The following is a 115,343-nucleotide window of genomic DNA, read 5'->3' as shown; positions in this document are numbered from 1 at the left end:
GCAGCGAAAACGCTATCCGGCAATACTTCGCACCTGCCGGCGAAGCCGAGCGCATCGCACGCCTGGAAGCGGGCAGCACTCAGCGGGTGTTCGCCGTGAGCGACCGTTTTTATGCCCTGCCCGAGCACGAAATCGTGCGCGCCGAGCGACTTGCCGCCAGCGCCGGGATTGCCATCGAGCGCCTGCTCCCGGAGCCACCACGGCGCACGATTATCTGCCGCAACGAAAGCCTGGAGGGTGACTGCCATCCCGTGACCGGGGTGCCTTTTGAACGCAAAGTGATCCTCGTCAACGGTGAGGAAGTCGAAGGTGTGTTCGCCCAATTTGACAGCGCCTGCGATGTCCATCTGCCCGAGCACTTGCAAGACGCCACTAACGCGGAACAATTCGAATATGCCAACGAACAATTGCGCCAGGCCGTTGAAGCCGACCCGGAACTGCGAGCAAAGTTTACGGACGAACAACTGGAGCAAATCCGCAACGGCGACCGCCCGGATGGTTATGTCTGGCACCATTCGGAAAACCCCGGCGAGTTACAACTGGTCGATAAAGAAACCCACGATAAAACCGGACACACTGGTGGCCAGGTGGTCTGGGGCGGCGGATCGGCCAATCGATAAGCAGGAGCGCACGCATGACTGAGTGGCGGTATGTCAAACACAATATCAGCCTGGCCGATATCGAAGCCTTCGAAGAACTGGCAGCGATTAGCCTGCCACCTGCCCTGCGCTCGTTCATCATTGCGCACAACAATGGGCGCCCAAGACCGAACCGGTTCGACACCGCCTTTGTACAGGGGAGGCTGTTCGACAAGCTGCTGTCGTTCAACCGCAACGATCTGGAAAACGTATTCAACACCCGTATAACTCTGGCCGCGCAATTGCCCACGCAACTCGTTGCACTAGGCATGGACCCATTCGGCAATTACATCTGCCTGGATAAGCACAGCCTGAATGTGGTGCTCTGGTTACACGAAACCGGTGCTCCTGAAGCGACCGGCAAACCTTGGGGGCAGTGGTTAGACTCGCTTTACTGACGCCAGCAAGAAATCCCGCCGCGCTGCGGCACAAACCATAATTAAGTGATGATGCCTTTGGAATCACCCGTAGCCTATCTCACCATGCAGCTGAATATCGACGGAGCCGTATCCATTCCGGTTACTGTGTCCGAACGTGAGCTGGAGCACTGCATGGCAAGTTTTGTGAGCGCGTCAGAAAGACGAATTTAAGCGCCCTAGCAATCGGTATTCCAAAAGGTATTCCATCAGTTTTTTAAACCAAATATTTTTGATAAAAATCATATAGATACGACATTGATTCAAATTACCCCGGCTCTGAGGACATCACTTTCGTGCCTGACCTCCAGTAAGCACAGGGACTTCTAGCGCTTCTTGGGGCTAGTGAGGATTTCTGCGCTCCAAGCGCTTCGCAAATCCGGATCTAGGTCGCGGACTTCGCTTTCGATTTCGTACAGCCACTGGACGCAGCGCGAAGCTTGCTTGGCGGGCGGGCTGTTGTTGATCGCGTGCAATTCGAAGAGCTTGCACCGGGTATGGTGCCCAGCGCGCTTGCCACATGTGCAACTCAAACAAGCCCGTTAGCTATATTGCGCAGGTAGAGCGGGAGTTGAACATAAACTTACATCAGTCTTTGCGGATTGGCTGGGCAAGGCTTTTTCTAATGTGGCAAGGCCTACACTAAAAACGCTAAATCAAAAATTTATATATACGCATTGATTTTCCCAGGGGAGAAGGGGCGATCATATTGGCCTGAAAAGCATATCGCCAACAAAGCCTGATCACCCACTCCCAGTGCCCCGTTTAACAAGCATTGGCCATGCATCCGAGCCGGGACTCAATGGCTTGGGCGGTATCCATGGCCGTTCACGCTGGTCTTGATTATTTTTTTCGCTCTATATGGGGCAGTTCATTATTGATTATCCCTCGAGATTCGGCATCAGCGCAGGTAAGGAAGGAGGCGGCGACGACTTGGTCTTTTTTATTGAATGCAACGTAAAATGGCGAGGTCTTTTCACCATTAGTCAGTTGAAAGTCGTAGCATGTGCCCTGAATCATTTTCGTCGGTTGAGTCTTAGTCGGTTGCTTGCCTACAGCCATGACCGACGTCTTTGTCGCATAGGGATTTTCGGTAGCGGCGACAACCAGTGGGTCGGTGCCAAAAGACCTTAGCGAGCCGATTGCGCCGAAGATTGAACAACCACCTAACAGAAGAGTGGTGAGCGCCGAAACTGCAAGTATCGTTGTCGATTTCATAGTGTGCTTTCCTATCTAACAGAACCCGTGTCGCCTTTACGACCTTATCGTTTCACGCTCTTACCCCAAGGGCTGCCAAGGGGGGAGCGAGCGTTAGACTGTAATACTGAAGTTTGTGAGATTGCAAAATTTCTTGGGAAATGAGCGCTTACTGCTTTGGCGAGATCGGACCGCATAGGATAGCAATATAGTATCTTTAGCGTTTCTATGCAGGCGCGGGAAACCATCTCTAGCTACAGATGCCAGACCATTCATCGAACCTCTAACTAATTGAGATGATTCTTCACGCATAACCATATCAAATTTCATACAAAACGCTTCAAGCCTCACGCAACATTTCGATAAACTTATTTGCGGACACAGGCTGATGCTCAGCGGCGGAAAGTACCTCTCCGCATAGGATCACAAGGCATTACAGTTGGCATAGCAACGCTTCCAGCCTAACCTGCTGGTCTTTCGCGATCACGGCCTTCGCGGTTAAACTAAGGCAGTGACTGGTTGAGGTTTCGGGCGGCTTTTGGCTTTGGACATGATACTTGATGATTTGTGCGTCATGCTTCAATTGATCTATATAAGTTGCTTGACCTGTTGCCGCACCAACCCGCCTCAATATTAAGTAAGTGGATAACCCTTATGCGATTTATTCTAGCTATATCTAGTTGTTTTTTTGTTCTGTTGCCAAGCTCTGCGCTAGCCATCAATGATTTTTGGGGCGAAACAATATTATCCGGAACAACTTTTTCTACGACCTACCTGACCTCTAGAGATAAAAAGTTAGTATTAGCCACCGAAGACGATGCCAATTGTTTCGTAGCAAGTGACGGTGCGATTAGAGGCCCTTATATCGAGGCCGCGATAAGGGGCTTTCGTGATTCCCATCCAGAAGTCGTGATAGATGACATTGATTTAGCCAAGTCGATACTGGTTCGCACGCAGTTGCCCTAGTGCTTATCAATAAAGCCGTGATACCGGGCAGCGCAGTTACTGATTGGCAAGGCGCTACGAACGCCCTGGCACCCCATAGGCGTTGATCTAGGATCGATCCCAGAGCGGAAGATGGGACGACCGCGCAGTGATGATCGCCCCTACAGTGGCGCGTACAACCCGAGCCTCAAAGCGCCTCCACACCACCCGCGCCCCCTAAAAATAACGCACCACCTCCCCCCAAACCCGCGGCGTGCGGTCGACATCGCTTTGCGGGGCGATATTGCCGAGTTTCCAGGCGCTGATCAGGCTGAAATGCCAGTTCTGCGGTGCCCAGCGGGCGACAACGCCGGCGGCCGAGCGCTTCTGGTCGGTTTGTTCCTGTAGCCAGTTGGGCTCGCTGAGGCGTGATTCGCCATGGTCGATAAAGGTCGCTATCTGCCAAGCCTGGGTCAGGGCATAACGCAGTTCCAGATTGGCCAGCCAACCGCTATCGCCCGGGGCTTCGTTGGCCGGGTAGGCCCGTACGCCATAGGCGCCGCCCAGGTAGAGCTTCTCCGAGTCGTCGACGCTGGCGTGGCTCCACTGGCCTTGCGCCCGCGCAAACAGGTCGATCCGTTCGCTCAGGTGTTGCAGGCGCATCAGGCTGGTACGCGCGATGCGGAACCGGCCGCTACCGGTGTAGCCATTGAGCGTGAGGGGCACTCCGTCGTTTTCGCTACGGCCTTCGCTCCAGCTCAGGCTAAAACCGTTGCCACCGCCGCCCAGCAGGCCATCACGGCTGTCGCCGGAGAGGCTGTAGGTCAGTACCCGGGAGCGCTGCTGACTGCGTAGCGCGATCAGGTCGATATCGTCATTCATGCGCTTTTTATCGTATTGCACGCGGGCCAGCAGGTTGAACTCGCTGGAGCGGATCAATGGCTGGACCATAAAGGCGCTGGATGTGCGGATCGTGCCATGGGTATCCAGTACCTCAAGCTCCTTGCCGACGCTGTAGCTCATATCGGCCAGCAGGATGCCCACCCGTGTCTCCCTGGGGCCTAGGCCCAGGTGATACGCGAAGCGGTGATAGTGGCCGTCTTCATTGGAACCCAGGCTGCGTAGGTTCAACTGATCGCCCGCGCCAAGCAGGCCGCCATAGTTGAGGGTCAGGCCGGGGCGATACTCGCCGGTGTAGCGGTTGCCATAGCTATCGAGCTCGTAGCTGCCGCTAAGGCCCGGGGCCGGATCAAGCGTCGGGGTGTAGTTTTGCGTATCACCCAGGGTCAGGGTCGAACGCACATCCACGTCGGGGGCTTCCTGGAGAAGCGCCAGCGGCGTCTTGTCCTCAGCACTGGAAAGCGCTTCGCAGAAGGCCAGGTTCGGCATCGCGAATAGGGCGGACAACAAGCCAAGGGCCACACGCATGGTCTGAGTTCCACATCCAGGCAGAAGGGAGGCGCGTTGCGGGCGGAAGGCGGCAATGGATAATATCAAAAAGCCATATTTGCCAAGCAAAGCCGACGAAAGGTAGGGAGTTATTCAGGAAAAATCAACGGCCATTTGAGATACAAACGGACATAACGTGAATACAACTATCCACTGGCTCGCCCCGCTCTTCGCGATGGCTTGACGGGTACAAGGGGTTTGCTTCGGCGTCGGGCCAAATACAAAAAGCCCGCTACGCCTCAACGGAGAAACAGGCTTTGCCTATCAACCGCAAGTGCAGTGGTTAGAACGCCGAACGCAGCGGCCCGCAAGCAAACTGCCGAGTAGATTCGCTTACAGGGCGCTCTCATTGAACAGCCGATGCCAGATGCTATGGCCGCTGTCGGTGTAGCCCAGGTGAGTCAGGCCGGCCCGCTGGCTGAGCCGGATGCCGGCCGGGCTTTCCAGCTTCGGATTGTCGGCGATGAGCATCATGCCCACGGGGGCCTGGGGTTCATCGGCATAGGCCAGTGCCAACTGCTCATGGGTGCAGGCAAACATCCGTGGTGCCAGGCCGATAGTGCGGCAGTCCGGACGGATAAAGGTCCGGTAGTACCAGTACGAAGCACCGTTGCCCCCAAAACCGGCGCTGTGCACCGAGCTGACGCCGGCAATCCGTCCGCCTTCGTCAATGGCCACGCAGGCCACCTCGAATGTTCGCCGCCACGCCTCCAGGGGGTCCGCAAGTGCGCCGTTCTCAAGCCAGAAGGCAATAAGATGGCTGCGCAGCGCCGTGCTGGTGTGCTCCCGAACCCAGTGAATCCGATGATTTTTAAAGGTGCTGATAGCGGGCACGACAACGTTCCCCTTGCTGGGTCTGGATGGTGTGGATCAAGGATTCGCGGCAAGCGCAGTCGGCCGTCGTGCATCAACCGCTCGCACCTCAGGCTCGAGAGGCCGATCAAGTGTTGTTGGCTTGCGCCCGGTACGTCGCCAGGCATGCCTGCCCCTACCGCAGCCATTGCGCGGCGATCACCGTAGCAGGGCGCCCCCCCCTGCCGAGAGGCAGCGCTGCACTGGCATTTGACGCCAAGGCCGCGGTCAATGGATATCACTGAAAACAGGTAATTTGCCGACTGTTCTGGCGGATGACAGCGCTCTTTAGCCGGGCCCGCGCGCCCTGTTTAATCGAGGAATTACCTGTTTCTGGTGATGGCGGGGCGCCATGTATCCGTGACAGACTTTGACCCCGGCTTCCTGAGTATTGCCTGCCCCATGTCCAGCCCCAATCCCGTCTTTGAAGATAACGCCCTTCCAGCCCCGGTGCTGGTGGTCGAGGACGACCCGCTGATGAGACAGCGCCTGGCCAGCGTGTTGGCCAGCCTTGGCTATGCCCCCGAAGCCATCACGTTTTCCACCTGCCTGGGCGAAGCCCGTGCCTTTATCGACAGTGCACCGGTGGCCATGGCGCTGGTGGACCTCGGCCTGCCGGACGGCAATGGCATCGAGCTAATCGAAGAGCTCCGCGAGCAGGATCCGTCACTATTGATTCTGGTGATTTCGGCCTGGAGCACCGAAGCGGCTATTCTTGGCGCATTGCGCGCCGGCGCTACCGGCTATGTGCTCAAGGAGCGGGACGATCTGGAAGTGTCGCTATCGATTCGCAGTGTGCTGCGTGGCGGCGCGCCGATCGATCCGTTCGTTGCCCGGCGCATTTTGCAGCTGCTACCCCCGGCCAGCGTTCCCCAGCCCGAGGAACTGGCCAAACCGGTCGAAGCCGGCGGGCTGAGTGCCCGTGAACACGAGATCCTAGAACTGGTTTCCCAAGGCATGACTAACCGGGAAATCGCCGAGCAGCTGTTTATCTCTCGATACACCGTCGAATGCCATATCAAGCGTATCTATCGCAAGTTAGCCGTTTCTTCACGTACCCGCGCCGTCAACGAGGCGCGCCAGCGTGGCTTGCTGTCCTGACCCTGCTGTTTTTCGTCCTCGCCAGTTCGCCCGCCCGGTCCCAGGATTGCCAACCGCGGATCGACGGTGTGTGGCGCTCGCAGGCACCGAGTGAAGCCCAGTCTCCGCCCACCGATGGCTGGGAGCGCGTCACCCTGCCCGACCTCTGGCACAGCCACGGGACCGGGTTCACCGGCCCACTCTGGTATCGGGTCAACTGGCGCAACGACTGCCGCGACGGCCCTATAGCCCTCAACATCGATCGGATGGTGATGGCCGGGCAGCTCTTCCTGAATGGCAGCCTGTTCTGGCAGGACGAATCGCTGTCCGCCCCCCTGTCGCGCAGCTGGAACACCCCGCGTTATTGGCTGCTACCCGACTCAATGCTGAGTAGCGAGAACACCCTGCTGATACGCCTGGTATCCGCCGAGCATCCGGGCCCGGGACTCGGCACGCTAAAGCTGGGCAGTCCCGAACAACTGCTGCCGGAGTACCAAAAACAGTGGTGGCAACAGCGCGAGCTGTTTTCCATCAACATGACCATTTCCCTGATCATGAGCGGGCTGTTTTTCGTACTCTGGTTGCTGCGCCGCAAAGAGCAGGCGTTTGGCTGGTTTGCCCTGGCTTCACTGCTGTGGTCACTGATCATCAGCAATGTTCTGGTGGAATCGTCCTGGCCGTTCGAGCGGGGAGCGACCTGGGATCGCCTGAGCCTTTCCGCTGGCGTTCTATATGCCTGCGCGTTTTGCATGTTTACCTGGAGCTTTGGCGGCATGCACTTCCCGCGGCTGCAGCGTGTTCTCTGGGGCGGCTCGGCGCTGGTCTGCGTGATTGCCTGGTGGATGCCCGAGCAATCGCTGTTCGCGCTGCAGATCGTCTCTGCCTTTATTTACTGGTTTATCTTCAGCGGCTGCTGCGTGCAATTTCTGTTCAATGCCTGGCGCACCCGCCTGCCAGATCATCTGGTGCTCGCGTTCTGCCTGCTGGCCTTTCTGTTTATCAGCGGCTACGACATGCTGACCTACCTGGGACTGACCAGCAGCGATCACGACTTCCGGCCGCTGTCCGCACCACTGATGTCGATCTGCATGTTTTTGATCGTCGCCTGGCGTTTTGCTGGCAGCCTGCGGCGTATCGAGGCCTTCAATGGTGAGTTGCTCGAAGCCGTGCGCAATGCCCGCGGCGAACTGGAGCAGACGCTCAAGCGCGAGCACCTGTTGGAGATCGACAACGTCCGCCTCAACGAGCGCCTGCTCCTGACCCATGACCTGCACGACAGCCTGGGCAGCTCGCTGATGAGCTCGATTATTCTGACCGAGCACTCCAATAACCTCAGGCAACCGCAGTTTCTCTCGATGCTCAGGTCCTTACGCGACGACCTGCGCCATGTCATTGACGGCACCTCATCGGCCGGGCCTTTGGACGAAGACCCACCGACCGAGTGGATCGCCCCCTTGCGGCGCCGCTTTGTGGTGCTGTTCGACCGGCTGGGCCTGGCCTCGAGCTGGAACATGCCGGCACATTGGCCCCTGCCCCTGAACACCTCTCAACGCCTGGCGCTGCTGCGCTTCGTCGAGGAAGCACTGACTAACGCGATCAAGCACAGCGGGGCCAACCAGCTCAGTATCGAGATGCAGGCCCTGGCCGATGGCGGGATGAGCCTGTGCATCATCGACAATGGCCGGGGGTTCGATGTGGCCGGCGCCATGACCGACCATTCCGGGATTGGTATGCGTAGCATGCACGCACGCATCAGCCGTATCGGCGGGCAGTTGCAGATCGAGTCCCGCTCGGGGGCGACCGTCCTGACGGTGAATTTGGCGGCCGGGGCCTAGGTTCCGGAGTCAAAGGTCCAGCCTCCAGCCGCCACTCTCTTAAGAGTGCTGTACCGGCGGCCTACAAGTGCTGGAATAATCCCTTTCTAAAGCCAGAGAAAATTCAACGCCAGCCGCGCCAAGCCATTGCAAATTACTCATGCAACATCCGCACGCATACGCTAGTCTCATGCGGTTTTGGCGGCTGGTCGATTGACGGCGATGTCATTATGACACTAAGGTCGCCAGCTATAAGCAGGAGCACTGACAGACGTGTTTGTCGGTCATTTTGCGCAATGGATCATATGGAGTTGGAATGCGCGGGGCACTTTTACGCAGCGGTACGAGCGGGTCATTCACAGCCCTGGGCGAGACAGGTCAACCGGTCTACCGGGCAGCCTTGCAATTGCGCGAAGCCATTCGCCGCAAGAACCCCGAGATGGTCGACCATCTGGCCATCCCTCAGAGCGATGAGCTGGGCAACCAGATCGACTGGTACAGCGGCCTCGACGGCGATGTGATCCCGTGGAGCAGCGCGACCGAAGAAGAGCGCGCGCCCGCCCGGCGCCAACTGGAAGCGCTCAAGACCGCGCTCGACGACCTGAGCCAGCGTTTCCTGGGCAATGATCCCAGCGAACAGCAGCAAGGCGACAAGGCCGTGTTCGGCAAGTTGCTCAAGCGCGTGATCCATTTCCCCGACGAAAACTTCGTCTACTTGGTGCAAGGCAAGCCGGTCCTGACCTTCTGGGGCTTCGAGCACGCCGGTGCCGACCGCAATCGCGACCCGCTGCGCTGCCTCTACCAGGTGCCCCCCGTACTGACACCCCCTCCCGTGGTCGAGACTGCCCCCGTGGCGGCGACGCCCGTCGTGCCAGTGGCGGCGCCTCGTCCGTGGTGGCGGCGCTGGTGGTGGCTGTTGCTGCTGCCGTTCCTGTTGCTGCTGTTGTGGCTGCTGCTCGGCCTGCGCGGTTGCGTCCCGATCCCGCCATTGACCGTCGACCTGCTGCCCAACGGCATCCTGCCGGTGCATAACGCCCAGGATGAACCACGACTGAGCGGCACTGGCACAAGCCTGAACGGCCTTGACGTGACAGGCAGCGCTAGCGGCCTGAGCACGGGTAACGGCAGCGCTCCCGGGCTCGACAATCCGCCGGACGGCGCCCAGGGCGTCGAAGCGCCGCCCCTGGATGAGAACAAAGCTGATGCCGCGCCGGCCGATCCGGCCAAGGATCCAGCGGCCGATTTGCCGGTGCCGCCGCCCGAAAACAAGGCCGCACCGCCGGATGTCACGACGCCCGACGCCGAAAAAGCCGCCGCAGCCAAACCCGGCCCGGCCCTGAGCATCCCGCCGGATGCCGCTGACGGCGCCGCCAAGTTCCTCGACGGCCAGTACCGCGCCGGTGCCGGCATCCAGGATCGCCGGACCGGCAAGCCATTGCGCCTGGAATACCAGTTCAAGGACGGTAAAGGCGAAGTCACCGTGCACCAGGCCGACGGCTCCAAATGCAGCGGCCCGGTGAGCGCCGCCATGAAGGGCGGCAGCCTGGCCATCGACAGCCAGGGCCAGGCCGTGTGCGGCGATGGCAGCACCTACGACATGCCCAAGGTCAACTGCCGCAACGGGGCGACGACGGTCGCGGACTGCACCGGCGGTTACGGAAAAGATCAATTCCCCATGTCCATGCGCCAGATGGGCGAATAAACACGGAATAACCCGACATGTTGCCTGAAGTCACCCAATTCGAAGATACCGTCACGCTCGTCAGCGACACCGGTATCCAGTTCATGGATTTCGCTCTGCGCCTGGATCCTCGCAAGGAACCGGCGGGCGAGTTCGCCCCGATGGCCGGCGGGCAGATCTGCCGCCTGGTCTACAACGAAGAGAAAGATTTCTACTTCTACGAGCCCGAGCCGGAAAAGGTCGAGAAAGCCAAGCCGGTGCTGAGCATCGACATGAAAAGCAGCCTCGAACTGTTCGACGGTATCTGGCTGCCGACCCCGTTTTTCCGCTTTATGCCGCCCTACCGCTTCGATGAAGGCCCGACCAACTGGTCGCGCATGCGCCTGGTCAAGTTGCCGGCCCCTGATATCGACGGCAACACCCACCGCCTGACCATGGCGTTCGACAGCCGTGTGATGCCCAAGCGTGATGGCACCACCTACCTGGCGCCGAACGAGGAAGACATCAGTTCCGGCGTGTCCTTCAAGCTCGCGACCAAGGCCCGCGAAACCCGCTGGTTCCTGGCCCAGCCGTGGGTCAACGAGTGGCTGCTGGAAGTGTTCAACGAAGGCTATGCCCATCGCTCACGCGAAGAGCTGGACATTGATATTCGCGCCGACCATCACCAGGCCCACTACCTCAACCTGCTGAGCCTGTTGAGCAAACCGTCAACGGCGCAGCAGTCGACGGCCCGGGCGAAGGTCGACATCCCCGAACTCAAAGTGGTCGCCAACGACAGCAATGGCCTGGTCAAGCCGATTCCTGTGGACCTGGTGCTGGACGTCGGCAACTCACGCACCTGCGGCATCCTGATCGAAAACCATGGCCAGGCCGGCTCCGGCTTGAAGCAGAACTATGTGCTCGAACTGCGCGACCTGATCACCCCCGAACACACCTACAACCAACCATTCGAAAGCCGTGTGGAGTTTGCCCAGGCCTACTTCGGTAAGGACCACTGCTCGGTCAAGAGCGGCCGGCACGATGCCTTCCAGTGGGCGACGATCGCCCGCGTCGGCAATGAAGCCGGCCGCCTGGCCAGTCGCCGCCGCGGCACGGAGGGCTCCACCGGGCTGTCCAGTCCGAAGCGTTATCTGTGGGATGAAAATGCCTACGGCCACGGCTGGCGCTTCAACTGCTCGTACATCAAGACCGACAACGAGCCGTATGCCACCGCCGCGCCATTTTCGCACCTGATCAACGAAACCGGCGAGGCCCTGTACAGCCTCGATGAAGACGAACGCCTGCCGGTGTTTATGCCGCGCTACTCGCGCAGCTCGCTGATGACCTTCATGCTCGCCGAAGTCCTGGCCCAGGCGCTGTCGCAAATCAACAGCCCGGCCCAACGCTCGCGCCAGGGCCACACCCGCGTGCCGCGCCAACTCAACAGCATCACCCTGACCGTGCCACCAGGTATGCCCCAGGCCGAGCGCAGCATCCTCAACGAACGCATGCTGCAAGCCATCGGCCTGGTGTGGAAAAGCCTCGGTTGGCACGCCGGCGAGGAAGACCCGCACAAGGAACAGCAGGTCAGCCCACGCACGCCGATCCCGAGCATTCGGGTGGAATGGGACGAAGCATCCTGCGGCCAGTTGGTCTACCTGTACACCGAGGTCAATGAGAACTTCGCCGGTCACCCGGAAGAGTTTTTCGACACTCTGGCCCGGCCGGACAAGACCGACCGTGAGCGCGTCACCCTGGCGACCATCGACATCGGCGGCGGCACCACCGACCTGGTGATTACCGACTACCGCCTGGATCGCGCCGGCAATACCGGCAGCGGCAGCAACGTGCACATCGTGCCCGAACAGCGCTTTCGCGATGGGTTCAAGGTGGCCGGCGACGATATCCTGCTGGACGTGATCCAGGCCTTTATCCTGCCAAGCTTTGAACAGGCCCTGCAGAACGCCGGGGTGAAAGCCCCGGATTCGCTGATGTCGCGACTGTGCGGCGATGAGTCGATCAGTGCCCAGGACATGATCCTGCGCCAGCAACTGAACCTGCAGGTGTTTTCCCCGCTGGGCCTGGCGTTGCTCAAGGCATACGAGCACTACGACCCACAGGTTCCCCAGGAGGTCACGCCGCAAAGCTACCGCGACCTGCTCGGGCCCACCGCGATCAGCCAGACCGTACAGGACTACGTCAATGCCGCCGTGCGCCGCGATGTCGGTGGCCAAAGCGATTTCAGCCTGTACGACGCGTCGATCAGTTTCGACCTGCAAAAGCTCCACGCGGCGTTCCTCAACGACAAAATCAACATCACCAAGATTCTCGGGGCGCTCTGTGAAGTGGTTGCGCACTACCCCTGCGACGTCCTGCTCCTGACCGGCCGCCCTTCGCGCCTGCCCGGCATCCAGGCGTTTATCCGCAAGGTGCTGCCGCTGCCGCCGGGACGCATCCTGGCGTTGCAGAACTACCGCACCGGCGGCTGGTACCCGTTCCACAAAAATGGCCGGATCGACGACCCCAAGAGCACCGCCTCGGTGGGCGCGATGCTTTGTCTGCTGTGCGCCAACCACAGCGTGCCGAACTTCTACTTCCGTTCTTCGGCGCTCAAGCCGTACTCGACGGTCAAGCACATCGGCATCATCGACCTGAACAACGTCATCAAAGACTCCGATGTGCTGTACCGCGACATCCAGTCCGAAGACAACAAAATCAAGCTGCCAGAAATCGGCGTCGGCGATGAGGCCGACACGCCACAACTGGAAATGCGCGGCGACCTGCGCCTGGGCTTTCGCCAGTTGGCGGCACAACGCTGGGCGGCCTCGCCGCTCTACACCCTGCGGTTCACCCAGGGCGGGCGAGACAAGTTTTCCCGCGCCACCACCGCAGACGGCAGTGTGCCTTTGCTCAAGGTGCGATTCGAAGTCAAGTCGGCGGACCAGTACACCAGCAAGCAGGCCCTGGTCAGCGACCGTCTCTTGGTGCGTAACATCGAATCCAACAGCAACAACGTCAGCTTTAACCCGCGCAGCGACCTCGAACTGGAACTCAACACCATGCTCGATGCCGGCCTGAGCGAGACCAAGTACTGGCTCGACAGTGGAAGTGTGAAACTCAAATGAATGACCTGACCCCCGAACAACGTCAGCTTTCAGCCAGTTGGACTGCGGTGTATCAAGGTGCCGGGCAGGCGCTCGACTGGATTGGCCAGACGCGCGTCAATGCCCCGCGCCTGGACAGCGAAGCCGACAACCTGAACATTCGCCTGCACCGTGCCCGCAACCTGGCGCACACCCTGGGTCGCGTGGCCTGCACGCCGATGACCATCGGCTTTTTCGGCCTGTCCCAGGCCGGCAAGTCCTACCTGATCTCAGCCCTCGCCGCCGGTGAAAACGGCAAGCTGGAAACCAGCTTCGGTGGCCAGCGCCTGGACTTTATCAAGCACATCAACCCGGTGGGTGGCGGCAAGGAAGCCACCGGCCTGGTGACGCGCTTCAGTCGACGTGCCACGCCGAGCCAGGACGACAATTTTCCGGTCGAGCTCAGCCTGTTCAAGGAAATCGAGCTGGCGAAGATTCTCGCCAACTCCTGGTTCAAGGACTTCGACCTTGAACGTATTTCCTACGAGATCGATGAAGAACGCATCCAGCGGGTGCTCAAGCCATTCGAAGGCCGTGAAAACGGCCCGGTTCAGGTCGGCGTCAACGCCGACGACCTGGTCTCGCTGTGGGACTACCTGCGCGACAACTTCCGCAACTCGGTGAAAAAGCTTGAACACCTGTACTGGCCCAAGGCGTTGCAACTGGCGCCACGGCTGAACTACCAGGAACGGGCCGAGCTGTTCTCGATCCTCTGGGGCGAACAGGGCGAGCTGACGCGCGTCTACCAGCAACTGGCTCGCGCTCTGCACACCCTGGGCCTGCCCGAAACCGTGTTTGCACCGCTCAAAGCCCTGGTGACGTTCGAGAACGACACCTACAGCCAGCGCGACAGCATCATGAACGTCGACATTCTCGAGCGTTTTGGCAGCCCGCGGGACTTGCCGATCGAGGTGCGACCGCTGGTCGACGGGCGCCTGCAAAACAGCCAGTCGATTACCGTGGCGCAGTTGGCGGCCCTGACCGCCGAAATGACCTTTCGCCTGATCGAAGCGCCCGTCGACGACATCGTCAACCAGGTCGACCTGCTCGACTTCCCCGGTTATCGCGGACGTAAGAAACTGCACGAGATCGCCGACTCCAACGATCCGCAGTCGAGCACCAAGGACAACTCCGTTTCGCAGCTGATCCTGCGTGGCAAGGTCGCCTATCTGTTCGAGCGTTACACCGACAACCAGGAAATGAACGCCCTGGTGGTGTGCACCGGCTCGACCAAACAGAGCGACGTCAACGACGTGGGCCCGGTCCTGACCCGTTGGATCGAAAAGACCCAGGGCGCCGACTCGGCGGCGCGCAGCAAGCGGGAAATCGGCCTGATCTGGGCCCTGACCATGCTCGACCTGCGCATCACCAACTCCCTGAGCCTGACCCCTGACCAGTACGACGAGAGCTGGAACGGCATGGTCAAGCTGACCATGCTGGAGCGCTTCGGCAGCCTGAGCTGGATGAACGACTGGGCCGGCACGCCGTTCCAGAACACCTTCCTGGTACGCAAGCCGCGCATGGACGCGGCGTTTATCGCCCAGGACGCCAGCGGTGCCGAGACCGGCATCAATCCCAACTACCAGGAACGGATCAACGGCCTGGGCAGCACCTTCGCCAGCAACGCCCTGGTGTGCAAGCACATCAAGAACCCGGCCGATGCCTGGGCCCACATGCTGCGCAACGACGACGGCGGCATCAGCCACTTCAGCGGCAGTTTCCAGGGCGTGGCCAATATCGAGTTCAAGCTGCAGCGTATTCGCGAGCAATTGGGCGAATGCCTCGAAGGCCTGACCACCCATGGCCTGAGCACCTGGTACCACGCCGACGGTGAGGGTGCCGCAGCGGCCAAGAAAGCCCAGGCGCAGATGATCCTGACCGGCCTGGGGCGACGTCCCGCGGTACTTGGCGAACTGATCGATCAACTCGACATGCCCAGCGAAGAGGTGCGCGACCTGTACCTCAGCGGCGCTTACGAAACCGATGATGACGAGTCCGGCGACAGCGCCGAACTGGAGGCCTCGACCCCGAGCCAAAGCCTGTACGGCAACGATGCCGGCTTCGACTTCGACTTTGGCGACGACGTCGGCCAGGACAGCGCACCGGCCAGCAGCCCGACCAGCGCAGCGGCACCGGAGCTGCAAAGCAACGAACACCGCTTCGCCAAGGCCGCCTTCAAGGCCTGGATCGCCCACCTGCGCGAGCTGACCAACCGCCAAAGCCTGCTCAACCTGCTGGGGCTGGAAAAGGCCTTGCTCGAAGCGGTGGTCGACGAACTGATTACCGCCGGCTATCGCCAGGACCTGCCCGGACAACTGAGCCGCGCGGTCCTCAAGCGTGCGCAAAGCGGCGCCCGTCGCGACCAACTGGTCGAGCGCCAAGTCCTGGAAGTGCAGCGGGTGCTGCGCGACTTCGTGTCCTGGTTCGGCTATATCCAGAAGCCGGTGAGCGAGCGCCCGAACGGCCGTACAGGGGCCAAGGCGCCACTGTTCTCGTTCTACACCGATATCGGCCCCGGCCAGGTGCCCGAGCTGCCCGCGCAGCCGGCGAACCAGGCGCAGCTGTTTCTCGGTGACTGGCTCTCGGGCCTGGCCTACATCACCCTGGACAATGCCGGCCATGGCGCCGGTCGTGAAATCACCCCTGAACAGAACGAACGGCTGGGCCATGTGCTCACCGCCTTCGCAGCGAGATAAGCAATGCCAATTCGTGTCGACCTACTCGCGTTAGAGCCCAATGTACCGGGCCAGGCCCGCCTTACCGTAAAGAAATGGCAGGGTGGCGAGGAGCACCTGGAGTTTTCCATCCAGCGTAACCAGGACAATTTTTACCTTCAGGACCAGCAGGCCTGGAGCAGCAACCCCTTCTGGTTCAAGGTCTCGCGCTTCGACGTGACCGCCAGCGGTGACGGCCTGCAAGCCCAGGTCGGGCCGGAAGTGGTCGACCCGCTGCTCGAAGGCAGTGCCAACTCGCAGTTCCAGATCGAACTGCGCGAGCAAAGCCTGGGCTATGCCGACAAGGGTGTAGTGCGTCCGGGAGTCGGCCTGCTGCCATCCACCGCCGGTGGCCAGACACGCTCTAGCTACGACGGCGCCGAACTGGCGACGCCAAGCGCGCCGGTCGTTGAAATCCCGGCCGTGCCGGAGTTGCCGGAACTGAGCTTCTCCATGGCCGAGACGGAAGTCGAGCCGGAATCGATGCACGCCGAACCGGCCTACACCCCGCCTCCTGCGCCGGTGAAGAAAAGCCACAAAGGCCTGATCGGCCTGCTGATCGTCGTGCTGCTCCTGCTCGCAGCGGGTCTCGGCTTCTGGTTCTTCACCCGCACCCCGGCAGCGAGCCCGGCACCTACGCCAGCGCCCGCCGCAGCCAGTGCCGATACCCAAGCCTGCACCCTGGAAAGCATGAACAGCCTGCCCGAACTGGCCTTCGTCCAGGCCTGCATCAAGGCCTCGCCCGACAGCGCCCAGTTGCTGGAAATCATCAACCAGGCCAAGGCCGGCAAGCACTGCGGCGTTGCCCAGCGCCTGTACGCCAACCGCGCCCAGGCCGGAGACGTGCTGATCGCCAAGGCCTATGCTCGCGAGTACGACCCCAAGTTCCTCCAGGCCAGCGAGTGCTTCCCGGTCGCGGACAACGCCACGGCGGCTTACTGGTATGAAACCATCCTGGCCCAGGACCCGGGCAACACCGAAGCCCAAGAGCGTCTAGAGGAGTTGCAGAAGTGATGCGTTTGTCCCTGAACCGCTCCCTGCTGAGTGCCGCCGCGTTGCTGGCGCTGTGCGCCAGCCCACTGGCCCTGGCCGCTGACAAGCCGCTGATCCAGGAGGGCAAGAAGACCCTGTTCCAGCGCGTACTGACCACCCCGGGCTGCGCCCTGAGCCCGACGGCGGGCGGCGCACCAGGCGAGGCCCAGCCGGTCTTCAGCCGCTTTTACGTCTACGAGCGCGCGCAGGCCGCTAACGCCGAGTGGCTCAAAGTCGGTCCCGACAGCTATGGCAAGACCATTGGCTGGCTGCCGGCCAACTGCACCACCGACTGGAAGATGCAACTGACCCTGGCCTTTACCAACCCGGCCAACCGCGACCGCCTGTTGTTCTTCAAGGACCGCGCCACCGTCGAGGGCATCCTCGATGCATCGGACCCGGTCAGCAAGGTCGCGCCCCTGCGCGCCACGCTGAAAAAGGGCCAGCAGGCTCCAGGCGTACTGGCCGAAGAGCCCAAGTATTTCGTCGACCTGCACAAGCAGTTCTACCTGCTACCGGTGCTCAGCGGCGAAGAAGTCATGACCGAAAGCGGTTTCCGCACGCGCCTGCTCAACGTCGCGTCGGTCAGCAAAGCCGATGACAAAACCGCCCAGGGCGGCGCCTCCAGCGGCGCCGCTGCCGGCAGCAAGGACGCCGAAGACAAAGCCAGCAGCCAGTTGAAGGAATTCAGCGCGGCGGTGGTGTTCGTCATCGACTCGACGATCTCCATGGACCCTTATATCGACCGCACCCGCGAGGCGATCCGCAAGGTCTACCAGCAGATCGAAGCGCAGCACCTGGGCAAGCAGGTCAAGTTCGGCCTGGTCGCCTTCCGCTCCAACACCCAGGCGGTGCCGGGGCTCGAATACACCACCAAGATGTATGCCGACCCGACCCAGGTAAAAGACAGCGCCGACTTTTTCGCCAAGATCGCCGACCTCAAGCAGGCGACCGTGTCGAGCAGCAGCTTCAACGAAGACGCGTTTGCCGGGGTCATGGACAGTATCGACAAGGTCGACTGGAGCCGTTTCGGCGCCCGCTACGTGGTGCTGATCACCGACGCCGGGGCCATCGACGGCGACGACAAACTCTCCAAGACCGGCCTGAGCGCCGCGCAAGTGCGCCTCGAAGCCGCCAACCCGGGCGTGGCCATCTATACCCTGCACCTGAAGACACCGGCCGGGATCAAGAACCACGCCAAGGCCGAGGCCCAGTACCAGAACCTGTCGACCTACCCCGGGACCAACACATCGCTGTACTACCCGGTCAATGCCGGTGATGTGAACGAATTCGGGCGCAAGGTCGATGCTCTGGCAATCGCCATCACCTCTCAGGTCAAGGCCGCCTATATGGGCGAAGACGCCATCGGCAGCGCGGCCAACGCCAAGCAGGACCCGGCCGAGAAGAAAATGCTCGCTGACGCGGCGCTGATCGGCCACGCCATGCAACTGGCCTATCTCGGCGAGAAGACCAACAGCAAGGCGCCGCCGGTCTTCAAGGCCTGGATCACCGACCGCGACCTGATCAAGCAGAACATCCCGACCACCGATGTGCGGGTGCTGCTGACCAAGTCCCAGCTCAGCGACCTGAGCGATGTGATGAAGCAGATCCTCGATGCTGCCAACGAAGGCCTGATTTCGCCGACGGAAATGTTCGAACGCCTGCGTTCGGTCGCCGCCACCATGGGCGCCGACCCTAATCAGCTCAAGCAGAAAGGCAACGCCAAGCTGGCCGATATGGGCGTGCTGGGTGAGTACCTCGAAGACCTGCCCTATCAGAGCGAAGTGCTGAACCTGGATGAAGAGACCTGGAAGAGCTGGGATGGCCTGGCGCAGGAGAAATTCATCCGCACCCTGAACACCAAGCTGCGCCATTACCAGCGCTACAACGCCGATGTCGACCGTTGGGTCGCACTGGCCAAGAATAGTGATGCGCGCGACAACGTGTATCCCGTGCCCCTGGAAATGATGCCTTAACGTGCTCGACATCAAGAACCTGCTGGTGCGCCGTGGCGAGGGCGCACTGGCCCATCACGTACGTCTGGGGCAGTTGCAACTGGGCGCCGGTGAAATCATCGCGATTACCGGCGAAAGCGGCAGCGGCAAAAGCACCCTGCTCGAAGCCATCGGCCTGTTGTTGGCGCCGGTGGAACTCGAACGCTTCAGCCTCGGCGCGGCACCGGCGCAGGATATTGCCCGGTTGCTGAGCACTGACGACCAGCCGGCCCTCGCCGCCGTGCGTTCGCGGCACCTGGGTTTTATTCTGCAAAGTGGCGGCCTGCTGCCATTTTTGACGGTACGGGACAACATCAGCCTGCCCCGGCGCTTGCTCGGCATGTCGGCCTGGAGCGCGCACATCGACCACGCCGTCGAGGTCTTGCGCCTGCAGGGCTTGCTGGATAAACAGCCCCAGGCGCTGTCCATCGGCGAACGCCAGCGCGTCGCCTGTGTGCGGGCAATTGCCCACGAACCCTTGTTGCTACTGGCCGACGAACCGACCGCCGCACTCGACCCACACAATGCCCGTCGTTTGTTCGAGTTGCTGCTGAGCCTGGTCGCGAGCATGGGCTTGAGTGCCCTGGTGGTTTCCCATGACTGGGCGCTGCTGAAGGATTTCGGCTTGCCAAGGCTCGGTGCCATCAGCCGTCAGGGAGAGACCTTGTTTGAATCGATGGACTGATCAATTGCGCCTGCTCGGCTCACTGGCGCTGCAGGACCTCTGGCACGACCGCAAGGTCTCGCTGTGCATCGCCGCGTCCCTGGTGGCGGTGATTGCGCCGTTGCTGCTGCTGTTCGGCCTCAAGCACGGGGTGGTCAGCCAGTTGCAGGACGAATTGCTGCGCGACCCGCGCAACCTTGAAGTCAAGATGCTCAGCAATGGCAACTACGACACGGCCTGGATCGAGCAATTACGCCAGCGCCCCGAAACCGGCTTTGCCCTCGGTCAGACCCGCTCGCTCAATACCCAGGCCGACCTGCTGATCGGCATGCAGCGGTTTGTCGAAGGGGCGGAAATCATCGCCACGGCGCCGGGCGATCCGCAATTGGGCCTGGGCCCCCTCACGCCAGTGGGCAATCAGGTGATCCTCAGCGCCCGCGCCGCTCAACGCTTGCAGGCCCAGGTCGGCGACAGCGTGCAACTGCGGGCCTTGCGCCGCCTGGAAGGGGTCAATGAGCGCGGCGAAATGACACTGACGGTCCTGGCGGTGCTCGACGGTGCGCGCTTCGGGCGCCCGGCCGGGTTTGTCGCGCCGGCGTTGCTGCTGGACCTTGAGCGCTTTCGCGATGGCTATCAGGTGCCTGCATTTGCCATCGCCACCGGCAAACCCCAGGGCGACCTGCAGCCGCTGTACGCCCGCGCCCGCGTGTATGCACGCGATATCGACCAGGTCGCACCGCTGGAGCGCTGGCTCAACGAACAACATATCGAGACCTCCAGCCGCCTGGCCGATATCGATAACGTCAAGGCGATCAACCATGTGCTGGGGCTGATCTTCGGCGTGATTGCCGCTGCCGCATTGATCGGCTGCGTCGCGTCGATGGTCGGCGCGTTCCTGGCCAATATCGACCGCAAGCGCAAAAGCCTCGCGGTATTGCGCCTGCTCGGTTTCAAACGCGGCGCGGTCGGCGGTTTCGTGGTGCTGCAGGCACTGCTGCTGAGCCTGGCCGGTTACCTCGGCGGGCTGCTGTTCTATGGCATCGGCAGCCAGGTATTCGACGCCCTGCTCGGTAGCAGCCAGGCCACCGGCACCTTCGTGTGCCACATCACTTTCTGGCACGGCCTTGGCGCCTTGCTCCTGACCTTTGTGGTCGCTGCACTGGTGGCCGTGATCGGCGCCCTGCGAGCCATCAATATCCAACCTGCGGAGAGTCTTCGTGAGCTATAAACGTTTTGGCTTGCTATTGCCCCTGAGCCTTGGCTACCTGCTGGACGCTTCGGCGGCAGGCTGGGAAGAAAAGTACTACAACCCAAGCCCGGACTCCGCCGACGTGGTGCTGCCGATGCCCTGCGAAGGCTCGATGGTGTTTCGCAAGGTCTTTATCCCCGTGGCCGGGCCGCTCGACGACTACCCGATCAACATCGGTCAGGACGGCGCCGAGTACGGCTACGTCGAACAGACACGCCCAGCGTTTATCGCCGGCAGCTTTACCGCCGCCAAGAACGACAAGTCGCGCTACTACCTGATGGCCAAGTACGAGATGAGTCAGCTGCAATATGCCGCGCTGACCGACGCGAACTGCCCGACCGCCGCCACCAAGATGCGCCTGCCGCAAGTGGCCGTGAGCTGGGTGCAGGCCGTCGAGGCCGCCGACAAGTACAACCTGTGGCTGCGCAAGAACGCTGCCGGCAAGTTGCCCAAGGAAGATGGTGCGCAAGGCTTCCTGCGCCTGCCGACTGAAGTCGAGTGGGAGTTCGCCGCGCGCGGTGGCCTGGAAGTCGGTGCCGCCGAATTTCGCGACACGCACTACCCCATGCCGGAGGGGATCAATGCCTACGAATGGTTTGCCGGGGCGCAATCCTCCAACGGCAAACTGCAGCTGACCGGTCTGCAAAAGCCCAACCCCCTGGGCCTGCACGACATGCTCGGTAACGTCGACGAAATGATGTTCGAGCCGTTTCGCCTGAACAAGCTCGATCGCCAGCATGGCCAGGCCGGCGGCTTCGTGGTTCGCGGCGGCAACTACCTGACCACCCAGGCGGACTTGCGCACGGCGCTGCGCAAGGAAGACCCGTACTACAACGCCGACGGCCAGGTGAAGAACAAGACCACCGGCCTGCGCCTGGTCATGGTCTCCCCCACACTCACCTCGCGCGAGCGGGTCGCCAGCATTGAGAGCAGCTGGAAGAAGCTCGGCACCGGCAGCAAGGAAGTCGACTCGGCCGACAAGGGTGCCGTGCAGTCGCTGAACAACCTGGCCTCGGGCGTCGAGGACAAGGCGCTCAAGGAGAAACTCCAGGCCCTGGAAAACCAACTGCGCGCCAGCAACCAGCAGCAGGAAGAAACCCGCGACCAGGCGATTCGCGCCAGCCTCAACCTGGGCGCGTTCCTGTGCACCAAGATGCTCGACGACGGCCAGTACGTGGACTTCCTGCAAAAGAACTACGCGCTCAACTGCGAAAGCGCGGAAAAGGATGCCAGTTGCGACATGCGCAAGGGCAAGCTCGACGAGCAGAAGGATCGACTGCACAAGCTCAGCCGTTACTACGCCAGCAGCCTGGTGGAGTCGGCGACCCTGTACGGCCAGCCGCTGCTTGAAACCCAGGTTCCGGTGATGGAGGAAATCATCACCCGCAACAAGCAGCTGCAAGACCTCAAACCCTATCTGCGCACCCACTGGGCCAATCAGAAAGCGTTCCTGCAAAAGCAGAAGATCGACACTGATGCCTGGCTGGGCCGTTGCAAGGCCGTTACGCAATAGCTATTCAATAGCCACTTGATAACAACAGTCAGAACCGCTATCCCCAAGGAGTTTCACCATGTCGCGCAGCCTCTGGACCCACTTCAAGCTACAGATCGCATTCGTTGCCACCGCCGGCATGCTGCTGAGCGGTTGCGCCACCACGGGCAGCTCCATGCTCGACAACAGTGCCAGCCCCGACCCGCGCCTGACCCAAAGCAATGACGCCGAATTTTTCAGCAAGTCCGGCTACCAGGCCTGCGCCGTTGGTGCTGGCATCGGCATTCTCGGCTGTGCGCTGTCCAACAGCAGCAACAAGGCCGTCTGCGCCGTTGCGGCCGGGATCACCGCCTGCGGCGTGGCCATGGGCGCGAACTACTACCTGGACCAGCGTCGCAGCGAGTACGCCGACACCACCACCCGCCTGGCGAAGATGAACAGCGACGTCGAGCAGGACACCCAGAACGTCATCACCCGCACGGCCACCGCCAAGCAGGTGATCCAGGATGACCAGGCGCGCATCGCCCAGATCAAGCGCGACATCGCCAACAAAAAAGTCGACAAGACCAAGGCCCAGGCTCAGATCGCCGAGATCGATTCGAACATCGCCCGCCTGCGCAAAGACCTGGGCAACATGCGCACCAAGGTCACCGAGTACACCAAGGTGGCAGATGCCGAGCGCGCGCAGGGCAACAGCCCCGAGATCAAGCAGGTGGACATGAGCATCCTGAAAATGAACGAGAAAGTCGCCGCCCTGCAAAAGGAAGTCGACGGTCTGTACAGCCAACGTTCCGCAATCACCCTGGGCTAAGCACATGACGCTACGACAGCTGGCGGTCATCACCGCCGTCCTGGCCCTGAGCGGTTGCGCGACGAAGCCGGGCGAATGCGATGCAACCAATCGCGACAGCAGCATGCTGCTCAAGATGAACTGCGACTACTCCGGTGGTTACAGCGATCAGGTCAAGCAGAAGGAAGAAGCCCTGAATGCCTCACGCCAGCAGAACGCCCTGTTCCGCCAGGTCTACGAGAACATTCAGGCCCAGCAACTGAGCACCCGCACCGACCTGGCCAGCCAGCAGAAATCCCAGGCGGCGCTGAACCAGTCGCTGGGGCAACTGTTGACCTCGCTCAAATCCCGGCGCGGCAATGAAGGCCAGGTCCAGAAGCAGATCGCCAGCCTTGAGCAGCAGCTCAAGGCTTCGCAAGCAGCACCGGTGAGCAAGCCCACCGCGGCCACACTGGCGGCCAAGCAGGAAGAGCTCAAGACCTTGCAGAAAAAGGTCAACCAGTTGCAATTCAGCCTCGGCTACGAAGAGTAGTTTTTCACCCCGCAGGCATCCCGAGGGATGCCTGCACTATTTCCAGGAATCATCGTCATGCAGCGGGTCATCAGGGATACACAGGCCTCACCGCAGGGGATGAGCGCGCTGCAAGACAAAGTCGCCCTTATCCAGAAACATTTTCCAGCCACCGTCGCCAACCTGTTTGCCATCCCACGGATGGGCAGCGGCGAAGTCCTGGAGTGGTGGACCGAACTGGGTGGCCAGCCCACGCCCTATGCCGAGCTCAACGAGGACGCGCAGCGGCGTTTGCTGCAGACCTACGAAGTACGCCAGACCTCCCTCGGACAACTGGCGGACGAGCTGCAGAAACGCGGCCAGACAACGGACGCCGACGCCCTGCGCAGCCTGATCGGCACCCCCGAACTGGACACGCTCTACAGCCTCAACGGTGAACCGCTGGTGGTGCGCTGGAACCAGCTCAAACCCAAGCCTGTACCGGTACCGCCGCCCGTGGTGCCAGTCCCGCCCGTCGTGCCCGTCGTCCCCCCATCGCGCCGGGGCTGGTGGCTGGCCGCAGCCTTGCTCGCGCTGCTGTTGCTGCTCCTGGCGCTCTGGCTCTACTGGTTCCTGCACCGTGACCCGGTGGTCGTAGTGCCACCGGTCCCGCCAGCTCCAGCACCCGTCGAACAACCGCTTGAACCGGCCCCCGAGCCGGTGCTGGAGCCGACGCCCGAGCCCGAGCCGGTGCCTGTCCCACCGGAGCCAGAACCCGTGCCGGAGCCCGTACCAGAACCCAAGCCAGTGCCGCCGCCCAAACCGGTCGTGGCCGCCCCGCCACCAGCGCCAACGCTGGACAACTTTGCCTGCCGCAAAAAATCGCCGAATGCGGAGATCCCGCAGTTCGTGGTGGTGCTCGATACCTCGGGCTCGATGGACTTGAACATCAAGTCATTGAAATCCGACGAGGACTGGCTGTTCGCCAATGAGTTCAACAAGTTCCTGGACATGGATCGCACCCTGCGGATCACCGCCAAACCAACCCGCATGGACGTCGCCAAGGACTCGCTGGCCGGCATGATCAACGGGCTGGACCCGAAGATCGACACGCGCCTGATCACCTTCGCAGGCTGCCAACGCACGCCGGACCAGGGTGTGTTCAAGTTTGGCGACCGCCCACGGCTGATCAACGGCATCCGTGGCCTGGTGTCCAACGACGGCACCCCCCTGGCCGACAGCCTGGCCTACGCGGCCAGCACGGTGGACGGGCGCAACAACGATGCGGTGATCGTGATGTTTATCGACGGTGAAGACGGCTGCCAGAAAGACGTCTGTGCAGTTTCCCGGCAGATCGCCAGGGACCAGCCACGCCTGCGGGTCAACGTCGTGAGCATCGGTGCTGGCGGCCCGTCGCGTTGCATCGCGCAAAACACCGGCGGGCGGGTCTACAGCAGCTCCGATGCAGCCGAACTGGGCAAGCAGTTGAAACTGGCGAGCAAGGAAGTGTCGAGCAACGCCAAGTGCGACTAAGCGGCTAGTGCCCTGCCCCCATGACCGGACGGCGCCCTCTAGCGGGCGCCGTTTTTTTATCAAGCGCAAACACCCTCCTGGCGCGGGGATCACCCGCGCGCCCTGCCCCTCGAACGTGACCCGCCCTTTGGGGGATGGAAGCACAACGCCATCAAAAAGCTCATGTTCTACAAAATATGTCCGATACAGTCATTTCTGCCGCCTCTTCAGAGGCCAAACAAACACTCAATGCACGGCGGCCCCAGGCCCATAGCCGGAGGTTTTCTGCATGTTTGCCACGATCAAGATCGGCCATCGCATCGCGATCAGTTTCGCGCTGCTGTTGCTGGTGACCGTTGCCACCTTGGTGCCGGTATTCCTCTCGCGTTTCGAGGCGCTGATCGCCGAGGCCGAGCAGCGCGAGCTGAGCAGCCTATTCGAGAACATCACCACCGCCATCGGTTCCGAAGCGCAAATGGCCGAGCGCCTGTCGGCGCTGGTCGCTGGTCTGCCGCCGGTGCAGCAGGCCATGGCCCAGGGCGACCGAGAGACGCTGATGGCCCTGCTCGGCCCCGGATTCCCACGGCTCCAACAGGACCATGGCGTGCGCCAGTTCCAGTTTCATACGGCCCCCGCCACCTCGTTCCTGCGCGTGCATGAGCCTGAAAAGTTTGGCGATGACCTCTCGGCATTTCGCCAGACCGTACTGGCCGCCAACAACGGCAAGCGCAGCATTCGCGGCATCGAGTCCGGACTCGCCGGGCTGGGCATTCGCGGTATTGCGCCCATTGCCTATGAAGGCCGGCATGTGGGTACGGTGGAGTTCGGGCTGTCGTTCGGCCAGGCGTTCTTCGACGCGTTCAAGGCCCGCTACAAGGTGGATGTCGGCCTGAGCCTGGCCGCCCCTGACGGGCGCTTCAAACCGTTCGCCAGGACGATGGCTGACACCGGGTTGCTGACCGATGCCCAGCGCCTCCAAGCCTTGAACGGCACGCCAGTGCACCTGCAGGTCGATGACCAGGGCCGGGCGCTGGCGATTTATGCCGCGCCGGTCAAGGACTACTCGGGCAAGCCGATCGGCATCCTGGAATTTGCCATGGACCGCTCGCACTATGCCGACGCCTTGAGCAGCTCGCGCAACATGGCGCTGCTGGTGGCCGTCGTGGCTCTGGTGTTGGGGCTGCTACTCGCCCTGCTGATTGCCCGCGGGATCGTTCGGCCCATTCGCACGGCGGTCGAGGCCATGCGCGATATTGCCGCCGGCGACGGCGACCTGACTCGCCGGCTGCACGCGCAAGGCAACAATGAAGTCGCGGAACTGGCTACGGCGTTCAACCGCTTTGCCGAGAAGGTCCGCACGCTGGTCAACGACGTGGCACTGTCCACCACCCAGGTCGCGGCATCGGCCGAGGAAATGTCGAGCATCACCGAACAATCCAATCGCGATGTCGGCCGTCAGCGCCGGGAGATCGAGCAGGTCGCCACGGCCATGCACGAGATGTCATCCACCGTGCAGGAAGTCGCGCGCAATGCGGCCCAGGCAGCGCTTTCGGCACAAGCGGCGGACACCGAGGCGCATCAGGGCCAGGCCGTCGTACAGGGGGCGATCCAGGCCATCGAAGGGCTGGCCGCAGAGGTGGAAAACGCCGCCGTGGTGATCCAGCGACTGGAGGAAGACAGTCAGCAGATCAGCAGCGTGTTGAATGTGATACGCAGCATCGCCGACCAGACCAACCTACTGGCACTCAATGCGGCCATCGAGGCAGCACGTGCCGGTGAACAGGGACGCGGCTTCGCGGTGGTGGCGGATGAGGTGCGCACCCTGGCCTCGCGCACACAGCAATCCACCGGCGAGATCCAGCAGATGATCGAGCGTTTGCAAGCGGGATCCGCCGAGGCGGCAACCGTGATGCAACAGAGCCAGGCCAGGGCCCGCGCAAGCGTGACCCAGGCCCAGCAGGCCGGTGCCACCCTGACCAGTATCACTTTGGCCGTGGAAGCAATCAGCGACATGAACGCACAGATCGCCAGCGCCGCTGAAGAACAGAGCAGCGTCGCCGAGGAGATCAGCCACAACGTGGTGAACATCAACGGCGTGGCCGATCGCGTGGCCGAGTCGGCCGGCCAGACCGCCACCGCCAGTGATGAACTGGCACGCCTGGCCAGCCAGCAACAGGTGCTGGTCAACCAGTTCCGCTGCTGAACCGCCACTGCGCCAGCGCCCATGCCCGCCCGGGGCCTGGGCTCACATACCCGACAGGCACCCTCCCGTTGCACGGTGCTGGCGCCCTATCGAACCGCCCTGGCCTTGCGCTTACGCAATGCCGGGGCCCGCAATGACTTCAGTGCCCAGGCCAGCCATACGCACGACCACGAACTGCGGGGCAATCAAGATTGCACCTGGAAGCTCTGGCGAGTCTCGGACGGCCCGCGTGCCGGCTCGATCGGTCCGGCATAACCTGTAGGAATCGTGGGCATGAGCAACCGTGTTTTTACAGCCTACCCACGGCTGATTAGCATCGAATGACTGCTCCCCCGCCGATGCAAGGAAGACCTACATGCCCTACAGCATTCCCATTGCCGCGCTTCTCGCCGTACTGCTGATAACGCTGTCCCTCAATGTCTCGCGCCTGCGCCTGCGGTATCGCGTGAGTTTCGGCGATGCCGGCCACCCGGCGCTGACCGCCGCCATACGTGCCCATGGCAACAGCCTCGAACAATCACTGCTGTTTATCCTGCTGCTGTACTTCGTCGATACCGCGACCTCGCTGGGCGCAACCTGGGTCATCGGCCTGGGCGGCGTGTTCATCGTGCTACGCGTGGCGTACTGCACGGCACTGTTCCGCAGGCGTCTGCGCGTGCGCCAGATCAGCCATGGCCTGAGCATGCTGGTGCTGCTGGTCACCACCCTGACGCTGCTGGCAGAGGGCCTGAAGGCATGAACAAGGAAGCGAAAAAAATCGCGCTCTATCGCCGGGTCAATGGTTTTACTGGCCCGCTGGCCCGCACGCGCTGGCACTGGCGTACACGCTCGATCGCGCGCCTGCTTGCCCAGTGGGTGTGGTGGCGAAACGCCGGCCAGCCCAGACAGGGCGCGGCAGCCATTGCCCAGGAATGGCAGCGCTTGTTCGGCCTGCCACAGTTCTGGCCGATCAAGCGGCTCAGCGCGCACACCGCTTACTGCGAGATTCTCTTTCCGTGCGCGCTGGAAGGCACGGGTGATCTCGCTGCGTGCCACCGACTGATGGAATACGACCGCGCCCTTCTGAAAAAAATCGGCGGCGAATTGATCGTCCTGCAGTCACGCGCCGATCCTCGGGTCACCGGCAGTTGCAAGGTCGCCATTCGTAGCCTGAACACCGCTCACCCCGAGCTGATTCACACCCACCTCCTGGATTGACCACCCGCCAGCCTTGCCGACGGGCACTGCCAAGGTGAAGATGCCTGCTGATGATCGGACAAGGAACGCTGAGCGTGCGCCTGGAAATAAAGCATCTGCACCTGGTACGCAGCATTTGCCAGACCCACAACCTGACGCGCGCCGCAGAGCAGCTGTTTCTCTCCCAGCCGGCATTGAGCAAGCAACTGGCCGAACTGGAGGATCGTCTCGGCTTTGCGCTGTTTCACCGCACGCGCAAGGCCATGCTACCCACCGAGGCGGGCCTGGCCTTCAACCGGCATGCGCAACGAATACTCGACGACGTCGCGGCGCTGGAAGACCACCTGTCCAGTTATGGCCGCCATGACCGCGGACGCCTGCGGGTCAGTCTCGACCCCCTGCACCACGCCGACTGGCTGCCCGCCTGGCTGCACGCGCTGCGCCAACGCCTGCCCAATGTCGACGTACAGATCCGACAGGTGCCGGACTTGCTGCACAGCCTGCGCCAGCGCGAAAGCGACCTGATCGTCATTGGCGAAACCAGCCCGGCAGCCGATACCTTTTTCCATCCACTCAACCCCGATGAACTGGTGGTTATCCTCCCTCCCGATCATGCCTTGGGAACAAAGCCCTGGCTCGAGGCCGCGAACCTGAGCGGGCAGACTCTGCTCTATCACTTCGAGCTGGAACAGTCCTACCTCTACCGGCGTTATCTGCATCCCCAACAGATTCGGCTCGGTTCGGCGCAGCATATCCAGGATATTCCCACCATCATTGCCCTGGTTCGCCTGGGCAGCGGCATCAGTGTGCTACCGCGACGGCTGCTGCAAGGCAATGAACACGGCCTGCTGGTGCGCCCGATTGGCGAGCAGGGCTTTCACTTCAATTGGTACGGCGCGACAACCAGGGACGGCGCGCCCCCAACGGTGCCCATCGCCTTGGCGCTGCTGGAAGACATACTGTCCGCGGCGAGTTGAAAGCGTCTGCGGCCAATCCCGGACCGGTCGTCGCGCAGGCCCTGCACCATCTGAGCGTCGGCAGGTCCGTCGGCGCCAAGCGCTTCGCCCCCTCCAGGACGTGTTTTTTTGTGCGATGGGTCGGTATTTTCGGCAAACCGATGCCCATTTTGCCCCTATGCCTCTACGCTCTTCGCTGAGGTCCCGGTGTTCACCCGACACCCATGCTCGCCGCGAGGCTAATCGCCCGGCGTCAGCCAGCCCCAGCCCAGGAGTGTTCCATGCATATCCACAACGCACGCCTGCGCGGTCGCGATGGTCTGTTTCGCATCGAGCTACATGACCAGCGTATCGCCGCCATCGATGCACAGACCGGCTCCGCCAGGCCTTTGGCTCCGGGCGACCTGGACGCCGAGGGGCATCTGGTCACCGCGCCCTTTGTCGAGCCACATATTCACCTGGACGCGGCGCTGACCGCCGGTGAGCCGCGCTGGAACATGAGCGGCACGCTGTTCGAAGGCATCGAACTGTGGAGCGAACGCAAGGCCCGGGTTACCCATCAAGACACCCTGGACCGGGCCCGCCGCGCCATCGAGATGCTGGTCGACCACGGCATCCAGCATGTGCGCACCCATGTCGACGTTACCGACCCGTCCCTGGCCGCCCTCAAGGCCATGCTCGAAGTACGTGAGCAGACTCGCCATCTGATCGATCTGCAGATCGTCGCCTTTCCCCAGGAAGGGATCGAGTCGTTCAAGGGTGGCCGCGAGTTGATGAGCGAAGCGGTGGCCCTCGGCGCCGATGTGGTGGGCGGTATTCCGCACTTTGAAAACACCCGCGAGCAAGGCGTCAGCTCCATCGGCTTTTTGATGGACCTGGCCGAGCGCACCGGCTGCCTGGTGGATGTGCATTGCGACGAGACCGACGATCCGCAGTCACGCTTTCTTGAGGTGTTGGCCGAGCAGGCACTGAGCCGTGGGATGGGCGAACGGGTCACGGCCAGCCATACCTGCGCCATGGGCAGCTACGACAACGCCTACTGCTACAAACTGTTTCGCCTGCTCAAGCGCTCGCAGATCAACTTTGTCTCCTGCCCTACCGAAAGCATTCACCTGCAAGGGCGCCTGGACGGCTACCCGAAACGCCGCGGCCTGACCCGCGTTGCCGAGATCGACCGCGCCGGGATGAATATCTGCTTTGGCCAGGATTCGATCGTCGACCCGTGGTACCCCCTGGGCAACGGCAATATCCTGCGCGTGCTCGAAGCCGGGCTGCATATCTGCCATATGCTCGGCTACGAAGACCTGCAACGCAGCCTGGACCTGATCACCGACAACAGCGCCAGGGCCCTGCAGCTGGGCGAAGGCTATGGCGTGGTCGTGGGGCGCCCGGCCAACCTGCTGATCCTCAGCGCCGCCAACGACTACGAAATGCTGCGCACCCAGGGCCTGGCGCGGGTTTCGATCCGCCACGGCCAGGTCCTGATGCGCCGCACCCTCGCCCAGGTGGAGCGCCCCGGAGGTTGAGGGGCCAGCAACCCTTAGCGCCCCGCCGAGGGCAGGAAATAGGCTTGCAACGCGGGAGAAAAATGCGTGCTGTTGATCCGCGCATACCCTCGGTAGTCGCGCGTGACGGCAAACGCCGAGCCGGGCATCAAGAGAATCCGCCGCTCTTCGAGTCGATCCATGAAGGGTTGCAAGTCAGGCATATCCGGGTGGTGGGCCCAGATAAACATGCCGCCCTCGGGCACAATCTCGAACTGCCAGCCACCACGGCGCAAGGCCCTCTGGGTGCGGTCCTGCTGCGTGAGCAGTTTTTGCTGGAGAACCTTCATATGCCCGGCGTAGGTGCCGTCGGCCAGGATGGTATTGACGAAGCGCTCGCAGAACGCCGGGACAGCCACGCAGGTCAGCAGCTTGAGACGCGTCAGCGGTTCTATCCACTGCGCCGAGCAGGCGATATAGCCCACACGCAAGGAGGCCGAGAGGCACTTGGAGAAACTGCCGATGTAGATTACCCGATCCAGGTTATCCAGCCCGGCAAAAGTCTGGCGTGCGCTCGGGCTGAAATCGCCATAGACGTCGTCCTCGACCACCAGAAAATCATGGGCCATTGCCAGGCGCAGGACCTGCAAAGCGCTATGGGGGCTGAGTGTACCGCCGGTGGGATTATGGAAGGTGCTGTTGCAAAAAAAGGCCCTGACCGGATGCCGGGCCAGATGCTCTTCCATCTCCGCGATATCGGGCCCCTGCGCGGTGCGCCGGATACCAATGACATGGCCGCCCGCCAACTGGATCAGCTTGATCAGATTGCCGTTGCCCGGCTCGTCGACAAACACATGGTCGCCGGGCTTGATCAGCAATCGGACAACCAGATCCAGGGCCTGGGTCGCCCCCAGCGTGGTCAGTAACTGGCTGGGACGAACCTCGAGCCGGATCTGGCGCTTGAGATGCACGCACAGCTGCTTGCGCAGCGGCAGGTAACCGGAAATATCACCGTACTCGGCCAGTGAACTCTGCTCCAGCCGCGCCGTGCGCCGAATGGCCTTGGCCAAGAGCTCGGTATCGCGCCACAGCGGCGGCAACCAGCCGCAGCCGAGCTTGGTGTAGTGCGCGCCGCCCTGCAGCAGCTTGAACAACGGATCGCCGACCAGACGCGGATCGTCCTGCTCCTCGGCGCAGCCTTGGACCCCACCGCTGACAAAGTAGCCACGCCCCGGCTGAACCTCCAACAGGCCCTCGCTGACCAGTCGGCCATAGGTGGCGACGACCGTGTGATAACTCGCCGCGCCGCTGGCAACCACCGCCCGGATCGAAGGCAGGCATTGCCCCACTGACCACTCGCCGGCGGCCAGGCGTTGTTTTATCGCGCAATGGAAGGCGTTGGCGCCCATGACAAGCTCCGCAAAACCGATAGAAAAAACAGCCTAACAGTTAGTCGAAAAGCTTGTCGACTGTGCGACCGGCCGTCCGCCAGGCGTGCAAACATTAGCCGTGCCCCAGCCCTTTACCCTGACGAGTACTGCCGATGACCCGCTCGCTGCCCCGCCGTACGTACCTGTACTTCGCCGCGCAATCGATCAACCTGACCACTGCCGTGATGTCCGTGACCATGGCGGCCATCGTCGGTACGGCACTGGCGCCATCCGAGCCCTGGGCGACGGTGCCCTACGGCTGCCAGTTTCTGTTGGTGATGCTGGCGACCTACCCGGTCTCCAGGCTGATGGCACGGATCGGGCGCAAGCGCTCGTTCATGCTCGGCGCGCTGCCGTTGGCCGTGGCGGGAATTTGCGGCTACTGGGCGGTCGAGCACCGACAGTTTGCACTGCTGGTGGTCAGCCACGCCGCGCTGGGGGTCTATATTGCCTTTGCGAACTTCAACCGTTTTGCCGCCACCGACCGTCTCGAACCCGCGCTCAAGCCCAAGGCCATCTCCTTGGTCGTGGCCGGTGGCGTGCTCGCCGCCGTGATCGGCCCGGCGCTTACCGAGTGGTTGCGCGAGGTCGCGGGCTTTGCGCTGTTTTCACTGTGCTATGCCGCGTTTATCGGCCTGGCGCTGCTGTCCGGGCTTATCGCGACCTGCCTGAGCGCCGATCCCCTGACGCCGCAGGCGGCGAAGCAGAAGACCGCTTTGCCAGCCGCCCCGGCGCTGCGCCCGACCCAGCGGCAGGCGTTGGTACTGGCCATGGCCGTCGCCGCCCTCGGCTACGCGATCATGAACCTGCTGATGATTCAGGCCTCGATGCATATGGGTCATCAGCACGAGGACTTTTCCAATGTGCGGCTCGCCATTCAATGGCATGTCATCGCCATGTTCGCGCCCTCATTCTTTACCGGCGCGCTCATCCAGCGGTTCGGCACCCGGGCCACGCTCTGTGCAGGCCTGGCCCTGCTGATTGCCTGCACGGCGCTCAACCTGGCCGCGAACAGCTACGCGATGCTGACCTTTTCGCTGATTGTGCTGGGGCTGGGCTGGAACCTGACCTATGTCGGCGGCGGCGCCCTGTTGGCCGAGACCCTGGAGCAGCATTCCCAGGCGTTCCAGATGCAGGGCCGGAACGACCTGGCCATTGCTGTCTGTGCAACGCTTGGCGCCTTTTCCCCGGCACTGGCCCTCAACACCCTGGGCTGGAGCGGGAGCAATCTGCTATGCATGGGGTTGGGTCTCGCCCTGTTGCTGGCGACGGCCGTCGGGCTGAAACAAGCGCCGGCAGCGCCCCAGGTGCGGCCGTCAACGTAGCTGAGGTTCTTAACGTAACTTCAGGGGGTCAACCATCCCGGCGGCGATCGCCATGCCGACCAGGTCGGGCAGGTTTTCCGCCTGCATGCGCTTCATCACCCGTGAGCGATACAGGTCGATGGTCTTGACGCTGACGCCCAGTTGCTCGGCAATTTCCTTGGTGCTGTAGCCCTGGGCCAGGGGCAGGAACACATCGCGCTCGCGCGGCGTCAGGCTCGCCAGGCGGGCCTTGAGTTCTTCGTGGTTCTGGCTGCCGGGACGGTTGGTATCGAAGGTGCTCAGCGCCTGCTGCACACTGTCGAGCAGCAACTGTTCGTTGTAGGGCTTTTCGATAAAGTCGTGGGCACCGGCTTTGAAGGCACGCACCACGATGGGCACATCGGCGTGTCCGCTGACAAAGATGATCGGCAGTTTCATCTCCCGGCTGTGCATCTCTTCCTGGACGTTCAACCCGCCCATGCCGGGCATGCGCACATCCAGCAGCACGCAGGCATTGAGGCGCACGTCGCAGGCATCGAGAAAGTCCCGGCCACTGGTGAACGGCAAGGCCTTGAGCCCGACGGACTCCAGCAGCCAGACCGTCGAGTCGAGCATTCCCTGGTCATCGTCGACCACGTAGACCACCTGCTCAGCCACAGCAGCCATTGCATTACTCCTATTGTTGTTTTGTGGTTCCAGCCAGCGGCAAGCGGCACTTCATCGACAGGCCGATGGGTTGGCGCTCAGCCTGCAGTTCGCCACCGAAGCCTTCGATAATGCTCCGGCTCATCGACAGCCCCAGCCCCAGGCCATCGGCCTTGCTGGTGTAGAACGGAGTGAACATCTGCGCCAGTTGCGGCTCGCTGACGCCCGGTCCCTGGTCTTCCACGCAGATATCCACAGCACTGCCGGCACGCTCGAACGCAGCGATCACTATCCGCGACGGCTGCCCCGGATGCTGCTCGCGGTTGGCATCGATGGCGTTGCGCAGCAGGTTGAGCAGCACCTGTTCGAGCAGGACCCGGTCGGCATAGATCGGCGGCAGATTATCGGGCAGGCGCTCCTCGATTACCACTTGGCAATTGCTCGCCTCCCAAGCACACAGGCGCACCGCCTCGCGGGCGATTTCGGCCACATCCAGGGCCTGCATGCGCCGCTGGCCCTTGCGCAGAAACGCGCGCAGGCGGCGAATCACTTCCGAGGCATGGGTGGCATGCAAGGTAATGCGTTCCAGGCCCTGGGCCACCCGTTCGACCGCCTGGGGGTTGTGCCCCACGGTTTGCAAATAGCGCTGGCTGGCGTTGGCATAGTTGACCACCGCCGCCAGGGGCTGGTTGATCTCGTGGGCAATCCCCGAAGCCAGCTCGCCCAGGGTCACCAGCCGCGCAGTGTGGGCCAGTTCATCCTGGTGATGGCGTTGCTGGACTTCACGCAACTCGCGCTCGGTCATGTCCCGCGCCACCAGCGAGTAGTAGCGCTCGCCACCGGCCGCGCGATGGGCCAGCAACACCAGGGACACCGGCACCGACGGCCCGCCGCCGGGCGGTTGCAGCCGCGCGTCGCTGCTCCAGACGCCATGGCCTTCGGCGCTGTTCCAACCTTCGCGTTGCAGGCGCGCCAGATCATCACTGGCAAACAATTCGGCCAGCACCGGCATGGGTTGCTGCTCGCCCAGGCGCAGGGTGCGCCGGGCGGCGGGATTCAGGTAGGTCACCTGGCCGGCCGGGTCGATAAACAACACCGGGTCAGTGTTGGCCTCGACCACTTCGGCCAGGCGACGCTTGTTTTCTTCGGCCTGGACCCGCGCGGTGATATCACGCGAAACGGCGACCACCTCCACCACCGCGCCCGTGTAGGTCTCGCGAATCGCCCGGCAGGCCGTTTCAAACCACAGGTAGTGCCCGGCCTGATGGCGAATCCGATAGGTCATGGTGTGGTAACCATCCTGCTCCAGCGCATCGCGGGCACGACGCATCAGGCTGGCCAGGTTCTGCCCGTGGATCAGGTTCTGGGCCATGCTCGCGCGCAGTTCTTCGGGCCAGTAGCCCAGCAGGGTCCAGGACGCCGGCGACGCGTCGAGGAAACGCCCGTCGGGGGTATGGCGCGAGATCAGGTCGGTGGTGTTGTCGATAATCAGCCGATACAGGCGGCGAGCGCGGGCGGCCTCGCGCTCGGCCAGCACCTGGCCGGTGGCGTCGCGGCAACGCGCGAGCACGCGATGCGCCAGGGGGTCGGGGACAAAGGTCCAGATCAGGATCTGCGCCTCGAACTGCGCCTCGACCGCGTCGATGGCCCGCTCCTGCTCCAGGCAGGCGCTCACCAGTTCCCGGTGATTGACCGGAAGAAACCCGAGTACATCGCTCAGCGGTTTCTCCGCCAGCAAGGCCAACAGTGCGGCATTGAATTCCAGGGGCCGGCCCTGCTTATCGAGCAACAGGCTCGGTTGCGGATCATGGCCCAGCAACGGCGAGCCGCGCAGCAAGCCGTCGACACTGCCCAGCAGGCCATTGAGCAATTCCTGCAGCCAGCTCACCCAGCTCAGGCTCACATCCTCGTGTATTTCCACCAGCAGCAGCCCCGGCGCATCGGGCTGCAAGGCAAAGCTGAACACCTGGCCATGGCTGACGGCGGCCCGGCGCAGGCGGCCAGCCAACCAGCAATCGAGCTGGCGCACCTGGCTCAAGTCCATCTGCCCTGTTTCGCTCAAATGTTCGAACAGCAGCGCATCACTGGCCCGCAGCGGGTCGCCCAGGCCGGGCGGAAAATGCTGGGCGGCGCCCTCATGGCCATAAATATGCGCCTGGGGTTGCCAGCTCAGGTACACCGCACGGCGTACCTCGGGGCAATCGAGCAGGGCCCGGCACAGCGCATCGGCCCGGGCCGCCAGTGAAACGCCCTCGCGCTGCAGGCGCAGCCAGCTGTGCAATCGAACGGGAGTGAGGCTCATCGAACGTCCACTTTGTCAGGAAATCCAAGCATATACCGGGCCTGGTGAGATAACCCTAGTCATTTAGCATCCTCGAAATTGAATATAGTATAAATACTATAACCATAAGGTCATGCTTCCATATCCAATAGCAGATGTTATATAAAGCACGCCGGACATAAAGTTGACCCTGGCGACCGACACTGCCGGATCAACCACAGAGCTAACAATCAGCCACCGAGTAACCATTCATGTCGATCTTCGAGCAAGGGCTCAGCCCTTCGGCTGTCAATCATATCGCCTTGTCGCCGCTGAGCTTTCTGGAACGCACCGCCAGTGTGTACCCCGACTACCCCGCCGTGATCCACGGTTCGATCCGCCGTACCTGGGGCCAGACCTACGCCCGCTGCCGTCGCCTGGCCTCGGCTCTGAGCGGACGTGGAATCGGCAAAAACGATACCGTCGCCGTGATGCTGCCCAATATCCCCGAGATGCTGGAAGTGCACTTCGGCGTCCCCATGATCGGCGCGGTGCTCAACCCGCTGAACGTGCGCCTGGATGCCGAAGCCATCGCCTTCATGCTCCAGCACGGCGAAGCGAAAGTGCTGGTGACCGACCGCGAATTCCACGACGTGATCCGCGCGGCCATCGGCATGCTCGACCACCCGCCGCTGGTCATCGATGTCAACGATCCGGAATACGGCGAAGGCCAGGCGGTCAGTGACCTGGACTACGAAGCGCTGCTGGCCGAGGGTGATCCGCAGTTTGCCTGGCAATGGCCGGATGACGAGTGGCAAGCGATCTCGCTGAACTACACCTCCGGCACCACCGGCAACCCGAAAGGCGTGGTCTACCACCACCGCGGCGCGTACCTCAACTCCCTGGGCAACCAGATGACCTGGGCCATCGGCAACCATCCGGTGTACCTCTGGACCCTGCCGATGTTCCACTGCAACGGCTGGTGCTACCCCTGGACCATCACGGCCCTGGCCGGTGTGCATGTGTTCCTGCGCCGGGTCGACCCGCAGAAAATCCTCAACCTGATTCGCGAGCACCAGATCTCCCATCTGTGCGGCGCGCCCATCGTGCTCAATGCCCTGGTGAACATGCCGGAGTCGGCCAAGGCGGCCATCGACCACCCGGTCAACGCCATGGTCGCCGGCGCGGCGCCACCGGCCAAAGTGATCGGCGCGGTAGAGGAAATGGGCATCAAGGTCACACACGTCTACGGCCTGACCGAGTCCTACGGGCCGGTCACCCTCTGCGCCTGGCATGCCGAATGGGATGAGCTGCCACTGGAAGAACGGGCCCAGATCAAGTCCCGCCAGGGCGTGCGCTATCCGACCCTGGAAGGGGTGATGGTCGCCGATCCGAAAACCCTGGAGCCGACCCCGCGAGATGGCCAGACCATCGGCGAGATCTTCATGCGCGGCAATACCGTGATGAAGGGCTACCTGAAAAACCCGACGGCCACCGCCGAAGCGTTCGAAGGCGGCTGGTTCCATACCGGCGACCTCGCGGTCTGCCACCCCGACGGTTACGTCGAGATCAAGGACCGGCTCAAGGACATCATCATCTCCGGTGGCGAGAACATCTCCACCATCGAACTCGAAGGCGTGCTCTATCGCCATCCGGCGGTGCTGGAGGCCGCTGTGGTCGCCCGTCCGGACGAAAAATGGGGCGAAACGCCCTGCGCCTTTATCACCCTCAAGGCCGACCATCCAGACACCCGCGAAGCCGAAATCATCAGTTTCTGCCGCGAGCACCTGGCCGGGTTCAAGCTGCCGCGCACCGTGGTCTTCACCCAACTGCCGAAGACCTCGACCGGCAAGATCCAGAAATTCGTCCTGCGCGAAATGGCCAGGAACCTCTAACCCAAGCACCGCGTTTTGCCCCGGCGGCAGGCCTTGATGGCCGCCGCTTTGGGCGCGTGCGGCCGGCATTTGACGCAGCAGCGCCCTTCACCCCACAGATCGACAACAAAAACAAAAGTGGAGCCAACCATGAGCGACATCCATGCAACCGATACCCAGCGCTGCGCACGCATTCGCAGCAACCCGAAATTCCTGCAACTGGTCAAGGCGCGCTCGCGCCTGGCCTGGTCGCTGAGTGCCGCCGTGCTGGGCACCTATTACGCATTCATGGGTGTGGTGGCCTTTGCCCCGCAGTGGCTGCACGCACCGCTCGCCAGCCCGAAACTGATGACCGTGGGCATGCCGATTGGCACCGCGATCATCGTCTTCTCCTGGCTCCTCACCGGTTGGTACGTGTACCGCGCCAACACCCGTTTCGACGCCATGGGCAGCGCCCTGTTGGAGGAGAGCAAGTGATGAACGCACTTCGTACCCTGCTCCTCGCCGGCGCTGGCCTGCTGCCCGCGTCCCTGGTCCTGGCGGCACCCGGCGTGGGTGAAGTCCAGAAACAACCCTTGAACCTGCATGCCATCGGCATGTTTTTCGTGTTCGTGCTGGGCACCCTATTGATTACCTGGTGGGCCGCCCGACAGACCCGTTCCACCTCTGACTTTTATACCGCCGGCGGTGGTATCACCGGGTTCCAGAACGGCCTGGCCATTGCCGGCGACTACATGTCCGCCGCCACGCTGCTGGGGCTTTCCAGCCTGGTGTTCGCCAAGGGCTATGACGGTTTTATCTACACCATCGGCTTCTTTGTCGGCTGGCCGATCATCACGTTCCTGATGGCCGAGCGCCTGCGCAACCTGGGTCGCTACACCTTTGCCGATATCGTTTCCTACCGCCTGGACCAGAACAAGGTGCGGATCTTCGCCGCCTTCGGCTCGCTGACCGTGGTCTGCTGCTACCTGATCGTGCAAATGGTCGGGGCCGGCCAGTTGATCAAGCTGTTGTTCGGCCTCGACTACCCGGTAGCCGTGATGATCGTCGGCGCCCTGATGCTGGTGTACGTGATCTTCGGCGGCATGATCGCCACCACCTGGGTCCAGATCATCAAGGCCGTACTGCTGCTCGCCGGCGGCACGACCCTGGCCGTGATGGCCATGTCCGAGTTCGGTTTCAGCTACGAGGCGCTCGCCGCCAAGGCCATCGACGCCCATGCCAGCGGCTGGGACATCATGGGCCCGGGCTCGATGCTCGCCGACCCGATCAACGCCGCGTCGATGTCCCTCGGCCTGGTGTTCGGCATCGCCGGCCTGCCCCATATCCTGATGCGTTTCTTCACCGTGCCCAATGCCAAGGAAGCCCGTAAATCGGTGTTCTACGCCACCGGCTTCATTGGTTTCTTCTTCCTGGTGGTCTGCACGCTGGGCTTCGCGGCGATGGTCATCATCGGCACCGACCCGCAGTACTACGTCAACGGCGAAGTGGGCGGCACCCTGGTCGGCGGCGGCAACATGGTCGCTATGCACCTGGCCAAGGCCGTCGGCGGCAACCTGTTCTTCGGCTTCCTCTCGGCCGTGGCCTTCGCCACGATTCTCGCGGTGGTTTCCGGCCTGGCACTGGCCGGCGCTTCGGCAATTTCCCACGATCTCTACGCCACCGTTCTGAAAAAGGGCAAGGCCACCGAGAAGCAGGAAATGCGCGTCACCCGTATCGCCACCGTAGGCCTGGGCATCATCGCCATCCTGCTGGGCATCCTGTTCGAGAAGATGAACGTCGCGTTCCTGGTCGGCCTGACCTTCGGTATCGCCGCCTCGACCAACTTCCCGGTCCTGATCATGGCCATGTACTGGAAGGGCCTGACCACCAAGGGCGCCCTGATCGGCGGTTTCGCCGGCCTGCTGTGCGCCCTGGTGATGGTGATTCTGTCGCCAGCGGTCTGGGTCACCGTGCTGGGCAATGCCCAGGCCATCTTCCCGTATGACCATCCGGCGCTGTTCTCGATGCCACTGGCCTTCCTGGTGATCGTGGTCGTCTCCAAGCTCGACCGCAGCGCACGGGCCGCAAACGAACGCGCGGCCTATGACGACCAGTTTGTCCGGGCCCAGACCGGCCTGGGTGCCGCCAGCGCTTCGAGCCACTGATTCGCCGGGCACGGGCCGCAACAGCGGCGCCGTGCCCCTTTCACCATTGTTACAACGAGGTTCACGTTATGCCCGAATTCAACGCCCCACTGCGCGACATGCGCTTTGTCCTGCATGAGGTGTTCGACGCACCGGCCCTGTGGGCGCGTCTGCCGGCGCTGGCCGAGAGCGTCGATGCGGCCACCGCCGATGCCATCCTCGAAGAAGCGGCGAAAGTCACCGCGCAACTGATCTCGCCCCTCAACCGCAGCGGCGACGAAGAAGGTGCCCAGTGGCACGCCGGCCAGGTCACGACACCGGCCGGTTTCAAGCAGGCCTACGCGACCTATATCGAAGGTGGCTGGGTCGGCCTGGCCGGTAACCCGCAGTTCGGCGGCATGGGCATGCCGAAGATGCTGGCCGTGCAGTTCGAGGAAATGCTCTACGGCGCCAACTCCAGCTTCGCCCTGTATTCCGCGCTGAGCTCCGGGGCCTGCCTGGCCCTGGATGCCCACGCCAGCGACAGCCTGAAAAACCTGTACCTGCCACCGATGTACGAAGGGCGCTGGGCCGGCTCCATGTGCCTGACCGAAGCCCACGCGGGCACCGACCTGGGGCTGATTCGCACCCGTGCCGAACCCCAGGCCGATGGCAGCTTCACCATCAGCGGCAGCAAGATCTTCATCACCGGCGGCGACCAAGACCTGACCGAGAACGTGATCCACCTGGTGCTGGCCAAACTGCCGGACGCACCGGCCGGCCCGCGCGGCATTTCGCTGTTTGTCGTGCCCAAGGTGCTGGTCAATGCCGACGGTTCCCTGGGCGCTGCCAACGCCGTCAGTTGCGGTTCGATCGAACACAAGATGGGCATCAAGGCCTCGGCCACCTGCGTGATGAACTTCGATGGCGCCAGCGGCTGGCTCGTCGGCGAGGCCAATAAAGGCCTGGCGGCGATGTTCACCATGATGAACTACGAACGCCTGTCCATCGGCATCCAGGGCATCGGCTGCGCCGAGGCGTCCTATCAGAGCGCCGTAAGCTACGCCCGCGAACGCCTGCAAAGCCGTGCACCAACTGGGACAGTGGCGCCAGACAGGATGGCCGACCCGATCATCGTCCACCCCGATGTGCGGCGCATGCTGCTCAGCATGAAGGCCATGACCGAGGGCGGTCGTGCATTCGCCAGCTATGTCGGTCAGCAACTGGACCTGGCCAAATTCTCCGACGACCCGCAGGAGCGCGACAGCGCCCAGACCCTGGTCGCCCTGCTGACCCCCGTGGCCAAGGCGTTCTTTACCGATGCCGGGCTGGAAAGCTGCATCCACGGCCAGCAGGTATTCGGTGGCCACGGCTATATCCGCGAATGGGGCCAGGAGCAACTGGTACGCGACGTGCGCATCGCCCAGATCTACGAAGGCACCAACGGCATCCAGGCCCTGGACCTGCTCGGGCGCAAGGTCCTGGCCGACAACGGCGCGGCCCTGCGCCAGTTCACCGGCGAGATCCGCACCTTCGCCGCCCAGCCCGGCGCGCCTTATGCCAAGCCTCTGCTCGAGGCCGTCCAGCGCCTGGAAGACCTTAGCGACTGGCTACAGGACCAGGCCGCGAGCAACCGCAACGAGATCGGTGCGGCGTCGGTGGAGTACCTGCATCTATTCGGCTATGTGGCCTACGCATGGCTCTGGGCCCGCATGGCCCAGGTCGCCGAAAGCCAACGTGGCGAAGACGAGGCGTTCTATGGCGCGAAACTGGCCACGGCCGACTTCTACTTCAGCCGTTTGCTCCCGCGCATCCTCACGCTGGAGCACTGCATCCGGGCGGGAAGCGCACCGTTGTTCGGTCTGAACGCCGAACAGTTCTGACGGTTGAATCACCCGTGGCGCCAAGCCCTCTCGATTTCGGCGCCACGGTTTTTTTATCCACAAGCGCTCGCTCTGCGGCGAGCACTGCTACCGCGCCATTTTGAGCGATGGGCGCAGCACGTCCCGGAGATTTGTTGCGCCAATCGCTACTCCATAATAAAAACAAAGGAGCTTCACCATGGACCGCACTACCGGTAACAACCTGACCCGCCTGCTTCTGACCGGCGCTATTGTCGGCCTGTCGAGCCCGGCCAGCGCCGACTTTATCAAGGACAGCAAGGCCAGCCTCGAGCTGCGCAATTTCTACTTCAACCGTGATTACCGCCAGGACAACGCCCCCCAGTCCAAACAGGACGAATGGGCCCAGGGTTTCCTGCTGCGTTATGAATCGGGCTTTACCGAAGGCACCATTGGCGTGGGTGTCGACGCCCTCGGCCAACTCGGCCTCAAACTCGACTCCAGCCCGGACCGTACGGGTTCCGGCCTGCTCAAACGCCATAGCAATAGCGCCAAGGGCGCGCAGGACGAGTACGGCGAACTGGGCCTGACCGCCAAAGTGCGGGCCTCCAAAAGCGTACTGAAACTGGGCACCCTGCTGCCCAAGCTGCCCGTATTGCTGGCCAATGACTCGCGGCTGCTGCCGCAGACGTTCAAGGGCGGTCAGTTGACGTCCCTGGAAGTCGACGGCCTGACCCTGGATGCCGGCCGGCTGACCCAGGTCAACCAGCGCGACTCCTCGGACTATCAGGACATGGGGATCACCGCGACCGGGGCCAAGAACATCCGCGTGCGCCACAGCGAGAGCGACCGCTTCGACTTCGCCAGCCTCAACTACAAATGGAGCAATGAGCTCAGCACGGCCTACAGCTACGGCCACCTGGAAAACCTCTACAGCCAGCACCTGCTCAACCTGACCCATGTACTACCGCTGGGCCAGGGTCAGTCGCTCAAGAGTGACCTGCGCTTCGCCCGTTCCCTCGACCAGGGTGGCAGCAACGTGGATAACCGCGCCCTGGGCGCGATGTTCACCTACAGCCTGGGTGGCCATGCGGTTGGCCTGGGCTATCAACGCATGAGCGGCGACACCGGCTTTGCCTACGTCAACGGCACCGATGCGTTCCTGGTGAACTTCGTACAGATCGGCGACTTCGCCAACCGCGACGAAAAGTCCTGGCAGGCACGCTACGACTACAACTTCGCCGCCCTGGGCCTGCCGGGCCTGACCTTTATGACCCGTTACATCAGCGGTTCGGATATCAACCTGGGCGCCAATCGCCCAGAGGGCAAGGAGTGGGAACGCGATACCGATATCGGCTACGTGTTCCAGGAAGGCCCGTTGAAGAACCTGGGGGTAAAACTGCGCAATGCCACTGTGCGCTCCAGCCATTTTGGTAGCGACCTGGATGAAAACCGCCTGATCGTCAGCTACGTCCTGCCAATCTGGTAAGCCCACCGTAAAAACTTTCTGTAGGCGCGAGCGATCTCGCGCCTACAGAAGAACGCTGCAGGCCAAATGGGGACACACCTGCGCGAAAAATCCATCCCACTTCGGGCAATCATCCAATTGCCCAGTCCCTTGCGGCCACCGAAGATCTGTCGTGCTCCACAGCGTTGTATCCGGGGATTGATCCTTCATCTCGTGAAGGCCTGTAGCCAGGGAGGCGCCATGACACCTAACAGGAAAACAGATGGTCGGTTATTGCAGGTTGTGATGCATCGCATCACACTTCGCCCATGATTGTCAGCTGGCAACACAAGGGGCTCAAGGCCTTCTTTGAAACCGGCACAACCTACGGTGTCCGCACCGATCATGCGAGACGCCTGGCCCGGGTGCTGGCGGTCCTGGATCAGGCGCAGACACCGGTCGAAGTCGACCTTCCAGGCTGGCGGTTGCACCCGCTCAAGGGCGCTATCGCAGGGTTCTGGTGCATCACGATCAACGCCAATTGGCGCGTGGTGTTCCGTTTTATCGAGACGGATGTCGAACTGGTCAACTACCTGGATTACCACTGAAATGGAGGCCCTTCATGGCCATGTTCAATCCCCCCCACCCGGGTGAGATCCTGCGTGAAGAGGTGATTCCCGGCCTGGGAACTACCGTCACCGAGTTCGCCCGCCACCTGGGTTTTGCCCGGGAAACCCTTTCGCGGATTCTCCACGGCCATGCCCCCGTCAGCCCCGACCTGGCCGTGCGCCTGGAGCGTGCCGGTATCAGCAGCGCCCGTGTCTGGCTGGGTATCCAGGTCGACTACGACCTGTGGCAGGCCGAGCAGCGCGAACAGCCGCCCATCGAGCGCTATGTGCAGCGTGACAACTGAGCCACGGCGCGGCAGTACGCCCAATAAAAAGCCTCGCACGATCACCGTGCGAGGCTTGTTATCTTGAGCGCCTGGCGCTGGACAGCTACGCGCCTTAGACGGCCGCGACCACCATAATCTCGACCAGGATATCGGCCGACGCCAGGTTCGCCTCGGTGGTGGCCCGGGCCGGGCCGCAGCCGGTGGGCAGCCACGCGCTCCAGACCTCATTCATTGCCGCGAAGTCGCGCTCGATATCACGCAGCCAGATCTGCGCACTCAGCATTCTTTCCCGGCTGCTGCCACTCTGCTCCAGCAGGCTATCGATCTTGGCCAACACTTCCCGGGTCTGACCCGCGCAGTCGAGCGTCCGGTCGTTCGGCACCTGGCCCGACAGGAACACCAGCGGCCCATGAACCACGGCACCGCTCATGCGTTCGTTGACGGCGATTCTCTTGATACTCATTGTGCATTTCCTCAGGGTTCAATTCATGCCTGACAATGTCAGGCCCTGCAGATCAATCGGCGACGGCCGGCCGGCCACCAAATCAGCGAGTATCTGGCCACAGGCGCTGGCCAGGGTAAATCCCAGGCTGCCATGTCCGGTATTCAACCAGAAGTTCCTGAAAGGGCTCGCGCCCAGAATCGGTGGCCCTTCCGGCGTTGCTGGCCGCAGACCGGCCCAGGCCCGGGCCCCGGCGTAATCACCGGCCAGGGGGAAGGTCGCTTCGCACAGCCCCCGCAAGGCGCTGATCCGCGCCGGGTCAATGTGGGCGTCCCGTGCGCCGATATCGACCATCGCCGCCACCCGGAACTGCTCGCCAAGGCGGGCATAGACCACTTTGTTGTCGAAATCGGTCACGCTGGTTTCCGGCACCCCGGCCCCACCGCTAAATGGCAGGGTCAGGCTGTAGCCCTTGAGCGGATAGAGCGGCAGGTGGATCCCCAACTGCGCAGCCAGGCCACTGCTCGCATTACCCGTCGCCAGTACATAGTCATCGGCGCTGAATGCCTGCCCGTCGGCCAGCTTCAAGGCGCTAATCCGCGTCCCCGTTGGCACAAAGCCCTCGACCCGCTGTTGCAGGCGCTCGTAGCGCCCGCTGGCAAGCAGGCGCTGTTCGAGCATCAGGCAGAACAGGTAACAGTCCGCGGCTTCATCGGTGTCGCTGAAGATCCCGCCGGCCAGCTTGTCCACGACCGCTGCCAGGGCCGGTTCAAGCGCCAGGCAGCCGGCAGGATCAAGGGCCTGCGGACCCTCGCCGTGCAACTTGTCGGTGGCGGCCTTGAAGCCTTGCTCATCCCGGTAGATCACCAGCTTGCCGTTGCGCCGCCAGGCAAAACCGTCCAGGCCGTCGTCCTCACGCCAGCGACCCAGGACGGTCTGGCTAAACAGCGAAAGACGCAGCAAGTGCTCGCCATTGCGCCGATTGACACTGCTGCGACAGGCGCGCAGAAACGCCAGGCACCAGCGCCATTGGGCGGGATCGAGCCGCGGGCGAAAGCGTAATGGCGCGCTTGCCCCCTGGAGCATCCAGGCCAGCGCCTTGAGCGGCACCCCGGCATCGGCCAGTGGCGACACATAGCGATAACTCAACTGGCCACCATTGGCGTAGCTGGTCTCCTCGCCAATGCTCGCGCCCCCTTCGATCAGCGTCACCCGCTGGCCACTGCTGACCAGCGCCCAGGCTGTCGCGAGGCCAATCACCCCTCCCCCGATTACCGCGACATGCTTGCTCATTTCACCCATACCTTGGCTTTGATGCCGGCGACAGTAAGGGAGCGACGAGGCTTGGAGCCAATGAGCAATCAGCGCTAAGGTATTGCCAAACGTTATGGGCTGGAGAGCATCAATGCGACTGCGACATATCGAAATCTTCCAGGCAATCCTGCAAACCGGCTCGGTCACCGGCGCGGCCGGCCTGCTGTGCATTTCCCAGCCCGCCGCCTCCAAGGCCCTGCAGCACGCCGAGGCCCAGCTGGGTTTCAGCCTGTTTACCCGGGTGCGCGGCAAGCTCGAACCGACCTCCGAAGCACGCATCCTGGAGGGCGCGACCATCCGGGTCTTCGAAGACCTGCAGGCGGTCCGCCGGCTGGCCCTGAACCTGCGCACCCAGGAAGACCAGCCGCTGCGCATCATGACCACGCCCACCCTGGCCCACACCCTGCTGCCGAAGATCATCCCGGACTGGCGCAGGAAATACCCCTCCAGCCCCTGCGAGCTGTCCACCCACCACACCGACCAATTGGTGGAAAGCCTGCTGCTGCACGAAGTGGATATCGGCTTCTCGCTGCAACCGCCCAAACACCCCGGCTTGCGCGTCCAGGCCCTGGCCCAGGGGCGCATGCTGGTGATTGCCCGCAACGGCTACTGGAGCCAACAGGCGCTGCAGCAACCCATGTCGCTGGACGAACTCAGCGACCTGCCCCTGATCGGCCTGGACAGTCGTGACGCCTTGGGGGGCCTGCTCACCCACCACCTTTCCGAGGCCAGCGCCGCGCCGCGCATCGAGGTCCGGGTGCAGACCTATCACCTGGCCCGCTCCCTGGTGGAGGCCGGCATGGGCCTGGCGATTGTCGATCCGTTCACCGCCTATTCCGGCGTCGACGGCGCCTTGCAGGTACGCGAGTTGCATCCACAAGTGGGCGTCACGCTCTATGCCTTGTCACGGCTCGATGACAGCCTTTCGGCTGCTGCCCAGTGGCTGCTGCGCCAGGCCGCCGAGTGCGCCGAAGGTTTTGTGCAAATGCACCGTAAACGACTCAGTTGAACCAAGGAGAAATCCCACAAACAAGCCATAACCCTAGATTATCGAGCCTGTCGGTATATCTATTTGATGCCGCTCGCCCGAGGCCTCAAAAATACAGCCTCAGCCAGGCCCCCGTTGCCGGGCTGAATATTCTAATAAGAAGCCGTCAGGCGCCGTGGGTTTTTACTCCGGCTGATTGGCCACAAGACCCAACTGTTAGAGCACCGTCTGCCGCTTGGATCATCTGGAGAGCCGTTATGACATCCCACAATCGCTGCCACTCAGGCATGTCGAAGCTGTTTCGCGTCACCTTGCTGGCAAGCACCTTTGCCGCCCTGTTTTCCACCAGCCTGACCCAGGCTGCCACCTTGCGCCTGGGCATCGCCGAAGACGCCCTGACCCTGGACCCCATCGCCTCGAGCGATAACCCCTCGATCTGGACCGAGCTGCTGATTTTCGACCAGTTGGTACGCCCGAGCACCGACGGCCTGAAGCTGGAGCCGGGGTTGGCCGAAAAATGGGATATCGCCGAAGACGGCAAGTCCTACACCTTCCACCTGCGCAGCAATGCCCGCTTTTCCAACGGCGACCCCGTGACCGCCGACGACGTGGTGTTCTCGCTCAAGCGCGCGGCCGGCGACAAGTCCGAGTGGGCACGCTTCTTCCGGCCCATTACCGGCTACGAGGTGATCGACAGCCAGACCGTGCGCCTTACCCTGGACAAGCCCTTTACCCCACTGCTGAACAACCTGGCCCTGTTCAGTGCCTCGATTCTTCCGCAAAAAGCCCTGACCGCCAGCGGCGAAGCCTTCTTCAACAAGCCCGTCGGCAGCGGTCCCTTCGTGATCGAGCGCTGGGCCCGTGGCGAGAAGATGCAACTGAGCAAGAACCCGCACTACTGGCAAGCCGGTAAACCCATGGTCGATACCGCCGAGATCCAGATCATCGGCGAAGACAACTCCCGCGTCCTGAAACTCAAGGCTGGTGAACTCGATGCCGTGATCGGCCTGCCGTTCAACCAGATTGCCGGGCTCAAGGCCGATGCACGCTTCCAGGTCGGCGTGGCCGAAGTGTTCCGCAGCGAGCTGGTACAACTCAACACCCGCGTCAAGCCACTGGACGATGTCCGCGTGCGCCAGGCCCTGAACTATGCGGTCGACAAAGACGGCATCGTCAAGAGCATCCTGCGCGGCAATGGCAAGGTCGCGGCGTCATCGTTGCCGATCATGGCCTATCACGACACGAGCCTCACGCCCTACCCCATGGACCTGGACAAGGCCAAGGCGCTGCTCGCCGACGCCGGCGTGACGCCAGGCCTGAAGCTCAAGCTGCTGGTGCCTTCGGGCGATATGACCCATCGCCAGGTGGCCAGCGTGATGCAGAACAACCTCGCCCGCGTCGGCGTCCAGGTCGAACTGCAAACCATCGAAGGCAGCTCGCAGTTCAGCACCACCAAGGCCGGCAACTACGATATGGCGTTGACCTTCACCACCAGCGACACCATCGACCCCGATCAGTTGGTCGGCTTTACGGCGGTCAACCCCGAGCGCGCCAATGCCCTGCACACCGAGTGGCAGGACCTGCGAGTCAATGAACTCTACGAACTGGAGCGCCAGACCCTCGACGGTCCCGAGCGCGGCAAGCAGTTCCAGGAAATCGAGAACCGCATCCACGACGGCGCGCCTTTTATCTTCCTCTACCACCAGGGCGCCACCTACGCCTCCGGTAAACATGTCGAAGGCTTCCGCGTGCTGCCAACCTCCAACTACCGCCTCGAAGACGTCAGCCTCAAGTAGCGGCCAGCCGGTCGGACTGACGAAGGGGCAAAGGTACGGGCACGGCCAGATTGCGCGCCCGTCACTTTTGCCCCGCGTAATGACAGTACGGACGCCGTACGGTTTTTTTCGGAGTGTGTATGCAGATTCTGCGCTTTTGTTTACTTCGCCTGATTCAGCTGATTCCCGTTCTACTGGGCATCACCCTGATCGCCTTCCTGCTGTTGCGGGTCATGCCCGGGGACCCGGCGACCCTGATCCTGGGCAATCGCGGCAGTGCCGAAGACATTGCCCGCCTGACCCAGCAACTGGGCCTGGACCGTTCGCTCGCCGAGCAATACCTGACCTTTCTCGCTGACAGCCTGCGGGGCAGCTTTGGCCATTCCATCGCCTACAAAACCGATGTCGGCCCGCTGATCTGGGACCGGATGTGGGCGACCCTGTCGCTGGTCGGCTACAGCACCGTGCTGGCCGTGGTCCTGACCGTGCCCCTGGCCATGCTCTCGGCCCTGCGCCGCGGCCGGGTGACAGACCAGGCGATCAAGCTGTTCTTCGTGATCGCCATGTCCATGCCGGCCTTCTGGCTGGGCGTGTTGCTGGTACTGCTGCTGAGTATCTGGTGGCCGATTTTTCCCGTCTCCGGCTACGGCTCCGGCGTGCTCGGACGCCTGCACCACCTGTTCCTGCCCGCGCTAGTGATCGCCCTGGGCACCGCGGCGGTCACGATTCGCTCGATGCGCAGTTCGGTGATTTCGGTGCTGAGCTCCGAATACGTCGATACGGCCCTGGCCAAGGGCTTGCGGCCCTTTGCGGTGCTACGTCGACATGTCTTGCGCAACTCGCTGCTCTCGACCATTTCGGTGTTGGGCGTGCACACCAGTTGGGTGATCGGCAGCACCGTGGTGATCGAGTCGGTGTTCGCCATTCCCGGCCTGGGCAACCTGCTGGTGTCTTCCATCAGCGCCCGCGACTATCCGGTTGTCCAGGGGCTCACAGTGACCTTCGCGGTCCTCGTGGTCCTGATCAACCTGCTGACCGACCTGGCCTACCAGCTTGCCGACCCTCGGATGAAATCCTGATGAATGCCTTTCTGACCCAGGAAACCAGGCAACGCCTGGCCCGTAACCGTGCCCTGCAATGCGGTCTGTTTCTGCTCGCCGCACTCTTGCTGATGGCCTACGCCGGCCCTTACCTGATCAGCCACGACCCACTGGCCGTGGACTTCGATCAAGCGCTGCTGGCGCCCAGCCTGACGCACCCATTTGGCACCGACGACCTTGGCCGGGACGTGCTGTCCCGGGTGATCCACGCCGCCGCCACCGACCTGCAGATTGCGCTGGTGTGCGTCTTGCTGCCCTTTGCCATCGGCACCACCATCGGCCTGATCTCAGGCTATATCGGTGGTTGGGTCGATGCGGTGCTGATGCGCCTGGTCGATATCCTCTGGGCGTTTCCCTTCTATGTCCTGGTGATCGCCATCGTTGGCTCCATGGGGCCGAGCATCGGCAACATGTACCTGGCCTTTACCGTGGTGATCTGGATCTCCTTTGCCCGCATCGTGCGCGGCGAGGTGTTGCTGGTGAAAAACGCGGAATATATCCAGGCCGCCAAAGTCCTGGGCTACAGCCAGTTGCGCATTGTCCTGCGCCATGTCCTGCCGAATGTCATCACCCCCGCCATTGTCTTCATGATGGCCGACGTGGTGCTGACCATCCTGGCCGTGACCTCCCTCGGTTTCCTGGGCCTGGGTATCCAGCCGCCCACCCCGGAATGGGGCGTGATGATCTCCGAAGGGCGCAACTTTATTCTCGATGGCTGGTGGATCTCGCTGTTCCCCGGCCTGGCCATTGTGTATGTAGGCATCACCTTTGCACTGCTGGGTGATGGGCTCGATGACTTCCTGAGGCCCAAGGCATGAGTACTCCCACTTCCCAGGCCTTGCTCAAGGTCGAGAATTTGCGCACACAGTTCCATAACCGGCACCAGGTCCTGACGGCCGTCGATGGGGTCAGTTTCGAGATCCGCCAGGGCGAAGTCTTCGGCCTGGTCGGCGAGTCGGGGTGCGGCAAGAGTGCGACCTGTCGCTCCCTGCTGCGCCTATTTGGCGGAGCCGATGCCCGGGTGTCGGCGACCGGTATCCGCTTCGACCAACTGGACCTGGCCACACTCGATGAGGCCCAGTTGAGCGAAGTGCGCGGCCGGCAGATTTCCATGGTGTTCCAGGACCCCATGACCGCCCTCAACCCAACCATGCGCATTGGCGAACAGATTGCCGAAGGCCTGCGCCGCCATGACGGTTTGTCCGGCCCGGCGCTGCGGGAAGCCACCATCGCCCTGCTCAAGGCGGTCGGCGTGACTTCGCCCGAACAGCGCCTGCGCGCCTGGCCCCACGAATTCAGCGGCGGTATGCGCCAGCGGGTCCTGATCGCCATCGCGCTGGCCTGCAAGCCACGCCTGTTGATCGCCGACGAACCGACCACCGCCCTGGACGTGACCATTCAGGATCAGATCCTCAAGCTGCTGCTGCGCCTGCGCCGCGACACCGGACTGAGCGTGCTGATGGTGACCCACGACCTGGGCGTGGTCGCCCAGACCTGCGACCGGGTGGCGGTCATGTACGCGGGGCGCATCGTCGAAAGCGGCGATACCCGGCAACTGTTCCATCGCCCCGCCCATCCGTATACCCGCGCCCTGCTCGACGCGCTCCCGACGCTGACCGGGCCGCGCCACAAGCTGCGCCCCATCGGCGGCGAACCGCCGAACCTGGCTGCGCTGCCCAGTGGCTGTCGGTTCCATACCCGCTGCCCGAGCGCCGTCGAGCGTTGCCGCCACGAGGACCCGCAACTGCGTGAGCTCGAACCCGGGCATCTAGCCGCCTGCATCCGTCTGGAGGAATTGGCATGTTGAGCGAAACGCCGCTGTTGGAAGTCCGCAACCTGTCGATGAACTTCGCCGCGCCCCGTGGCCTGCTGGAGTGGGCCAGCGGCGCGCCACGGCGCGAGTTGAAAGCCGTGCGCAATGTCTCGTTCAGCCTGGCGGCCGGGGAAACCCTGGGCGTGGTCGGCGAGTCCGGTTGCGGTAAAAGTACCCTGGGCCGCTGCCTGGTCGGGCTGTACGAGCCGGCCGGCGGCGAGATCCTCTGGCGCGGCAAGCCATTGCACGAGCTGGGGGATCGCCAGGCCATCAGTCGCAAGATCCAGATGATCTTCCAGGACCCCTACTCTTCGCTCAACCCGCGCATGAGCCTGGAACAGACCCTGGCCGAGACCCTGCTGGTGCATGGGATCGGCGCCACCCGTGGCGAACGCGCGGACCGCATCGACGAACTGCTGCTGACCGTCGGCCTGGCGCCCCGGCTCAAGGACCGCTTGCCCCATGCCTTCAGCGGCGGCCAGCGCCAGCGCATTTCCATTGCCCGCGCCCTCGCGGTCGGCCCTGAATTGATCGTCGCCGATGAACCGGTTTCCGCCCTGGATGCCTCGGTACAGGCGCAGATCATCAACCTGTTCGAGGAGATTCGCGAAACCCTCGGCGTGGCCTTTCTGTTTATCGCCCACGACCTGAGCGTGGTGCGCCATATCAGCCAGCGCATCGCCGTGATGTACCTGGGCCAGAGCATGGAAGTGGCGGCAGCGGACGCTTTGTTCGAAACGCCTCGCCATCCCTATACGCGTGCCCTGCTGGCGGCGATTCCACGGCCCGACCCGGATGACCGGCACGACTGGGTCAGCCTGGAGGGCGAACTGCCCAACCCGTTCGATCCGCCCAAGGGCTGTGCCTTTTCCACGCGCTGCCCCCATGTGGTCGATGCGTGCCGGGCCACGATTCCCGAGCAGCGCAAGCTGGGCAGCGGGCACTACGCACGCTGCCTGCCCGACATTCTCGCCTCACAAGGACGCTGATCCATGTTCTATCAATCCAGCGAACAGACTCGCCACCTGGGCACCCAATTGCTCGACGCCATCCAGCGGCAACTGGCCCTGGCCGGCGTGGCGCCCGACGATATCGCCATGACCTTGCTGCTGCACCCCACGCCCTTGACCGGCGAGGCCGAGGCCAGCCCGCCACAGGGGTTTGCCCACAACGGCAGCAAGGCGTTCTACCCCGCGAGTATCGTCAAGAGTTTCTATCTGGCCGCCATGGAAGCGGCTTTCGACGAAGGCCGGATCCAGTCCCACGAAGAGCTCGAACGGGCCACGCGCGACATGATCCTGTGGTCGAGCAACAACGCGACCAACTACATCATCGACCTGATCAGCGAGACCACCGGCGACACCCTGCTCGCAGGTGCCGAGTGGAGTGAATGGCAACATCGGCGCCAGGTCGCCAATCGCTATTTCGCCAGCCTTGGCTGGCCGGAGCTGGCGGGCATCAATGTCTGCCAGAAGCTGATGGACGACGATCGCTACGGCCGCGAGCGGCTTTTCGCCACGCTGGGCGGCAACAACCACAACCGCTTGACCAGCGATGCCACGGCCCGGCTGTTCTACGAAATCTTCAATGGCACCCTGGGCAATGCCGAGCGCAGCGCGCGTATGCGCCCGCGTTTTCTACGCTCTCTGGACCGTGATTTTGCCAGCCTCGACGCCGCCCAGGTGCGTGGTTACTTCGGCGCCGGGCTGCCCGCCGGCGCCGCGCTCTACTCCAAGGCAGGCTGGAATGGCTGGACCGGTGACCCGCTCTCCAGCTACAACCGCCACGACGCCGCCTACATCGAGCTGGAACGGGACTCAACCAGTGCGTTCAAGGCCTTTACCCTGGTGCTGTTCAGCCATGGCCGCGACGTCTCGACCCATGAGCAGGCGTTCCCGCGAATCGGCCGGACGGCCTACGACCTGATCGATTCGACCCGGCCCTGATCACCTCCCTTTGCATCACCCAACGTGGCCGGCACCCCGGCCCCATCATGTTGGGTTTGTGCACCTAATACTTAGGGACGAGCCTTCCCTGCCCCAATGTAGGATTTTTTCCCGAGCCCTCGAGGGCTCTAATGGCCTGCGTCAATAAGTCCAATAAAATCGACCCGGAGCCAGAGATGCGGAAGTCGATCACGCTCGCCCTATTTGCCCTTTTTCTGCTGGCCGGCCTCGGTTTTGTCGAGTCGCGCCTGGTCTCGGTCCAGACCCATCCGCAGGCCCAGGACCCGACAGTACCGACACTTTCGCAGCCGTGGGCGGATGATCGCTTCGCCCCCTCGCTGCCGCCCCATGAGCCGGTGCCACTGGAGTTCTGGCGCCTCAACAAGGGCGACGCCCTGCCGGAGCCGCGTTCGGCGCTCGACGTCGCCAGTGCCCTGCCCCTGATCGACCTGCCGTTCCTGAGCCTGACGCTCCCCCCCACACTTTCGCGTGCCGCCCTGCGGCAATCACGCAGCCTCGGCTCCGCCCAAGCCTGGCCGCGCAACGGTATCGACGCCCGCCAACAAGCCGGCTGACCGTCTGCGCCCTCAGCGCCTCAATCCTCTTGTTTCCCGGCACCGCCGAGTCGCCGCAGCGGCTCTCGGCCGCTTGCGCCCGCGCCAGGTAGCGTGCGGCCCAACGTTGCCCTCGATTGCTGACCCTCAGGAACGTTTCACATGCCTATTCCCAATCGTTTCAGACTGAGCGCCCTCGCCCTGGTGATGGCCAATGCCTGCGGTGTATCGCTTGCCGCCCAGGCCGCAGACAGCGCCGCGCCGCTGACCCTCGAACCCATCGATGTGGTCAGCAGCCTGCCCCTGCCATCCCCTGGCGTGCCCCGCGACAGCATCGCCGCGCCGGTCCAGACCTTTACCGGCGAGGACCTGCAGATAAGCCAGTCCCTCGGCCTGGCCGACTACCTCAACCGGCATGTGGCCGGGGTCTACATCAACGAAATCCAGAACAATCCGCTGCAACCGGATATCAACTACCGCGGCTTCACGGCTTCGCCCTTGCTGGGCACGCCCCAGGGCCTGTCGCTGTATGTCGATGGCGTGCGGATGAACCAGCCCTTCGGCGATGTGGTCAGTTGGGACCTGATCCCCAGCAACGCGATTGCCAGCACCCAGCTAATGCCCGGCACCAACCCGCTGTTCGGCCTCAACACCCTGGGCGGCGCGCTCTCGGTACAGACCAAGAACGGGCGTGATAACCCCGGCGGTGCCCTGCAAACCACCCTCGGTTCCTATGGCCGCAAGATCGGCGAAGGCGAATACGGCGGCACCCTGGGCCAGTGGGACTATTTTGTCGCCGGCACCTACTTTGAAGAAGACGGCTGGCGCGACCACTCCGACTCCGATGCACAAAACCTGTTCGGCAAACTCGGCTGGCATGGCGAGTCGACCAATCTGGCGTTGACCTACAGCTTTGCCGATACCGATCTGAATGGTAACGGCATGGTGCCCAAGAGCTTTCTGCGCCGTGACTACGACAGCGTCTACACCCACCCGGACAACACGCAGAACACCTCGAATTTTCTCAATCTGCAGTGGGACCATGCCTATAGCGACGACCTGACACTATCGGGCAATGCCTACTACCGCCATATCAAGACCAGCACCTTCAACGGCGATATCAACGATGAGGCGCTGCCCGAAGGGATCGGCCAACCGGGCCAGAATATTCTTCTGACACCCGGCGCCTATACCACGGCGGCCAACCTGGCGGCCTGCATGGCACAACTGGTGCCGGGCGGCGAGCCGGGCGAGAAATGCACCGGGGTCATCAACCGGACCGATACCGTGCAAAGCAACATGGGCCTGTTCAGCCAGTTGTCGTTCAACAACCGGCTGTTCGGCAGGGCCAACACCCTGGCGGTGGGCGCAGGCTTCGACTACAGCCAGGTGCGTTTCAGGCAATCGGCCGAGTACGGCGCACTGACCGCCGACCGTGGCATCATCGGCACCGGCGTCTACGCCGAAGCCGGCAACGCCTTTAACCTCGACGGCGAGCTGGATGACCGTGGCGTCGACCTCAAGGGCAATACCCGCACCTGGAGCCTCTACGGCACCGACACCCTGACCCTGAGCGAAGGCTTGAACCTGACCGCGTCCGCCCGCTACAACCATGTCAGCGTGCGTAACAGCGACCAGCAAACCCACTACGAGCTGGCCGGCAATGCCCTGAGCAATATCATCGACGACGATGCCTCGCTCAGTGGCAAGCACAGCTTCAGCCGCCTCAACCCGGCCCTGGGCCTGACCTATGCACTGACGCCCAGCCTGACCACCTACATCGGCTACAGCGAAGGCAGCCGCGCGCCGACCACCATTGAGCTGGGCTGCGCCAACCCTGACGCGCCGTGCCGCCTGCCCAATTCCATGGCTGGCGACCCGCCGCTCGAGCAAGTGGTCACCAAGACCTGGGAAGCCGGCCTGCGTGGTTTTATCGGCAGCCATGTGCAGTGGAATGCCGGCGTCTTCAGCTCGCGCAACTTCAACGACATCATGTTCGTCTCCTCCAGCACCAGCGGCAGCGGCTACTTCGACAACTTTGGCGAAACCCGTCGCCGTGGTATCGAAACCGGGATCGCCGGGGTCTGGGGCGACTGGGCACTGGGCGCCAACTACACCTTCCTGGATGCCACGTATCGCTCCAGCGAAGCGTTTCTGGGTGAAGCCAACAGCAGCGCCGACGATGGCGTTCTGCGGGTGAAATCCGGCGACCGTATCCCACTGATCCCGCGCAATATCCTCAAGTTGTCGGCCAACTATTCGGTGACCGAGCGCTTCAATATCGGCGGTGATGCCATCAGCCTCTCCAGCACCTACGCACGCGGCAATGAAAACAACGATCATCAGAGCGGCGGCCTGTACTACGGCAGTGGCAAGGTGGGCGGCTACACCGTGTTCAACCTGAACACCGACTACCAGATCACCAAACAATGGCGTGCGTTTGCCCGGGTCAACAACCTCTTCGACCGCGAGTACGCCACCGCCGGCATGCTCGGGGCCAACCCCTTCAATGCCAGCGGCGTACTGCGCACCGACGGCCAGGCGGCCAACGGCACGGTCAATGGCCGGCGCACCAATACCGTGGGCGAGACCTTTGTCGCACCCGGCGCGCCACGTACCGCTTGGGTCGGGGTGCGCTGGGAATTTGAATAACGCTCGGGCACTCAGCAGAGCCTGAGCAGCAACAGGGAAATCACAGGCTCTACGATTCAAGAAAAAGGCCCCGTCTCTTTCGACACGGGGCCGTTCTTATTGTGGAGGATCAGGACCTCGCCAGCGTCCAGCGCGTGCAATGACTCGCCAGGGGCCACAAGCGCCTCACAGGGTCATTCTGTTGGTGCAAAAGCGACTTCGCCTACAGCAAGCCCTCCCCTCAGGACTCAACGCTCGCGCTTAAAACGGCACCGTCAACTTGACCCAGTAGGCATCCCCCTGGGCCCGGTTGCGCACCTGGGTTTCCTGCTCCCATTTGGCCGTCAGAAACCAACCCTCGCGACTGGTGTACTTCACCGACGGGCCAATGGAAAACACCCGCCCCTTGTTATCCTCGATACGCTCGCCGTACTGCCGGTCGTCCGTGGTCTGGCGATAGGCATACCCGCCCACGCCCACCACCCAGCCATTGTTCAACCCCCAACCCAACGCATAGTCCATATGCAGTTCCTGGCCGGAGCGGTAGTCGGTATCGGGGTTGCGCAGATTGAAGTCATACATGATCTTCGCATCGATATTCAGCCCCGCCGGGTCGATATAGGAGAGCGCCAGTACCGGTTCGATGCCCCAGTAGTTGCGTCCGATATTGGTCTGGTCATGCCGGTCGTACTCCCCCGTCGGGGCCAGCAGATCGAGCGCCACAATGGCGTGCATCTTTTCGCTCAAGTGATAACCCAGCGCCGGGCCGAAAATAATATCGCCCAGCCCGCGCTTGCGCTGGGAATGCCCATTGATCTCGACCTTGAGATCGACCAGCGGCACGATGGCGTGGAACGCCAGGTTGCCACCCAGCACCTGCTGCTCGGTCACCCAGACAAAACGCGGCGCGATGGAGTTGGCCCGCACGCGAAAGTCCACGGGCAGTTTGCGGCCATCGTTGCCGCGCAGGGAATCGGCCTCGTAATGGCCGATATAGAACTGGGCATACCTGCCCGGCGGAGGCATGGCGCCGGACAGGTAGTTCTCCGCCCCCATCGGGTAGGTCGAACCACCGCCCTCGGTGGCCTGCGCCAGGCCAGCCAGGAGGCCAAGGCCTGCGCCCAGCAGGATGGGGTAGGAGGTGCCGCGCAAGTCTCGCTTCATCGTTCATGTCCTTTCTTGTTGTTATCAGTGGGCAAGGCGTTGCCACCCTCCGGGGCGGCGGATCAGGTGTCCTAGATTCGTTTGAACAGGGCCGAACGCGCCCCCGCGCTCGCGCCATCGGCGGCGCTGTAGAAGCGCTCCATAAAGATGTCGCGTTCAAACAGCCGCCCCTGCATCAGACAACTAATTGCCGCGTCGATCATCGGCGGCGGGCCGCACAGGTAAGCCTTGTTGGCGCTGAAACGACCATCGAAATGCGCCTTGGCCGCCTCGTGCACATAGCCCCTGAAACCCGACCACTGGCCATCGTCTTCGGCCTGGCTCAGGGCCGGCACATAGCAAAAGTTGGGGTGCTTGGCCGCCAGGTCCTCGAACAGCTCGCGGTTATACAGTTCGTCCCGGTTGCGCGCGCCCTGGAACAGCACGATCCGGCGCGAGTCACCAGCTTGCAGCAGGTCGATGATCATCGACTGCGGGCTCGACAACCCCGAGCCACCGGCGATGAAAATCAGATCGCCAGGCTGGGAGCGCCGGACAAAAAACTGTCCATAAGGGCCCGACACTTCGACGCTATCGCCCACCTGCAGGCCCTGGTGGATATGGGCCGTCGCCAGCCCGCCGTCGACCAGGCGGATATGCAGTTCGACTTCGTCTGCGCGGCTGGGTGGATTGGCCAGGGAAAACGCCCGCGTGCCGTCGATGCCCGGCAACTGCAGGTTGATGTACTGGCCCGCCTGGAAGGCCATCGGTCGATCCAGCTTGAGGTGCAGGCCCTTGATCGTCGGCGACAGGTCGACCAAGGCAGTCACCACCGCCCGATAGTCTTCGACCGGATGACCGGCGAAGTCCACGTCGACGTCGATATCGGCCTCGATCACCATATCGCTCTGAGGCATGGCGCAACAGGCGAGGATCTTGCCTTCATCGCGCTCCATGTCCATCAACGCAAAAGAGGACGCCGCCCCCAGGTCGGCCTCGCCTTCCAGGACCTGGACCTTGCAGGTCGCGCAGGTGCCGTGGCCGCAGGCAAAGGGTAGCCAGACGCCCTGGCGCAGGGCCGCTTCCAGAATGGTCTGGCCTTCCTCGACCTCGATCTGTTCGCCGGTGGGCTCGATGGTGACTTGATAACTCATGGGCGACTCCTCAGTTGCACGTGCCGGCAAGGCCGTTCAAGCCTGGCGTGGCCATATGCAGCAGGCTCTTGTGGCCAATGCCGTTGGCTTGCAGGCTGGCGCCCGGGTCCGGGGTCCACGGCTGCTCGTCGAGGCGCCATTGCACCTGGGCGAAATCCACCCACTGGGCATCCGGGTGCTGGGCAATGGCCGGCTTGGCCACCTGCTCGATAAAGTCGGCAAAAAGCATGTGCGGCGGCAGCGGCAAGGTGAAGGGGGCACAGAACATCAGGTGCTTTTCCCAGCACAGATAGACCAGTTGCAGGCCATGGAAACGGTCCTGGCTATCCAGGGCTTGGGCCGCGTAGGGGCCGATGGCAGTCACAGGCATGATGGTTTTCCTTTCTTGTTATGGCACGGGCGCGCGCGCAGCGCTGCACGCCCGGCTGGGTGGTCGGTGGTAAGGCTTCAGGCGGTTTGACGCCGGTCCGGATCGGCTGGCGAGGCCGGCGTACTGCCCTTGTCGTTCGGATGCCAGTCCTGCCAGCGCCGGTGCTCGGTGGAACCCAGGTACTCGAAGTTGTCCTCGCCGGGCGTGATGTTGTAGTAGTCACGCACCACCGACTCGACATCCGCCCCACCGCAGTTGCCCTGCAGGATCTGGTGCACCGGCAGCCAGGCCTGGATGTACTTCTCGGGCTCGTACTGGAAGATGTCGCAGCAACCATCGGAGCAGAAGTGATAGCGCTCGCCAGCGTGCTCGGCGCTGCGGTGGCTCAGGGTCGTCGGATCATCCGGCTCACTGAACGCCAGGGGGATCTGGCAGATCTGGCACAGCATCGGCAGCGTCGGGTTATAGAAACGCTCGCCCTTCTCCTGCAACGCGCGCCAATGCTCGAAGCGCGGCCGATAGAGGCTGTCGAAGGTGTCCGGGTATTTTTCGGACAGCCAATCCAGCTCTTCGTCGGTCGGCATCCAGGTGTGGAAGTTGGTCGCCTGGCTGTACTGGTAGAAGATCGACCAGGCCTGGTGGGTGATGTGTTCCTTGCCGATATTGGCCTCTTCGACGTACTTGGGCGGCCGGATGCCATAGCGCTCCAGGTCCTTGAACAACGCCCCGCCGGCCTCTTCGAAATACACGCCCCAGGCCTCGGACCAGGACATGACTTTGTTCGGTAGCATGTAGTCCATCATCATCCCGACCAGCGTCAGCAGGCGGTAGCCACGCCAGAACCACTTGTCGATCCAGCGCTGAATGATCGGCACGTTGTCCTCGTGCTGTTCCAGCAGGAACTTGATCACCTCCAGGCCCAGGGTCATATGCCGCGCTTCGTCGGACTGGGCAGAGAAGCCGAAGGTCACGGTGGCCATGTCGCCATTGAAGGCCGCGCCCGACATAAAGGGCACGAACAGCAGGTTGGTCAGCACGTACTCGAAGGAGAACGAAATCGCCGTCAGGAACTCGAACGGGCCGGCCGTGCGTGCATCCTCGAAGAACGACTTGGGCACCGACAGGAACCACACGCGGTCATGCATATGGGCAAAGTCATGCAGGCCGTTGAAGTGCTTGTTGTAGTGGCTCATGGCGTGGATCTGGGTCTGCACATGGCGCAGTTCGTCGATCGCCTGCATCTGGCAGGCCACCCGCGCCCCGGCGCCGCTGAACTGCCGACCGACCCGGGCAAAGCCCTGGTAGGCCTGGTACTCCAGGGGCGTCACGCCGGACAGGAACAGCTTCAGCGCGTTGACGTAGCGAGCGTCGGAGAGCGTGGTGTGGCCGTTGTTCTGCGAGAACGCATCGAAGATCGCGTAGAGCTTCTTTTCTTTCTCGGCCTGGTATTTCCAGTAGGTGTCCATGGTCAGGCGGAAGGGGTCTTCCCACTTGTCCCAATCCGTGATCTTGATCCCCTCGAAGCGCTCATGGGGGTAGATGTCTTCATGGCGCTGGTAGCTTGGCTCCCAGTCCAGGTCGCGGGTCATGCAGCGGTATTTTTCTTTGGCATTCAGGCGTTTTTTCACGGCCATGATGGCTCTCCCGGAATTCTTGTTGGAGTGATCGACCCAGGGCGCGGCGCGCGCTTAGTTGTTCCAGTGCAGGGAAAAGCGGTCGTCTTCTTCCTCGACGTTGCCGCCCAGGGTGATGACGTACATCAACATTTCCTGGATATCCCACGGGCTGGCGGTGATGCCTTCGACGGTCTCGCGGCGGATCTCCAGGCGGCCCTCGGCCTCGATACGGATCATCGACGGCTGGTGCTGGACCTCGGCGCCGGGGTTGTCCTGAACGATGGCCTCGACAATGGCGCGGGCGTAATCGTTGTCCTGCAGGTTGATGTACACACGCGACTTCATGCCGACACTCCCGTCAGGCCGATCTTCTTCAGGCGTACGGCAAATTCGCCGCACACCGAATCCAGGGCCGCGGCACCGGGGCCCATGGCCGCCAACGGACGCAAGGCCGCCTCGGCGCGTTGGCTCCAGCGATCGACCCAACCTTCGACCAGCGCCTTGTTCTCGGCGCTCTGGTTGATCACGGTCTTGCACAGCGCATCGACCCAGCGCTGGCTCTCGGCAAACCACAGGCGCATGAACTCGGTGAGCATGCCGACCTGCCCGGCGCCATTGGCGCTCAGTTGTTCGTCGAATTTGTGGAACAGCAACGGATACACCAGGCCATCACTGACCAGGTTCTGCGCCAGGGTCAGCTCGAACCAGTCGCGCACCACCAGGGTGTCTTCGACATAGCGGCGCAAGCCTTGCCAGGCCGGGTCGACCAGCCATTGCTGCTTGGCCTTGGCGAGCAGCAGGACATCGCCGTCATCGAGCATCAGGCCGATGCGCGAGAGGTACTGAGCGATGCCCAGACGGTCCATGGCATGGAACATATGCATCTGGGTCAGGCTGGTGCCCAGGCCATCAGCGGCAATATTGCTGTTGTTCATATTCGCGCCCAGCTCGGCATGGCGCAGGGGCAGCAACAGCGCGCCGATTTGCTCGCGACTGCGCTCGTCGAGGCTGGCGAGCATGTCGCGCTTCTCGCAGAAGGCATAATCGTGCTCGGCGTTTTCCTGCATCTTGGCGCGGGCCTGGACATAGGCGCCGTAGTAGTACTGGCGCGGATCGCTGACCACGCCCCAGTCAGGCATCACCACGGCCGTGCGCGTGGGGTCGTTGAGCAGTTTGTCCGGCTGCCACAGCGGCCGGTAGTGGAAGTTGGTCGCCGCCTCGATATCGAAGCTCGCTTCCTGGTAGCGCGTCGCCGGCTTGTCGCCGAAGCGCCGCCGGGTATGGCTGAAGGTGTTGCGCAGGGTCTCGACCGTAGTGGTCTTGATTTCTACACTCATGGCTTGTGGGTCCTGTCGTTATTGTTGTCATGGGCCGGCACGCGGGGTGGATCAGGCGGGTGGATCGTTGGCCGAATCGCCGTAGCGCCACTTGCGCATATCCGCATCGATGGCCTGGCACATCCGCTCATCCATATGCCGGACCCGGTGGGTCAGGCAGAACTGCTGGAACGCCGGGCGCGGCATCACCAGCTCGACATACAGATCCGGCGTGCCAATGGCGAAGTCGAATTCGACAAAGCGACTGTGCTCGTCACTGCGCACACGCACATAGCGCGGCAGGTCCTCGAAGGGGGTGGATGGGGACGTCATGTTCAGCTCCTCGGATGGGCTGAACAGGGCAGAGCAAGGCCTGTGCCAGGCGCCTGAAATCGCAAAAAACAGATCTCAAGCCATTGTTTTTAAACAACTATTTATTATTTATCCGCTTACTGTCGCCGCCTTCGCAAACACGAGGCGACCGCAGGAATGGATCATTTGATCAATCGCGAAGAGGCCGATTGAGCAAATGGTCAAAGCGCAGGCCCATTTGACTTTCACGCCGATTTCAGGCCGTTTATTAAATAAACCAAGACCCTCGCTTCCTGCCTGAGAGGCGAGTGGGAACGCCTCGCGCGACACCGTATCGCGCGTTCCCGGATCCACTACTCCCTACTAAAAAAACAACAGGGGTTTGCGTGCATGAGCATGAAATACAACGCGTCGGAACACGCGCCATTACTCAAGGACCTGGCCGACCGCATTCGCTTTCTGGGCCACGAAGGCAAGATCTGGCTCGACGAACAACGCATGCTGCTGATGACCGTGTCAGCCATGGCGTCCTGCCGGCGCGAGTTGATCGAGATGATCGGCGAGGAACGCGCCAAGGGTTTCTTCCTGCGCCTGGGCTATCAGTCGGGTCTCAAGGACGCCGAACTTGCCCGCAAACTTCGTCCCAATAGCAGCGATATCGAGATGTTTCTCACCGGCCCGCAATTGCATGCACTCAAGGGCATGGTCAATGTGCGGCCGCTGAAAATGGATATCGACCTGGAGACCGGGCACTTCTACGCCGACATCGAATGGCTGGACTCCTTCGAGGTCGAGAACCACCAGAGCGAACGCCTGGAGTCGGCGCAACCGGTGTGCTGGATGCTGCTGGGCTATGCCATCAGCTACACCTCGTTCTTTGTCGGTCGGCAGATCATCTTCAAGGAAGTCAGTTGCCGCGGCTGCGGCGACGCGCTGTGCCGGATCATCGGCAAGCCGGCCCAGGAGTGGGACGATGCCGAAGACTTTATGCGCTATTTCCAGAGCGACCCGATCATCGAGGAACTGCGCTCCCTGAAGATCCAGCTGGAAAGCCTGAACCAGCGCCTGGCGCTCAAGGCCGGACAGTTCTATGGCATCGGCCAGTCGGCGGTGTATCGCAAGACCTGCGCGCTGATCGACAAGGCCGCGCCCGGCAAGGCCTCGGTGTTGCTGCTCGGCGAGACAGGGGTCGGCAAGGAAGTGATCGCCCGCAGCGTGCATCTGCGTAGCGAGCGCGCCAGCGGCCCGTTTATCGCCCTCAACTGTGCCGTCATCAGCCCGGACCTGATCGAGTCCGAGCTGTTCGGCGTCGAGAAAGGCGCCTATACCGGCGCCCATCAGTCACGTATGGGCCGCTTCGAACGGGCCCATGGCGGCACGCTGTTTCTCGATGAGGTCGCCGAGCTCACGCCCCGGGCCCAGGCCAGCTTGCTGCGGGTGCTGCAAGAAGGTGAACTGGAGCGCGTCGGCGATAGCCAGGTGCGCCGTGTTGATGTGCGGGTCATCGCCGCCACCCACGAAGATCTGGCTGAAGCGGTACGGGCCGGGCGCCTGCGTGCCGACCTGTACTACCGGCTCAATGTCTACCCGGTGAAAATTCCGGCCCTGCGCGAACGCCGCGAAGATATCCCGTTGTTGATCGAGCACTTTCTCGAAAAACTCCACGCCACCTACCCGAAGAAAAACCTCGGGCTCTCCGACCGCGCCCTCGAGGCCTGCATGCGCCACGACTGGCCGGGGAACATTCGCGAGCTGGAAAACCTGATCGAACGCGGCGTGATCATTACCGACAACAACCAGAGTATTTCCGTCGAGGCGCTGTTCCCGCACCTGACCGACGACCATCCGTGCATCGGCCTGAACGGCGACGGTAATCTGGCCAGTCAGGCGCCCGATAGCGCCCGACAGTGGGCCAGGCAGTTGCTCGATCAAGGCTTGAGCCTGGAGACGGTTGAACAGGCGCTGCTCCAGGAAGCGCTGCAACGCAGCGAACAGAATGTGTCCCAGGCCGCACGCCTGCTGGGCATGACCCGCCCGGCGCTGGCCTATCGCCTGAAAACCAGCGCCAAGTCACTGTAGGGACGCGTTAAAGTTTTTCTGTATTTTTCGCCCAAGCACAAAACCTGGGCTGCAGCCTGTAGGAAGTTTCGGGGTGGGTTGTTCCTGCCTCGGACCTGCCCCTATAGTGCCGGCCACTACCCTGCTGGAACCTCCGACGATGTACTCGCCTGTCTTACGACGCCCTCGCACGCTGTTCTCCGCGCTGGCGCTCGCCCTTACGCTCGGCGCCTGCGGCGCCTATCCACCGTCCTCCAGCCAGGTTCTGCCCAGTGCCCCGGAGGCCGCTTCGGGCTATCGCGACGACCTCCAGACCCGCCACACCTCGCGCCATATGGCAGCGGCCGCCAACCCGCTGGCCGCCGAAGCCGGACGTACGATGCTGCGCCAGGGCGGTTCGGCCATCGATGCCGCCGTCGCCATGCAGGCCGTGCTCACGCTGGTCGAGCCCCAATCCAGCGGGATCGGCGGCGGCGCCTTTATCATGCTCTGGGACGGCCAACGCGTTCGTGCCTACGACGGTCGCGAAACCGCCCCTGCGGGCGCGACGGAGACGCTGTTTCTACAGGCAAATGGCCAGCCAATGCCCTTTGCCCAGGCCCAGATCGGCGGTCGTTCAGTGGGGGTTCCCGGGGCCATGCGCGCCCTGGAACTGGCCCATCGCGAACATGGGCGACTGCCCTGGGCGCAACTGTTCGAACCGGCGATCCAACTGGCCGAGCAAGGCTTTGCGATCTCGCCACGGCTGCACCAGTTGCTGGTCGCGGATCGCTTTATCGCCGAATCCCCGGCCATGGCCGCCTACTTCCTCACCGCCGACGGTACGCCAAAAGCCGTCGGCACCCGCTTGAAAAACCCGGAGCTGGCCGCCGTGTTCAGGCGTATGGCCCGTGAAGGCAGCCACGTCCTGCATCAGGGGCCAATCGCCGAGCGGATCGTCGCCGCCGTGCAGGGCAGCCGCAACCCTGGCAGCCTGTCACTGAGCGATCTGCGCCAATACCACGCTAAGGAACGCACACCGCTGTGCAGTGACTACAAGCGCTGGCAGGTCTGCGGCATGCCACCGCCCTCCGCCGGCGGCATTGCCGTCGCCCAGATCTTCGGCATCCTGCAGGCCCTTGAGCAGCGCGATCCACGCTGGGCACTGGCGCCCCTCAAACCGGTACACAGCGCCAGCCCAGCGGGCATCGAGCCCATGCCGCAAGCGGTCCATCTGCTCGCCGAAGCCAACCGGCTGGCGTATGCCGACCGCGGCCTGTACGTGGCCGATCCGGATTTCGTATCCGTGCCCACGGCCGGGCTGGTCGACCCTGCCTACCTGGCACGCCGTGCAACGCTGATCGGCGAACGCGCCATGGGCCAGGCCGAACCCGGGCAGCCTGCGGGAGTACAACTGGCAGTGGCCCCCGATCGCTCGCCGGGACGGATCTCGACGTCGCAGGTCGTTGCCGTGGATGACATGGGTGGCGCGGTCTCGATGACCACCACCGTGGAAAGTGCTTTCGGCTCGCACCTGATGGTTGACGGTTTTCTGCTCAACAATCAGTTGACCGATTTCTCCTTTGTGCCCCACGAAGCCGGCAAGCCGGTGGCCAATCGGGTCGAGCCGGGCAAGCGGCCACGCTCGTCCATGGCGCCGACCCTGGTCTTCAACCGCGAGCGTGGCGAGTTCCTCGCCGCTGTCGGTTCACCGGGGGGATCGCAGATTGTCGAGTACGTCAGCAAGACCCTGGTCGGCCTGCTCGACTGGGAGCTTGACCCCCAGCGCGCCATCAACCTGCCCAACTTCGGTAGCCGCAATGGCCCCACCGAACTGGAGCTCGGCCTGTTCAGCCCGGCGCTGATCAAGACTCTGGAAGACCAGGGCCATAGCGTCAGCCAACTGGAAATGACCAGCGGCACCCAGGCACTGGTACGGGTGCGCGACGCCAAGGGTCAGTCCGGCTGGGCCGGTGGTGCCGACCCTCGTCGTGAAGGCGAAGCCTTGGGCGATTAGCGCAAGCGAGACGCGGGCAACGGCGGCGCCTCCAGCCGCCCTCGCCCGTAAAACACCAGTGCTGTCAGCAGACACGTCAGCCAGACGAAAATCCCCGCCCAAAACGTATGCGACATGTAGTGCCAACCCTGCAGGACCCGCGTCGTGCCGTAGACCGTCCCCAATAGCAGCGCCCCCTGGAGCACCACCTTGGCATAGCGCCAGCGATACCGGCGCGCCACGAAATACAGCGCCAGCATCGTGAAGCCACCCGAGGCGTGCCCGCCCGGCCAGCAACGTCCTTCCCCCGCGTCCTGCAAGAGGGTGAAGTTGGAGTACCACTCCTGGTGTTCGATCTGGCCGCCGTACTGCGTGGTTTCCACCGGGCAGTACACGCTGGTGTGGCTCTTGAGGTAGTGGATCACTCCGGTACACAGCGAAAAGGCCAGCACCACATAGAGGAAATCACGCCGATGACGCGCGGTAAACCGCAACAGCGCTGCCAGCCGCAAGCGCTCCAGCCAGGCAATGGCTTTGCGGTGTTTTTCTGCCTTGAAGCGCGGCCAGAGGAACGACAGCAACGCGCCAATAATCGCCACCTCGCCGGTCCAGTTGGGGATGATGCGGGCCCACTTGTGGGTGATGCGTTCAAACAGATGGCTTTCACCCACCGGGAACACCCCGGCGACCTTGTCGTAGAACAGGTCACTGATGGCGATATCCAGCCGGGTCAGGTCAAAGCACAGAAAAACCAGGGCGGCACACAGCAGCGGCACACCGAGATTGATCAGGTAAAAACGACTACGTGCGGATAACGGCATGGGATGCCCCTGGATTAAGTGGCTCATCGGTCATTGGCCAGTCAGCGATGGCCAATCCGCAGCTTCGATAAAGCCCATCACCGCCGGCTTGCTTGCCGGGGGCGCCGAGACAAACAACGAAGCGCCATACCCCAGGCTGGGGTTGGGAACCTTGAGGCTGTGTTCGAGGGAAGCCATGCATTCGCTATGGGTCACCAGGACCAGATTGCGCCCCGCGACCTTATGCAACAGCGCATCGCGCAACAGACTGCTGCGGCAGTTGGACAGCCAGTCCTGGCCGTAGCTGGCGTGACCGAACATCAAGATCGAGGTCTGGACGGCCCGGGTCAGCGGGCTACTGTAGATATCCGTATGGTCCAGGCCCAAGCCCTTGAAACGCTCGCCCAGGCCCAGGGCGAGCGGCTGGGCACGCTCGGTAATCCCATCCGGGCGGTCCAGGCATGGCGCCTTAGCATGGTCACAACGCTCGGCATGGCGCACCAACACAATCATATCGCCCCGGGCCCAGGCGGCGGACACCGCGGCAAATCCGCGGGCATTGCCATGGGCCAGATCGGGAATCGCCGCTGGGCGCAGCAGCGCCAGCGTGACACCCAAAACCAATAGCGCCGACAGCATGATGACCAGCGCGTTTCGATAACGGCCCAATCCATGCCAAAGGCCGCGCAGGTCGAGCCCGCGCCGGATCCCGGTAAAGCCCAGTCTTAATTCCACATCGCCCCCAGGACAATCGATTGACCACCCGAGCCGCCCGAGCGACCGCGCAACAGGAATGACCACTGTTGCGCCGACAGCCGTGGCGGCGACGGGGAGCAAGTCTAGGGAGACCCAGGTCAGTGCCGGGTCAAAGCCATGTGAAAAAAGCCTTGGAGAGCGAGCCCTCAGCGCTCCACGGTAAAGGACAGCGTCGCCACATGAACCACGCTGTCGTACTGCTTGCCATCGACCTTGACCGCGCCATTGACCTGGGCAGCCACCTCAAGCACATACCGACCCGCAAAGGGCGTATCGAGGGTCACGCTGCCGTCGGCGGCAGGCTTGATGGTCCGATTCCACTCCTGGGAGGTATGCACGTTGACCTGGGACGCCGACACCACGCTGCCTTTCCAGTGCAACTTGAAGGTGTTGCCGTTGGGGCTGGTCGGCACCAGCTCCAGGTCGTTGCCCGCCTTGGTTTCGGTGCGCCCGGCCTTGGCTTCGTAGATGGTCAGCTTGCCGCCTTCGGGCAGCTTGGCACTGACCCGCAGGTCTCCCGCCGCGACCGGCACGGTGTAAGCGTCACCGTTGGCGCTCAGCGCTTGTTTCTTGCCATCAGCCCCCACCCACTGCGGCTCGACCAGCTTGGCCAGGCTCAGGTGCTCGCCGGGTTGAAACTCGCTTAGATACGCCTTGGCCGGCTGGCCACTGGTGGACTCCAGCCAAAGGTAATCGGCAAGCGTGGCAGGTGCCGACACGCCCAGGGCAATGACACAGGTCCCAAGTAACAACGGACGGCGCAGGGAAAACGACATGGCAATTCCTTGTTCTGAATAAAAGGCTCTTGTGTAAAAGACGGATGAGCGCGGCAAAACCCGCAGAAAAACTCACCAAGAGGTGTTTTTTTTTCGGAGCGATCCCAGCCAAAACCCATAGAAAGAAAAACGTTTCAGCTCTGACGCATGTGGCCGATACAACCTCCACAAATGACCTTGCTGGCGTCCAAAAACAACAATCTTCCGGCCAAAAATGATCAAGAAGCGCAACCCTTCTGGAGGAATGAATGAATAGTTGGTTTGGCAACATCAGCGTCAACCTGAAGCTCGCCCTAGGCTTCGGCCTGGTGCTGGCACTGACCGCCGTCCTGGCGGTGATTGGCTGGAGCAGCCTCGGCGCCCTGATTAACCGCAGCAACTGGATGGGCGATATCACCCAGTTGAACGCCTCGCTCACCAACCTGCGCATCAGCCGCCTGCAATACATGCTGGCCAATGGCGATGACCAGGTGGCCGCGACCGTCCAAAGCCATCTCGATGCCTTTGTCACCCGCCAGCAGGACCTGCTGCACAGTTTCAAGAGCCCGGAGAACCTCAAGCTGCTCAAGGAACAGAACGGGATTATCGGCCAGTACGAGCAGTCGCTCGACAAGATGCGTAATGCCTACAAATCCAGCCAGGCCGCACGCCAGACCATGGGCGAACATGCCAGTACGGTCCAGGGCCTGATCAGTCAGATCATGGAGCAGACCCTGCAGTTGCCGGCAGACGATGCCAACCGCTTCGACCAGTTCCGCGCCATTACTCAGGTCAAGGAAGCCTTCCAACTGACCCGCTATGAAGTGCGGGGCTATACCGCCACCCCCAATCCACAGACAGAACAGAAAGCGCTGCGCCAACTCGACACTGCCATCGACAGCCTCAAGCTGTTGGATACGCACTTTGGCGCCAGCCAGCAGGCCTCGCTGACGCAGCTCAAGCAGGCGCTGGACCAGTATCGCGTGGCCGTACAACGCTACAAGGATGCCGACAACACCATTATCCAGGCCCGCCAGGAAATGACGAAGCAGGGCTACGATATCGTCGACCTGAGCGATCGCCTGTACGACATCCAACTGACCCGCCGCGACGCCGAGAGCGCCCAGGCCCGTTCCATGCAAATCGGCAGCAGCCTCCTGGCCCTGCTGATCGGCATCCTCGCCGCCGTGATCATCACCCGCCAGATCACCCGCCCGCTGCGCGAAACCCTCGGCGTGGTGGAGCGCATTGCCGCTGGCGACCTGACCCACAACCTGCGCATCACCCGTCGTGACGAACTCGGCGCCCTGCAACAAGGCATCCAACGCATGGCCGTGACCCTGCGCGAGCTGATTGGCGGGATCCGCGACAGCGTGACCCAGATCGCCAGTGCCGCCGAGGAGCTGTCGGCCGTCACCGAACAGACCAGCGCCGGCGTCAACAGCCAGAAAGTCGAGACCGATCAGGTCGCCACCGCCATGCATGAAATGGCCGTGACCGTGCAGGAAGTGGCGCGCAATGCCGAGCAGGCCTCCGAGGCTGCAGCGCTGGCCGACGGTGAAGCGCGAGCAGGAGACAAGGTGGTGGCCGAGGCCATTGGCCAGATCGAACGCCTGGCCATGGAGGTGGTGCGCTCGACCGAAGCCATGAGCGTGCTGCAACAGGAAAGCGACAAAATCGGCAGTGTCATGGACGTGATCAAGGCCGTGGCCGAGCAGACCAATCTACTGGCCCTCAATGCGGCGATCGAAGCCGCCCGGGCCGGTGAAGCCGGGCGCGGCTTTGCCGTGGTCGCCGACGAGGTGCGCGGCCTGGCCCAGCGCACACAAAAGTCCACCGAGGAAATCGAAGGGCTGGTCGCCGGCCTGCAAAACGGCACCCAGCACGTGGCCCAGGTGATGAACAACAGCCGCACGCTCACCGACAGCAGTGTGGTCCTGACCCGCAAGGCCGGCGAGTCGCTGGAGAACATCACCCGTACGGTGTCGAATATCCAGTCCATGAACCTGCAGATCGCCGCAGCCGCCGAGCAGCAGAGCGCCGTGGCCGAGGAGATCAGCCGCAGCATCATAAATGTACGCGATGTTTCCGAGCAGACGGCTGCCGCCAGCGAAGAAACCGCCGCCAGCAGCGTTGAACTGGCGCGCCTGGGCAACCAGTTGCAAACCCTGGTCAGCCGCTTCCGCGTTTAATTCCCGCCCCCGCAGCAGCGAGCACTCCTCTGCCAGGACGCCAGGTTCCTTGCAGGGGGGCGCAGCCTTGCACGCGCAAAAACCGTTGCCACTACACCGCCCTCGAAACCTCCCCTTACAAGCCTCCTTTCAGCATTTATCCCGGCAGGCCGATAGATCGAACCTGAAGGATTGCTGACGGGATCATCTCCAGCAAATCCACCCTTTTCTGTTCCTAAGTTTTTGGAGAGATTCGATGTATAGCTGGCTTGACAATGTCAGTGTCAACCTGAAGTTGGCCCTAGGATTCGGCATCGTGCTGACCCTCACCCTGATCCTGGCATTGACCGGCTGGACCAGCGTCACGGGGTTGATCAATCGTACTGACCGAATGACCGATATCACCGAGTTGAACGCTGCCTTGACGCGCCTGCGCATCAGCCGTCAGCAGTTCATGCTCAGCAAGGGCGATGACAAGGCGGCCCAAACGGTGCAGGACATGCTCCAACAATTCGCCCAGAAGCAACACTCACTGCCCAGTCACTTCAAATCCCCGCAAAGCCTGAGCCTGCTCAAGGAACAGGCCACGTTGATCGACTCCTACCGGAAAAACCTGGAGACGATGCGCAAAGCCTACAAGGATGGCCATGCCGCCAACGACATCATGGTCAAGAACGCCGTGGCCTCCGAGGCGCTGCTCGACACTCTCAAGGCCGCCGTTCTGCAACTCAACGCCTACGACGACAGCCGTTTCCGGCAACTGCTGCTCATCACCAACAGCGATGCCGACTTCCAACAAACCCGCTTCGACATGAATAGGTTTATCGAAACCTCTAATGCACAAGCCGAAGATAAAGCCGTTCGCCAACTCGACAAGGCCATCGCCGGCATGGAGCAACTGAGCCAGGCCCTGCCTGCCAGCCAACAGAATAATGTGCGCCAACTGGCCGCGACCCTGGAAAACTATCGCAGTGCCATGGAGCTCTATAAGGATGCCGATCGTCGGGTTGAGGAGTCGGAGAAGCAACTGACCCACTACGCCGATGGCATCCTGAGCCTCAGCGAAGCCATGTACAAGAACCAGATAGAGTTGCGCGACGAGGAAACCAGCAAAACCCGCCAGGCGCAAAGTATCAGTACATTACTGGCGCTGCTGCTAGGCATGTTGGCCTCCGTGGTCATTACCCGGCAGATCACCCGCCCCCTCAGCGAAACCCTGGAAACGGTCAAGCGCATCGCTAGCGGCGACCTGACCCAGAGCATTCAAATCACCCGGCGAGACGAACTGGGCGCGCTCCAGCAAAACATTCAGGACATGGGCAGCACCCTGCGTGAACTGATCGGTGGCATCCGCGATGGCGTCACCCAGATCGCCAGCGCCGCCGAAGAGCTCTCGGCCGTCACCGAGCAAACCAGCGCTGGGGTCAACAGCCAGAAGGTCGAGACCGATCAGGTCGCCACCGCCATGCACGAGATGACCGCCACGGTGCAGGAAGTCGCGCGCAATGCCGAGCAGGCTTCCGAGGCCGCGGCCCAGGCCGACGGCGAAGCCCGCGCCGGCGATACCGTGGTGGCCGAGGCCATCGAGCAGATCGAGCGCCTGGCTACAGAAGTGATCCGTTCGACCGAAGCCATGACGATGCTGCAACAGGAAAGCGACAAGATCGGTAGCGTCATGGACGTGATCAAGGCCGTGGCCGAGCAGACCAACCTGCTGGCTCTCAATGCGGCCATTGAAGCGGCACGCGCCGGTGAAGCCGGACGCGGCTTTGCGGTCGTGGCCGACGAGGTTCGCGGCCTGGCACAGCGCACGCAGAAATCCACCGAAGAAATCGAAGGGCTGGTTGCCGGCCTGCAAAATGGTACCCAGCAAGTGGCGCAGGTGATGAACAGCAGCCGCGCCCTGACCAACAGCAGCGTGGCCCTGACCCGTCAGGCTGGCGAGTCGCTGGGCAACATCACCCGCACCGTGTCGAACATCCAGTCGATGAACCAGCAGATCGCTGCCGCCGCCGAGCAACAGAGCAGCGTGGCCGAAGAGATCAACCGCAGTATCGTCAATGTGCGCGATGTCTCCGAGCAAACCGCCGCTGCCAGCGAAGAAACGGCCGCCAGCAGCGTCGAACTGGCACGCCTGGGCAACCAATTGCAAATGTTGGTCAGCCGCTTCCACATTTGATCCACGTTCACCGCTACGCACGTCCCAGCCGCAGGCTGTGCTGGGACGTGCCGGTGATCGACCTCGCTCCATCCCCTCGCCTCACGTAAACTCCCGCGCCCAATACGTTACAAACCATTTCGGCGCCAGGCGCCGACACTTGCGCCCGGATCCCCAATGTTCTCGACCCTCAAACGCCACTGGTTCTCCAATCTTCGCGGCGATGTGCTCGCCGGTCTGGTCGTCGCCCTGGCGCTGATTCCCGAAGCCATCGCCTTTTCGCTGATCGCCGGCGTCGACCCCAAGATCGGCCTCTATGCCTCCTTCAGCATGGCGGTGGTGATTGCCTTCGCGGGCGGGCGCCCCGGCATGATCTCTGCCGCCACCGGCGCCATGGCCCTGCTGATGGTCACGCTGGTCAAGGACCATGGCCTGCAATACCTGCTGGCCGCCACCCTGCTGTGCGGCGTGCTGCAAATCGGCGCCGGCTACCTGCGGCTCGGCTCGCTGATGCGGTTTGTCTCGCGCTCGGTGGTGACCGGCTTCGTCAACGCCCTGGCGATCCTGATCTTCATGGCGCAACTGCCGGAACTGACCCATGTGAGCTGGCATGTGTACGCCATGACGGCCACGGGGCTTGGGATCATTTATCTGTTTCCACGGCTGCCCGTGATCGGTCGGCTGCTGCCTTCGCCGCTGGTCTGCATCCTGGTCCTTACCGCCATCAGCCTCTGGCTTGGCCTGGATATCCGCACCGTTGGCGATATGGGCGAGTTGCCCGACACCCTGCCGATCTTTCTCTGGCCCGAAGTGCCGCTGAACCTGGAAACCCTGAAAATCATCTTCCCGTACTCGGCGGCCATGGCCGTGGTCGGGCTGCTGGAGTCGATGATGACCGCCACCATCGTCGACGAGATGACCGACACCACCAGCGACAAGAACCGTGAATGCAAGGGCCAGGGCCTGGCCAATATCGCCACCGGCCTGCTCGGCGGCATGGGCGGTTGCGCAATGATCGGGCAGTCGGTGATCAATGTTAAATCCGGTGGGCGCACACGTCTGTCGACTCTGATCGCTGGCGTCGCGTTGCTGTTGATGGTGGTATTTCTCAGCGACTGGGTCAGCCGTATCCCCATGGCGGCCCTGGTCGCAGTGATGATCATGGTGTCTATCGGCACCTTCAGTTGGGACTCGTTGCGCAATCTGCGGCGCTACCCGCTGTCGACCAATATTGTCATGCTGGTGACCGTGGCCGTGGTGCTTGGCACCCATAACCTGGCCTACGGGGTATTGGCCGGGGTGCTGCTGGCGGCGCTGTTCTTCGCCAACAAGATGGGGCACTACCTGCGGGTGGAGTCGTCACTGGAGGCCGACGGCACGCGGGTCTATCGGGTGATCGGCCAGGTGTTCTTCAGTTCCGCCGACAAGTTCAGCGCCGCCTTCGACCTCAACGAACGCCCACCTGCCGTGCTGATCGACCTGAGCCACGCGCACTTCTGGGATATCACCGCCATCGCCGCCCTGGACAAGGTGGTGCTCAAGCTGCGCGGCAATGGCGCTCAGGTCCAGGTGCTGGGGCTCAACGCAGCCAGTGCAACCCTGGTCGACCGCTTTGGCACCCACGACAAACCCCAGGGAATCGAGACCCTGCTGGAGCATTGAACCGCAGAACGGGCTAGCCCAGGGTCGGTGCGTAGCCGGACAGCTTGCCCTGGATAAAGTCGAGAAAACATTGGATGCGCAGGGCCAACTGCGAGTTGCGGTAGTAAACCGCATGGATCGGCTGCCGATAGCCGCTATTGGCCTCGGCCAGCAGCACCTGCAGGCGGCCACTGCGAATATCTTCGTGGGTCATGAAATGCGACAGGCAGGCAATGCCCTGCCCCGCCAGCGCCAGTTGACGCAAGGTCTCGCCACTGGACGCGGCGATGCCCGGCAGGATCTGCCAGCGGTCGCCCTGGGCATGGCGCAGGGGCCAATGGTTGAGGCTTTCGGTCTGGGTAAACCCCAGCAGCGTATGCCCGGCCAACTCATCCACACTCGCAGGCATGCCGTGCTGCTCCAGATACGTCGGGCTGGCCAGAATATTCAGCGGGCTGCTGCCTAGGGCGCGCGCATGCAGGCTGGAGTCGGCCAACACGCCAATGCGGATGGCGATATCGGTACTCTGCTCCAGCAGGTCGATAATCAGGTCGTTGCTGTTGAGTTCCAGCTGGATATCCGGATAGAGCCGGCGAAACTCGTCGATATAGGGCACCACCGAGTGGAGCATGAAGGGTGAGGCGGCATTGATCCGCAAGCGCCCGGACGGTGTCTGTTGCCGCAGGGCCAGGCGCTCTTCCAGTTCGTCCATCTGCTCGAGGATGCGCTTGGCCCGCTCGAAGAAAAACTTGCCCTCTTCGGTCAGGTCCATGCGCCGCGTGGTGCGGTTGATCAGCGTAGTCGCGAGCTTGCTCTCGAGCCGGGACAATGTGCGGCTGACCGCCGAGGGCGTCTGCCCGGCCTGCTCGGCGGCGGCGGAAATCGATCCACACTCGATCACCGCGACAAAGATCTGCAACTCGTCCGATCTGGCTTTCACAGGCACCTCTCATCGAAAACAGCCCTGATAGTAGCCGCCTGCGAGGCAAAAGGAACCTCAGGCCGGCAAGCCAAGTACCTTCGCCAGGTGTTCGCGGTAGCGCTGGATATCGGCTTCGATGGCCGGACGCTTCATCACGTCGACGCACAGGAAGGTCGGCAATGCCGTCATGCCCAGAAATTCGTTGGCCTTGTGGAACGGGAAGTAGACAGCGTCCACGCCCTTGCCCTCGAAGAAGTCGCTGGGGTCGTCAAACGCCTGCTGCGGTGCGTTCCAGGTCAGCGACAGCAGGTACTGCTTGCCCTGGATCAGGCCGCCGCTGCCGTATTTCTGCGAGGCATCGGAGCGAGTCCGGCCATCGTTGGCATACAGGCTGCCATGACCCGCGGTGAACACTTCATCCATATAGCGTTTGACGATCCACGGGGCGCCCATCCACCAGCCGGGCATCTGGTAAATGATCACATCGGCCCAGAGGTATTTGGCCACTTCCTCGGCAATGTCGTAGCCAGCGTCGATCTGGGTCTCGCGAACGTCGCAACCGGCCTGGTCGAGAAAGGCCAGGGCCGTCTCGTGCAGGGTCGCGTTATAGCGGCCATCAGAGTGGGCGAAGGCTTTGGCGCCATTGAGCAGCAGAATCTTTTTCATGGTTAACCTCGTCAAGAGTCGACCACTGGGCCCGAAGCCGTCAGTGAATCGTCTGGATTGGAATTTGATGAGGGCAAGATAGCGCCTGCCGCCGCGCTGAAAAACCGCTGAATGGGCAAATTATATTTGACTCAAACGCACGAATCGATGAGTAACTGTTGCCGTAGAATCTTTGGACCATTCCTTTCTGGAGGCTGTCCATGAGCCCGCTCTACGGTTTTATCCTGCATGCCAAAACGCGCCCGGAACGGGCCGAGGCCTTCGAGGCACTGTTTCGCGCCTATGTCGAACCGAGCCGCGCCGAACCAGGCTGCATCGAATACCACATGCTGCGCGACCTGGAAGACCCGAGCCTGTTCATCTTCTACGAGGTCTGGCAATCCAGGGCTCATCTGGATGTGCACTCGGCGCTGCCCCATATGGCGCAGTTCTTCGAACAGCGCATGGAGTACCTGGAAAGGGATTTCGAGATCCGCCGGATCGACATGCTCAGCCCGCCGTCGGCTAGCCGCTGATCAGCAGATGGCCGCCCAACACGGCGAGCCCAGAGAAAAATACCCGCTTGAACAACATGGCACTGATCCGCTGGCGCAGCCACTGGCCAAGCAACATGCCGAGCATCGCCGGCACCAGCGCCAGCAAGGACGCCCCCAACGCACCTTCGCCCAAAGCGCCATGCCAGAACAGGCCGGCGGCCAGGGCCAGGGTCGAGACTGTGAACGACAGCCCTAGGGCCTGTACCAGTTGATCCCGGCTCAAGCCCAGGGCTTGTAGATAGGGCACCGCCGGGATCACAAAGACGCCGGTGGCCGCGGTAATCACCCCGGTCACCAGCCCACACAGGGGGCCCAACCAGCGCTCGGTGCGTGGACCGACCCGCAGCGTTGGCAGAAACAACCCGCTCAGGGCATACAGCAACAGGGCCGCCCCCAGCGCCCGGACCATCCAGCTCCCACCCTCGATCCCCAGCCAGAACGACCCCAACGCCGTGCCCAGGAAAATCGCCAGCAGCATCGGCCACAGGCGCTTGAGCAGTTCCGGCAAATGCCCCCCTGCCGCTAATTGCCAGAGATTGGTCAGGGTCGCGGGGACAATCAGCAAGGCCGCAGCCTGAACCGGAGACATAGCCAGGCCCAGCAGGCCCATGGCGATGGTCGGCAGCCCCAGGCCAATCACCCCCTTGACCACCCCCGCTAGTAGAAAGGTGCCCAAGACCAGTAATGAAAGGGCCCAGCCCAGGTTTTGGTAAAACGCGACAAGTGTTTTCATGGCCCCATCCTGGGCCGGCGCGCCAAAAAGGGAAATCTGCCATATATTGAGTCTGCCTCTTTAAAAGCAAGAGGCAGGATGAAAACACCCTGGACAAAGAGGTGGCTGCCCCATGCATTTCGATCTGGTCGACCTGCGCCTGTACCTACATATTCTCGAGGCCGGCAATATCACCGCCGGCGCCACGCGCAGCCATCTGTCCCTGGCCGCCGCCAGCGCACGGATCCGGGCACTGGAAGCGTCCCTGGGCACCGTGTTCTTCGAGCGCGGGCGCCGTGGCGTAACGCCGACGCCGGCCGGCCTGGCCCTGGCCGAACACGCACGGATCCTCCTGCAACAGGCTGAGCGCATGCAGCATGAGCTGGCCGAATACGCCCAGGGCTTCAAGGGCCGGGTGCGCTTGCCGTGCAATACCACGGCCCTGACCGAATACCTGCCGGAACTGCTGGCGGATTTTCTGCGCGAGCACCCGCATATCTCCATCGATCTGCAGGAGATGACCAGCCTGCACATTGCCCAGGCAATCCGCCAGGGCGCGGCGGACCTGGGTATCGTCGCCGACTCCGTGGACACCCGCGACCTCTGCACCCGGGCCTTTCGCGACGACCCGCTGGTGCTGCTGATGCCGCCCGGGCATGCCCTGGCCGGGCGCGAAAACCTGACCTTTCGCGACACCCTGGGCCATGACTATGTCGGCCTGGGCGCCAATAGCGCACTGGCCATTCACCTGGAAGAACAGGCGTTGCGCAGCGGCTTGCGCCTACAGGTGCGGGTACGGGCCGAGGGGTTTGACGGGGTGCTGCGCATGGTTGCCCATGGGGCCGGGCTGGGCATCGTGCCCCTGGCCACGTTGCAGCGCTGGCCGAATCGCGAAGCCTTTATCTGCCGCCCGCTGACGGAGCCCTGGGCGCAACGCAAGCTGTTGCTGTGCGCGCGCGATTTCACTGATCTGCCGGTCTATGTCCGCGCCCTGCTCCAGGCCCTGAGCCTGCCCGAGGCTTGACTCTGCCCCCAGGGGGAGACTTTATCCTCGCGACCTTTAACCCCCCATGAGGTCACGATGAGCAAGAAGATAATGGTGCTACTGGGGCATCCAGGCCAACAGAGCTTCTGTGCGGCCTTGGCCGAACGTTATGTCACGGCCGCGCAGCAGGCCGGCCATGAAGTGCGCCTGTGCCGACTGGCTGACCTGCAGTTCGATCCGATCCTGCACGAGGGCTACCAACAGATCCAGGCGCTGGAGCCCGACCTGCAACAGGCCCAGGCCGATATCCGCTGGGCCGAACACCTGGTCTGGGTATTTCCGATCTGGTGGGGCGGTGTTCCCGCGTTGCTCAAGGGCTTTCTCGACCGGGTCCTGCTGCCCGGCTTTGCCTTCAAATACCGGCCGGGCAAAGCCTTCCCGGAAAAATTGCTGCACGGACGCACCGCCGATCTGCTGGTCACCCTGGACACGCCGTCCTGGTACTACCGCTGGGTCTATCGCATGCCCGGGCTGAACCAGATTCGCCGTACCACCCTGGCGTTCTGCGGGATCAAGCCGCTGAAAACCCTGACCTTCGGCCCGCTGATCGACGCCACGCCTGCCCGGCGCCAGCGCTGGCTGGAACAAGCCAGCCGCCTCGGCGCCCGCTAGAATGGCGCCTCTTCAGGACAAGGACTGCCCCATGTATATCGGCGCCGCCGCCCGCCTTTCAGGCACCCCGATCAAGACCATTCGTCATTACGAAGCGATTGGCCTGCTGCCTGCGCCGCCACGCCAGGGCGCTTACCGCCTCTATGACCAGCAGAGCCTTGAGCAACTGCGCTTTATCCGCTGTGCGCGGCAACTGGGCTTTCGGCTCAAGGACATGCACGGTCTGTTCGACGGGCCCGCCGACAGCCGTTTGCCCTGGGCCCGCGTGCAGGAGGCCATGGCGGCCAGAGACCGTGAAATCAGCGCACAGATCGTCGCGCTGCAACGCCAGCAGGCCGATCTGCAAGCCTTTGCCGAGCAACTGGACGCAGCCCGGGAACATTGCCCCCTATAATCGGCGCGCGCAGATTTGCTCGGTTTTACCGCACGCCCTTGCCGCTACCCTGATCTGTCCCGTTTCGAGGCTCGCCCGCCATGCCATCACCGCAGGTCCTTCCCGGTATTCACTGGCCACTGTTCGAACTCGGCCCCGATCTGCCCCTGAAAAACCTGATGGCCCAGTTGGAGCGCCTCGAACGCGCCAGCCCCGCGACCCTTCGCGCCGGGCAGGAACAGCAGTTGCGCGAGCTAGGCCGCCACTTTGCCGAGCATTGCCCGTTCCACTGCGCCCGCCTGCGCGACGCCGGTCTCGATCCCGCCCAACCGCTGGATCTGCCCACCCTGCAACGCCTACCGCTGTTGCGCCGCCGGCACCTGCAGGACGCCGGCGATCAATTGTTCAGCCGCCGGGTGCCCCCCAGCCATCTGCCCCTCACCGAAATGCGCACCTCCGGTTCCACCGGCGAAGCAGTCATGGTCCTGACCACCCAGGTCGGCAAGCTGTTCTGGCTGGCCCTGACCCTGCGCGAGCACCAGTGGTGGCAGCGCGACTATCAGCGCACCCTGGTCGCCTTGCGGGGCAATCTGTCCCAGGCTCGCGTCAGCCAGGACAATTGGGGCCCACCCGTCAGCCTGGTCAGCCCTAGCGGGCCGGCCCACGCAATTTCCATGGCGCGGGGCAGTGCCAAGCTACTCGATGACTTGCAGGAAATAGCCCCGCACTACCTGCTGCTGCACCCCACCGCCCTACAGGACTTACTGCGTGCCCTGCCGGCAGACGGCAGCGCGCTCGACAGTGTCCGCCAAATCCGCTGCATCGGCGAAACCCTCAGTGACACGCTGCGCGTACAGACCCGCGAGCGCCTGGGCATTGAGATCGTCGATTGCTACAGCTCCCAGGAAGTCGGCGTGATCGCCCTCCAGTGCCCGGTCGGCGGCGGGTATCACCTGATGGCCGAGCACCTGATCGTCGAAGTACTCGACGAGCACGGCCGCCCCTGCCGGGAGGGCGAGATCGGCGAAGTGGTGATCAGCGACCTGCACAACTTCGCCACGCCGTTGCTACGCTACGCCCTGGGCGACCATGCCGAGGTCGGCGGTCCCTGCCCGTGCGGGCGCAACCTGCCCACCCTGCGCCGGATACTCGGGCGCACCCGCAATATGCTGCGCTACCCGGACGGCAAGCGGCGCTGGCCCTTCGGCTTCGACCCCCTGCGCCAGGTGGCCCCGATGATTCGCCAATTCCAACTGGTGCAGCATTCGGTCGAGCGCCTGGAACTGCGTCTGGTCGTGGTCGAGCCATTGCAACCCAGCCACTGCGAGGCATTGCGCGCGGTGATTCACCAGGCCCTGGAACATCCCTTTGCCTTGGACTTCAGCTATTACGAGGGGCGTATCCCTAGTGGCAGCCAAGGTAAGTTCGAAGAGTTCCTCTGCCTGATCGCCGATTGAACGCAGCAACAACAGGGCAAATCGGACAAAGTTCCCTTTTGCTCAGATTTGCTCAGATTTGCTCAGTTTCGCCATCAGGGTTCCGGGTTAGGGTCGCGCATTCGTGCCTATTCGCCTCTGGAGCCGCCCTGTGAACACGTCCTACCGCCTTATCTGGTCCCCGACCCGCCAGGCGTTCGTCGTCGCCGATGAACGCGCCAAGACTCGCGGTAAGTCGGGCCTGCGTGGCGCCCTGCTGCTGGCCCTGGCCAGCCCGCTGCTGGGCGGTTTGCCCAACGCCTACGCAGTGGGGCCAACCCAGCTGTGCACCAGTCAAGCGCCGGTATCCGTCAATACGGCGGGTAGCAATCGCGCCTGCATCATCGATGAGAATGGTGAAAGCCTGACCGTGGGCGCCAACGGCAGCCTAGCGCTGGATATGGAGGGCGTGCCCACGGTGACAGTCGCCTCCTCGCTCGGGCCTCTGGGTGAGGTATTTCTCGATAACGCCGGGCTGATCGAGTCCACGCAGGACATCGCCGTCTCCGCGGCCGCCGGCTCAGGCAACCGCCTGGAGATCGACCAGATCCGTAACCGTGCAGGCGCGACTATCCGCGGCCAAGCCCATGCCATTTACGTCAACAGCCGCTACGGCGAGGTGCAGATCGGCAGCATAGACAACAGTGGCCTGATCGAGTCCGCAGGCGTTGCCATCCGCCTCGAAGGCGGGGACAGTTCACTCACGATCGACAGCATCGTCAACCGCCAGGGGGCGACCATCCACGGCGATCAAGGCGCCATCTGGATTACCGGCAATCAAAACAACGGGCGCATTCCGGTGGTCGTCGGCCACATCGAGAACTCCGGCACCCTCTCGGCCAGCGGCGGCGACAATTACGCCCTGAATCTCTACGAGACCGACCTCACCGGCACACTCATCAACAACAAGGGCGCATTGATCGATGGCGCCGAAGGCGGTATCGGCATTAGCTACAGCAACACCGGCAGCATCCTCAACGCCGGGACCATCCGCAGTTCCGCTGAAAACCGCGAAGGCGTGTCTATTACCCAGTCGACCATCACCGGCGACTTTCACAACAGCGGTTTAATCGAATCCGGGGAAGTCGGCGTGTACTTCAACAACAGTACCGTCACGGGCATCATCGCCAACAGCGGGACGATTACGTCGGCGGACAACACGGCACTGGAACTCGTACAGAGCTCGGTCACCCGCGTGGACAACTCGGGCACCCTGGCCGGCGGCGTCGGGCTGAGGGTCCAAGGAGGCTCGCTCGCAGCGATCAACAACAGCGGCCGCATCGACGGCACGCTGATGGGCATCTACATCGAGGATGACGCCCCGATCTACCGGACGCTGCCCACCGCCACGGCCGCCATCAACATTATCGGTACCCAGGCCGCCATCACCGGTGACGTCAAGGCCGTCAACAGCCACTTCAACCTCAAGAGCGGCGCGGTGTTCAATAGCGTCAATGCCATCGAGGTCAATGCCTTCACCATCGAGCAGGGTGCCACGCTGAACATGGGCACCGGCACCAGCCTGAGCAAAGACAGCGGCCTTGGGTTTGCGCTCGCCAATGACGGCATCACCGTCGGCCAGGGTGGCTTTACCAACCATGGCACCCTGGCGCTGGCCGCCACCACTGAGGCCAGTGTCCACGGCGATTACGTGCAAGCCAGCGACGGGCAACTGAAGATCGGCGTCGACTCCGACGACACGTTCGGCAAGCTGGTGGTCAATGGCACCGCCGACCTGGGCAGCAACGCGAAGATCAGCGTGGATGTCGGCAATCTCAACTACCGCTTCAGCGGCAACCCGTTGGAAAACGTACTGAGCGCCACCCACCTGATCAGCGACGGTACATTTGCCGTCAGCGACAACTCGCGACTGTTCGACTTCGGCGCGCTCAAAAACGGCAATAACGTCGACCTGACGCTCAAGGCTGCCAGCAGCACCGAACAGGTCGTGCGCGCCTTGGGCAACTCCCCGGCCGGCCCTGCGGCCGCGGCACTCGACCAGAGTTTTGCGCGCAATTCCGGCAGCGAGCTGGCCAGCCATTTTGTCGGTCTGACCAGCGACCAGCAGGTCTCCGATGCGGTGACTCAGACGATGCCGCTGCTGACCGGCGGCTCCATGGGCGCCACCAGCAACACCATGAGCGGCATCAACCGGGTGGTGCAGGCACGCCAGGACAGCAACAGCGGTCTGTCTTCCGGCGATTCGCCGCTGCGTGAAGAACACCTGTGGATCAAACCGTTTGGTTCCTGGGCTGACCAGAATGAACGCAACGGCGTGGCCGGTTTCGATGCCAACACCTATGGCCTGGCCATCGGCGCCGACGCAGCGGTGTCCGAGGCGGCGCGGATGGGCGTCGCCTTTGCCTATGCCCATACCGATGTCGACAGTAACTCGCGGATCGCCCCCCAAAGCCTGAAGGTCGAAACCTTCCAGTTGATCGGCTATGCCAGCTATAACCTGCAACCCGATACCGAAATCAATGCGCAGCTCGATATCGGCCAGCACAATAACGAAGGCAAGCGCCAGATGCCGTTCGCCAATGCAACGGCCCGCTCCGACTACAGCAGCTACAGTGCCCACGCCGGCCTCGGCCTGGGCCACACGCTACGCTTTGGCGAGGCGCTGACCTTTGTCCCGTCGGTACGGGCCGACTACACCTGGCTCGGGGATCCGTCCTACAACGAAAAAGGTGCCGGGGCGCTGGATCTCAAGGTCGACAGCCGCGATGCCGAAGAACTGGTGTTGTCGCTGGACGGCAAGCTCAACTACCGTATCGCCGCCCACACGGTGCTCAGTGCCAACCTCGGTGGCGGCTATGACGTCATCAATGAGCGCTCGGCAATCACCTCGCTCTATGCCGGCGATCTCAGCGCCGCCTTCACCACCCGCGGTGTGGACCCGAGCCCCTGGCGGACCCGTGCGGGCCTGGGCCTGACCCACGAACTGGCCAACGGCACCGAAGTCAGCCTGCGCTACGACGCCGAGTCACGCAGCGACTTCCTCAACCAGGGCGCTTCGGTCAAGGCCCGCTGGGCCTTCTAGACCGCCCTTCGACCCGGCGGCTTCCCCCTGGGGAGCCGCTGCGGTTCTGGACAGGTGAGTGTCGAGTTCAGACAACCGGGCGCCCGGCAGGCGCTATAGGGTGCTCGCTCAGTCAGCCTTTCTGCCGGAGCCGTCATGCCCAATCTGCCGCTTACCGTCCTGCGCGACACCCATCCCCTGCCTGTCCTCGATGCCTGCAAATGGCAGAAACTGGCGGGCGAGCCGCACACCGTCAACCTCAATGCCTACACCAGCGATGATGGCAGCAAGATCATGGGGACCTGGATCTGCACGCCCGGCAAGTGGCGGGTCGAGTATGTGAAGTGGGAGTACTGCGATTTTCGCGAGGGCTATTGCATCATCACCCCCGATGGCCTGGAGCCCATTCACCTGCGCGCCGGCGATATCTTTATTGTCGAGCCAGGCATGACCGGCACCTGGGAAGTGGTGGAAACGGTGCGCAAGTACTTTGTCTTTGCCTGACCCTCTCACGCTAGAGGGCGTGCCCGCCCTTTAGCGCCCCCGGCACCCGCACCACCGGCGACACGCCGGACCGTCACGCCCAACGACTGGAACAACCTCTTCACACTGCCCGCCTCGCCCACTGCCGCCATAAACCGGCGTAGACGCTGCTCTCAGGTCTCAGCCGCGCGCTGTCAATTTTTCAAGACAATTCTCGCCACCTCCAGCTCTTTAAGCCTCCCGGGAGATCGGGCAGGATATCGCCCTCCCAAAATGACACCCGTGAGAGCGGGGGAGGAATCTAGATTTCAAGGCGTTATCAACAAACAAACAGCGCTGATCGACAGACAACCACGGTACGGGGCGTAGGATCCCAAACCCTGCGTCTTAGCGTTTTTTTATACCCTGCCGGGGCACTTGCCAGGATCAACAACCCTATCACGCGCTGCGCGCGAGAAGGACGATCGCAGCGCTCCCACAAGTGGTTCGCCACTTGAATGCAACGGGCCCGGCCCCTATCTCCGGGCGTATGTGCGGCAGGTTTCACAAGGTCTGACAACCCTGTGATGGTCACCTAGACCTCCCATCCACCTGGGTTGAGCACTCTCAGCCTTATCCAGTGCAGTGATCAGGCAAACGCACCTGCCCTGGGAAGAACAGAGGACTATCCCTATGCTTCAACTCGATTTCTACGGGACCCTTGTGGCGGCGTCCCTCGTGCTGCTCCTGGGCCGAGGCCTGGTCGCACGCGTCAATGTGTTGCGTACCTACAATATTCCCGAACCCGTGGCAGGCGGCCTGTTGGTTGCCTTGCTGCTGCTGGCGCTGCGCGGGATGGGCGGGTACGAAGTGCGCTTCGACACCTCGTTGCAGACCCCGTTGATGCTGGCGTTCTTCGCCACCATCGGCTTGAGCGCAGACTTCGCCAGCCTGAAAAAAGGCGGACGAGTGCTCGGTATCTTCCTGCTGGTCGTTGGCGGCTTGCTGGTCGTGCAGAACGCCGTGGGCGTCGCACTCGCCAAGGCACTGGGCCTCGACCCGCTGATGGGACTGCTGGCCGGGTCCATCACCCTGTCCGGCGGCCATGGCACCGGCGCCGCTTGGGGGGCAGTGTTTACTGAACAGTACGGGCTGGCTTCCGCCTCGGAACTGGCCATCGCCTCGGCGACCTTTGGCCTGGTACTCGGTGGCTTGATCGGCGGGCCGGTCGCCCGGATCCTGATCAAGCGCGTGCAGACACCCGGCACCACGGGAGAAAACCCGCGCATGCCCAAGGGCTTCGAACAGCCCAACAGCGAGCGCCTGATCACGCCCTTTTCCTTTATTGAAACCCTGGCGCTGATCTCCATCAGCCTGCTGGGCGGTCACTTCCTCAGTGGCCTGATCCAGGGCACGGCCTTTGAGCTGCCGACGTTTGTCTGTGTGCTGTTTATTGGCGTGATGCTGCGCAACGGCTTGTCGGTCCTGGGCTGGCACCAGGTGTTCGAACGGGAAGTCTCGGTGCTGGGCAATGTCAGCCTGTCGCTGTTCCTGGCGATCGCCTTGATGTCGCTCAAACTGTGGGACCTGGCCGCACTGGCCTTGCCGATCTTTATCCTGCTGAGCGCGCAGGCCGTATTGATGGCGCTGTTTGCGATCTTCGTGACCTTCCGCGTGATGGGCCGCAACTATGACGCCGTGGTACTGGCGGCCGGGCACTGCGGTTTCGGACTGGGCGCCACACCTACCGCCATCGCTAACATGCAGGCCGTGACCCAACGCTATGGCCCCTCGCACATTGCCTTTCTGGTGGTGCCCATGGTCGGCGCGTTCTTTATCGATATCGCCAACGCCATTGTGATCAAGCTGTACCTGGCCTTGCCGTTTATCGGAACCGCGGCCGGTTAAAACCCACTGTGGCCGACGCCATGTCGGCCACAGTCCTGCCGGGTTTCAGGCGCGCTTGAGCAGGTCGAGCGCGACATCGACAATCATGTCCTCCTGCCCCCCCACCATCCGCCGCTTGCCCAGCTCGACCAGGATGTCGACGGTCTTGAGGCCGTACTTTGCGGCAGCCATTTCCGAATGGCGCAAGAAGCTCGAATAGACCCCGGCATAGCCCAGCGCCAGCGACTCGCGATCAACCCGCACCGGCCGATCCTGCAAGGGCCGCACGATATCGTCGGCCGCATCCATCAGCGTGTAGAGATCGGTGCCATGGTTCCAGCCCAGGCGCTCGGCGGCGGCGATAAACACTTCCAGCGGGGCATTGCCGGCACCGGCGCCCATGCCGGCCAGGCTCGCATCGATACGGTCGCAACCCTCTTCCACCGCGGTGATCGAGTTGGCCACGCCCAGGCTGAGGTTGTGGTGCGCGTGCATACCGGTTTCGGTCTGCGGATCCAGCACGGCCTTGAACGCGCGGAAACGGTCGCGCACATCCTGCATGCTCATCGCGCCACCGGAGTCGGCCATGTACACGCAGGTGGCGCCGTAGCTTTCCATCAACTTCGCCTGGGCCGCCAACTGCTCGGCCGGGATCATATGGCTCATCATCAGAAAGCCGACGGTGTCCATGCCCAGGTTGCGCGCGTATTCGATATGTTGCTTCGACACATCGGCCTCGGTGCAATGGGTTGCCACGCGTACCACCCGGGCACCGGCCTCGTAAGCGGCCTTGAGGTCATGCACGGTGCCGATGCCCGGCAGCAACAGGGTGGCGATTTTCGCGTGCTTGATCACATCGGCGGCGGCTTCGATCCATTCCAGGTCGGTGTGCGCCGCAAAGCCGTAGTTGAAGCTCGAACCTTGCAGGCCATCGCCATGGGCAATCTCGATGGAGTCCACTCGGGCCTGGTCCAAAGCGCGGGCGATATCCTGCACGTTCTGGAGCGAATACTGATGGCGCACGGCATGGCTACCATCGCGCAGGGTCACGTCGGAGATGTAGAGTTTCTTGCCGGGATTGAAGGTCATCGATTGGCTCCTCAGGCGTTCAGCATCGACTGCGCCATGCGCTCGGCCGTGGCCAGCGCTGCGGAGGTCATGATGTCGAGATTGCCGGCGTAGGCCGGCAGGTAGTGGGCGGCGCCTTCGACTTCGAGGAAAATCGACGTCTTGAGCCCGGAAAACTTGCCCAGCCCCGGAATGTTCAGCGGCGCATCGGCGGCAATCACATCGAACTGCACCTGCTGCTTGAGCCGGTAGCCCGGCACATAAGCCTGGACCGCCGCGGCCATCTCGACAATCGACGCTTCCACGAGCGCCTGGTCGGCCGCCTCGGACAGCACGAATACGGTATCGCGCATCATCGGCGGCGGCTCGGCCGGGTTCATCACGATAATCGCCTTGCCCTTGGCAGCGCCGCCGATCACTTCAATGGCCTTGGACGTGGTTTCAGTGAACTCGTCGATATTGGCCCGAGTGCCGGGGCCCGCCGATTTACTGGCAATCGAGGCGACGATTTCGGCGTAATGGACCTTGGCCACCCGCGACACCGCTGCGACCATCGGGATGGTTGCCTGGCCACCGCAAGTGACCATATTGACGTTGAGCTGGTCCAGGTTCTGTTCCAGGTTGACCACCGGTACACAGTAAGGACCGATGGCCGCCGGGGTCAGGTCGATCAGGCGGATCCCCGGTTTGACCGAACGCAAAAAGGCGTCGTTCTTGACATGGGCACCGGCTGAAGTGGCGTCGAAAACAAAGTCGATTTCGTCAAACACCGGCAGGCGGGCCAGCCCCTCGATCCCCTCGTGGGTCACCGCCACGCCCATGCGAGCCGCGCGGGCCAGGCCATCGGACGCCGGGTCGATACCGACCATGGCGCCCATCTCCAGGTACTTGGCGTTGCGCAGTACCTTGATCATCAGATCGGTGCCGATATTGCCGGGACCGACAATGGCGACCTTCAACTTTTTAGTCATGCAAATACTCCAGGGCGGCAGGCGTCCATGCCCGCCTTGGGGATCAGGACGTCTGCCCGAGGGCCGTACCGGTGGCCGCCGTGGCTTTCTTTTCCAGCTGGGTGTAGACGATATAAGTGAGGACGACACCACTGAGCATGACCGCCGAAAGGAAGTACAAGCCCGATGACAGCGTGCCGGTGTATTCCTTGAGCGCGCCGATCCCGAACGGGCCGATGTAACCGCCCAGGTTGCCGAACGAGTTGATCAGGGCAATGCCTGCCGCAGCAGTGGCGCCGGACAGGAAACGCCCCGGCAGCACCCAGAAGATCGCCGTAACCGAGAACAGGCTGAAGGCCGTCAGGCACAACGCCGCCAACTGCAGGCCGGGGACACTCAGCCAGGCACTGAGGAACAGGCCGAGCGCACCCAGGACATAGAGCACCGTCAGGTGGCCATAACGGTCATTGAGACGGTCGGAGCTGCGCGGGATCAACAACAGGCCGATGACACCGAATACGTAGGGAATGGCCGAGATAAATCCGGTGGTCAGGTCACTACCGCCAAACTGATGCACTAGGGTCGGCAACCACAGGCTCAGCCCGTAGGTGCTCAGGGTGCTCGGCAGATAGAGCAGCGCCAGGATCAGCACGCGTTTGTCGGTCAAGGCCCGCAACGGGTTGGTGTGTTCGGTCTGGCCGTATTCCTTGCGGTCTTTGTCCAGCTCACTGAGCAGCCAATGACGATCGGCAGCACTCAGCCAACGGGCGTCTTGGGGGGTGTCCGGGAGGATTTTCAGGGTCGGCCAGGCCAGGACGATGGCCGGGATCCCGATGGTGATAAACAGCCACTGCCAGCCCGCCAGGCCCCAGATACCGTTCATGCCCAGCAGCCAGCCGGCCAGTGGCCCGGTGACCATCAGCGCAATGGGTTGGGACAGGATAAAGAAGCCCAGCACCTTGCCGCGGTTACGGACCGGGAACCAGCGCGTGATGTAGTACAGCACGCCCGGGAAGAACCCGGCTTCGGCCGCGCCCAGCAGGAAACGCATCACGTAGAAGCTGTAGGAGCCTTGCACAAAGGCCATGCCGACGGTGATCGCGCCCCAGGTAATCAGGATCCGGGCAAACCAGCGACGGGCACCGAAGCGCTCCAGCAACAGGTTGCTGGGGACTTCGAAAATGAAGTAGCCAATAAAGAACAAGCCCGCACCGAACCCGTACGCCATATCGCTGAGGCCGATATCGGCGTTCATGTGCAATTTGGCGAAACCCACCGCGGAACGGTCGATGAAAGCGACGAGGTACAGCAGGATCAGGAAGGGAATCAACCTGAGCGTCAGCATGCGAATGATCCGAGCTTCCGGATTCATAGTCTTCTCCACATTGTTTTTGTTATGGATTCGTCTGTCCTGGTCAGTCGTTCCATCACCTGGCACACGGCAAGGGCAGTTCGATCTCGGCCAATTGAGCGAGACAATATAGTAATACTATTTAGCGAGCAACGGTTTCAAAAAGGCTTTTTGTGGGGTAGATTCAGCAAAACAGCCTGAAACTAGTCATACAATAAGAGTCGACCGCGCCATGACTGATAAAAAAACCCCGCTCCGCTCCGCCCAATGGTTCGGTACCGCCGACAAAAACGGTTTTATGTACCGCAGCTGGATGAAGAACCAGGGTATTCCCGATCACGAATTCCAGGGCAAGCCTATCATCGGCATCTGCAACACCTGGTCTGAACTGACGCCGTGCAACGCACACTTTCGCAAAATCGCCGAACACGTGAAGAAAGGCGTGCTCGAAGCCGGTGGCTTCCCGGTCGAGTTCCCAGTGTTCTCCAGTGGCGAGTCAAACCTGCGCCCCACCGCCATGCTGACCCGCAACCTGGCCAGCATGGACGTGGAAGAAGCCATCCGCGGTAACCCGGTGGACGCCGTGGTGCTGCTCACCGGCTGCGACAAGACCACCCCGGCCCTGCTGATGGGCGCGGCCAGTTGCGACGTGCCCGCCATTGTCGTGACCGGCGGTCCGATGCTCAACGGCAAGCACAAGGGCAAGGACATCGGCTCCGGCACCGTGGTCTGGCAGATGCACGAAGCCTATAAAGGCGGGCAGATCAGCCTTGATGAATTCCTCTCCGCCGAAGCCGGCATGTCGCGCTCGGCCGGGACCTGCAACACCATGGGCACCGCTTCGACCATGGCCTGCATGGCCGAGGCCCTGGGCACCTCGCTGCCGCACAACGCGGCCATCCCGGCGGTGGACTCGCGCCGCTATGTCCTGGCACACCTGTCCGGCATGCGCATCGTCGACATGGTTCGCGAAGACCTGCGCCTGTCGAAGATTCTGACCAAAGCGGCGTTCGAGAACGCCATCAAGGTCAATGCCGCCATTGGCGGCTCGACCAATGCGGTGATCCATCTCAAGGCCATTGCCGGGCGCATTGGCGTGGAGCTCGATCTGGAAGACTGGACCCGTGTCGGCCGCGGCACGCCGACCATTGTCGACATGCAGCCGTCCGGACGCTTCCTGATGGAGGAGTTCTACTACGCTGGCGGGCTGCCAGCGGTGATCCGCCGCCTCGGTGAAGCCGGCCTGCTGCCCAACCCTGACGCCCTGACCGCCAATGGCCAGAGCATCTGGAACAACTGCCAGGCCTCGCCGCAGTACAACGATGAAGTGATCCGCCCGATCGACAACCCGCTGGTGGCCGACGGCGGCCTGTGCATCCTGCGCGGCAACCTGTCGCCACGCGGCGCGGTGGTCAAGCCATCGGCCGCCACGCCTGCGTTGATGCAGCATCGCGGCCGTGCCGTGGTGTTCGAGAACTTCGATGACTACAAGGCGCGCATCGCCGATCCGGACCTGGATGTCGACGAAACCTGCGTGCTGGTCCTCAAGAACGCCGGCCCCAAGGGTTATCCGGGCATGGCCGAGGTTGGCAACATGGGCCTGCCGCCCAAGGTGTTGGCCAAGGGCGTGACCGATATGGTGCGTATTTCCGATGCCCGCATGAGCGGCACCGCCTACGGCACCGTGGTCCTGCATGTGGCCCCTGAAGCGGCCGCCGGCGGGCCGCTGGCCGCAGTACGCAACGGTGACTTCATTGAACTCGACTGCGCCGGTGGCCGCCTGCACCTGGATATCAGCGACGAAGAGCTCGCCGCGCGCCTGAGCGATCTGCAACCCGACACCAGCGCGAAGATTTTCTCCAGCGGCTACAGCCGCCTGTATGTCGACCACGTGCTGCAGGCCGACGAAGGCTGCGACTTCGACTTCCTGGTCGGCTGCCGGGGCTCCGAAGTGCCGCGTCACTCACATTGATCCACCGCGGCGCCGGTATTCGCCGGCGCCGCCTTCTGACGTTCTTATCGCGAGCTGGCTCGCTTCCGGCAGGGAGCGGGGGCGAGCCTGCTCGCGATAAACCACGACAGCGCATCATCCACCCTCGGGAGTACAACAATAATGACCCGTCTCACCGGCCTTTTCCGGCCACACCTGCTGGCTGCCGGCATGCTTGCCCCATTGACGTGCGCGGTGTCCGCCGCCACTGCCGGGGAACACGGCTTTATCGAAGATGCCACGGCCACTCTTGCCGCACGCAACTTCTACTTCAACCGCGACTTTCGCCAGGACAAGGCCGCCCAATCCAAGCAGGAGGAATGGGCCCAGGGCTTTCTCTTCCAGGCGCAATCGGGCTACACCCAGGGCACCGTCGGTTTCGGCATGGACCTGGTGGGCATGCTCGGGGTCAAGCTCGACAGCGGCCGCGCCCGTTCCAACACTGGCCTGCTGCCAACCCATGACGACGGGCACTCCGCCGATGAGTTCTCGCGCCTGGGCGCCGTCGGCAAGGTACGGGTCTCCAAGACCGAACTGAAGGTCGGCGAACTGTTCCCCGAACTGCCGATCCTAATGCGCAACGATGCTCGCCTGCTGCCCCAGAGCTATCAGGGCGGCATGCTGACCTCCAGGGAAATTGACAACCTGACCCTCTACACCGGGCAGTTCCGCTCCGCCAGCCAGCGCAACTCCTCGGACCACGCCGATCTCGCGGCCGACGGTATCGGCGGGGTGACCTCGGATCGCTTCAACTATGTGGGCGGCGAATATCGCTTCAACGCCGATCGGACCCTGGTCGGCCTGTGGCAATCGCAGTTGGAAGACATCTACCAACAGCGCTACTACAACCTGGTCCACAAACAGAAGCTGGGTGACTGGAGCCTGTCGGCCAACATCGGCCTGTTTACCGGCAAGGACGATGGTAGCGCCAAGGCCGGGCGGCTCGACAACAAGTCTTTTACCAGCCTGTTCAGTGCCGGTTACGGCGGCCACAGCGTCTCGGCCGGTTACCAGCGCATGTATGGCGATAACGGCGCCCTGCTGCTGTCCGGCGCCAGTACGCCGCTGGTCAACGATATCCAGGTCCGCAACTTTATCCTCGCCGGCGAACGCTCCTGGCAGGCGCGCTATGACTACAACTTTGCCGACGTTGGCGTGCCGGGCCTGAGCGCCTTCGCCCGCTATGTGCGCGGCGACCATGTGGAGCTGGCCAAGGGCGGCGACGGGCATGAATGGGAGCGCGACCTGGACGTGACCTACACCGTGCAGAGCGGCCCGCTGAAAAACCTCGCCCTGCGCTGGCGTAACGCCATGGTGCGCTCCAGTTTCGGTGCGAACATGGATGAGAACCGGCTGATTCTGGCCTACACCATCGCCCTGAAATAAGCCTTGGCAAGGGTTGCCGGAAAGCGGCCGGAAGCGGTGCTATGATGCAGCGCATTTCGCCAGAGCAGCTCAGTCTTTATGGATTATCAGACGCCCAAGCCACGCAAGAGCATGCACGCCCAGATCGTTCAGGAACTGGGCATGCATATCGTTTCCGGCCGCTTCAAGCCGGAAGAGAAGCTGCCATTGGAGGCCACGCTGTGCGAGGAATACCAGGTCAGCCGGCCTGTGCTGCGCGAAGCCACTCGAGTGCTCAGCGCCAAGGGCTTGGTGTCGTCCAAGCCCCGGGTCGGCACCGTGGTGCGCCCCCGCGTGGAATGGCACCTGCTCGACCCGGATGTGCTGTTCTGGTTGATGCAGACCACCCCCCACAGCCAGTTTTTCAACACGCTGGCCGGGGTGCGACGGATTCTGGAGCCGGAAATCGCGGCCATGGCCGCGACCACCGCCACCGAAGCCGATATCGCGGTGATCGAGGAGGCCTACCAACGCATGGAAGCCGCCCAGACTCGCAAGGACCTGCTGCAGCCGGACCTGGACTTTCACCGCGCCATTGCCGATGCCACCCACAACGATCTGCTCGCCTATATGTGCAACATGCTGTCGCTGCCGCTGCGCGAGTCGATCAATGTCACCAACCTACGCCCCAACACCCAGCAGCTCAGCCTGCCGCGGCACAAGGCGATCCTCACCGCGATCAAGAACCGCGACGCCCTCGGCGCCCGGCATGCCTCGCTGGTGCAACTCGACGACACCCGTGTCGCCCTCGATACCGTGATGGATGTCCTGACACCGCTGTAGCCGGCAGGGTCGGGGCGCGATCGCGGCGGGCGATCCCCCCTCTCCGACGGAGCCTGTTATGACCCTGACGCAAGCTTTTACCGATGCCCTGAGCGCCCTGCTGGGCGAGCGCTTCAGCCTGGCCCGCGCCGTGCGCGAACACCATGGTCGCGACGAATCGCTGTATGACCCGGTACTGCCCGATGCCGTGGCGTTCGCCCATACAGTCGAAGAAATCAGCGCCATCCTCCAACTGTGCCACGCCCACCGCGTCCCGGTGATCCCCTACGGCAGCGGCTCCTCCCTGGAAGGCCATCTGTTGGCGGTTCACGGCGGCCTCAGCCTGGATGTCTCGGCCATGGACCAGGTCCTGGCGTTCCAGCCCGAAGACCTGAGCATCACCGTGCAGCCGGGCATTACCCGCAAGGCCCTGAATGACTACCTGCGCGCCAGCGGCCTGTTCTTCCCCATCGATCCCGGCGCCGACGCCAGCATTGGCGGCATGTGCGCGACTCGCGCCTCGGGGACCAATGCCGTGCGCTACGGCACCATGCGCGAGAATGTCCTGGGCCTCAATGCCGTGCTGGCTGACGGCCGTGTGCTGCGCAGCGGCTCACGGGCCAAGAAGTCCTCGGCCGGCTATGACCTGGCGCGGCTGTTTATCGGCAGCGAAGGCACCCTGGGTGTGATCAGCGAAATCACCTTGAAACTGCACCCGCAACCCGAGGCCATCAGCGCCGCGGTCTGCGGCTTCGATTCGGTGGAGGGCGCCGTGCAGACCGTGATCGAAACCATCCAGATGGGCGTACCGGTGGCCCGCGCCGAGCTGGTCGACCGCCTGGCGATCCAGGCCCTGAACCGGCATTTCAAGCTGACTTTGCGCGAAGCGCCCACCCTGTTTCTGGAGTTCCACGGCAATGCCGCCAGCGTTGCCGAACAGGCCGAGATGGTCCAGGAGCTGGCCGCCGGCAATGGCGGCAGCGACTTCCAATGGGCGACCCAACAGGAGGAACGCAATCGCTTGTGGAGCGCCCGTCACGATGCACTGTTCGCCTTTTTGCAGCTCAAGCCGGGCTGCCGGGCGCTGTCCACCGATGTCTGCGTACCGCTGTCGAGACTTGCCGAATGCGTGGTCGGGGCAGAGCAGGACCTGCAGGGCTCTTACCTGCCGGCGCCAATCTTCGGCCATGTCGGTGATGGCAATTTCCATGTCTGCCTCCTCCTCGACCCGAACAAACCCGAAGAACTGGTGGAAGCCGAACGGCTCAACCATGCCATTGTCCATCGCGCCCTTGCGGCGGGCGGCACCTGTACCGGCGAGCACGGCGTGGGTCTGCACAAGATCGACTTCCTGGTCGAAGAACATGGCCAGGTCGCCATCGATACCATGCGTGCAATCAAGCAGGCACTCGACCCGCTGGACCTGATGAACCCCGGCAAGATCTTTCACCGCGCGTAACTCGCACGCAATAAAAAAGGCCGAGCGGGGAAAACCCCACTCGGCCTTGGTCACGCGGCAAGCATCAACTCAAGGCGGCCGTACTGCTCACGCTGTCCACCAAACGCTGAATACCCAGGGGGTTGGCGTCTTTCAGGGCATCGGGCAACAGTGCATCCGGGTAGTTCTGATAGCACACCGGCCGCAGGAAACGGTCGATGGCCAGGCTACCGACCGAGGTGCCACGCGGATCCGAAGTCGCCGGGTACGGTCCGCCATGGACCATGGCTTCGCAGACCTCGACGCCGGTCGGGTAACCATTGAGCAGCAGGCGTCCGGCCTTCTGCTCAAGCAGCACCAACAGATCGCCATAGGCCTGCAGATCATCCGGCTCGGCGATCAGCGTCGCGGTCAGCTGTCCGCGCAGGCCATGCAGCGCCTGGACCAGTTCAGCCTTGTCGGCCACTTCGACGACGATGGTGGTTGGGCCGAAGACTTCTTCCTGCAACAGCTCGTCGCCCGTCAGCAGCAAGCTGGCGTCGGCCTTGAACAACTGGGCATGGGCTTGTTTACCCGTCTGGGCGGAACCGGCCAGGTGCGTGATCCCGGCATGGGCCTGCAATTGCTCCAGGCCATGGCAATAGCTTTTCAAGCCGCCGGCATTAAGCAGGGTCTGGGCGGGCTGATCATTCATCAAGGCGGCGAAGCGTTCCAGGAACGCACTGAACTCGGGCGAGCGAATGCCGATCACCAGGCCCGGATTAGTGCAGAACTGCCCGGCGCCGAGTACCACCGAAGCGGCCAGTTCACTGGCGATCTTGTCCCCACGGGCCTTGAGCGCCTCGGGCAACAGCAGCATCGGGTTGATGCTCGACATCTCGGCAAATACCGGGATCGGCTGCGGCCGCGCCGCGGCCATGTCACACAGGGCCCGACCGCCGCCCAGGGAGCCGGTAAAGCCGACCGCCTGGATGGCCGGATGCTGGACCAGCCAGGCCCCGACACCGGCGCCGTAGATCATATTGAACACGCCGGACGGCATCGCGGTTTTCTCGGCGGCGCGGATAATGGCGTCAGCCACCCACTCGGCCGTCGCCATATGCCCACCATGGGCCTTGAATACCACCGGGCAACCGGCTGCCAGGGCGGCGGCGGTATCGCCACCGGCGGTGGAAAAGGCCAGCGGGAAGTTACTGGCACCAAACACTGCGACCGGCCCGAGGCCGATCCGGTACTGGCGTAGATCGGGGCGTGGTAGGGGCTGGCGATCCGGCAAGGCACGGTCGATGCGCGCGCCATAGAAGTCGCCGCGACGCAGCACCTTGGCAAACAAGCGCATCTGTCCACTGGTACGCCCACGCTCGCCCTGGATACGTCCGGCCGGCAGCGCGGTTTCCTGACAGACCTGGGTCACGAAATCGTCACCCAGCCCGTCGATTTCATCGGCGATGGCCTCCAGGAACTCGGCCCGGCGCACCGCCGACAGGTTGCGAAACGCCGGGTAGGCTGCCGCAGCCGCCCGGGCAGCCGCATCCACTTCGGCTTCGGTGGCCTGGTGGAAGGCGAATGGCAGGGCTTCGCCTGTGCTGGCGTCGAAGCTTTGCAGGGTCGTCTGGCCTTCGGCGCTGCGTGCGCCGGCAATGTAGTTCCAACCAGTGATAACGGTCATGGGGGACTCCTTGAATGATCGGAAGGGCTTCAGAGGGTATTGATCGCGCCCGGCGCCAGGGGCGCGGCCTCAGGGGCGATGCCATTGCGCAGCGGCGCGCCGAACTCGCTCATCTCGATCTCGAAGGTATCGCCGGGCTGGGCCTGGATACCGTCGGCAAACGAAAGGGTCGCGGTGCCAAAATAATGCGCGTGCACATCGCCGGGACGCAGGAACTGCGTGTATTTGAAGTGGTGGTATTCGAGGTTTTCCAGGCTGTGGCACATGTTTTCCTCGCCACTGAGAAACTCTTTTTCCCACAATACCGCGCCATCACGGTGGATCCGGCTAAAGCCCGACAGATGGGTAGGCAAGGCACCGACCCGCAGTTCAGGGCCATAAGCACAGGCGCGCAGCTTGGAGTGGGCCAGGTACAGGTAGCTACGACGCTCCAGCACATGGTCGGAAAACTCATTGCCCAGGGCATAGCCCAGGCGATACGGCTGGCCATCATGGCCGATCACATAGAGGCCGACCAGTTCCGGCTCTTCGCCGGCGTCTTCGGCAAACGCCGGCATTGGCAGCTCGGCGCCGGGGCGCACGACAATCGAGCCATCGCCCTTGTAGAACCACTCCGGCTGCGCCCCCACCGCCCCCGCGCCCGGCTTGCCGCCTTCGACCCCCCACTTGAACATACGCAGGGTGTCGGTCATGGTCGTTTCATCCTGAGCCTTTTGCTGGTGCATCTTGTCCCGCGTCGCGGCACTGCCCAGGTGAGTCAGGCCGGTGCCGCTGATCAGGCAATGGGCCGGGTCTTCATGGTCCAACGGCGGCAGTACCCGGCCACTGTCGAGCAGTTCGGCATACAGCGGGCCAGGCTCGCTGCCCCGGGCCTGCACTTCTTCAAGCAGACCACGCCCGGCGGCAATCGCCGCCAGCGCCAGCTCGCGGGTGGTATGGCAACCGAGTACGGTCTGGATACGCTCACCTTCGACGATGCCGACATGGCGAACTGCGCTGGTGGTCTCGAACTGGATCAATCGCATGGCTGAGGCCCTTGGCTCTGACGGGAAAGAAATGACTGACCCGCACTTTACGAATCCTCCCAGAGCCTGCCTAATGAGAGCCTCTGATCAAGCGATAACTTTTACTTATCCCCTATGATTGCTTCCCTGCCCTCCCTGGTTTCACGTCTGCGCCTCAAACAGCTGCGCCTGTTGATCGCACTGGACGAACACGGCTCGCTGCACAAGGCTGCCGAACAGGTTTCGATTACCCAACCGGGCGCGACCAAGGCCCTCAATGAAATCGAATCGGCCTTTGGCACTCGCTTGTTCACCCGCACCAGTCAAGGCCTGGAGGCCAATGACCTGGGCCGCTGCGCCATCCGCTATGCCCGGTTGATTCACAGCGACCTGGCGCATTTGCGCGAGGAGATGCTTGGCATCCTCCAGGGCCAGGGCGGGCGGATTGCGGTCGGGACCATCATGGGCGCGGTGCCGATGCTGGTCGCCAGCCTCGCACGCCTGCGCCAGACCCAGCCGGAACTGTCGGTGGAGATTGTCGAGGACACCAGCGCCCGATTGCTCGCGCTGATCGACCAAGGCCGCCTGGACCTGGCGATCTGCCGGACCAGCGTCAGCCAGCGCCCCGCCGCCTATGACTGTCAGCCCCTGCACCGCGAACAGTTACGTGTGGTCGCCCATGCCCGCCACCCGCTGGCCGGGGCGACGCAGCTGGAACTGGCGCAGCTGGAAAGTTATCGCTGGATCATCTACCCGGCCAACATGCCGATGCGCCTGGTGCTCGAGCGTGAGTTCAGCGAAGCCGGCCTGGAGTTCCCGCGCTTTCCCCTGGAAACCGCCTCGACCTTCACCACCCTGATGCTGTTGCAGCAGGACCCGCAGTTGATCGCCCTGATGCCCGCCGAAGTCGCCGAAGCCGCCATGGCCATGGGCGTGCTGGTAGCGCTGCCCCTGGCGCTGCGCTCACGCAGCGAGCCCTATGCGATCGTCACCCGCCACGGTTCGCCGCTGTCGGCACCGGTGAAGTTGCTGTTCGATGAACTGCAGGCGGGCACCGGCAGTGACGCCCCCTAGCCGCAGCCTGACGACTGCGGCCGGCCCCAAGACCCGGGGGGGTCACTCGGGCTTGCGGTAAGCACCGATAATCGCGGAGAAATCCTTACCCCCCTCCCCGCGCAGGCTCATGGCCTGGAACAGTTGCTCGACGACCGCGCCGAGCACCACCGGCTGGTGGGCCTGGCGCGCCGCTTCGGTGGCCAAGCCCAGGTCCTTGAGCATCAACTGCGCGCCAAAACCACCGGTGTAACCCCGCGAAGCCGGCGCCGTATCGACGATGCCCGGCCAGGGGTTGTAGACCTCCGAACTCCAGCAGCGCCCGGTGGAGCTGTTGATTACCCCGGCCAGCACCTGGGTATCGATCCCCAGCGCCGCGCCCAGGGCCATGGCTTCGCTGACGCCGACCATGGAAATGCCCAACAGCAGGTTATTGCAGATCTTGGCGATCTGCCCGGTGCCGACTTCGCCGCAATGGACGATATTGCGCCCCATCTGCGTCAGGACCGGTTGCAGGGTATCGAACAGTTCGCGCGACGAGCCAACCATAAACGTCAGCGTCCCGGCCTGGGCACCACCGGTGCCCCCGGACACCGGCGCATCGGCCATGGCTACGCCCTGCCTGGCCGCCGCCGCCGCAACATCCCTGGCGGTCTGCGGGTCGATGGTGCTGCAATCCACGGCCGGTACGCCCTTGGCGATCCCCGCCAGCACTCCGTCCTCACCCAGCCAGACGCTGCGCACATGCGCCGCTGCCGGCAACATGCTGATCACCAGTTCACTGCCCGCAGCCGCCGTGCGCGGCGAAGTGGCGATATGGCCACCCAGGTCGGCCAGTTCCTGCAGCACCTGCTGATTCAGGTCGAACAGGTTCAGCTGATGCCCGGCCTTGATCAGGTTGCGGGCCATTGGCGCGCCCATATTGCCCAAACCGATAAATGCGATTCTCATCTCTGCCTCCTCGTTCAGCGCAGGTTGATGGTGGTGTTGACCCCATCGTTCACGCTGTCATCGTCGAACCAGCGGCTGGTCACGGTTTTGGTCTGTGTATAGAACTGCACCACCTGCTTGCCGTAGGGGCCCAAGTCACCGAGCTTCGAACCGCGCGACCCGGTGAAACTGAACAGCGGCACCGGCACCGGAATCGGGATATTGATCCCGACCTGGCCCACATCGATTTCGCTCTGGAACTTGCGCGCCGCCGCGCCGCTCTGGGTAAACAGGCCCGTGCCATTGCCGAACGGGTTGGCATTGACCAGGGCGATGGCCTCGTCGAGGGTATCGACTGTCATCACCGCCAACACCGGGCCAAAAATTTCCTGGGTGTAGATCTGCATCTCGGTGGTCACCCCGCTGAACAGGGTCGGGCCGATAAAGTTGCCCTGCTCGTACCCTGGCACCACCACGTCGCGGCCATCGAGTTCCAGGGTCGCGCCTTCGGCGATCCCGCTTTCGATCAGCCCCAGTACGCGCGCCTTGGCGCGCTTGGAAATCACCGGGCCAACATCGGTACCCGGCTCGCAGCCGGCGTTGACCTTGAGTTTTTGCGCCAGGGCCTTGAGGTCCGGCAGCCATTGCCTGGCCGCGCCCACCAGCACCACCACCGAAGTGGCCATGCAACGCTGCCCGGCCGCGCCGAAACCGGCGCCAACCAGGGCATTGAGGGTCTGTTCACGGTTGGCGTCGGGCAGCACCACCGCATGGTTCTTCGCGCCCATCATCGACTGCACGCGCTTGCCATGGCGCCCGGCCAGGTCATAGACATGGGTGCCCACCGCGGTCGAACCGACGAAAGACACGGCCTTGATATCTCCATGGGTACACAGCGCATCGACCACGTCCTTGCCGCCGTGGACCACATTGAGTACCCCTGGCGGCACGCCGGCTTCGAGCGCCAGCTCCACCAGCAGCAGGGTCGATAGTGGGTCCTGCTCGGACGGTTTGAGCACAAAGGTATTGCCGCAGGCGATGGCCATCGGAAACATCCACAACGGGATCATCGCTGGGAAGTTGAAGGGCGTGATGCCGGCACAGACGCCGATGGGCTGGCGCAAGGTGTAGGTATCGACGCCACCCGCGACATTTTCAGCGAACTCGCCCATCTGCAGGGTCCCAATGGAGCAGGCGTGCTCGACCACTTCCAGGCCCCGGAAAATATCGCCCTCGGCATCGGCAAGGGTCTTGCCCTGCTCGGCGCTGAGCACCGCGGCAATGCGCTTGGAATGTTCGCGGATCAGGGCCTGCAACTTGAGCATGACGCGCATGCGGGCGCCGATGGGGGTCAGCTTCCAGGTCTGGAAGGCCCGCTGGGCGGCGGCAATGGCGGCGTCGACTTCCCCCGGCGTGGCAAAGGGCACTTGTGCCAGCACCTGCTGGGTAGCCGGGTTGATGATGTCGTGCCACTCATGGGTTTGCGACTCGATCCATTCGCCGTCGATCAACAGCTTGGCCCGCTGCACTGCGGTTGCGTTGGGCGTAAGAGAAACGTTCATGGCAGTCTCCTGAGTTGTTGTTATGGCCAGTACGACGGCTTGGCGAAAACGATAGTCGCGGATTGGTTGTCGGACAGTTTTTCGAGTATAGATGTGCAAACTTCTAATAAGAACGCACATAAAAACCGGATCGACATGCAAAAAAACATCACCTCTTTAAGCTCGCTGAACTGGGATGACCTCAAGTTTTTCCTGGAAGTCGCCCGAACCCGCAAGGCCAGCAGCGCGGCCAAACGCCTGGCGGTGGACTACACCACGGTGTCACGGCGCATCAGCTCCCTGGAGACCTCGCTGGGCACGCTGCTGTTCGAGAAGTCCCGCACCAACGGGTTTATCCTGACCGCCGAAGGGCAGAACCTGCTGGGCTACGCCGAGGCGATCGAAAGCACCCTGCATATGGCCTGCGAGCAGGTCTCGGGGTCAGGGGTGGCGTTGTCCGGGCATGTGCGCATGGGCTGTACGGAGGGGTTCGGCAGCTTCTTCGTGACGCCGCAACTCAGCCATTTCGTCGAGGCCTATCCGGCGATCTCCGTCGATATCCTGCCGCTGCCGCACTTCATCAGCCTGTCCAAGCGCGAAGCGGATATCGTCATCGCCCTGGAACGGCCCGAGCATGGCCCTTATGTCTGCTGCAAGTTGTGCGACTACCGCCTGCAGCTCTATGCGACCCAGGAATACCTGGACCAGCACCCGCCGATCCGCCGCCCGGCCGACCTGGCCAGGCATCCGTTTATCAGTTACGTCGACGACCTGGCCTTCAGCTCGGAACTGCTGTACCTGGCCAATGTGCTGCCTGGCGCCAACGCCAACCTGCGCAGCACCAGCGTGATCGCCCAGTACGTGGCGGCGCAGCAGGGCCGGGCGCTGGCGATCCTGCCGTGTTTTCTAGCCGCCCAGGATCCACGCCTGCAGCCGGTACTGGCCGATGAGCTGACCATTACCCGGCAATTCTGGATGTACTGCCGCGAGGACCTGCGCAAGCTCAAGCGCATTACCTTGCTGTGGGACTACATCCGCGACGTGACGGAAAAGAACCACACCCTGTTGATGGGGCAGGGGCGGGAGATGGTGTTTCAAAACGACTGAAGGAAACCCCGGCACTGTAGCCGCTGTCGCCTGGCGGCGACGGCGACGGCGACGGCGACGGCGACTAACAGGGGAGCGTCAATCGGCGGCGACGACAATAGCGACCCGGCGGTTTTCGGTGCGCCCGGTCGCGGTGTCGTTGGAGGCCACCGGCTCACTGCTGCCCAGGCCGCGCAGCTGGATATTCTCTTCCTTCATGCCAACCTGCATCAGCACTTTGGCCACGCTTTTCGCCCGACGCAGGGACAACTGCTCGTTGTAGCTGTCCTTGCCCGAAGCATCGGTATGGCCATCGACTCGCACGCGCTGGATACCCACGCTCAGCAGCGCCTTGCCGATGCGCTCGACAATCGCCTCGCTGGCCGGATTCAACCCATCGGCATCGCTGCCAAACAGCACTTTGCCCGACAGGCCAAAGGCCCAGCCTTCATCGGTCAATTCAAAGCCCTGTTGCTTGAGGACCGCGATCTGCTCGGGGGTCAGGCCCTTGGGTGGCGCGGTCTGACAACCGGCCAGGCCAAACAGGGCGAACACAAGGCTGAAGGTGAAAAAACGCAGGTAACGCTGGGTCAATAAGTACACGAGGTTAACTCCTGGTATGTGCCTGAACCGCAGAGGGCTCCGCCCCCACGGCGTCTCGCTCGCCTCGGGCAAGGCGCTTGGTCTGGTACATCGCGGCATCCGCCGCATCGAGCAACGCGCTGGGCGTGGTGCCATCGTCCGGGTAGACCGCAATACCGATACTCAACGAACTGAGTATCGAGTGGCTCCCAGGTAGTTGAATCGCAACATCCATACTGGCATTGATCTTTTCCGCGATACGCCGGGCATCCTCGACCTCGTGCAACGGCGCCAGCAGGACGGCGAACTCATCCCCGCCCAGGCGCGCGACCAGGTCATCCTCGCGCAGTTGCGCGCGCACCCGGTTGGCGACGGTCACCAGCACCGCATCACCGGCCGCATGGCCAAAGTTGTCATTGATGCTTTTGAAACGGTCGCTGTCGAGAAACAACACCGCAGCCCGTTCACCCTGCTTGGCCGCGTTGCGCAGGGCGCGGATCAGACGGCCCTCGAAATAAGCGCGATTGGGCAGGCCGGTCAGGCTGTCATGGCTGGCCTGGTGAGCCAGGGTTTCGTTTTCACTGCGCAAATGGGTCTGCCAGGACTCCAGCTCGTCGAGCAGGGCATTGAAGTCATTGCCCAGGTTGTCCAGTTCGACAATCTGCGCCGGTGGTACACGGCGGTCGAAGGCTCGCAGGCTGCGGGCGGCGTGGGCGACTTCCGCCAGGCTGCGCAGTGGCCCGGTGATGCCCGAGAGCATGCGCCGCGCCAGGTACAGGGCACTCAAGGCACTGGCCACGAAGCACAACAACACCCCGGCCAAGCCACTGAGCAGGAAGCGCAGCAGGCTGCCGCCATGGGCACTGAGCACGATACTGCCGACCGGCCGGCCCTGATGCAGGATCGGCAAGCTGAGGGGCTGATCGAGCAGCGCGTTCGCCAGGCCCATTTCCACTCCTGAGAGCAGACCGGTCTCGGGACGCTGCCAGTGGGCCAAAAGTTGGCCATCGGCGGTGAATACCTGCGCATCGGCCACTTCTTCGGTCGTGGCGATCAGGTCCAGGGCTTCGCTGGCAGCGCTGCGGTCCCGAAAGACCACGGCGGCTTCGACCGTGTAGTTGATCGAACGGGCGATCAGATGCAGGTTGTGGTCGGCGTACACACGTAGCGCCAATACGCCAAGCAGGGTGAGGGACACACTCGCCAGGCTGATCGCCACCAGCGCAACGCTCAGATGGCCTCGGCCCAGCACCGAGCTTAGGCGCAGACGCGCTTGGGCTTTCATGGCTCCGGCGCCCGGCGTTTGGAGAGTTGCAACACACTCGGATGGATCCTGACGCCACTGCGTGCCACCGAATCGAGGTTGACCTCGAACGATACCTGCTCATCACTGACCCGCAGGCAGAACAGGCTGCCCACCGTGCACTGGTCACCGCCCTCGCTGATACTCAGCACCGGCCGGCCGGAGACCAGGGCGAACAGATGGTTACGCTCATCGGTAGTGAGTTTGCCGACATAGACGGCATCGCAGTCAGTGGCAATCGCCGGCGCATCGGCCAGCAGGCGGCGCACCAGCACCGGCCGGCCCGTGGCTTGGGTGGTGCCCTTGAGCAGATCGTCGGTGTACTGGGTCGGGCCAACGACGCACAGGCGCAATTGCGCCGGCTCCACCGGCCAACGGGCGTAGCTGAGAATGCCCAGGACGACCTGGGTCACGGCCCTGGCCCGCTGCTCGGCCGGGCTGCCGGGAAGCGGCGGCTGGGCCATCGCCCAGGGCATCAGCAGGCCGAGAAAAAGCGCCAGCGCGACCTGCTTGCCACTCAGAACTCGCTTGATAAACACGACAGCCACATCCATGCGCAGGCTCGCTTCGGTCGCGTGAAATAATGCCGCAACGATAGCACAGCATTGGATCCACGGAGAGAGGCGCCCCGGGCCAGAGCGCTCATTTGCCGCAACACATCATCCTAATTCCAGCATCAGGCCGCTCAAGCGCTTGACCTTGCGCCGTACCGCCTCCTCGAACACCCCACTGCGCGGCTCCACCAGGCTGAACCAGTGCTTGGCCCGGGTAATGCCGGTGTAGATCAATTCCTTGGTCAATACCGGGTTCATGGCCTCCGGCAGCACCAGAGCGGTGTGGGCGAACTCCGAGCCCTGGGATTTATGCACCGTCATGGCGTACACGGTTTCGACATCATTGAGCCGGCTCGGCAGGACAAAACGCACCCCGCCCTGCCCGTCGTTACGGGCAAACGCGACGCGTAGCACCTGCTTGCCGGCCTCGGGCCCTTCGCGCTCGGGCAATTTGAGGGCAATGCCGATATCACCGTTCATCAGCCCCAGCCCGTAATCGTTGCGGGTCATCAGCACCGGGCGACCTTCGTACCAGAGGTGCTCGCCCTCGATCAGCCGTTGCGCGGACAAGGCCGCGGTAATCCGCTGGTTCAGCCCTTCCACGCCCCAAGGCCCCTTGCGCACGGCGCAGAGCAGCTGAAAACCGTCAAAGGCATCCAGCACCGCCCGCGCCCAGGCGCCCCACTGCGGCCCATCCAGCGCACTGTCCGGCGCCGGGCGCTGCTCGCGCAGGACGCTCAGATAATGCCGGTACCCTTCACTGCCCTTGCCACGCCCGTCCAGTACCAGCCGCTCGAAGCGTCCATCATGGCCGCCCTTGAGCGGCTGGCTGAACAGATCGGCATGTTCGCCCAAATCCAGCAGAGCCCGAGCCTCCTCGGCCTGCTGCCGGTTGACCAGCCGCGCCAGTTGGCCAATCCCGCTGCCTTCGCCAAAGCGCCGGGAATGACGCAGCATCACCACCTGCTGGGCCAGCGGGTGGCGGCCCTGATGGTCTTCCTGCAGGCCGCTATCGCTGAGGCTTTCGCCACTGACGGCCTCCAGCCATTCACGGGTCTGCGGGCTGTACCAGCCCTGCTCGGCGTCACGACACAGATCGCCCAGTACCGCACCGGCCTCGACCGAGGCCAGTTGGTCCTTGTCGCCCAGCAGAATCAAGCGGGCATTGGCCGGCAAAGCATCCAGCAAATTGGCCATCATCTCCAGGTCAATCATTGAGGCTTCATCGACCACCAACACATCCAGCGGCAGACGGTTACCCGCGTGATGGCGGAAATGCCGGGTACCCGGGCGACTGCCCAGCAGCCGGTGGACCGTGGTGACCTCGGTTGGAATGCGCTCGCGCACCGCGGCCTCGACTTGCAGCGAACGCACCTGCTGGCTGATGGATTCGGTCAGCCGCGCCGCGGCCTTGCCCGTTGGCGCCGCGAGACGAATGCGCAGCGCACGACCGGCTTCGGTGGCCGGGGCCTGGAGCAACGCCAGCAGACGCACCACAGTGGTGGTCTTGCCGGTGCCAGGACCGCCAGTGACGATACTGAACGCCGCGCGGGTGGCCAGGGCGCAAGCCAGCTTTTGCCAGTCGACCAGCGCGCCCGGCTCGGCCGCGCCAAACAGCGCCTGCAAGCGTTCGCGCAGGTCGGCCGGCACCGCTTCACGCGCCGCCAGCCGTTGGCGCAGGGCCGAGTCAATGCGGCGCTCGTAGTTCCAGTAGCGGCGCAGGTACAGGCGCCGCTCGCACAGCACCAATGGCCGTTGCGCCGCTTCCTCGCAAGTGTCGTGGGCCTCGGCCACCAGCGAGCTGGTTTGCAAGGCACGGCACCAGGCATCGCCATCAAGCGCTTCGAGCAATTGGGAAGGCAGCAACATGGCCGTGCTCTGCACCTCGCCTTCGGGCGGTAGCGACAGGGCGAAGTCCGGCTCCTTCAGTGTCTCGAACAGGTCCAGGCAGACATGCCCATGCCCCAGTTGATGGCTGGTCAATGCCGCCGCCAGCAAGACCAGCGGGTCGCCTTCGGGCGCCAGTTCATGGAGAAACCCCACGAACGCCCGGTCCAGCGCCCGCAACCAGCCACGTTCGGTCCAGCGCTCCAGCAACAGCAGCAGGTCAGTGGCACGCTGCAAGGGTTGCAGGGTGGTCAGGCTGTCGGCCGTCAGGGGCGTGGGCAGCAGATCGGCGAAGGTACGTTTCATAGCAGGACTCCCTGTTCCCAGGCGCTGGCCTCGGGTTGCGCCTGGCCCTGGAACAGCAGGTCCAGGCGTTCGATCAATTCCCGGGGCGGGCGGCAAAAATACGCGCCACGGCTGGCCGCCCGGCTGCCGCGCAGGAACAGGTACAGCGCACCGCCCATATGCTGGTCGTAGTTATAGTCAGGCAGGCGGGCCTTGAGCTGGCGATGCAGGGCCAGCAGGTAGAGCACGTATTGCAAGTCGTAACGGTGTTCGAGCATCGCCGTCTCCATGGCCTGCTCGGTGTAGGCAGCATCATCGGCGCCCAGCCAGTTGGATTTGTAGTCGGCCACGTAGTAGCGACCGTCATGGGCGAACGTCAGGTCGATAAAGCCCTTGAACAAACCGTTGAGCAGCACCGGCTCTGCCGCCGGGCGTGGCACGCCATGGTGGGTATGGCGGCGCACCAGGGCATCGAGTTGCAACACATCGACCTGATGGCTGGCAAACCAGAACTCCATCTCGATGCGGTATTGCGTCAGTTCGGCCAAGGCCACCGGCGCGCGCTTTTCACCCAGCGGCAGCGGCATTTGCAGCAAATGGCCCAGCCAGTCGCCCAGTGGTTCAATCCAGCCTTGCCAGCCGCGCCGATTGCAGCGCCGGGCTAGCGCATCTCGAAGGGTCTGGGGATCAATGGCAAATCCTTCATTGCCGGCCCACTCGAGCAGGCCATGAAGGAAGGTCCCGGGATTCGGCCCCCGGGGGAAACGGTGGATATCCCCGCCAGCGGGCATCACTTCACGCGGCGCCGCGGGGTCCAGGCGCTCATCGTCGAACAGTTTTTGCGCCAGGGCACTCTCCGGCGCCTCCTCGGTGGCCGCACCCAGTTGATCGCCAATGCGCAAGGCGCTGTAGGAGGCGATCCACCAGTTCTCTGCAGCCCGCCGTTGCGGCAGCCGCGCCGGGCGCAATGCCGCCGCGTTGCGTGGCGGGGTAAAGCGCAGATCACTGGCCTCGGGCCGCTCGCACCAGGCCAGCGCCGGGCAGTCCTGCACCAATGCCTGTAGCCATCGGCCCAGCTCGGCCGGTTCCTGTAGACGCGCGCCCCCTCCCAGCAAATAGCCCAGTGCCGACAGATGCAGCACCGAACTGTTGCTGTTACCCCGCTTGAGGTCGGCAACGCCCAGCCAGCAGGCGTGTTGCGCCCGGGTCAGAGCGACATAGAGCAGGCGCAGATCTTCGGCCAGGCGCTCGTCGTCGGCCAGGGCAATCAACGGCGCGGTCGGGTTGAGGGTCACCTGAGCCTGGCCGTTGGCATCGTGGTAATGCAAGGGCAGGCGGCTGCCATCGACCGGCTTGGTCGAACAGATAAACGGCAGGAACACCAGCGGGTACTCCAGGCCCTTGGACTTGTGGATGGTCACCACCTTGACCAATTGCTCATCGCTTTCCAGGCGCAGGATCTGTTCCTCACCCGCCTGCCCGGACAGGGCCAGGTGTTCGGCCAGATGGCGGATCAGCGCCTGTTCGCCATCCAGTTCGGCGGCAGCCTGTTGCAGCAGTTCCGAGAGGTGCAGCAGGTTGGTCAGCACCCGCTCGCCATCGTCACGGACAATCAGCGCCTGGGGCAATGCGAAGTCATGGAGCAGACGCCGTAGCATCGGCAACACACCCTGGCTGCGCCAGATCTGGCGATAACCGCGGAACTGCATGACCCGCGTTTCCCAGGCGAGTTCGTCCTGATTCAGCCGCTCGAGCTCGGCCAGGGACAGGTTCAGGGTCGTGCATGCCAGGGCCGCACGCAGCGGCCGCTCGACATCCGGCTCGGCGCAGGCCTTGAGCCAGGCCAGCACATCATGGGCCTCCTGGGCAGCAAACACCGAGTCCTTGTCCGACAGATAAACGCTGCGCACGCCCCGCGCCGACAGCTCACTGCGCACCGCCTGGGCCTCGCGACCATCACGGACCAGGATGGCGATATCGGCCGGCAATATCCCCTGCAGCGGCTGGCCCTCGCGAGCAAAACCGCTGAGTCCCGACTGCCCGCCATTGAGCAGCTCGACAATGGCCGTGGCGCAACTACCGGCCAGTTGCTGACGATAGAGCGCACCGGAGACCGGCTGCTCGGACGGTAACTGCCAGAGATTCAGCGCCGCAATCGGTTGGCCATCGATCAGCAGGCTTTCCTTGCGCCCCTGGGCGGCAACGCCCTGGAAAGGCACCGGGTTCTTTTCGCCATCACGAAACAGAAAAGCCCCACGCCCCTGCTCGCGGACTTCGGCCCGGGTAAACACATGATTGACTGCACCGACCATGGCCTGGCTGGAGCGGAAGTTGGTGCCCAGGGTATGCAGGCGGCCAGCGGTCGCCTCACGAGCCCGCAGGTAGGTGTAGATATCGGCACCACGGAAGGCGTAGATCGCCTGCTTCGGGTCACCGATCAGAAACAGGCCGCTGGCCGGATCGTTGGCTTCAATGCGATAGATGCTTTGGAAAATCCGGTACTGCACCGGGTCAGTGTCCTGGAACTCATCGATCAGGGCCACCGGGAACTGTTCGCGAATCACCGTGCCCAGGCGCTCACCGCCTTCGCCCCGTAATGCGGCCTCGAGGCGCAGCAACATATCGTCGAAACCCATCTCCGCGCGTCGCCGCTTCTCGGCCTCGAAGCGTTCGCTGACCCAATGGGCCGCATGCTCCAGTACTGCCGCATCGGGGCTGGGCAAACTGTCCAGGCTGGCCTTGAGCGCGGGCATGGCTTGCAGTGCCGGGTGGCTCGGCGCACTCCCTTTCCAGGCTTCTGCCAGGCCATCGGCGGTCAGCCGGGTAAAACCGGTGCCCAGGTCCAACTGCTCCTGCGCGGCATCGCCAGCCCAGGCATCGAGCTTGTCGAACCAGGGTTCGAAGTAACGAGGTTGCAGCTTGCGGCCATCGACCGTCTTCTGCGCCACACCGTCATGGCAGATCGCCCGCAGCTCGGCGGACCACTGCACCCAGGGTGCCTTGAGCTCGATCAGCGCCGCCCGGCGTTGTTCCAGGCACGCCACAATCAGTTCGGCCGGCGACTGTGTCGGCGCTTGATCGCGTGCATTACCGAACAGTGCACGAACCTTGGGCAACAGCGCCGCCGGACCGCTCCAATGTTGGCGAACCCACGCCAGCGCATCACCGTTCATGGGGTAGCAGAACAGCCGCCAGTAATCGCGCAGGACCTCGCCCAGCAGGTCGCTGTGGTCGGTTTCCAGGGTCTGGGTAAACAGGCTGCCACTGTCGAAGGCGTGCTCGCGCAGCATGCGCTGGCACCAACTGTGAATGGTCGACACCGCGGCCTCGTCCATCCATTGCGCCGCAATATCCAGCCGGTTGGCGCATGCAGCCCGATCCTGTGGGGCGAATTGCTCGCGCAACTCGGCGATCAGGCTGTCACTGGCGGGCGTCTCGTCGCGAAAAAATCGGGCGGCTTCGGCCAGGCGCGTGCGGATCCGCTCACGCAACTCCTTGGTCGCGGCGTCGGTAAAGGTCACCACCAGGATCTGTGGCGGCAGCAACTCCCGTCCGAAGCCGCTGGCCTCGCCGCCATGCCCCAACACCAGGCGCAGGTACAGGGCCGAAATGGTAAAGGTCTTGCCGGTACCGGCACTGGCTTCGATCAACTGGCTGCCGCGCAGGGGGAATGCCAGGGCCAGGGGTGTTTTCTGCGCGCTCATGGGCGGGCCTCCTCGGTCACCAGGGAACGCCAGGATGCTTCAAATATCGGACGGTACAAGCTCTCGCACCAGCCTTCGAACTCTTCGCTGGCCACCAGCGCGGCGTAGTCGGCGAACTGCCGAGACAACGCCGGGCTTTCCCGCCGCTCGCCATCGAACGTCAGGCCATCGCCTTCATAGGCTTTGCTGGCGGCAGCGGCGGCCTTGTCGGGATCACGCTGGCCCAGCCAGGCGAACGCGGTCTTGACCGCCACCGGAAGTGGCCGACTCATGCCGGTGCGCCAGGCCAGCAGCAGGTTGCCCAACAGCTCCCGGGCGAAAGCCGGTGGCAAGGGTTCCAGCAGTAGGGTGTCGTCACTGGCCACCAAGGCGCTGGTCAGTTGCAAATCGCTGGCGCTGGCCACCAGGTGTTCTACCCAGGCTCGGGTCAGCCGATGCCATTTGCGTGATTTGATCGAGCCGATCTTGTTGGCAATGGTGGTCACGGCCAGTAGGCCGCCATCGGAGCGCTGGTGCAGGTCATTCAACCAACCTTCCAGGCGCACGCCCTGAAGATCGAGGCTCACGGCCACAGCGTTGTCCAGCGGCATTGGCCACAGTGCGAGCAACTGCTGATAACGCTGAAGCAGGTCCGGCAGCGGCTCGATAAGCTCCTGCTGCAGGCACTCGCCGAACCCGGCCATGGGTAGCAGCCCGCTGGCTTGAAGCCGTTGGGCGCGGGCCTGCAAGGCCGCAGCCGGTTGTTGCGGATCCACGAGGGCCGCCTGCAACAGGCTGTCGCTGAGGGTGTAGCGTTGCAGCGCGTCGAGGACAAAGGGCTCTTCATCGGCCAACGGCGCTTCAGCGGCCTCGAAAAACACCTTGAGGCGCTGACTGAAGAAGTGCCGGACCGGATGACGCACAAAATCCTGCAATTGCGCCAGGCCCAGGGCGCTCTCGGGGCTGAACGGGGCCAGGGCCTCAACCGGTGTGTCGAGGGGCTGCTCTTCGTGCAGGCGCTGCCATTCGCGGGCATAGCTGAACAGGGCCGGATTGCCTTCGTGGAAGTACCGGGCACTGAACGGTTGCAGCGGGTGCTCCTGGGTCAGGGCATGCAGCAGATCCTCTTGACCGGCCAGCGACCAGCCGCTCGCCAGGTGGTCGCGCAACTGACCGATCAGTACCGAAGCCGGACGTTCGCTATTGTCGCGAATACTGCGGCCGACCCAACTGATGTACAACTGATCGCGGGCGGAAAGCAGCGCTTCGAGCAACAGATAGCGGTCATCCTCCCGGCGCGAGCGATCTCCGGGCCGGTAATCGCTGCCCATCAGATCGAAGTCCAGGGGCGGCTGGGCCCGCGGGTAATCGCCATCATTCATCCCCAACAGGCACACCAGCTTGAAAGGGATGGCCCGCATCGGCATCAAGGTGCAGAAATTCACAGCCCCGGCCAGGAAGCGCTGGGACAAACGCCCCTGGTCCAGCCCGGCCAGCCAGGCCTCACGCACCACGGTCAACGGCAGTTCATCCTCCAGGCCAACGGCCTCGCAGGTCTGCAACCAGGTTTCGCGCAACTCCTCGAGCTGGGCCAGCAAGTAATCGTCATGCTCACTGCTGGCGGCAAAGAACAGTTGCACCAGCGCTTGCAGGCGCTCGCCCCACTGCTGCGGGACTGCGGGCAACGACAGTTGCTCATGGGCGATCTGCAAAGCGTCGAGCAAAGCCACCAGCGGGCCGATCAGCGCCGCATCCAGACCGCCGATTTCATCATAGGGCTCAATTCCCGCGCAGGCCTCGCCGCTGCCGACGGCATAGCCCAGCAGCATCCGTCGTAGCCCAAATCGCCAGCTGTTCTGCTCCAACTGTCCGGGCAAACCGAGCCCCGCACGCTGCTCGGCGTGCAAGCCCCAGCGAATGCCGGCACCTTCAATCCAGCGGTGCAGGGTTGGCAGGTCACGCTCTTCAATCGCAAACCGCTGGCGCAACGCCGGGACATCGAGCAGATCCAGAATCTCGCTGACCGGGAAACGGCTATCGGGCAACTTGAGCAGGTGTTCCAGGGCAATCAGCAGCGGGTCGCGGCCGCGCTGGCCCTGGTCCGCCAGGGTAAAGGGAATAAAGCGCCGGTCCGTCCGTTCGAGCTGGCCGAATACCGCGCGAATGTGGGGGGCATAACTGTCGATATCCGGGACCATGACAATGACATCGCGGGGGCGCAATTCAGAGTCGAGGGCAAAACGTTCGAGCAACTGGTCATGCAGGATTTCGACTTCACGCTGGGCGCTATGGGCGATATGAAAACGGATCGAGCGGTCCTGCTGCGGATCGACGACAGGCCAGCGCGTACGCGTTTCTTCAAGAGGACGCAGTTCGAAAATATCGTCCTGCAATTGATTGAGCAGATTCTCCGGATGGCCATCACTGAACAGGTCAATACGCCCATCACCGAATGCCGAGCGGTAGCTGCCAGGGTCGTCATAGCTGTCGAGCAGGTTGATGTAGTCACGGCCCTGCTTGCCCCAGGCAGCGAGTAACGGATGGGCGTGCTGGTGCAGTGTCTCGGCGTCGAGCACTGCCGGCATGCCAGGCTTGCGCGCCTGGCGCCGATACTGATGACGCAGGAGATCCTTGTCCGCAACGATATCGGCCCAGTGATGGCGGCATGGGTTGTGTACGCACAACAGCACCTGGCTGAAGCGGGCCAGGCCAGCCAATGCCTCCAGGGCCTGGGCCGGTAGCGAGGAAATGCCAAACACGATCACCCGTGCCGGTAGACCTGGTGGCGCTTCGCTCAAGCCATGGATGCGTTCGATAAAGCGCTGGTGCACACCGGCACGGCTCTGGGCCATGTCCTCGGCCCCGACATCCAGTAGCAGTGCGCGCCACAGCTCGGCCTGCCAGCAGTTTTCCGCTTTCAGCGGTGTACTGGCCCCACGTCCATTGCTTAATTGATGCCGACCGGCCGCCCAGTCTTCCAGCCAGTCAGCTCGATAGACCTGATACTGGTCGAACAGATCGGCCAGGCGTTCTGCCAATTGGTAGCGTTTGCGCAGGTCACTGTCGTGAGTGAGAAAGCGTTGCAGCGGCTCGAAGTGCGGGCGATCGATCAACTCGGGCAACAGGCGCATCAGGCGCCAGGTCAGCGGCGCTTTATCGAGCAGCGAAGTCTGCGGGATCTCATCGTGGCCCAGGACCATTCGATACAGCTGCCACATAAAACTGCCGGGCAATTGCACATCAATCGCTGCCGCAATACCGCAGCCGCCGAGCCCATCCTCTTGCGGGTCTTCGGCGAGGGCCAGCTTCAGCCACTGGGCAATGCCGTTGCTCTGCACCAGAGCGATTTCATTCTCCAGCGGGGCCAATGGATAGCGGCGCATCCAGCCAACCACTAGGCTGCGCAGCTCGTCCAGGCGATTGCCATGGACCACCATGAAACCTGCACTCAGAGAAGTCGCAACCGGCATAAAGGCATCCTTGGGAACATACAAAATCCAGGGCGAACCTTACCATCGCGAGCGACCGAGCATGTCGCGCCCTGCTCATTGATTTGCGCTCTTTTTCGCGCGC

Annotated in this window: 92 protein-coding genes and 3 pseudogenes (1 of these 95 running past the window's edge); 61 read left to right on the top strand and 34 right to left on the bottom strand. The window is 62.9% G+C overall.

What is annotated here, in order from left to right:
• Positions 1 to 620, top strand: the 3' portion of a protein-coding gene (locus tag NPS46_RS21130; protein ID WP_274110628.1) for an HNH endonuclease. The gene continues 130 nt to the left of window position 1, outside the view; 620 of the gene's 750 nt are visible here — the last part of the coding sequence; its start codon lies off the left edge, out of view; the stop codon is at positions 618 to 620.
• Positions 621 to 634: 14 nt separating this feature from the next.
• Complete coding sequence (locus NPS46_RS21125) at positions 635 to 1,036, top strand: SMI1/KNR4 family protein (protein ID WP_274110626.1); 402 nt, start codon at positions 635 to 637, stop codon at positions 1,034 to 1,036.
• An 861-nt stretch (positions 1,037 to 1,897) separates the two neighbouring features.
• Here NPS46_RS21125 and NPS46_RS21120 read toward each other — a convergent pair.
• Complete coding sequence (locus NPS46_RS21120) at positions 1,898 to 2,272, bottom strand: hypothetical protein (RefSeq protein ID WP_274110624.1); 375 nt, start codon at positions 2,270 to 2,272, stop codon at positions 1,898 to 1,900.
• Between the two features lie 633 nt (positions 2,273 to 2,905).
• Here NPS46_RS21120 and NPS46_RS21115 point away from each other — a divergent pair.
• A complete protein-coding gene (locus NPS46_RS21115) occupies positions 2,906 to 3,217 on the top strand; it encodes a DUF2388 domain-containing protein (protein WP_274110622.1) in 312 nt (103 codons plus the stop codon).
• 195 nt (positions 3,218 to 3,412) lie between these two features.
• On the opposite strand, the gene NPS46_RS21110 is transcribed toward NPS46_RS21115, so the two are convergent.
• Both NPS46_RS21110 and NPS46_RS21105 read right to left on the bottom strand, forming a co-directional pair.
• Positions 3,413 to 4,603: a ShlB/FhaC/HecB family hemolysin secretion/activation protein gene (locus NPS46_RS21110; protein ID WP_274110620.1), complete on the bottom strand. Its 1,191-nt coding sequence runs from the start codon at positions 4,601 to 4,603 to the stop codon at positions 3,413 to 3,415.
• 354 nt (positions 4,604 to 4,957) lie between these two features.
• Positions 4,958 to 5,458, bottom strand: a complete 501-nt coding sequence (locus NPS46_RS21105; RefSeq protein ID WP_274110618.1) for a hypothetical protein — start codon at positions 5,456 to 5,458, stop codon at positions 4,958 to 4,960.
• A 420-nt stretch (positions 5,459 to 5,878) separates the two neighbouring features.
• Between NPS46_RS21105 and NPS46_RS21100 the strand changes: the two genes are divergently transcribed.
• The 20 genes and pseudogenes from NPS46_RS21100 to codA all read left to right on the top strand — a co-directional run bounded on the left by NPS46_RS21100 (position 5,879) and on the right by codA (position 30,971).
• Positions 5,879 to 6,577, top strand: a complete 699-nt coding sequence (locus NPS46_RS21100) for a response regulator transcription factor (protein ID WP_274110616.1) — start codon at positions 5,879 to 5,881, stop codon at positions 6,575 to 6,577.
• A 68-nt stretch (positions 6,578 to 6,645) separates the two neighbouring features.
• Positions 6,646 to 8,391, top strand: coding sequence for a sensor histidine kinase (locus NPS46_RS21095; RefSeq protein WP_274110614.1), 1,746 nt, complete (start codon positions 6,646 to 6,648; stop codon positions 8,389 to 8,391).
• A gap of 295 nt (positions 8,392 to 8,686) precedes the next feature.
• Positions 8,687 to 10,072 carry an SrfA family protein gene (locus NPS46_RS21090; protein WP_274110612.1) on the top strand — a complete coding sequence of 462 codons (1,386 nt, stop codon included), beginning with the start codon at positions 8,687 to 8,689 and terminating at the stop codon, positions 10,070 to 10,072.
• Positions 10,073 to 10,089: 17 nt separating this feature from the next.
• Complete coding sequence (locus NPS46_RS21085) at positions 10,090 to 13,155, top strand: virulence factor SrfB (RefSeq protein WP_274110610.1); 3,066 nt, start codon at positions 10,090 to 10,092, stop codon at positions 13,153 to 13,155.
• The gene (locus NPS46_RS21080) at positions 13,152 to 15,869 is read left to right on the top strand and encodes a putative virulence factor (protein ID WP_274110608.1); all 2,718 of its coding nucleotides are present in this window, start codon (positions 13,152 to 13,154) and stop codon (positions 15,867 to 15,869) included. Before NPS46_RS21085 ends, NPS46_RS21080 begins: the two co-directional genes overlap by 4 nt.
• 3 nt (positions 15,870 to 15,872) lie before the next feature.
• The gene (locus tag NPS46_RS21075) at positions 15,873 to 16,901 is read left to right on the top strand and encodes a hypothetical protein (RefSeq protein ID WP_274110606.1); all 1,029 of its coding nucleotides are present in this window, start codon (positions 15,873 to 15,875) and stop codon (positions 16,899 to 16,901) included.
• A complete protein-coding gene (locus NPS46_RS21070; protein ID WP_274110604.1) occupies positions 16,901 to 18,895 on the top strand; it encodes a vWA domain-containing protein in 1,995 nt (664 codons plus the stop codon). Before NPS46_RS21075 ends, NPS46_RS21070 begins: the two co-directional genes overlap by 1 nt.
• A 1-nt stretch (position 18,896) precedes the next feature.
• Positions 18,897 to 19,598: an ABC transporter ATP-binding protein gene (locus NPS46_RS21065; RefSeq protein WP_274110603.1), complete on the top strand. Its 702-nt coding sequence runs from the start codon at positions 18,897 to 18,899 to the stop codon at positions 19,596 to 19,598.
• Positions 19,582 to 20,805, top strand: coding sequence for an ABC transporter permease (locus NPS46_RS21060; protein ID WP_274110601.1), 1,224 nt, complete (start codon positions 19,582 to 19,584; stop codon positions 20,803 to 20,805). Before NPS46_RS21065 ends, NPS46_RS21060 begins: the two co-directional genes overlap by 17 nt.
• Positions 20,795 to 22,339: a formylglycine-generating enzyme family protein gene (locus NPS46_RS21055; protein ID WP_274110599.1), complete on the top strand. Its 1,545-nt coding sequence runs from the start codon at positions 20,795 to 20,797 to the stop codon at positions 22,337 to 22,339. The genes NPS46_RS21060 and NPS46_RS21055 overlap by 11 nt, the downstream gene beginning before the upstream one ends.
• A 58-nt stretch (positions 22,340 to 22,397) precedes the next feature.
• Positions 22,398 to 23,129 carry a hypothetical protein gene (locus NPS46_RS21050; protein ID WP_274110597.1) on the top strand — a complete coding sequence of 244 codons (732 nt, stop codon included), beginning with the start codon at positions 22,398 to 22,400 and terminating at the stop codon, positions 23,127 to 23,129.
• Positions 23,130 to 23,133: 4 nt separating this feature from the next.
• Positions 23,134 to 23,640: a hypothetical protein gene (locus NPS46_RS21045; RefSeq protein WP_274110595.1), complete on the top strand. Its 507-nt coding sequence runs from the start codon at positions 23,134 to 23,136 to the stop codon at positions 23,638 to 23,640.
• 57 nt (positions 23,641 to 23,697) lie between these two features.
• Positions 23,698 to 25,131: a VWA domain-containing protein gene (locus NPS46_RS21040; protein ID WP_274110593.1), complete on the top strand. Its 1,434-nt coding sequence runs from the start codon at positions 23,698 to 23,700 to the stop codon at positions 25,129 to 25,131.
• A 268-nt stretch (positions 25,132 to 25,399) separates the two neighbouring features.
• Positions 25,400 to 26,455, top strand: a pseudogene (locus tag NPS46_RS25490) (cache domain-containing protein); the annotation flags it as partial.
• 69 nt (positions 26,456 to 26,524) lie between these two features.
• Positions 26,525 to 27,313, top strand: coding sequence for a methyl-accepting chemotaxis protein (locus NPS46_RS25485; RefSeq protein ID WP_425312774.1), 789 nt, complete (start codon positions 26,525 to 26,527; stop codon positions 27,311 to 27,313).
• 21 nt (positions 27,314 to 27,334) lie between these two features.
• A complete protein-coding gene (locus NPS46_RS21030; protein WP_274110591.1) occupies positions 27,335 to 27,568 on the top strand; it encodes a hypothetical protein in 234 nt (77 codons plus the stop codon).
• Positions 27,569 to 27,668: 100 nt separating this feature from the next.
• Entirely contained in the window at positions 27,669 to 28,052 is a 384-nt protein-coding gene (locus tag NPS46_RS21025; RefSeq protein WP_274110590.1) for an MAPEG family protein, read from the top strand.
• Complete coding sequence (locus NPS46_RS21020) at positions 28,049 to 28,510, top strand: hypothetical protein (protein ID WP_274110588.1); 462 nt, start codon at positions 28,049 to 28,051, stop codon at positions 28,508 to 28,510. Before NPS46_RS21025 ends, NPS46_RS21020 begins: the two co-directional genes overlap by 4 nt.
• 50 nt (positions 28,511 to 28,560) lie before the next feature.
• A complete protein-coding gene (locus NPS46_RS21015) occupies positions 28,561 to 29,466 on the top strand; it encodes a LysR family transcriptional regulator (RefSeq protein WP_274110586.1) in 906 nt (301 codons plus the stop codon).
• 260 nt (positions 29,467 to 29,726) lie between these two features.
• Positions 29,727 to 30,971, top strand: coding sequence for a cytosine deaminase (gene codA, locus NPS46_RS21010; protein ID WP_274110584.1), 1,245 nt, complete (start codon positions 29,727 to 29,729; stop codon positions 30,969 to 30,971).
• A 14-nt stretch (positions 30,972 to 30,985) separates the two neighbouring features.
• Here codA and NPS46_RS21005 read toward each other — a convergent pair whose 3' ends face one another.
• Positions 30,986 to 32,338: a PLP-dependent aminotransferase family protein gene (locus NPS46_RS21005; protein WP_274110582.1), complete on the bottom strand. Its 1,353-nt coding sequence runs from the start codon at positions 32,336 to 32,338 to the stop codon at positions 30,986 to 30,988.
• Positions 32,339 to 32,472: 134 nt separating this feature from the next.
• Here NPS46_RS21005 and NPS46_RS21000 point away from each other — a divergent pair, with 134 nt between their 5' ends.
• Positions 32,473 to 33,684, top strand: a complete 1,212-nt coding sequence (locus tag NPS46_RS21000; protein WP_274110581.1) for an MFS transporter — start codon at positions 32,473 to 32,475, stop codon at positions 33,682 to 33,684.
• A gap of 9 nt (positions 33,685 to 33,693) precedes the next feature.
• Here the strand turns inward: NPS46_RS21000 and NPS46_RS20995 are convergent, their stop codons facing one another.
• Together NPS46_RS20995 and NPS46_RS20990 are read right to left on the bottom strand one after the other, a co-directional pair.
• Positions 33,694 to 34,329, bottom strand: a complete 636-nt coding sequence (locus NPS46_RS20995) for a response regulator transcription factor (RefSeq protein ID WP_274110579.1) — start codon at positions 34,327 to 34,329, stop codon at positions 33,694 to 33,696.
• Positions 34,330 to 34,339: 10 nt separating this feature from the next.
• Positions 34,340 to 36,610, bottom strand: coding sequence for a PAS domain-containing sensor histidine kinase (locus NPS46_RS20990; RefSeq protein WP_274110577.1), 2,271 nt, complete (start codon positions 36,608 to 36,610; stop codon positions 34,340 to 34,342).
• A 230-nt stretch (positions 36,611 to 36,840) separates the two neighbouring features.
• On the opposite strand from NPS46_RS20990, the gene NPS46_RS20985 reads away from it, so the two are divergent.
• The 7 genes from NPS46_RS20985 (at position 36,841) to NPS46_RS20955 (ending at position 44,748) form a co-directional block, all read left to right on the top strand.
• The gene (locus tag NPS46_RS20985; protein ID WP_274110574.1) at positions 36,841 to 38,463 is read left to right on the top strand and encodes an acyl-CoA synthetase; all 1,623 of its coding nucleotides are present in this window, start codon (positions 36,841 to 36,843) and stop codon (positions 38,461 to 38,463) included.
• A gap of 129 nt (positions 38,464 to 38,592) precedes the next feature.
• The gene (locus tag NPS46_RS20980) at positions 38,593 to 38,919 is read left to right on the top strand and encodes a DUF485 domain-containing protein (protein WP_274110572.1); all 327 of its coding nucleotides are present in this window, start codon (positions 38,593 to 38,595) and stop codon (positions 38,917 to 38,919) included.
• A complete protein-coding gene (locus NPS46_RS20975) occupies positions 38,919 to 40,589 on the top strand; it encodes a cation acetate symporter (protein ID WP_274110570.1) in 1,671 nt (556 codons plus the stop codon). Before NPS46_RS20980 ends, NPS46_RS20975 begins: the two co-directional genes overlap by 1 nt.
• 68 nt (positions 40,590 to 40,657) lie before the next feature.
• A complete protein-coding gene (locus NPS46_RS20970) occupies positions 40,658 to 42,430 on the top strand; it encodes an acyl-CoA dehydrogenase C-terminal domain-containing protein (RefSeq protein ID WP_274110568.1) in 1,773 nt (590 codons plus the stop codon).
• 178 nt (positions 42,431 to 42,608) lie between these two features.
• Positions 42,609 to 43,877 carry an OprD family porin gene (locus NPS46_RS20965; protein ID WP_274110566.1) on the top strand — a complete coding sequence of 423 codons (1,269 nt, stop codon included), beginning with the start codon at positions 42,609 to 42,611 and terminating at the stop codon, positions 43,875 to 43,877.
• 287 nt (positions 43,878 to 44,164) lie between these two features.
• Positions 44,165 to 44,443 (top strand): type II toxin-antitoxin system RelE/ParE family toxin, encoded by a 279-nt coding sequence (locus NPS46_RS20960; protein ID WP_274110564.1) that lies wholly within the window; start codon positions 44,165 to 44,167, stop codon positions 44,441 to 44,443.
• Between the two features lie 14 nt (positions 44,444 to 44,457).
• Positions 44,458 to 44,748 carry a HigA family addiction module antitoxin gene (locus NPS46_RS20955; protein WP_274110562.1) on the top strand — a complete coding sequence of 97 codons (291 nt, stop codon included), beginning with the start codon at positions 44,458 to 44,460 and terminating at the stop codon, positions 44,746 to 44,748.
• A gap of 94 nt (positions 44,749 to 44,842) precedes the next feature.
• Here the strand turns inward: NPS46_RS20955 and NPS46_RS20950 are convergent, their stop codons facing one another.
• Both NPS46_RS20950 and NPS46_RS20945 read right to left on the bottom strand, forming a co-directional pair.
• Positions 44,843 to 45,193: a RidA family protein gene (locus NPS46_RS20950; RefSeq protein WP_274110561.1), complete on the bottom strand. Its 351-nt coding sequence runs from the start codon at positions 45,191 to 45,193 to the stop codon at positions 44,843 to 44,845.
• Positions 45,194 to 45,211: 18 nt separating this feature from the next.
• Positions 45,212 to 46,465, bottom strand: coding sequence for a D-amino acid dehydrogenase (locus tag NPS46_RS20945; RefSeq protein ID WP_337994240.1), 1,254 nt, complete (start codon positions 46,463 to 46,465; stop codon positions 45,212 to 45,214).
• A gap of 112 nt (positions 46,466 to 46,577) precedes the next feature.
• Between NPS46_RS20945 and NPS46_RS20940 the strand changes: the two genes are divergently transcribed.
• The 9 genes from NPS46_RS20940 to NPS46_RS20900 all read left to right on the top strand — a co-directional run bounded on the left by NPS46_RS20940 (position 46,578) and on the right by NPS46_RS20900 (position 57,314).
• Positions 46,578 to 47,495 (top strand): LysR family transcriptional regulator, encoded by a 918-nt coding sequence (locus NPS46_RS20940; RefSeq protein ID WP_274110556.1) that lies wholly within the window; start codon positions 46,578 to 46,580, stop codon positions 47,493 to 47,495.
• 236 nt (positions 47,496 to 47,731) lie between these two features.
• Positions 47,732 to 49,270 (top strand): ABC transporter substrate-binding protein, encoded by a 1,539-nt coding sequence (locus NPS46_RS20935; protein ID WP_274110554.1) that lies wholly within the window; start codon positions 47,732 to 47,734, stop codon positions 49,268 to 49,270.
• Between the two features lie 119 nt (positions 49,271 to 49,389).
• Positions 49,390 to 50,328: an ABC transporter permease gene (locus NPS46_RS20930; RefSeq protein ID WP_274110552.1), complete on the top strand. Its 939-nt coding sequence runs from the start codon at positions 49,390 to 49,392 to the stop codon at positions 50,326 to 50,328.
• Positions 50,328 to 51,167, top strand: a complete 840-nt coding sequence (locus tag NPS46_RS20925; protein ID WP_274110550.1) for an ABC transporter permease — start codon at positions 50,328 to 50,330, stop codon at positions 51,165 to 51,167. The genes NPS46_RS20930 and NPS46_RS20925 overlap by 1 nt, the downstream gene beginning before the upstream one ends.
• Entirely contained in the window at positions 51,164 to 52,156 is a 993-nt protein-coding gene (locus tag NPS46_RS20920; RefSeq protein WP_274110548.1) for an ABC transporter ATP-binding protein, read from the top strand. Before NPS46_RS20925 ends, NPS46_RS20920 begins: the two co-directional genes overlap by 4 nt.
• Positions 52,150 to 53,151, top strand: coding sequence for an ABC transporter ATP-binding protein (locus tag NPS46_RS20915; RefSeq protein ID WP_274110546.1), 1,002 nt, complete (start codon positions 52,150 to 52,152; stop codon positions 53,149 to 53,151). The genes NPS46_RS20920 and NPS46_RS20915 overlap by 7 nt, the downstream gene beginning before the upstream one ends.
• A gap of 3 nt (positions 53,152 to 53,154) precedes the next feature.
• Positions 53,155 to 54,108 carry a serine hydrolase gene (locus NPS46_RS20910; RefSeq protein WP_274110544.1) on the top strand — a complete coding sequence of 318 codons (954 nt, stop codon included), beginning with the start codon at positions 53,155 to 53,157 and terminating at the stop codon, positions 54,106 to 54,108.
• A gap of 176 nt (positions 54,109 to 54,284) precedes the next feature.
• Positions 54,285 to 54,683 (top strand): hypothetical protein, encoded by a 399-nt coding sequence (locus NPS46_RS20905; protein ID WP_274110542.1) that lies wholly within the window; start codon positions 54,285 to 54,287, stop codon positions 54,681 to 54,683.
• A 141-nt stretch (positions 54,684 to 54,824) separates the two neighbouring features.
• Positions 54,825 to 57,314 (top strand): TonB-dependent receptor, encoded by a 2,490-nt coding sequence (locus NPS46_RS20900; protein ID WP_274110540.1) that lies wholly within the window; start codon positions 54,825 to 54,827, stop codon positions 57,312 to 57,314.
• Positions 57,315 to 57,554: 240 nt separating this feature from the next.
• On the opposite strand, the gene NPS46_RS20895 is transcribed toward NPS46_RS20900, so the two are convergent.
• The 7 genes from NPS46_RS20895 to NPS46_RS20865 all read right to left on the bottom strand — a co-directional run bounded on the left by NPS46_RS20895 (position 57,555) and on the right by NPS46_RS20865 (position 63,225).
• Entirely contained in the window at positions 57,555 to 58,457 is a 903-nt protein-coding gene (locus NPS46_RS20895) for a SphA family protein (protein WP_274110538.1), read from the bottom strand.
• Between the two features lie 71 nt (positions 58,458 to 58,528).
• Positions 58,529 to 59,590, bottom strand: coding sequence for an NADH:ubiquinone reductase (Na(+)-transporting) subunit F (locus NPS46_RS20890; protein WP_274110536.1), 1,062 nt, complete (start codon positions 59,588 to 59,590; stop codon positions 58,529 to 58,531).
• Positions 59,591 to 59,600: 10 nt separating this feature from the next.
• Positions 59,601 to 59,960, bottom strand: a complete 360-nt coding sequence (locus NPS46_RS20885; RefSeq protein WP_274110534.1) for a phenol hydroxylase subunit P4 — start codon at positions 59,958 to 59,960, stop codon at positions 59,601 to 59,603.
• A 77-nt stretch (positions 59,961 to 60,037) separates the two neighbouring features.
• Complete coding sequence (locus NPS46_RS20880; protein ID WP_274110532.1) at positions 60,038 to 61,594, bottom strand: aromatic/alkene/methane monooxygenase hydroxylase/oxygenase subunit alpha; 1,557 nt, start codon at positions 61,592 to 61,594, stop codon at positions 60,038 to 60,040.
• A 54-nt stretch (positions 61,595 to 61,648) separates the two neighbouring features.
• Positions 61,649 to 61,921: an MmoB/DmpM family protein gene (locus NPS46_RS20875; protein ID WP_274110530.1), complete on the bottom strand. Its 273-nt coding sequence runs from the start codon at positions 61,919 to 61,921 to the stop codon at positions 61,649 to 61,651.
• The gene (locus NPS46_RS20870) at positions 61,918 to 62,913 is read right to left on the bottom strand and encodes an aromatic/alkene monooxygenase hydroxylase subunit beta (RefSeq protein ID WP_274110528.1); all 996 of its coding nucleotides are present in this window, start codon (positions 62,911 to 62,913) and stop codon (positions 61,918 to 61,920) included. The genes NPS46_RS20875 and NPS46_RS20870 overlap by 4 nt, the downstream gene beginning before the upstream one ends.
• 51 nt (positions 62,914 to 62,964) lie before the next feature.
• The gene (locus NPS46_RS20865) at positions 62,965 to 63,225 is read right to left on the bottom strand and encodes a phenol hydroxylase subunit (protein WP_274110526.1); all 261 of its coding nucleotides are present in this window, start codon (positions 63,223 to 63,225) and stop codon (positions 62,965 to 62,967) included.
• 369 nt (positions 63,226 to 63,594) lie between these two features.
• On the opposite strand from NPS46_RS20865, the gene NPS46_RS20860 reads away from it, so the two are divergent.
• Positions 63,595 to 65,283, top strand: a complete 1,689-nt coding sequence (locus NPS46_RS20860) for a sigma-54-dependent Fis family transcriptional regulator (RefSeq protein ID WP_274110524.1) — start codon at positions 63,595 to 63,597, stop codon at positions 65,281 to 65,283.
• 139 nt (positions 65,284 to 65,422) lie between these two features.
• Complete coding sequence (gene ggt, locus NPS46_RS20855; protein WP_274110522.1) at positions 65,423 to 67,258, top strand: gamma-glutamyltransferase; 1,836 nt, start codon at positions 65,423 to 65,425, stop codon at positions 67,256 to 67,258.
• Here ggt and NPS46_RS20850 read toward each other — a convergent pair.
• The 3 genes from NPS46_RS20850 to NPS46_RS20840 form a co-directional block, all read right to left on the bottom strand.
• Positions 67,255 to 68,058 carry a phosphatase PAP2 family protein gene (locus NPS46_RS20850; protein WP_274110520.1) on the bottom strand — a complete coding sequence of 268 codons (804 nt, stop codon included), beginning with the start codon at positions 68,056 to 68,058 and terminating at the stop codon, positions 67,255 to 67,257. The genes ggt and NPS46_RS20850 overlap by 4 nt on opposite strands.
• A gap of 30 nt (positions 68,059 to 68,088) precedes the next feature.
• Positions 68,089 to 68,772 carry a histidine phosphatase family protein gene (locus tag NPS46_RS20845; protein ID WP_274110518.1) on the bottom strand — a complete coding sequence of 228 codons (684 nt, stop codon included), beginning with the start codon at positions 68,770 to 68,772 and terminating at the stop codon, positions 68,089 to 68,091.
• Between the two features lie 167 nt (positions 68,773 to 68,939).
• Entirely contained in the window at positions 68,940 to 69,569 is a 630-nt protein-coding gene (locus NPS46_RS20840; protein ID WP_274110516.1) for a hypothetical protein, read from the bottom strand.
• A 383-nt stretch (positions 69,570 to 69,952) separates the two neighbouring features.
• Between NPS46_RS20840 and NPS46_RS25480 the strand changes: the two are divergent.
• The 5 genes and pseudogenes from NPS46_RS25480 to NPS46_RS20825 form a co-directional block, all read left to right on the top strand.
• Positions 69,953 to 70,837 (top strand): annotated as a pseudogene (locus NPS46_RS25480) (methyl-accepting chemotaxis protein); the annotation flags it as partial.
• 39 nt (positions 70,838 to 70,876) lie between these two features.
• Positions 70,877 to 71,740, top strand: a complete 864-nt coding sequence (locus NPS46_RS25475; protein ID WP_425312773.1) for a methyl-accepting chemotaxis protein — start codon at positions 70,877 to 70,879, stop codon at positions 71,738 to 71,740.
• 235 nt (positions 71,741 to 71,975) lie between these two features.
• A pseudogene (locus NPS46_RS25470) lies at positions 71,976 to 72,995 on the top strand (methyl-accepting chemotaxis protein); the annotation flags it as partial.
• A 39-nt stretch (positions 72,996 to 73,034) separates the two neighbouring features.
• On the top strand, positions 73,035 to 73,898 hold the full coding sequence (locus NPS46_RS25465; RefSeq protein ID WP_425312772.1) for a methyl-accepting chemotaxis protein: 864 nt from the start codon (positions 73,035 to 73,037) through the stop codon (positions 73,896 to 73,898).
• Positions 73,899 to 74,054: 156 nt separating this feature from the next.
• Positions 74,055 to 75,539, top strand: a complete 1,485-nt coding sequence (locus NPS46_RS20825) for a SulP family inorganic anion transporter (protein WP_274110512.1) — start codon at positions 74,055 to 74,057, stop codon at positions 75,537 to 75,539.
• A gap of 13 nt (positions 75,540 to 75,552) precedes the next feature.
• On the opposite strand, the gene NPS46_RS20820 is transcribed toward NPS46_RS20825, so the two are convergent.
• Together NPS46_RS20820 and NPS46_RS20815 are read right to left on the bottom strand one after the other, a co-directional pair.
• A complete protein-coding gene (locus tag NPS46_RS20820) occupies positions 75,553 to 76,458 on the bottom strand; it encodes a LysR family transcriptional regulator (protein WP_274110510.1) in 906 nt (301 codons plus the stop codon).
• Positions 76,459 to 76,515: 57 nt separating this feature from the next.
• Positions 76,516 to 77,106 carry an NAD(P)H-dependent oxidoreductase gene (locus NPS46_RS20815; protein ID WP_274110509.1) on the bottom strand — a complete coding sequence of 197 codons (591 nt, stop codon included), beginning with the start codon at positions 77,104 to 77,106 and terminating at the stop codon, positions 76,516 to 76,518.
• A 200-nt stretch (positions 77,107 to 77,306) separates the two neighbouring features.
• On the opposite strand from NPS46_RS20815, the gene NPS46_RS20810 reads away from it, so the two are divergent.
• On the top strand, positions 77,307 to 77,621 hold the full coding sequence (locus NPS46_RS20810) for a putative quinol monooxygenase (protein ID WP_274110508.1): 315 nt from the start codon (positions 77,307 to 77,309) through the stop codon (positions 77,619 to 77,621).
• Here NPS46_RS20810 and NPS46_RS20805 read toward each other — a convergent pair.
• Complete coding sequence (locus NPS46_RS20805) at positions 77,611 to 78,375, bottom strand: sulfite exporter TauE/SafE family protein (RefSeq protein ID WP_274110507.1); 765 nt, start codon at positions 78,373 to 78,375, stop codon at positions 77,611 to 77,613. The genes NPS46_RS20810 and NPS46_RS20805 overlap by 11 nt on opposite strands.
• Before the next feature lie 112 nt (positions 78,376 to 78,487).
• Between NPS46_RS20805 and NPS46_RS20800 the strand changes: the two genes are divergently transcribed.
• From NPS46_RS20800 to gltS, 7 genes are all read left to right on the top strand, one after another.
• A complete protein-coding gene (locus NPS46_RS20800; protein ID WP_274110506.1) occupies positions 78,488 to 79,378 on the top strand; it encodes a LysR substrate-binding domain-containing protein in 891 nt (296 codons plus the stop codon).
• A 57-nt stretch (positions 79,379 to 79,435) separates the two neighbouring features.
• A complete protein-coding gene (locus tag NPS46_RS20795; protein WP_274110504.1) occupies positions 79,436 to 80,011 on the top strand; it encodes an NAD(P)H-dependent oxidoreductase in 576 nt (191 codons plus the stop codon).
• Between the two features lie 31 nt (positions 80,012 to 80,042).
• Positions 80,043 to 80,405, top strand: coding sequence for a MerR family transcriptional regulator (locus tag NPS46_RS20790; RefSeq protein ID WP_274110502.1), 363 nt, complete (start codon positions 80,043 to 80,045; stop codon positions 80,403 to 80,405).
• 80 nt (positions 80,406 to 80,485) lie between these two features.
• A complete protein-coding gene (locus NPS46_RS20785; RefSeq protein ID WP_274110500.1) occupies positions 80,486 to 81,841 on the top strand; it encodes a phenylacetate--CoA ligase family protein in 1,356 nt (451 codons plus the stop codon).
• Positions 81,842 to 81,971: 130 nt separating this feature from the next.
• On the top strand, positions 81,972 to 84,902 hold the full coding sequence (locus NPS46_RS20780) for an autotransporter domain-containing protein (RefSeq protein WP_274110498.1): 2,931 nt from the start codon (positions 81,972 to 81,974) through the stop codon (positions 84,900 to 84,902).
• A gap of 135 nt (positions 84,903 to 85,037) precedes the next feature.
• Complete coding sequence (locus NPS46_RS20775; RefSeq protein WP_274110496.1) at positions 85,038 to 85,385, top strand: cupin domain-containing protein; 348 nt, start codon at positions 85,038 to 85,040, stop codon at positions 85,383 to 85,385.
• A gap of 651 nt (positions 85,386 to 86,036) precedes the next feature.
• Positions 86,037 to 87,251, top strand: coding sequence for a sodium/glutamate symporter (gltS, locus tag NPS46_RS20770; RefSeq protein ID WP_274110494.1), 1,215 nt, complete (start codon positions 86,037 to 86,039; stop codon positions 87,249 to 87,251).
• Positions 87,252 to 87,296: 45 nt separating this feature from the next.
• On the opposite strand, the gene dmpG is transcribed toward gltS, so the two are convergent.
• Genes dmpG through NPS46_RS20755 form a run of 3 tightly spaced genes read right to left on the bottom strand, consistent with a single transcriptional unit; the run spans position 87,297 to position 90,620 of the window.
• Positions 87,297 to 88,319: a 4-hydroxy-2-oxovalerate aldolase gene (dmpG, locus tag NPS46_RS20765; protein WP_274110492.1), complete on the bottom strand. Its 1,023-nt coding sequence runs from the start codon at positions 88,317 to 88,319 to the stop codon at positions 87,297 to 87,299.
• A gap of 11 nt (positions 88,320 to 88,330) precedes the next feature.
• Positions 88,331 to 89,269: an acetaldehyde dehydrogenase (acetylating) gene (locus NPS46_RS20760; RefSeq protein WP_274110490.1), complete on the bottom strand. Its 939-nt coding sequence runs from the start codon at positions 89,267 to 89,269 to the stop codon at positions 88,331 to 88,333.
• 43 nt (positions 89,270 to 89,312) lie between these two features.
• Positions 89,313 to 90,620 carry an MFS transporter gene (locus tag NPS46_RS20755; protein ID WP_274110488.1) on the bottom strand — a complete coding sequence of 436 codons (1,308 nt, stop codon included), beginning with the start codon at positions 90,618 to 90,620 and terminating at the stop codon, positions 89,313 to 89,315.
• Positions 90,621 to 90,831: 211 nt separating this feature from the next.
• Here NPS46_RS20755 and NPS46_RS20750 point away from each other — a divergent pair, with 211 nt between their 5' ends.
• The 4 genes from NPS46_RS20750 to NPS46_RS20735 all read left to right on the top strand — a co-directional run bounded on the left by NPS46_RS20750 (position 90,832) and on the right by NPS46_RS20735 (position 96,214).
• Positions 90,832 to 92,571 carry an IlvD/Edd family dehydratase gene (locus tag NPS46_RS20750; RefSeq protein ID WP_274110486.1) on the top strand — a complete coding sequence of 580 codons (1,740 nt, stop codon included), beginning with the start codon at positions 90,832 to 90,834 and terminating at the stop codon, positions 92,569 to 92,571.
• A 141-nt stretch (positions 92,572 to 92,712) separates the two neighbouring features.
• Positions 92,713 to 93,975, top strand: a complete 1,263-nt coding sequence (locus NPS46_RS20745) for an OprD family porin (RefSeq protein WP_274110484.1) — start codon at positions 92,713 to 92,715, stop codon at positions 93,973 to 93,975.
• A 78-nt stretch (positions 93,976 to 94,053) separates the two neighbouring features.
• Positions 94,054 to 94,776: a FadR/GntR family transcriptional regulator gene (locus NPS46_RS20740; protein ID WP_274110482.1), complete on the top strand. Its 723-nt coding sequence runs from the start codon at positions 94,054 to 94,056 to the stop codon at positions 94,774 to 94,776.
• 58 nt (positions 94,777 to 94,834) lie between these two features.
• Entirely contained in the window at positions 94,835 to 96,214 is a 1,380-nt protein-coding gene (locus tag NPS46_RS20735; protein WP_274110480.1) for an FAD-binding oxidoreductase, read from the top strand.
• 64 nt (positions 96,215 to 96,278) lie between these two features.
• Here the strand turns inward: NPS46_RS20735 and NPS46_RS20730 are convergent, their stop codons facing one another.
• Together NPS46_RS20730 and araD1 are read right to left on the bottom strand one after the other, a co-directional pair.
• On the bottom strand, positions 96,279 to 97,862 hold the full coding sequence (locus NPS46_RS20730; protein WP_274110478.1) for an aldehyde dehydrogenase (NADP(+)): 1,584 nt from the start codon (positions 97,860 to 97,862) through the stop codon (positions 96,279 to 96,281).
• Positions 97,863 to 97,891: 29 nt separating this feature from the next.
• On the bottom strand, positions 97,892 to 98,887 hold the full coding sequence (gene araD1, locus NPS46_RS20725; protein ID WP_274110476.1) for an AraD1 family protein: 996 nt from the start codon (positions 98,885 to 98,887) through the stop codon (positions 97,892 to 97,894).
• A gap of 114 nt (positions 98,888 to 99,001) precedes the next feature.
• On the opposite strand from araD1, the gene NPS46_RS20720 reads away from it, so the two are divergent.
• Positions 99,002 to 99,940 carry a LysR family transcriptional regulator gene (locus tag NPS46_RS20720; RefSeq protein ID WP_274110474.1) on the top strand — a complete coding sequence of 313 codons (939 nt, stop codon included), beginning with the start codon at positions 99,002 to 99,004 and terminating at the stop codon, positions 99,938 to 99,940.
• 42 nt (positions 99,941 to 99,982) lie between these two features.
• Here NPS46_RS20720 and mmsB read toward each other — a convergent pair whose 3' ends face one another.
• The gene (mmsB, locus tag NPS46_RS20715) at positions 99,983 to 100,870 is read right to left on the bottom strand and encodes a 3-hydroxyisobutyrate dehydrogenase (protein WP_274110472.1); all 888 of its coding nucleotides are present in this window, start codon (positions 100,868 to 100,870) and stop codon (positions 99,983 to 99,985) included.
• A gap of 14 nt (positions 100,871 to 100,884) precedes the next feature.
• Positions 100,885 to 102,411: a CoA-acylating methylmalonate-semialdehyde dehydrogenase gene (locus NPS46_RS20710; RefSeq protein ID WP_274110470.1), complete on the bottom strand. Its 1,527-nt coding sequence runs from the start codon at positions 102,409 to 102,411 to the stop codon at positions 100,885 to 100,887.
• Positions 102,412 to 102,546: 135 nt separating this feature from the next.
• Here NPS46_RS20710 and NPS46_RS20705 point away from each other — a divergent pair, with 135 nt between their 5' ends.
• A complete protein-coding gene (locus tag NPS46_RS20705; RefSeq protein ID WP_274110468.1) occupies positions 102,547 to 103,497 on the top strand; it encodes a LysR family transcriptional regulator in 951 nt (316 codons plus the stop codon).
• Positions 103,498 to 103,575: 78 nt separating this feature from the next.
• On the opposite strand, the gene NPS46_RS20700 is transcribed toward NPS46_RS20705, so the two are convergent.
• The 6 genes from NPS46_RS20700 to recC all read right to left on the bottom strand — a co-directional run bounded on the left by NPS46_RS20700 (position 103,576) and on the right by recC (position 115,240).
• Positions 103,576 to 104,079: an OmpA family protein gene (locus NPS46_RS20700; protein ID WP_274110466.1), complete on the bottom strand. Its 504-nt coding sequence runs from the start codon at positions 104,077 to 104,079 to the stop codon at positions 103,576 to 103,578.
• A 4-nt stretch (positions 104,080 to 104,083) separates the two neighbouring features.
• Positions 104,084 to 105,343: a diguanylate cyclase domain-containing protein gene (locus tag NPS46_RS20695; RefSeq protein WP_274110464.1), complete on the bottom strand. Its 1,260-nt coding sequence runs from the start codon at positions 105,341 to 105,343 to the stop codon at positions 104,084 to 104,086.
• Positions 105,340 to 105,915 carry a YfiR family protein gene (locus NPS46_RS20690; RefSeq protein ID WP_274110462.1) on the bottom strand — a complete coding sequence of 192 codons (576 nt, stop codon included), beginning with the start codon at positions 105,913 to 105,915 and terminating at the stop codon, positions 105,340 to 105,342. Before NPS46_RS20690 ends, NPS46_RS20695 begins: the two co-directional genes overlap by 4 nt.
• 105 nt (positions 105,916 to 106,020) lie before the next feature.
• Positions 106,021 to 108,108, bottom strand: a complete 2,088-nt coding sequence (recD, locus tag NPS46_RS20685; protein ID WP_274110459.1) for an exodeoxyribonuclease V subunit alpha — start codon at positions 108,106 to 108,108, stop codon at positions 106,021 to 106,023.
• Positions 108,105 to 111,791, bottom strand: coding sequence for an exodeoxyribonuclease V subunit beta (gene recB, locus NPS46_RS20680; RefSeq protein ID WP_274110457.1), 3,687 nt, complete (start codon positions 111,789 to 111,791; stop codon positions 108,105 to 108,107). Before recB ends, recD begins: the two co-directional genes overlap by 4 nt.
• Positions 111,788 to 115,240 carry an exodeoxyribonuclease V subunit gamma gene (gene recC, locus NPS46_RS20675; RefSeq protein WP_274110456.1) on the bottom strand — a complete coding sequence of 1,151 codons (3,453 nt, stop codon included), beginning with the start codon at positions 115,238 to 115,240 and terminating at the stop codon, positions 111,788 to 111,790. Before recC ends, recB begins: the two co-directional genes overlap by 4 nt.
• Positions 115,241 to 115,343 lie beyond the last annotated feature (103 nt).

Source organism: Pseudomonas putida, assembly GCF_028682395.1.
GTDB lineage: Bacteria > Pseudomonadota > Gammaproteobacteria > Pseudomonadales > Pseudomonadaceae > Aquipseudomonas > Aquipseudomonas putida_AB.
Note: the sequence above shows the minus strand (reverse complement) of the source record. Positions and strands in the feature narration are given on the sequence as shown.

Coding starts and splice junctions, on each gene's coding strand:
- NPS46_RS21125 (WP_274110626.1), top strand. CDS start 635: ATGACTGAGTGGCGGTATGTCAAACACAATATCAGCCTGGCCGATATC.
- NPS46_RS21120 (WP_274110624.1), bottom strand. CDS start 2,272: ATGAAATCGACAACGATACTTGCAGTTTCGGCGCTCACCACTCTTCTG.
- NPS46_RS21115 (WP_274110622.1), top strand. CDS start 2,906: ATGCGATTTATTCTAGCTATATCTAGTTGTTTTTTTGTTCTGTTGCCA.
- NPS46_RS21110 (WP_274110620.1), bottom strand. CDS start 4,603: ATGCGTGTGGCCCTTGGCTTGTTGTCCGCCCTATTCGCGATGCCGAAC.
- NPS46_RS21100 (WP_274110616.1), top strand. CDS start 5,879: ATGTCCAGCCCCAATCCCGTCTTTGAAGATAACGCCCTTCCAGCCCCG.
- NPS46_RS21090 (WP_274110612.1), top strand. CDS start 8,687: ATGCGCGGGGCACTTTTACGCAGCGGTACGAGCGGGTCATTCACAGCC.
- NPS46_RS21085 (WP_274110610.1), top strand. CDS start 10,090: ATGTTGCCTGAAGTCACCCAATTCGAAGATACCGTCACGCTCGTCAGC.
- NPS46_RS21080 (WP_274110608.1), top strand. CDS start 13,152: ATGAATGACCTGACCCCCGAACAACGTCAGCTTTCAGCCAGTTGGACT.
- NPS46_RS21075 (WP_274110606.1), top strand. CDS start 15,873: ATGCCAATTCGTGTCGACCTACTCGCGTTAGAGCCCAATGTACCGGGC.
- NPS46_RS21070 (WP_274110604.1), top strand. CDS start 16,901: ATGCGTTTGTCCCTGAACCGCTCCCTGCTGAGTGCCGCCGCGTTGCTG.
- NPS46_RS21050 (WP_274110597.1), top strand. CDS start 22,398: ATGTCGCGCAGCCTCTGGACCCACTTCAAGCTACAGATCGCATTCGTT.
- NPS46_RS21045 (WP_274110595.1), top strand. CDS start 23,134: ATGACGCTACGACAGCTGGCGGTCATCACCGCCGTCCTGGCCCTGAGC.
- NPS46_RS21040 (WP_274110593.1), top strand. CDS start 23,698: ATGCAGCGGGTCATCAGGGATACACAGGCCTCACCGCAGGGGATGAGC.
- NPS46_RS25485 (WP_425312774.1), top strand. CDS start 26,525: ATGTCGAGCATCACCGAACAATCCAATCGCGATGTCGGCCGTCAGCGC.
- NPS46_RS21030 (WP_274110591.1), top strand. CDS start 27,335: ATGCCCGCCCGGGGCCTGGGCTCACATACCCGACAGGCACCCTCCCGT.
- NPS46_RS21025 (WP_274110590.1), top strand. CDS start 27,669: ATGCCCTACAGCATTCCCATTGCCGCGCTTCTCGCCGTACTGCTGATA.
- NPS46_RS21020 (WP_274110588.1), top strand. CDS start 28,049: ATGAACAAGGAAGCGAAAAAAATCGCGCTCTATCGCCGGGTCAATGGT.
- NPS46_RS21015 (WP_274110586.1), top strand. CDS start 28,561: ATGATCGGACAAGGAACGCTGAGCGTGCGCCTGGAAATAAAGCATCTG.
- codA (WP_274110584.1), top strand. CDS start 29,727: ATGCATATCCACAACGCACGCCTGCGCGGTCGCGATGGTCTGTTTCGC.
- NPS46_RS21005 (WP_274110582.1), bottom strand. CDS start 32,338: ATGGGCGCCAACGCCTTCCATTGCGCGATAAAACAACGCCTGGCCGCC.
- NPS46_RS21000 (WP_274110581.1), top strand. CDS start 32,473: ATGACCCGCTCGCTGCCCCGCCGTACGTACCTGTACTTCGCCGCGCAA.
- NPS46_RS20995 (WP_274110579.1), bottom strand. CDS start 34,329: ATGGCTGCTGTGGCTGAGCAGGTGGTCTACGTGGTCGACGATGACCAG.
- NPS46_RS20990 (WP_274110577.1), bottom strand. CDS start 36,610: ATGAGCCTCACTCCCGTTCGATTGCACAGCTGGCTGCGCCTGCAGCGC.
- NPS46_RS20985 (WP_274110574.1), top strand. CDS start 36,841: ATGTCGATCTTCGAGCAAGGGCTCAGCCCTTCGGCTGTCAATCATATC.
- NPS46_RS20980 (WP_274110572.1), top strand. CDS start 38,593: ATGAGCGACATCCATGCAACCGATACCCAGCGCTGCGCACGCATTCGC.
- NPS46_RS20975 (WP_274110570.1), top strand. CDS start 38,919: ATGAACGCACTTCGTACCCTGCTCCTCGCCGGCGCTGGCCTGCTGCCC.
- NPS46_RS20970 (WP_274110568.1), top strand. CDS start 40,658: ATGCCCGAATTCAACGCCCCACTGCGCGACATGCGCTTTGTCCTGCAT.
- NPS46_RS20965 (WP_274110566.1), top strand. CDS start 42,609: ATGGACCGCACTACCGGTAACAACCTGACCCGCCTGCTTCTGACCGGC.
- NPS46_RS20960 (WP_274110564.1), top strand. CDS start 44,165: ATGATTGTCAGCTGGCAACACAAGGGGCTCAAGGCCTTCTTTGAAACC.
- NPS46_RS20955 (WP_274110562.1), top strand. CDS start 44,458: ATGGCCATGTTCAATCCCCCCCACCCGGGTGAGATCCTGCGTGAAGAG.
- NPS46_RS20950 (WP_274110561.1), bottom strand. CDS start 45,193: ATGAGTATCAAGAGAATCGCCGTCAACGAACGCATGAGCGGTGCCGTG.
- NPS46_RS20945 (WP_337994240.1), bottom strand. CDS start 46,465: ATGAGCAAGCATGTCGCGGTAATCGGGGGAGGGGTGATTGGCCTCGCG.
- NPS46_RS20940 (WP_274110556.1), top strand. CDS start 46,578: ATGCGACTGCGACATATCGAAATCTTCCAGGCAATCCTGCAAACCGGC.
- NPS46_RS20935 (WP_274110554.1), top strand. CDS start 47,732: ATGACATCCCACAATCGCTGCCACTCAGGCATGTCGAAGCTGTTTCGC.
- NPS46_RS20930 (WP_274110552.1), top strand. CDS start 49,390: ATGCAGATTCTGCGCTTTTGTTTACTTCGCCTGATTCAGCTGATTCCC.
- NPS46_RS20925 (WP_274110550.1), top strand. CDS start 50,328: ATGAATGCCTTTCTGACCCAGGAAACCAGGCAACGCCTGGCCCGTAAC.
- NPS46_RS20920 (WP_274110548.1), top strand. CDS start 51,164: ATGAGTACTCCCACTTCCCAGGCCTTGCTCAAGGTCGAGAATTTGCGC.
- NPS46_RS20915 (WP_274110546.1), top strand. CDS start 52,150: ATGTTGAGCGAAACGCCGCTGTTGGAAGTCCGCAACCTGTCGATGAAC.
- NPS46_RS20910 (WP_274110544.1), top strand. CDS start 53,155: ATGTTCTATCAATCCAGCGAACAGACTCGCCACCTGGGCACCCAATTG.
- NPS46_RS20905 (WP_274110542.1), top strand. CDS start 54,285: ATGCGGAAGTCGATCACGCTCGCCCTATTTGCCCTTTTTCTGCTGGCC.
- NPS46_RS20900 (WP_274110540.1), top strand. CDS start 54,825: ATGCCTATTCCCAATCGTTTCAGACTGAGCGCCCTCGCCCTGGTGATG.
- NPS46_RS20895 (WP_274110538.1), bottom strand. CDS start 58,457: ATGAAGCGAGACTTGCGCGGCACCTCCTACCCCATCCTGCTGGGCGCA.
- NPS46_RS20890 (WP_274110536.1), bottom strand. CDS start 59,590: ATGAGTTATCAAGTCACCATCGAGCCCACCGGCGAACAGATCGAGGTC.
- NPS46_RS20885 (WP_274110534.1), bottom strand. CDS start 59,960: ATGCCTGTGACTGCCATCGGCCCCTACGCGGCCCAAGCCCTGGATAGC.
- NPS46_RS20880 (WP_274110532.1), bottom strand. CDS start 61,594: ATGGCCGTGAAAAAACGCCTGAATGCCAAAGAAAAATACCGCTGCATG.
- NPS46_RS20875 (WP_274110530.1), bottom strand. CDS start 61,921: ATGAAGTCGCGTGTGTACATCAACCTGCAGGACAACGATTACGCCCGC.
- NPS46_RS20870 (WP_274110528.1), bottom strand. CDS start 62,913: ATGAGTGTAGAAATCAAGACCACTACGGTCGAGACCCTGCGCAACACC.
- NPS46_RS20865 (WP_274110526.1), bottom strand. CDS start 63,225: ATGACGTCCCCATCCACCCCCTTCGAGGACCTGCCGCGCTATGTGCGT.
- NPS46_RS20860 (WP_274110524.1), top strand. CDS start 63,595: ATGAGCATGAAATACAACGCGTCGGAACACGCGCCATTACTCAAGGAC.
- ggt (WP_274110522.1), top strand. CDS start 65,423: ATGTACTCGCCTGTCTTACGACGCCCTCGCACGCTGTTCTCCGCGCTG.
- NPS46_RS20850 (WP_274110520.1), bottom strand. CDS start 68,058: ATGCCGTTATCCGCACGTAGTCGTTTTTACCTGATCAATCTCGGTGTG.
- NPS46_RS20840 (WP_274110516.1), bottom strand. CDS start 69,569: ATGTCGTTTTCCCTGCGCCGTCCGTTGTTACTTGGGACCTGTGTCATT.
- NPS46_RS25475 (WP_425312773.1), top strand. CDS start 70,877: ATGGCCGTGACCCTGCGCGAGCTGATTGGCGGGATCCGCGACAGCGTG.
- NPS46_RS25465 (WP_425312772.1), top strand. CDS start 73,035: ATGGGCAGCACCCTGCGTGAACTGATCGGTGGCATCCGCGATGGCGTC.
- NPS46_RS20825 (WP_274110512.1), top strand. CDS start 74,055: ATGTTCTCGACCCTCAAACGCCACTGGTTCTCCAATCTTCGCGGCGAT.
- NPS46_RS20815 (WP_274110509.1), bottom strand. CDS start 77,106: ATGAAAAAGATTCTGCTGCTCAATGGCGCCAAAGCCTTCGCCCACTCT.
- NPS46_RS20810 (WP_274110508.1), top strand. CDS start 77,307: ATGAGCCCGCTCTACGGTTTTATCCTGCATGCCAAAACGCGCCCGGAA.
- NPS46_RS20805 (WP_274110507.1), bottom strand. CDS start 78,375: ATGAAAACACTTGTCGCGTTTTACCAAAACCTGGGCTGGGCCCTTTCA.
- NPS46_RS20800 (WP_274110506.1), top strand. CDS start 78,488: ATGCATTTCGATCTGGTCGACCTGCGCCTGTACCTACATATTCTCGAG.
- NPS46_RS20795 (WP_274110504.1), top strand. CDS start 79,436: ATGAGCAAGAAGATAATGGTGCTACTGGGGCATCCAGGCCAACAGAGC.
- NPS46_RS20790 (WP_274110502.1), top strand. CDS start 80,043: ATGTATATCGGCGCCGCCGCCCGCCTTTCAGGCACCCCGATCAAGACC.
- NPS46_RS20785 (WP_274110500.1), top strand. CDS start 80,486: ATGCCATCACCGCAGGTCCTTCCCGGTATTCACTGGCCACTGTTCGAA.
- NPS46_RS20775 (WP_274110496.1), top strand. CDS start 85,038: ATGCCCAATCTGCCGCTTACCGTCCTGCGCGACACCCATCCCCTGCCT.
- gltS (WP_274110494.1), top strand. CDS start 86,037: ATGCTTCAACTCGATTTCTACGGGACCCTTGTGGCGGCGTCCCTCGTG.
- dmpG (WP_274110492.1), bottom strand. CDS start 88,319: ATGACCTTCAATCCCGGCAAGAAACTCTACATCTCCGACGTGACCCTG.
- NPS46_RS20760 (WP_274110490.1), bottom strand. CDS start 89,269: ATGACTAAAAAGTTGAAGGTCGCCATTGTCGGTCCCGGCAATATCGGC.
- NPS46_RS20755 (WP_274110488.1), bottom strand. CDS start 90,620: ATGAATCCGGAAGCTCGGATCATTCGCATGCTGACGCTCAGGTTGATT.
- NPS46_RS20750 (WP_274110486.1), top strand. CDS start 90,832: ATGACTGATAAAAAAACCCCGCTCCGCTCCGCCCAATGGTTCGGTACC.
- NPS46_RS20745 (WP_274110484.1), top strand. CDS start 92,713: ATGACCCGTCTCACCGGCCTTTTCCGGCCACACCTGCTGGCTGCCGGC.
- NPS46_RS20740 (WP_274110482.1), top strand. CDS start 94,054: ATGGATTATCAGACGCCCAAGCCACGCAAGAGCATGCACGCCCAGATC.
- NPS46_RS20735 (WP_274110480.1), top strand. CDS start 94,835: ATGACCCTGACGCAAGCTTTTACCGATGCCCTGAGCGCCCTGCTGGGC.
- NPS46_RS20730 (WP_274110478.1), bottom strand. CDS start 97,862: ATGACCGTTATCACTGGTTGGAACTACATTGCCGGCGCACGCAGCGCC.
- araD1 (WP_274110476.1), bottom strand. CDS start 98,887: ATGCGATTGATCCAGTTCGAGACCACCAGCGCAGTTCGCCATGTCGGC.
- NPS46_RS20720 (WP_274110474.1), top strand. CDS start 99,002: ATGATTGCTTCCCTGCCCTCCCTGGTTTCACGTCTGCGCCTCAAACAG.
- mmsB (WP_274110472.1), bottom strand. CDS start 100,870: ATGAGAATCGCATTTATCGGTTTGGGCAATATGGGCGCGCCAATGGCC.
- NPS46_RS20710 (WP_274110470.1), bottom strand. CDS start 102,411: ATGAACGTTTCTCTTACGCCCAACGCAACCGCAGTGCAGCGGGCCAAG.
- NPS46_RS20705 (WP_274110468.1), top strand. CDS start 102,547: ATGCAAAAAAACATCACCTCTTTAAGCTCGCTGAACTGGGATGACCTC.
- NPS46_RS20695 (WP_274110464.1), bottom strand. CDS start 105,343: ATGAAAGCCCAAGCGCGTCTGCGCCTAAGCTCGGTGCTGGGCCGAGGC.
- NPS46_RS20690 (WP_274110462.1), bottom strand. CDS start 105,915: ATGGATGTGGCTGTCGTGTTTATCAAGCGAGTTCTGAGTGGCAAGCAG.
- recD (WP_274110459.1), bottom strand. CDS start 108,108: ATGAAACGTACCTTCGCCGATCTGCTGCCCACGCCCCTGACGGCCGAC.
- recB (WP_274110457.1), bottom strand. CDS start 111,791: ATGAGCGCGCAGAAAACACCCCTGGCCCTGGCATTCCCCCTGCGCGGC.
- recC (WP_274110456.1), bottom strand. CDS start 115,240: ATGCCGGTTGCGACTTCTCTGAGTGCAGGTTTCATGGTGGTCCATGGC.